The organism is Sandaracinus amylolyticus, from assembly GCF_000737325.1.
Taxonomy (GTDB): Bacteria; Myxococcota_A; Polyangia; order Polyangiales; family Sandaracinaceae; genus Sandaracinus; species Sandaracinus amylolyticus.
The window spans coordinates 6773166-6886351 of sequence record NZ_CP011125.1 but is presented as its reverse complement, the minus strand read 5'-3'; the positions used below and the strand labels follow the sequence as shown (position 1 = coordinate 6886351).

At 72.4% G+C, this 113186-nt stretch carries 104 protein-coding genes and 1 riboswitch (2 of these 105 cut by a window edge); of the genes, 52 read left to right on the top strand and 52 right to left on the bottom strand.

All coding sequences use genetic code 11. The annotated features are described in order from the left end of the window. The 3 genes in view from tssF to DB32_RS29135 are tightly spaced (at most 42 nt apart) and all read right to left on the bottom strand, a layout consistent with a single transcriptional unit that may run on beyond the window. Positions 1-187: the 5' portion of a type VI secretion system baseplate subunit TssF gene (gene tssF / locus DB32_RS29145; protein WP_053235915.1), read on the bottom strand. The gene continues 1562 nt to the left of window position 1, outside the view; 187 of the gene's 1749 nt are visible here — the first part of the coding sequence; the start codon lies at positions 185-187; the stop codon falls past the left edge of the window. 25 nt (positions 188-212) lie between these two features. Beyond that, positions 213-557, bottom strand: coding sequence for a GPW/gp25 family protein (locus tag DB32_RS29140; RefSeq protein WP_157069521.1), 345 nt, complete (start codon positions 555-557; stop codon positions 213-215). Positions 558-599: 42 nt separating this feature from the next. Further along, positions 600-1103, bottom strand: coding sequence for an Hcp family type VI secretion system effector (locus DB32_RS29135; protein WP_053235913.1), 504 nt, complete (start codon positions 1101-1103; stop codon positions 600-602). A gap of 186 nt (positions 1104-1289) precedes the next feature. On the opposite strand from DB32_RS29135, the gene DB32_RS29130 reads away from it, so the two are divergent. Together DB32_RS29130 and DB32_RS29125 are read left to right on the top strand one after the other, a co-directional pair. Beyond that, positions 1290-3173, top strand: coding sequence for a serine/threonine-protein kinase (locus DB32_RS29130; RefSeq protein WP_075097661.1), 1884 nt, complete (start codon positions 1290-1292; stop codon positions 3171-3173). Positions 3174-3203: 30 nt separating this feature from the next. Continuing rightward, complete coding sequence (locus DB32_RS29125; RefSeq protein ID WP_053235911.1) at positions 3204-3890, top strand: 4'-phosphopantetheinyl transferase family protein; 687 nt, start codon at positions 3204-3206, stop codon at positions 3888-3890. A 1-nt stretch (position 3891) separates the two neighbouring features. Here the strand turns inward: DB32_RS29125 and DB32_RS29120 are convergent, their stop codons facing one another. Continuing rightward, positions 3892-4491 (bottom strand): DUF6789 family protein, encoded by a 600-nt coding sequence (locus DB32_RS29120; RefSeq protein ID WP_053235910.1) that lies wholly within the window; start codon positions 4489-4491, stop codon positions 3892-3894. A gap of 50 nt (positions 4492-4541) precedes the next feature. On the opposite strand from DB32_RS29120, the gene DB32_RS29115 reads away from it, so the two are divergent. Next, the gene (locus tag DB32_RS29115; protein ID WP_157069520.1) at positions 4542-5024 is read left to right on the top strand and encodes a rhodanese-like domain-containing protein; all 483 of its coding nucleotides are present in this window, start codon (positions 4542-4544) and stop codon (positions 5022-5024) included. On the opposite strand, the gene DB32_RS29110 is transcribed toward DB32_RS29115, so the two are convergent. After that, positions 4987-5664, bottom strand: a complete 678-nt coding sequence (locus DB32_RS29110) for a glycosyltransferase family 2 protein (protein WP_053238996.1) — start codon at positions 5662-5664, stop codon at positions 4987-4989. The genes DB32_RS29115 and DB32_RS29110 overlap by 38 nt on opposite strands. Positions 5665-5724: 60 nt before the next feature. Next, positions 5725-5909, top strand: a riboswitch (cobalamin riboswitch). Positions 5910-6031: 122 nt separating this feature from the next. Between DB32_RS29110 and DB32_RS29105 the strand changes: the two genes are divergently transcribed. The 4 genes from DB32_RS29105 to DB32_RS29090 are packed head-to-tail and all read left to right on the top strand — an operon-like array spanning position 6032 to position 9085. Continuing rightward, positions 6032-6763: an LIC_13355 family lipoprotein gene (locus DB32_RS29105; RefSeq protein WP_169791596.1), complete on the top strand. Its 732-nt coding sequence runs from the start codon at positions 6032-6034 to the stop codon at positions 6761-6763. After that, positions 6760-7797: a nicotinate-nucleotide--dimethylbenzimidazole phosphoribosyltransferase gene (cobT, locus tag DB32_RS29100; protein WP_053235907.1), complete on the top strand. Its 1038-nt coding sequence runs from the start codon at positions 6760-6762 to the stop codon at positions 7795-7797. Before DB32_RS29105 ends, cobT begins: the two co-directional genes overlap by 4 nt. Continuing rightward, on the top strand, positions 7794-8558 hold the full coding sequence (locus DB32_RS29095; protein ID WP_053235906.1) for an adenosylcobinamide-GDP ribazoletransferase: 765 nt from the start codon (positions 7794-7796) through the stop codon (positions 8556-8558). The genes cobT and DB32_RS29095 overlap by 4 nt, the downstream gene beginning before the upstream one ends. Further along, positions 8555-9085, top strand: a complete 531-nt coding sequence (locus DB32_RS29090; protein ID WP_053235905.1) for a histidine phosphatase family protein — start codon at positions 8555-8557, stop codon at positions 9083-9085. The genes DB32_RS29095 and DB32_RS29090 overlap by 4 nt, the downstream gene beginning before the upstream one ends. Here the strand turns inward: DB32_RS29090 and DB32_RS29085 are convergent, their stop codons facing one another. The 9 genes from DB32_RS29085 to DB32_RS29045 form a co-directional block, all read right to left on the bottom strand. Then, complete coding sequence (locus DB32_RS29085; RefSeq protein WP_075097660.1) at positions 9086-9442, bottom strand: cupredoxin domain-containing protein; 357 nt, start codon at positions 9440-9442, stop codon at positions 9086-9088. It lies immediately after the preceding gene. Next, positions 9435-12914: an efflux RND transporter permease subunit gene (locus tag DB32_RS29080; protein ID WP_075097659.1), complete on the bottom strand. Its 3480-nt coding sequence runs from the start codon at positions 12912-12914 to the stop codon at positions 9435-9437. The genes DB32_RS29085 and DB32_RS29080 overlap by 8 nt, the downstream gene beginning before the upstream one ends. Beyond that, a complete protein-coding gene (locus DB32_RS29075) occupies positions 12911-14188 on the bottom strand; it encodes an efflux RND transporter periplasmic adaptor subunit (protein WP_053235903.1) in 1278 nt (425 codons plus the stop codon). Before DB32_RS29075 ends, DB32_RS29080 begins: the two co-directional genes overlap by 4 nt. Continuing rightward, on the bottom strand, positions 14185-15513 hold the full coding sequence (locus DB32_RS29070; protein ID WP_157069518.1) for a TolC family protein: 1329 nt from the start codon (positions 15511-15513) through the stop codon (positions 14185-14187). Before DB32_RS29070 ends, DB32_RS29075 begins: the two co-directional genes overlap by 4 nt. Before the next feature lie 72 nt (positions 15514-15585). After that, the gene (locus tag DB32_RS29065; RefSeq protein WP_157069517.1) at positions 15586-15963 is read right to left on the bottom strand and encodes a hypothetical protein; all 378 of its coding nucleotides are present in this window, start codon (positions 15961-15963) and stop codon (positions 15586-15588) included. Positions 15964-16037: 74 nt separating this feature from the next. Beyond that, positions 16038-16997: an L-histidine N(alpha)-methyltransferase gene (gene egtD / locus DB32_RS29060; RefSeq protein WP_053235900.1), complete on the bottom strand. Its 960-nt coding sequence runs from the start codon at positions 16995-16997 to the stop codon at positions 16038-16040. A 12-nt stretch (positions 16998-17009) separates the two neighbouring features. Continuing rightward, entirely contained in the window at positions 17010-18272 is a 1263-nt protein-coding gene (gene egtB, locus DB32_RS29055) for an ergothioneine biosynthesis protein EgtB (RefSeq protein ID WP_205627088.1), read from the bottom strand. A 44-nt stretch (positions 18273-18316) separates the two neighbouring features. After that, the gene (locus DB32_RS29050; RefSeq protein ID WP_053235898.1) at positions 18317-20182 is read right to left on the bottom strand and encodes a serine/threonine-protein kinase; all 1866 of its coding nucleotides are present in this window, start codon (positions 20180-20182) and stop codon (positions 18317-18319) included. A gap of 68 nt (positions 20183-20250) precedes the next feature. Further along, complete coding sequence (locus tag DB32_RS29045; RefSeq protein WP_157069516.1) at positions 20251-20715, bottom strand: hypothetical protein; 465 nt, start codon at positions 20713-20715, stop codon at positions 20251-20253. A gap of 356 nt (positions 20716-21071) precedes the next feature. Between DB32_RS29045 and DB32_RS29040 the strand changes: the two genes are divergently transcribed. After that, complete coding sequence (locus tag DB32_RS29040) at positions 21072-21872, top strand: sigma-70 family RNA polymerase sigma factor (RefSeq protein ID WP_053235896.1); 801 nt, start codon at positions 21072-21074, stop codon at positions 21870-21872. On the opposite strand, the gene DB32_RS29035 is transcribed toward DB32_RS29040, so the two are convergent. Beyond that, positions 21873-22784: a hypothetical protein gene (locus DB32_RS29035; RefSeq protein WP_053235895.1), complete on the bottom strand. Its 912-nt coding sequence runs from the start codon at positions 22782-22784 to the stop codon at positions 21873-21875. 79 nt (positions 22785-22863) lie between these two features. Here DB32_RS29035 and DB32_RS29030 point away from each other — a divergent pair, with 79 nt between their 5' ends. After that, the gene (locus DB32_RS29030; RefSeq protein WP_053235894.1) at positions 22864-23439 is read left to right on the top strand and encodes a universal stress protein; all 576 of its coding nucleotides are present in this window, start codon (positions 22864-22866) and stop codon (positions 23437-23439) included. Here the strand turns inward: DB32_RS29030 and DB32_RS29025 are convergent. Then, the gene (locus tag DB32_RS29025) at positions 23436-24227 is read right to left on the bottom strand and encodes an RluA family pseudouridine synthase (RefSeq protein ID WP_083457894.1); all 792 of its coding nucleotides are present in this window, start codon (positions 24225-24227) and stop codon (positions 23436-23438) included. The genes DB32_RS29030 and DB32_RS29025 overlap by 4 nt on opposite strands. Here DB32_RS29025 and DB32_RS29020 point away from each other — a divergent pair. The 4 genes from DB32_RS29020 to DB32_RS47230 all read left to right on the top strand — a co-directional run bounded on the left by DB32_RS29020 (position 24226) and on the right by DB32_RS47230 (position 27195). Further along, positions 24226-24984, top strand: coding sequence for a TrmH family RNA methyltransferase (locus DB32_RS29020; RefSeq protein ID WP_053235892.1), 759 nt, complete (start codon positions 24226-24228; stop codon positions 24982-24984). The two genes, DB32_RS29025 and DB32_RS29020, sit on opposite strands and share 2 nt — an antisense overlap. Next, positions 24981-25727 (top strand): metallophosphoesterase, encoded by a 747-nt coding sequence (locus DB32_RS29015; protein WP_053235891.1) that lies wholly within the window; start codon positions 24981-24983, stop codon positions 25725-25727. Before DB32_RS29020 ends, DB32_RS29015 begins: the two co-directional genes overlap by 4 nt. Before the next feature lie 113 nt (positions 25728-25840). Continuing rightward, complete coding sequence (locus DB32_RS29010; protein ID WP_157069514.1) at positions 25841-26434, top strand: RNA polymerase sigma factor; 594 nt, start codon at positions 25841-25843, stop codon at positions 26432-26434. Next, entirely contained in the window at positions 26431-27195 is a 765-nt protein-coding gene (locus DB32_RS47230) for a hypothetical protein (RefSeq protein WP_053235889.1), read from the top strand. The genes DB32_RS29010 and DB32_RS47230 overlap by 4 nt, the downstream gene beginning before the upstream one ends. Positions 27196-27201: 6 nt before the next feature. On the opposite strand, the gene DB32_RS29000 is transcribed toward DB32_RS47230, so the two are convergent. Then, positions 27202-28161: a transketolase family protein gene (locus DB32_RS29000; protein ID WP_053235888.1), complete on the bottom strand. Its 960-nt coding sequence runs from the start codon at positions 28159-28161 to the stop codon at positions 27202-27204. Further along, positions 28158-29000, bottom strand: coding sequence for a transketolase (locus tag DB32_RS28995; RefSeq protein ID WP_053235887.1), 843 nt, complete (start codon positions 28998-29000; stop codon positions 28158-28160). The genes DB32_RS29000 and DB32_RS28995 overlap by 4 nt, the downstream gene beginning before the upstream one ends. Before the next feature lie 81 nt (positions 29001-29081). Here DB32_RS28995 and DB32_RS28990 point away from each other — a divergent pair, with 81 nt between their 5' ends. From DB32_RS28990 to DB32_RS28975, 3 genes are all read left to right on the top strand, one after another. Next, positions 29082-29705, top strand: a complete 624-nt coding sequence (locus DB32_RS28990) for a DUF6992 family protein (protein WP_053235886.1) — start codon at positions 29082-29084, stop codon at positions 29703-29705. A 26-nt stretch (positions 29706-29731) separates the two neighbouring features. Next, positions 29732-30517 carry a Smr/MutS family protein gene (locus tag DB32_RS28985; RefSeq protein ID WP_053235885.1) on the top strand — a complete coding sequence of 262 codons (786 nt, stop codon included), beginning with the start codon at positions 29732-29734 and terminating at the stop codon, positions 30515-30517. A 445-nt stretch (positions 30518-30962) separates the two neighbouring features. Then, positions 30963-32225, top strand: a complete 1263-nt coding sequence (locus tag DB32_RS28975) for a hybrid sensor histidine kinase/response regulator (protein ID WP_053235883.1) — start codon at positions 30963-30965, stop codon at positions 32223-32225. Here DB32_RS28975 and DB32_RS28970 read toward each other — a convergent pair whose 3' ends face one another. After that, positions 32226-33182, bottom strand: a complete 957-nt coding sequence (locus tag DB32_RS28970) for a diacylglycerol/polyprenol kinase family protein (RefSeq protein ID WP_053235882.1) — start codon at positions 33180-33182, stop codon at positions 32226-32228. Between the two features lie 379 nt (positions 33183-33561). Between DB32_RS28970 and hflX the strand changes: the two genes are divergently transcribed. The 4 genes from hflX to otsB all read left to right on the top strand — a co-directional run bounded on the left by hflX (position 33562) and on the right by otsB (position 40288). Continuing rightward, positions 33562-34962: a GTPase HflX gene (gene hflX / locus DB32_RS28965; RefSeq protein ID WP_053235881.1), complete on the top strand. Its 1401-nt coding sequence runs from the start codon at positions 33562-33564 to the stop codon at positions 34960-34962. Between the two features lie 459 nt (positions 34963-35421). After that, positions 35422-36207: a FadR/GntR family transcriptional regulator gene (locus tag DB32_RS28960; RefSeq protein WP_053235880.1), complete on the top strand. Its 786-nt coding sequence runs from the start codon at positions 35422-35424 to the stop codon at positions 36205-36207. Further along, positions 36204-37958, top strand: a complete 1755-nt coding sequence (locus tag DB32_RS28955) for a C45 family peptidase (protein ID WP_053235879.1) — start codon at positions 36204-36206, stop codon at positions 37956-37958. Before DB32_RS28960 ends, DB32_RS28955 begins: the two co-directional genes overlap by 4 nt. A gap of 125 nt (positions 37959-38083) precedes the next feature. Beyond that, complete coding sequence (otsB, locus tag DB32_RS45755; protein WP_240481369.1) at positions 38084-40288, top strand: trehalose-phosphatase; 2205 nt, start codon at positions 38084-38086, stop codon at positions 40286-40288. Here otsB and DB32_RS28945 read toward each other — a convergent pair. Both DB32_RS28945 and DB32_RS28940 read right to left on the bottom strand, forming a co-directional pair. Further along, a complete protein-coding gene (locus DB32_RS28945; protein ID WP_053235877.1) occupies positions 40285-41016 on the bottom strand; it encodes a hypothetical protein in 732 nt (243 codons plus the stop codon). The two genes, otsB and DB32_RS28945, sit on opposite strands and share 4 nt — an antisense overlap. 39 nt (positions 41017-41055) lie before the next feature. After that, positions 41056-41817, bottom strand: coding sequence for a sulfite exporter TauE/SafE family protein (locus DB32_RS28940; protein ID WP_053235876.1), 762 nt, complete (start codon positions 41815-41817; stop codon positions 41056-41058). 70 nt (positions 41818-41887) lie between these two features. Between DB32_RS28940 and DB32_RS28935 the strand changes: the two genes are divergently transcribed. Together DB32_RS28935 and DB32_RS28930 are read left to right on the top strand one after the other, a co-directional pair. After that, entirely contained in the window at positions 41888-42319 is a 432-nt protein-coding gene (locus DB32_RS28935) for a hypothetical protein (protein WP_157069512.1), read from the top strand. Further along, positions 42316-42930 carry a hypothetical protein gene (locus DB32_RS28930; protein WP_053235874.1) on the top strand — a complete coding sequence of 205 codons (615 nt, stop codon included), beginning with the start codon at positions 42316-42318 and terminating at the stop codon, positions 42928-42930. The genes DB32_RS28935 and DB32_RS28930 overlap by 4 nt, the downstream gene beginning before the upstream one ends. A gap of 43 nt (positions 42931-42973) precedes the next feature. On the opposite strand, the gene DB32_RS28925 is transcribed toward DB32_RS28930, so the two are convergent. The 9 genes from DB32_RS28925 to DB32_RS28885 form a co-directional block, all read right to left on the bottom strand. Continuing rightward, positions 42974-43495 carry a hypothetical protein gene (locus tag DB32_RS28925; protein ID WP_053235873.1) on the bottom strand — a complete coding sequence of 174 codons (522 nt, stop codon included), beginning with the start codon at positions 43493-43495 and terminating at the stop codon, positions 42974-42976. A 105-nt stretch (positions 43496-43600) separates the two neighbouring features. Continuing rightward, positions 43601-44461 carry a hypothetical protein gene (locus DB32_RS28920; RefSeq protein ID WP_053235872.1) on the bottom strand — a complete coding sequence of 287 codons (861 nt, stop codon included), beginning with the start codon at positions 44459-44461 and terminating at the stop codon, positions 43601-43603. After that, complete coding sequence (locus DB32_RS28915; protein ID WP_053235871.1) at positions 44461-45192, bottom strand: 16S rRNA (uracil(1498)-N(3))-methyltransferase; 732 nt, start codon at positions 45190-45192, stop codon at positions 44461-44463. Before DB32_RS28915 ends, DB32_RS28920 begins: the two co-directional genes overlap by 1 nt. Continuing rightward, positions 45189-46184: a class I SAM-dependent rRNA methyltransferase gene (locus DB32_RS28910; protein WP_053235870.1), complete on the bottom strand. Its 996-nt coding sequence runs from the start codon at positions 46182-46184 to the stop codon at positions 45189-45191. Before DB32_RS28910 ends, DB32_RS28915 begins: the two co-directional genes overlap by 4 nt. Then, positions 46181-47599 carry a TAXI family TRAP transporter solute-binding subunit gene (locus tag DB32_RS28905; protein ID WP_053235869.1) on the bottom strand — a complete coding sequence of 473 codons (1419 nt, stop codon included), beginning with the start codon at positions 47597-47599 and terminating at the stop codon, positions 46181-46183. The genes DB32_RS28910 and DB32_RS28905 overlap by 4 nt, the downstream gene beginning before the upstream one ends. Positions 47600-48167: 568 nt before the next feature. Beyond that, the gene (locus DB32_RS28900) at positions 48168-49019 is read right to left on the bottom strand and encodes an aldo/keto reductase (RefSeq protein ID WP_053235868.1); all 852 of its coding nucleotides are present in this window, start codon (positions 49017-49019) and stop codon (positions 48168-48170) included. An 86-nt stretch (positions 49020-49105) separates the two neighbouring features. Beyond that, positions 49106-49789, bottom strand: coding sequence for a hypothetical protein (locus DB32_RS28895; RefSeq protein WP_053235867.1), 684 nt, complete (start codon positions 49787-49789; stop codon positions 49106-49108). Between the two features lie 46 nt (positions 49790-49835). After that, complete coding sequence (locus DB32_RS28890; RefSeq protein ID WP_053235866.1) at positions 49836-50543, bottom strand: hypothetical protein; 708 nt, start codon at positions 50541-50543, stop codon at positions 49836-49838. A gap of 6 nt (positions 50544-50549) precedes the next feature. Beyond that, on the bottom strand, positions 50550-51044 hold the full coding sequence (locus DB32_RS28885; RefSeq protein ID WP_053235865.1) for a hypothetical protein: 495 nt from the start codon (positions 51042-51044) through the stop codon (positions 50550-50552). A 376-nt stretch (positions 51045-51420) separates the two neighbouring features. Here DB32_RS28885 and DB32_RS28880 point away from each other — a divergent pair, with 376 nt between their 5' ends. From DB32_RS28880 to DB32_RS28835, 10 genes are all read left to right on the top strand, one after another. After that, on the top strand, positions 51421-51972 hold the full coding sequence (locus tag DB32_RS28880; protein ID WP_053235864.1) for a 2'-5' RNA ligase family protein: 552 nt from the start codon (positions 51421-51423) through the stop codon (positions 51970-51972). Between the two features lie 37 nt (positions 51973-52009). Then, entirely contained in the window at positions 52010-53953 is a 1944-nt protein-coding gene (htpG, locus tag DB32_RS28875) for a molecular chaperone HtpG (RefSeq protein ID WP_053235863.1), read from the top strand. An 82-nt stretch (positions 53954-54035) separates the two neighbouring features. Continuing rightward, positions 54036-55118 carry a glycosyltransferase 61 family protein gene (locus tag DB32_RS28870; RefSeq protein WP_053235862.1) on the top strand — a complete coding sequence of 361 codons (1083 nt, stop codon included), beginning with the start codon at positions 54036-54038 and terminating at the stop codon, positions 55116-55118. 74 nt (positions 55119-55192) lie between these two features. Next, complete coding sequence (locus DB32_RS28865; RefSeq protein WP_053235861.1) at positions 55193-55741, top strand: YkvA family protein; 549 nt, start codon at positions 55193-55195, stop codon at positions 55739-55741. A gap of 224 nt (positions 55742-55965) precedes the next feature. Next, positions 55966-58131 (top strand): (Fe-S)-binding protein, encoded by a 2166-nt coding sequence (locus DB32_RS28860; protein WP_053235860.1) that lies wholly within the window; start codon positions 55966-55968, stop codon positions 58129-58131. 82 nt (positions 58132-58213) lie between these two features. After that, the gene (locus tag DB32_RS28855; protein WP_053235859.1) at positions 58214-58621 is read left to right on the top strand and encodes a flagellar biosynthetic protein FliO; all 408 of its coding nucleotides are present in this window, start codon (positions 58214-58216) and stop codon (positions 58619-58621) included. 29 nt (positions 58622-58650) lie between these two features. Further along, positions 58651-60066 (top strand): serine/threonine-protein kinase, encoded by a 1416-nt coding sequence (locus tag DB32_RS28850; protein ID WP_053235858.1) that lies wholly within the window; start codon positions 58651-58653, stop codon positions 60064-60066. Beyond that, positions 60066-60938: a tetratricopeptide repeat protein gene (locus DB32_RS28845; protein ID WP_053235857.1), complete on the top strand. Its 873-nt coding sequence runs from the start codon at positions 60066-60068 to the stop codon at positions 60936-60938. Before DB32_RS28850 ends, DB32_RS28845 begins: the two co-directional genes overlap by 1 nt. Before the next feature lie 39 nt (positions 60939-60977). Then, on the top strand, positions 60978-62282 hold the full coding sequence (locus tag DB32_RS28840; protein ID WP_053235856.1) for a sigma 54-interacting transcriptional regulator: 1305 nt from the start codon (positions 60978-60980) through the stop codon (positions 62280-62282). Then, positions 62279-64006, top strand: a complete 1728-nt coding sequence (locus DB32_RS28835) for an FG-GAP repeat domain-containing protein (RefSeq protein WP_053235855.1) — start codon at positions 62279-62281, stop codon at positions 64004-64006. Before DB32_RS28840 ends, DB32_RS28835 begins: the two co-directional genes overlap by 4 nt. Positions 64007-64011: 5 nt before the next feature. Here the strand turns inward: DB32_RS28835 and DB32_RS28830 are convergent, their stop codons facing one another. After that, the gene (locus DB32_RS28830) at positions 64012-65715 is read right to left on the bottom strand and encodes an FG-GAP repeat domain-containing protein (protein WP_053235854.1); all 1704 of its coding nucleotides are present in this window, start codon (positions 65713-65715) and stop codon (positions 64012-64014) included. Between the two features lie 104 nt (positions 65716-65819). On the opposite strand from DB32_RS28830, the gene DB32_RS28825 reads away from it, so the two are divergent. From DB32_RS28825 to DB32_RS28810, 4 genes are all read left to right on the top strand, one after another. After that, positions 65820-66776 carry a COX15/CtaA family protein gene (locus DB32_RS28825; RefSeq protein WP_053235853.1) on the top strand — a complete coding sequence of 319 codons (957 nt, stop codon included), beginning with the start codon at positions 65820-65822 and terminating at the stop codon, positions 66774-66776. 21 nt (positions 66777-66797) lie between these two features. Next, complete coding sequence (locus DB32_RS28820) at positions 66798-67445, top strand: DUF502 domain-containing protein (RefSeq protein WP_053235852.1); 648 nt, start codon at positions 66798-66800, stop codon at positions 67443-67445. Between the two features lie 107 nt (positions 67446-67552). Further along, positions 67553-68434 carry a DUF8173 domain-containing protein gene (locus DB32_RS28815; protein WP_053235851.1) on the top strand — a complete coding sequence of 294 codons (882 nt, stop codon included), beginning with the start codon at positions 67553-67555 and terminating at the stop codon, positions 68432-68434. A 46-nt stretch (positions 68435-68480) separates the two neighbouring features. After that, positions 68481-68957, top strand: coding sequence for a hypothetical protein (locus DB32_RS28810; RefSeq protein ID WP_053235850.1), 477 nt, complete (start codon positions 68481-68483; stop codon positions 68955-68957). A 14-nt stretch (positions 68958-68971) separates the two neighbouring features. On the opposite strand, the gene DB32_RS28805 is transcribed toward DB32_RS28810, so the two are convergent. From DB32_RS28805 to lipB, 4 genes are all read right to left on the bottom strand, one after another. Next, positions 68972-69610 (bottom strand): glutathione S-transferase family protein, encoded by a 639-nt coding sequence (locus tag DB32_RS28805; RefSeq protein WP_053235849.1) that lies wholly within the window; start codon positions 69608-69610, stop codon positions 68972-68974. A 76-nt stretch (positions 69611-69686) separates the two neighbouring features. Then, a complete protein-coding gene (locus DB32_RS49705; RefSeq protein ID WP_053235848.1) occupies positions 69687-72515 on the bottom strand; it encodes an N-acetylmuramoyl-L-alanine amidase in 2829 nt (942 codons plus the stop codon). A gap of 545 nt (positions 72516-73060) precedes the next feature. Further along, positions 73061-73903 (bottom strand): DMT family transporter, encoded by an 843-nt coding sequence (locus tag DB32_RS28795; RefSeq protein ID WP_053235847.1) that lies wholly within the window; start codon positions 73901-73903, stop codon positions 73061-73063. After that, entirely contained in the window at positions 73900-74622 is a 723-nt protein-coding gene (lipB, locus tag DB32_RS28790; protein ID WP_053235846.1) for a lipoyl(octanoyl) transferase LipB, read from the bottom strand. The genes DB32_RS28795 and lipB overlap by 4 nt, the downstream gene beginning before the upstream one ends. Positions 74623-74727: 105 nt before the next feature. Between lipB and DB32_RS28785 the strand changes: the two genes are divergently transcribed. After that, a complete protein-coding gene (locus DB32_RS28785) occupies positions 74728-76374 on the top strand; it encodes a nidogen-like domain-containing protein (RefSeq protein ID WP_053235845.1) in 1647 nt (548 codons plus the stop codon). A 130-nt stretch (positions 76375-76504) separates the two neighbouring features. Further along, the gene (locus tag DB32_RS28780) at positions 76505-77149 is read left to right on the top strand and encodes a MopE-related protein (RefSeq protein ID WP_053235844.1); all 645 of its coding nucleotides are present in this window, start codon (positions 76505-76507) and stop codon (positions 77147-77149) included. Positions 77150-77229: 80 nt separating this feature from the next. Here DB32_RS28780 and lpdA read toward each other — a convergent pair whose 3' ends face one another. Together lpdA and DB32_RS28770 are read right to left on the bottom strand one after the other, a co-directional pair. Further along, entirely contained in the window at positions 77230-78660 is a 1431-nt protein-coding gene (gene lpdA, locus DB32_RS28775; protein ID WP_053235843.1) for a dihydrolipoyl dehydrogenase, read from the bottom strand. A gap of 192 nt (positions 78661-78852) precedes the next feature. Beyond that, entirely contained in the window at positions 78853-79965 is a 1113-nt protein-coding gene (locus DB32_RS28770) for a thiamine pyrophosphate-dependent dehydrogenase E1 component subunit alpha (protein WP_083458577.1), read from the bottom strand. Between the two features lie 175 nt (positions 79966-80140). Here DB32_RS28770 and DB32_RS28765 point away from each other — a divergent pair, with 175 nt between their 5' ends. Next, positions 80141-80815, top strand: coding sequence for a hypothetical protein (locus DB32_RS28765; protein ID WP_157069509.1), 675 nt, complete (start codon positions 80141-80143; stop codon positions 80813-80815). Here the strand turns inward: DB32_RS28765 and DB32_RS28760 are convergent. After that, positions 80812-82233 carry an amidase family protein gene (locus DB32_RS28760; RefSeq protein WP_053235841.1) on the bottom strand — a complete coding sequence of 474 codons (1422 nt, stop codon included), beginning with the start codon at positions 82231-82233 and terminating at the stop codon, positions 80812-80814. The two genes, DB32_RS28765 and DB32_RS28760, sit on opposite strands and share 4 nt — an antisense overlap. Before the next feature lie 35 nt (positions 82234-82268). Between DB32_RS28760 and DB32_RS28755 the strand changes: the two genes are divergently transcribed. Further along, on the top strand, positions 82269-82718 hold the full coding sequence (locus tag DB32_RS28755; RefSeq protein WP_157069508.1) for a hypothetical protein: 450 nt from the start codon (positions 82269-82271) through the stop codon (positions 82716-82718). A 24-nt stretch (positions 82719-82742) separates the two neighbouring features. Here DB32_RS28755 and DB32_RS28750 read toward each other — a convergent pair whose 3' ends face one another. The 5 genes from DB32_RS28750 to DB32_RS28730 form a co-directional block, all read right to left on the bottom strand. Further along, positions 82743-83639, bottom strand: a complete 897-nt coding sequence (locus DB32_RS28750; RefSeq protein WP_157069507.1) for a hypothetical protein — start codon at positions 83637-83639, stop codon at positions 82743-82745. Between the two features lie 97 nt (positions 83640-83736). After that, positions 83737-85014: a hypothetical protein gene (locus DB32_RS28745; protein ID WP_075098053.1), complete on the bottom strand. Its 1278-nt coding sequence runs from the start codon at positions 85012-85014 to the stop codon at positions 83737-83739. 22 nt (positions 85015-85036) lie between these two features. Continuing rightward, positions 85037-85843 carry a GNAT family N-acetyltransferase gene (locus tag DB32_RS28740; RefSeq protein ID WP_053235837.1) on the bottom strand — a complete coding sequence of 269 codons (807 nt, stop codon included), beginning with the start codon at positions 85841-85843 and terminating at the stop codon, positions 85037-85039. Positions 85844-85936: 93 nt separating this feature from the next. Continuing rightward, a complete protein-coding gene (locus tag DB32_RS28735; RefSeq protein ID WP_157069506.1) occupies positions 85937-87628 on the bottom strand; it encodes a hypothetical protein in 1692 nt (563 codons plus the stop codon). Further along, on the bottom strand, positions 87625-91773 hold the full coding sequence (locus tag DB32_RS28730) for a non-ribosomal peptide synthetase (RefSeq protein WP_075097658.1): 4149 nt from the start codon (positions 91771-91773) through the stop codon (positions 87625-87627). Before DB32_RS28730 ends, DB32_RS28735 begins: the two co-directional genes overlap by 4 nt. Before the next feature lie 113 nt (positions 91774-91886). On the opposite strand from DB32_RS28730, the gene DB32_RS28725 reads away from it, so the two are divergent. The 9 genes from DB32_RS28725 to DB32_RS28685 are packed head-to-tail and all read left to right on the top strand — an operon-like array spanning position 91887 to position 101053. After that, positions 91887-93149 (top strand): aspartate aminotransferase family protein, encoded by a 1263-nt coding sequence (locus tag DB32_RS28725; RefSeq protein ID WP_053235834.1) that lies wholly within the window; start codon positions 91887-91889, stop codon positions 93147-93149. A gap of 13 nt (positions 93150-93162) precedes the next feature. Then, entirely contained in the window at positions 93163-93978 is an 816-nt protein-coding gene (locus DB32_RS28720) for a siderophore-interacting protein (RefSeq protein ID WP_053235833.1), read from the top strand. Then, a complete protein-coding gene (locus DB32_RS28715) occupies positions 93975-95594 on the top strand; it encodes a (2,3-dihydroxybenzoyl)adenylate synthase (RefSeq protein WP_053235832.1) in 1620 nt (539 codons plus the stop codon). The genes DB32_RS28720 and DB32_RS28715 overlap by 4 nt, the downstream gene beginning before the upstream one ends. After that, positions 95591-95827, top strand: coding sequence for a phosphopantetheine-binding protein (locus tag DB32_RS28710; protein WP_157069505.1), 237 nt, complete (start codon positions 95591-95593; stop codon positions 95825-95827). The genes DB32_RS28715 and DB32_RS28710 overlap by 4 nt, the downstream gene beginning before the upstream one ends. Continuing rightward, positions 95827-97002, top strand: coding sequence for an isochorismate synthase (locus DB32_RS28705; RefSeq protein WP_053235831.1), 1176 nt, complete (start codon positions 95827-95829; stop codon positions 97000-97002). Before DB32_RS28710 ends, DB32_RS28705 begins: the two co-directional genes overlap by 1 nt. A gap of 6 nt (positions 97003-97008) precedes the next feature. Continuing rightward, on the top strand, positions 97009-97662 hold the full coding sequence (locus DB32_RS28700; protein ID WP_053235830.1) for an isochorismatase family protein: 654 nt from the start codon (positions 97009-97011) through the stop codon (positions 97660-97662). Beyond that, on the top strand, positions 97662-98204 hold the full coding sequence (locus tag DB32_RS28695) for a class I SAM-dependent methyltransferase (protein WP_169791594.1): 543 nt from the start codon (positions 97662-97664) through the stop codon (positions 98202-98204). Before DB32_RS28700 ends, DB32_RS28695 begins: the two co-directional genes overlap by 1 nt. A 1-nt stretch (position 98205) precedes the next feature. Beyond that, positions 98206-98952, top strand: coding sequence for an SDR family oxidoreductase (locus tag DB32_RS28690; RefSeq protein WP_240481264.1), 747 nt, complete (start codon positions 98206-98208; stop codon positions 98950-98952). Beyond that, complete coding sequence (locus DB32_RS28685; protein WP_053235828.1) at positions 98936-101053, top strand: TonB-dependent receptor domain-containing protein; 2118 nt, start codon at positions 98936-98938, stop codon at positions 101051-101053. Before DB32_RS28690 ends, DB32_RS28685 begins: the two co-directional genes overlap by 17 nt. On the opposite strand, the gene DB32_RS28680 is transcribed toward DB32_RS28685, so the two are convergent. From DB32_RS28680 to DB32_RS28660, 5 genes are all read right to left on the bottom strand, one after another. After that, the gene (locus tag DB32_RS28680) at positions 101031-101663 is read right to left on the bottom strand and encodes a hypothetical protein (protein WP_053235827.1); all 633 of its coding nucleotides are present in this window, start codon (positions 101661-101663) and stop codon (positions 101031-101033) included. The genes DB32_RS28685 and DB32_RS28680 overlap by 23 nt on opposite strands. Positions 101664-101684: 21 nt before the next feature. Continuing rightward, on the bottom strand, positions 101685-102908 hold the full coding sequence (locus DB32_RS28675; protein WP_169791593.1) for a metallophosphoesterase: 1224 nt from the start codon (positions 102906-102908) through the stop codon (positions 101685-101687). Positions 102909-103145: 237 nt separating this feature from the next. Beyond that, positions 103146-104312, bottom strand: coding sequence for a thiolase family protein (locus tag DB32_RS28670; protein WP_053235825.1), 1167 nt, complete (start codon positions 104310-104312; stop codon positions 103146-103148). Between the two features lie 111 nt (positions 104313-104423). Further along, on the bottom strand, positions 104424-106019 hold the full coding sequence (locus DB32_RS28665; protein WP_053235824.1) for a trypsin-like peptidase domain-containing protein: 1596 nt from the start codon (positions 106017-106019) through the stop codon (positions 104424-104426). Between the two features lie 53 nt (positions 106020-106072). Next, complete coding sequence (locus DB32_RS28660; RefSeq protein WP_053235823.1) at positions 106073-106807, bottom strand: tetratricopeptide repeat protein; 735 nt, start codon at positions 106805-106807, stop codon at positions 106073-106075. Between the two features lie 95 nt (positions 106808-106902). Between DB32_RS28660 and trxC the strand changes: the two genes are divergently transcribed. Continuing rightward, entirely contained in the window at positions 106903-107322 is a 420-nt protein-coding gene (gene trxC / locus DB32_RS28655; protein WP_053235822.1) for a thioredoxin TrxC, read from the top strand. Positions 107323-107338: 16 nt separating this feature from the next. Here the strand turns inward: trxC and DB32_RS28650 are convergent, their stop codons facing one another. Beyond that, complete coding sequence (locus tag DB32_RS28650; protein ID WP_083457888.1) at positions 107339-108244, bottom strand: LysR family transcriptional regulator; 906 nt, start codon at positions 108242-108244, stop codon at positions 107339-107341. Between the two features lie 87 nt (positions 108245-108331). On the opposite strand from DB32_RS28650, the gene DB32_RS28645 reads away from it, so the two are divergent. Further along, positions 108332-108967: a hypothetical protein gene (locus DB32_RS28645; RefSeq protein ID WP_053235820.1), complete on the top strand. Its 636-nt coding sequence runs from the start codon at positions 108332-108334 to the stop codon at positions 108965-108967. A gap of 88 nt (positions 108968-109055) precedes the next feature. Next, a complete protein-coding gene (locus DB32_RS28640; protein WP_157069504.1) occupies positions 109056-110216 on the top strand; it encodes a hypothetical protein in 1161 nt (386 codons plus the stop codon). A gap of 9 nt (positions 110217-110225) precedes the next feature. On the opposite strand, the gene DB32_RS28635 is transcribed toward DB32_RS28640, so the two are convergent. The 3 genes from DB32_RS28635 to DB32_RS28625 all read right to left on the bottom strand — a co-directional run. Beyond that, entirely contained in the window at positions 110226-111044 is an 819-nt protein-coding gene (locus tag DB32_RS28635; RefSeq protein ID WP_053235818.1) for an AraC family transcriptional regulator, read from the bottom strand. A gap of 20 nt (positions 111045-111064) precedes the next feature. Further along, positions 111065-112333, bottom strand: coding sequence for a MopE-related protein (locus tag DB32_RS45750; protein WP_169791592.1), 1269 nt, complete (start codon positions 112331-112333; stop codon positions 111065-111067). Positions 112334-113087: 754 nt separating this feature from the next. Continuing rightward, positions 113088-113186, bottom strand: partial view of a 3-hydroxyacyl-CoA dehydrogenase/enoyl-CoA hydratase family protein gene (locus DB32_RS28625; RefSeq protein ID WP_053235816.1) — the end only. 2343 nt of this gene lie beyond the right edge of the window; only the last 99 of its 2442 coding nucleotides appear in the window; its start codon lies beyond the right edge, outside the window; the stop codon is at positions 113088-113090.

Genomic DNA, 113186 nt, shown 5'->3' with positions numbered 1-113186 from the left:
GCACCGCGGCCTCGGTGCGCTCGCGAATCCGCGCGGCGAGGAACGCGAAGCCCTCGAGCAATCGCTCGACGTCGGGGTCGGTGCCGCGCTCGGTGAGCGCTTCGGCGAGCCCGGGGTGACGAAGCCCGAACTCGCGACCCATGTCGCGCAGATAGGCGAGCTCGCTCTGGTAATAACGAGAGAACACGAGTCGGTCTCCTTCTGCGAGGACGTCAATCGACGCGGAAGCGACCGGGGAGTCGCACCCACGTGCGCAGGCGCAGCGCGCGCCGCGGATCGGCCGCGAGGCGCGCTTGCACCTGGAAATCGAGCCGCAGCGCGTCGTCGCCGGGCAGGTGTCGGACGCTCACCTGCGCGAGCCGCGGCTCGTGGCTCTCGATCGCCTTCTTGATCGTGAGCTCCACGCTACGCATGCCGTCGGGCAGCGTGTGCACGAGATCCGTCAAGTCGACGATGCCGCGCGCGTTGAGGAGCGCGTGGAGGTGGGCGACGATCGACTCCGCCTCGCCGATCTGACGAGCACCGGACTCGAGACGATCGAACAGACCGCGTCGCATCACCCGCCCTCCACACGAATCGACTCACGCGCTCGCGCGAGATCACGAGTTCGGCTGCTGCGCCCAGTCCCACGAGTGCTCGGTCGTGTCCCCGTCCTCCGTGATGTACGTCCAGCTGATCTTGCTGAAGACGAAGTCGACGACCTCGCGCGGGAGCTCGTCGCCCTCACGCTCGAGCACGTTCGACTCCATCCGCGCGATGCGCGCGTTCTCGAGCTTCACGCGATAGAACTCCTTCGTGCCCGAGCCCGAGCTCGACTGGCGGAAGAAGTGGAACACCGCCTCCGCGGGGCTCGTCGCGGTGAGGGCCTGCGCCATCACCGGCGTCGACTTGTCGATCTCCTTGCGGATGCGCACCGGGCCGAACGCGGGCGGCGCGGTGGGGCGCGAGACGCGCGGGTCGTAGCCGACGCTGAGGAGCTGCTCGAACCCGACGCACTCGATGGCGTTCTGGACGTCCTCGCCGCCCATGTTGTGAACGGTCGACTCGCCCGCGACGTCGTTGCCGCCGACCTTCAGCTTCAGATACACGCTCTGCTGGCTCATCTTCGTTTCCTTCGTTCTCCCCCGTGCGAGGGGTCGTCTCCGCGACGGGCCCACTGCCCGCACGCAAGCCCCTCATCGCGGCGACCCGCACGGCGTTGCGTGGTGCGATGAAAAAAAGTCGCGCACGCAACGCGGGCTCGGACGCGCAGATGAGAGGCCCGCTGCGCAGAGCAGGGAGGCGGGTCCATGCCGGAGCGTTTCGGCGCGTACGAGATCGAGAAGCGCCTGGGGGCAGGCGGAATGGCCGAGGTGTTCCTCGCGCAACGTCGCGGGCCCGAGGGGTTCGCGAAGCGCGTCGCGCTGAAGCGCGTGCTCCCCGGCTACAACCAGGATCCCGAGTTCGTGCGTCTCTTCCAGGACGAAGCGCGGCTCGCGGCGCGCCTCGACCACCCGCACATCGCCGGGATCCACGACTTCGGCGAGGTCGACGGGACGTGGTTCATGGCGATGGAGTACGTCGACGGATCGGACCTGCGGACGCTGCTGAGCGGGCTCGGCAAGCTCTCGCAGCCGATGCCGACCGACCTCGTGCTGCTCGTCGCGGCGGATCTCGCGTCGGCGCTGCTCTACGGGCACGAAGTGGAGATCGACGGCAAGCCGGCGCGCATCATCCATCGCGACGTCACGCCGTCGAACATCCTCGTCAGCACGGACGGCGCGATTCGTCTCGCGGACTTCGGCATCGCGAAGGCCGCGTCGCACGGGCACCACACGCGCACTGGCATCGTGAAGGGCAAGGTGCCGTACATGCCGCCCGAGCAAGCGCTCGGCGAGGACATGGATCACCGCGTCGATCTCTTCGCGCTGGGCGTGGTCCTCTTCGAGTGCCTCGCAGGGAAGAGGCCGTACGTCGGCGTGACCGAGCTCGACACGCTGCAGCGGATCAGCAAAGGCCAGCACTCGCGCTTGCTCGATCTCGCGCCACACACGCCGCCGGCGCTCGCGGACGTCGTCGAGCGCCTGATTCGTCCCGACCCGAGCGCGCGATTCGACAACGCTGCCGACGTGCTCGATGCGCTCGCCGCGTCGCCGCCCCCGACGAACGCGCGGAGGCTGCTCGGCAATCTGGTGAAGCGCGTCCAGCGCGAAGTGCCGAAGTCGATCTCCGAGATGCGCGGGTTCGCGAGGACCGAGTCGCTGCCGGAGGAGCCCGCGAACGACCGGACGCGCACCGCGGGAGAGCTCGCGCAGCGCGCGCTCGCGATGGCCGCGCAGCCGCGCGAAGACGTCGCCCGGGCGCTCGATCGGGCGGCGCAGGAGAAGAGCTGGACGCCGCCTGCGCAGAACGACGCGCACGATCCGCGCACGGTCCCGGCCGGACGTCGCGTGGTCGTCGCGAGCGATGGAGAGAAGACCGGCCCGGTCGGTTCGAAGCCGCCGTTGCCCTCGACGCGCACGCGCCCCGCGGTCGCGTTCGAGAGCGACTCGAGCGTGCCAGTCGCGGCATCGGAGATCTCGATCCCGCGGGTCGTCGCGTCGCAACCGAGAGCGGGAGTGTCGTTGGGCGCGTGGATCGCGCTCGCGATGTCGCTGGGGATTGCGTTCGTGGGCGTCGTCGTCGCCGTGGGCGTGTGGTGGATCCGGGCGCACGCGCCGCCGCCGCCCGTCGCGGTGACCGCACCGCCGCCCGCGCACGTCGATCCGCCGATCGTGGAGGCGCAGCAGCATCAACCCGCCGCGCGGCCCCCCGTCGTCGCGACGACGACGACGGAGGCGGTGCCCGTCGTGGGGACGACGACGCCCGAGGCACCCCGCGTCGTGAGCCGTGAGCCGACGGAGCGCGAGCAAGTCGATCGCGAGCGGACCGAGCGCGGGCGCGCGCGCCACGACGTCAGCACGCCCTCGCCCGCGCCGGAGCTGCCGCCGGGTCGTGTGACGGTCGTCGTGCTGCCGATGGGCGAGGTGACGATCGACGGTCGCGAGCACGGCACGTCGCCGGTGACCGCGACGCTGCGTCCGGGGCACCACGTGATCGTCGTGCGCAACGGCGAGCGCGAGGAGCGCCGCTCGATCGACGTCGCGAGCGAGACGACGGAGCGCGTCGTCGTGCGCTTTCCGCTCGACGGGTGAGCGACGCGAGGTCGGGCTATACAAGTCACGATGGTGCCCTCGGAGCGCGTGACCGAGCTCTTCGCGGACGACGTGCTCGTCGTGAGCGCGCACGTGAGCGACGTCGCGCTCGCTGCGATCACGCCGCGCGAGGCCGAGCTCGTCGCGCGCGCGGTCGACAAGCGCAAGCGCGAGTTCGCGACGGCGCGGGTGTTGGCGCGCGCGGCGCTCGCGCGCTTCGGACTGCCCGACTACGAGCTGCTCAACGCGCCGGATCGCGCGCCGATCTGGCCTGCGCACATCACCGGGAGCATCTCGCACTGCGACACGCGCGCGGTCGTCGCGGTCGGTGATCGCGCGAGCGTCGGCACGATCGGCATCGACGTCGAGCACCGCGACGAGCTCAAGCGCGAGCTCTGGAAGACGGTGTTCCTGCGCGACGAGATCGACGCGCTCGACGCGCAGTTCGCGAGCGACGTGCGCGGCAAGATGGCGCTCGCGCTCTTCTCCGCGAAAGAAGCGCTCTACAAAGCGCAATATCCGCGCTCGACGCAGTTCATGGGATTCCACGAATTGCGCGTCGAGATGATCGCGGAGACGGAGACGCGCGGTCGCCTCGAGTGCGTGTTCCAGAACGACGTCGGCCCGTTCACGAAGGGGTTCGTCGCGCCGGGTCGATATCGGCTCGATGCGTTCCCTGCGGGCGAAGTGATCACCGCAGTTCGCATCGAGCCGTGAGTCAGATCCCCGCGCCCGCCTCCAACATGTCCGGCGCGTGCGTTCGCATGTGCACCGGCTCGGGCGGTCTCTCGGATGCGTGCACGATCAGATTGGCCGCCGGCTTCTTCGGCGTGAGCTTGTCGAGCGCTGCGCCCATCACCGCGCCGTACGCGAGGTGCGCCGCGATCGCGTACAGGTGCGAGCGCACCGGGTAGTGCGTCGGCCACGCCGCGAGCTTGAACGCGGGGAGCAGCAGGTCGTTGCTCGCGACCCACACCAGCATGCCGAACGCTGCGCCGCCGATCGGGCCGGACGCCTTCGGAAAGGTCGCGGCCGTCGCGCCATACGCCGCGCCCCATGCGCCGCCGAACGCGTAGTGCACCGCGTGCCCGGCGCGCGCTTTGTCGACCGGCAGCGGGCGCTGCAGCAGCGCGGCGGCGCGCCTCGCGACCGTCTCGGGCGCGCTCTCTTCGAGCTGCTCGGGCTCGGGCGGCACGAAGACACCTTCGGGCGGCTTCGGCGCGATCCGCGAGGTGAGCGCGAAGAAGACGTCCTGGGCGGCGCTGCCGAGGATTCCGGCCGCGAGGCCTCGTACCACCGATCCGAGCGGGCTCGACATGGCGCGCTCAGCGCGTGCGAAGCGTGTGCCCGGAGCGCATCCTCGCGTCGATGACTCGGCGCGTCGCGATTCTCGCCGCCGCGCTCGTCGTGATGCTCGCGGCGGGTGTGGCGTTGATCCCCGGGTGCGGGCTCGACGTGGTGCATGCGGTGCTGGTTTCGCAGCATCCTCGCGTGCGCTGGATCTCGACCGAGGAGCTCGCGCGTGAGCTCGAATCGGAGTCTCCGCCGCTCGTGATCGACGTGCGCAGCGACGATGAGATCGCGGTGAGCACGATTCCCGGTGCGCAGTCGATGCGCGAGCTGCCGACCGATCGCGACGTCGTCGTGTACTGCTCGGTCGGAGCGCGTAGCGCCGTCGTGGCGGAGCGATTTCCGAACGCGCGCAACCTGCGCGGCGGGATCTTCGCCTGGGCGAACGAGTCGCGTCCCCTCGTGCGCGACGGAGCGCGCACGAACGAAGTGCATCCGTACGACTCGCTCTGGAGGATGCTGCTCAGTGCGCGTGTCGTGCGAGCCAGCGGAGGATCGTGATCGACGCCATCACGGTGCCTCGTACCGTGCCGCTCACCTTCGAGACTCCGACGCGACGTCGATAGGAGACTGGCACTTCGGCGTGTCGCAGCCCGCGTCGCGCCGCTTTGATCTGCATCTCGACCGTCCAGCCGTAGTCGGGATCGCCCATGTCGAGCTTCTGCAGCGCGCTCCAGCGAATCGCGCGGAACGGACCGAGATCGGTGTAGCGCGCGCCGTAGAGCAGACGCAGCGCGACGCACGCGACGGCGTTGCCCGCGATCTGCTGCGGCGTGAGCGAGCCGCGCTCGCGCCGTCCGAGCACGCGCGAGCCGATCACGAGGTCGGCGCCGCTCGAGATCGCCTCGAGCAGGCGTGTGATCTCGCTCGGATGATCGCTGCGATCGCCATCGAGGAACACGACCACGTCGGGCGGCTCCGACGCGATCTCGGCGAGCGCGCGCAGGCACGCCGAGCCGTATCCGCGCCGCGGCTCGTGCACCACGATCGCGCCGCCTTCGCGCGCGATATCGGCGGTGCGATCGCGCGAGCCGTTGTCGCACACGACGACGCGCCTCACGACGTCGCGTGGGATCTCCGCGAGCACCAGCGGCAGCGCACGCTCTTCGTCGAGCGCGGGAATGACGACGTCGACGATCATCGCGCGCACCGTAGCGCACGCCCGGTTGACGCGCGTCGCCTCGCTGGCCACGCTCGGCGCTGCTTTCGGTGCGGGCGTCGCGAACGCTCGCCTCGAGGGAAGCCGGTGCGACTCCGGCGCTGCCCCGCAGCGGTGTGCAGGAACGAACGTCGTGGCGACCACTGCGCCTGTGGGCGCGGGAAGGCACGATCAGTAGGAGGCTCCTCGAGAGCCACGCCTGCGAGCCCGAAGACCTGCCGAGAGTGCCCGCGCCCGGTGCGCGGGCGGTCCACGCGACTCGAGGGACGTCGCGCGGACACGGCCGGAACCGCGGAATGGCGGCGAGGGACTCGTGGGTCAGCAGCGAAGTGCGTGGTGCGTCGCGATCGTGTTGCTCGTCGGGTGCGGCGAAAGCGCGACGCAGGATGTCGATGCGGGGATCGTTCGCGACGATGCCGCGGCGCCGCTTCCCGACGAAGCGGTGCTCGCGGACGAGATCGTCGACGCGCCGGGCGCGACCGGCGAGGGGTTCGGCGATCCCGACAAGGCGATCAACGGCGTGCGCGGCGGCGGACCGACGCAGGGCTCGTTCGACGTGTACTCGCTCGACTACGCGACGCGCACGCACCTCGTGCTCGGCTGGAGCGGCGCGGTGATCGCCGACGGACCGGGCGCGGATCTCGTCGTCTTCGAGAACGGGTTCCGCGCCGCGGGCGCGAGCGGGAACTTCATGGACCCGATCATCGTGTCGGTGTCGCGCGACGGAGAGACGTGGGTCGATCTCCCGCACGACTACGCGGCCGAAGATCCGACGAGGTACTCGATCGCGCCGGAGGACTGGGTCGGGTTCGCGGGGATCACGCCGGTGTTGCTGAACGTCGAGACGAACGACGTGGATCCCTTCGATCCCATCGCGGCGGGCGGCGACGCGTTCGATCTCTCGTCGCTGCCCGACGAAGGCGAGGGCGCGTCGATTCGTCGCGAGGGCGCGCGCTACGTGCGGCTCGAGAGCGCGGCGATGCGCGTGAACCCCGAGACCGGACGCAACTATCCGCGCGACCCGACCAGCAACGGCTCGGACATCGACGGCGTGTACGCGCGCTACGTGGTGACGCGGTGACGCTCCCGGCGCTCGATCACGACGCCACGGCGCGTGCGCGCGATCGTCAAGCGAGCTTGACCAAACCGCGCGGCAGCCTCGGCGCGCTCGAGGACGTGGTCGCGACGATGGCGGCGATCCAAGGCCGCGTCCGGCCGCGCAGCCGACCCGCGACGGCGCTGATCGCGGCGAGCGATCACGCGGTCACGAAGCATGGCGTCTCGGCGTATCCGGCCGAGGTGACGCGCGCGATGATCGACAACCTCGCGCGGGGTGGGGCGGCGGCGAGCGTGATGTGCGCGTCGCTCGGAGTGCCGCTGGTCGTGCTCGACGTCGGTGTCGCGGCTCCGCGTGTTCCTCCGCAGCGCGACGGCCGTCGCGTGATCCGCGACGACGTCGCGGACGTGGCCCTCGGCGATCTGCGCGAGGCGCGCGCGGTGTCGCCCGATGACGCGCAGCGCGTGCGGCGTGCCGCGGTCGACGCCGTGAGCGCGATCGACGAGCTCGCGGTGCTGGTGCTCGGCGAGATCGGGATCGGCAACACGACGGCCGCAGCCGCGGTCGTGTCGGCGCTGCTCGATATCCCGGCCGAGCGCACCGTCGGGCCGGGCACGGGCCTCGATGGCGAAGGAATCGCGCGCAAGCGCGCCGTGGTGAGCGATGCCGTCGCGGCGCTCGGCGGCGATCGCGATCCGTGGTCGGTGCTCGCGCGTGTCGGTGGCCGGGATCTGCTCGCGATGGCGGCCGCGGCGCACGCGGCGATGCAGCGCCGCGCGGTGGTGCTCGCCGACGGGTACGTCGTCGCGGCATCGCTGCTCGCGCTCTCGCGCGTCGTGCCGGATCTCGGCGCGCGCGTGATCTTCGGACACTGCTCGGCGGAGCCGGCGCATCGGCTGGTGCTCGACGCGCTCGGCGCGCGTCCGCTGCTCGATCTCGGGATGCGGCTCGGCGAAGCGAGCGGCGCGCTCGCCGCGCTCCCGCTGCTCGATCTCGCGTGCGCGCTCCACGAAGGAATGGCGACGTTCGCGGAGGCGGCGGTGCCGGATCGCGAATGACGGTTCCGTGGATCCGCGGCGCGCGCGCCGCGTTCGTGTTCCTCACGCGCATCCCGGTCGGCGGCTTTCCGTATACGAAAGACGACTTTCGCTGGGCGGGCGCGTACTTCCCGCTCGTCGGCGCCGTGCTCGGCGCGATCGCGGGCGTGGTGATGCTCGCGCTGCTTCCTGCGGGCGCGATGGCGGCTGCGATCTGCTGCGTCGCGCTCTCGATGATGCTGACCGGCGCGTTCCACGAGGATGGGCTGGCGGACACGGCCGATGCGCTCGGCGGTGCGTACGATCGCGAGAAGCTCTTCGTGATCCTCAAGGACAGCCGCGTCGGGAGCTTCGGCGCGGCGGCGCTCTTCGTGGTGCTCGCGCTGCGCGTCGCGCTGCTCGCGCGGCTCGAGCACGAGGCGCTGCTCGCTTGTGTGCTCTCGGCATGCATCGCGCGGACGCCGCCGGTGTGGATGATGGCCGCGCTGCCCTACGTGACGAACGACGAGCACAGCAAGAGCCGTCATCTCACGCGCGGCGGGCCGCGTCAGGCGTGGGTCGCGACGTTCCTCACGGCGATCGTGATCGCGAGCGCGATGGCATGCGGCCTGAGCGCGGTGCGCGTGGCCGTGGTGCTCGTCGCGCTCGCGGTCGCGGCTGCGATCTGCACCTGGCGATTCATCGTGCGTGCGGGCGGGATCACCGGTGACTTCCTCGGCGCGACCGAGCAAGTCGGCGAGTGCGTCGTGCTGCTCGCGCTCGCGATGACGGCCGGAGCATGACGTCGCTCGTCGTCATCCGACACGCGCCGACGCATGCGAGCGGGCGCTGCATCGGACGCACCGAGGTCGACGTCGAGCTCGCGCACGTCGACGCGGCTCGCGTGATCGTCGAGCGCATCGCGGGGCACGGTGTGCACGCCGTGTGGTCGTCTCCGCTCTCGCGATGCGCCGTTCCTGCGTCGATCGTCGCGCGGACGCTCGGCGTGCCCCATCGCGTCGACACGCGCTTGCTCGAGATCGATCACGGCTCGTTCGACGGTCGTGCGTGGGACGAGATCGATCCTGGTGCGCTCGAGCGGTGGATGCGCGCGTGGGAGCACGAAGGCGCGCCCGGCGGCGAGAGCGCGCGCGACGTCGAGGCGAGAGTGCGCGCGTGGTGGGACGAGCTCGAGCACGACGCGCTGCTCGTCGCCCACGCCGGCGTCGCGCGCGCGCTGCGCGTGATCGTGGACGGCACCGCGTGGACGGATGCGATGTCGCTCGCGATCACGCACCTCGCGGTCGACGCGGTGCATCGCCGCCGGTGATCACCGAGCGACCAGCGCGCCGTCGTACATGTCCATGCCGCACGTGAAGCGCACGCGGCCATCGGCGGGCATCGTGAGATCGACGGCGACGGGCTCGTTCAGCGGCAGATCGCGGCGGATGTCGAGCGACGGGAACACGAGCTGCTGACCGCAGCCCTCGTCGGTCGTGCGCGTGAACACCAGGCGCACCGGGGCCCCGGCGGCCGCGGTGACCTCGGCGGGATCGTACCCCTCCGCGCCGACGCGCACCGCGATCTCGGGGCGCCCATCGGGGTTCGGCGGCGTCGCCGCGCTCGATCCACACGCGCTCGCGAGCGCGATCCCGATCACGACGAAGACACGACGAGCATCAGACATTCGACTCTCCTACCAGGTCCGTGGGCGCGCGGCCCGAGATCACACCGAGCGCGCGGCGGCGCGCCCATCCATACACGATCGCGCCGAGCACGAGTCCTCCCGCGCCCGCCACGTGCGCCGTGGTCAGCGCAGCGTCGTAGCCGTCGACGTAGAGCCGCAGCGCGAGCGAGGCCACGAGCAGCGCCGCCGATGCCTGGACGATCACGATGATCTTCCGCAGCTCGAGCAGCATCTCGGGCGCGGCGTCCGCGATGCGACGGTGCACGAGCTGCTCGTTGCGCCAGTACGTGTAGACGACCGGGATGAGCTCGAGCGTGAGGAACGCGCTCGTGATCAATCCGCCGACCATCGGCGCGGCGATGCGCTTCATCACGTCGGCGCCCGAGCCCTCGGCCCAGAGCAGCGGCACGAGCCCGACGAGCATCGTGCCGACCGTCATCAGCTTCGGCCGCACGCGCTGGATGGTGCCCTCGGCGTGCGCGTCGACGATGTCGGCGAGCGTGCGGATGCGTCCTTCGCGCAGCCGCTTCTCGTACGCTTGATCGATGTAGACGATCATCACGACGCCGGTCTGCGCCGCGAGGCCGATCAGGGCGATCACGCCGACCCAGACCGCGGTCGACAGGTGATAGTCGAGCAGCCAGAGCGCCCACACGCTGCCCACGAGCGCGAACGGCACGCTGAGCAAGACGATCAGGACCTCCGTGAGATCGCGGAACTGCAGATAGAGCAGCAGGATCACCGCGAGGAGCGCGAGCGGGATCAGGATCTTCATGCGCGCCTCGGTCTCGAGCATCAGCTCGTACTGGCCCGTCCAGCGCAGGTGCCCGCCTTCCGGCAGCGTGATCGCACCGCGCGCGATCGCGCTCTCCACCGCGGCGCGCGCCTCCTCCACGTAGCTGCCGAGATCACGCCCTTCGTCGACGTCGACGTAGACGTAGCCGACCAGCATGCCGCTCTCGTCGCGCACCATCGGCGGGCCTGCCTCGACGCGCACGTCCGCGACCTCGCGCAGCGCGACGTGACGTCCTTCGCCCACCGGCACGAGCGCGTCCGCGATCGCCTCGGGGCTCGAGCGGAAGTCCTCCGCGTACCGCACGCTCACGCCGAAGCGCGCGCGCCCCTCGATCGTCGTGGTGATCTCGTCGCCTCCGATCGCGCGCTCGACGACCTCGTTCACGTCCTCGATCGTCAGCCCGTAGCGCGCGAGCGCGTCGCGATCGGGCACGACGTCGAGGTACACGCCGCCTTGTTGACGCTCGAACAGCACGCTGCGCGTGCCCGGCACTTGGTTGACGACGCGCTCGATCGCGATGCCCGCGCGCTCGATCTCGAGCAGGTCGTGGCCGTGCACCTTGATCCCGACCGGCGTCCGGATGCCGGTCGCGAGCATGTCGATGCGGTTGCGGATCGGCTGGGTGAACGCGTTCGTCCAGCCCACGAGACGCAGCCGTGCGTTCATCTCGTCGACGAGCTCCTCGCGCGTGATCGTGCGGAATTCCGGCCAGATCGCGGTCAGCGCGGGGCGCATCCACGACGGCGCGTGCCCGTGGTACCAGCGGCGCTCGTAGCGCGTGCGCCACGCGCTGCGCGGCTTCAGCTGCACGACGGTCTCCGCCATCGAGAGCGGCGCGGGATCGGTCGGCGTGTCGGCGCGCCCGACCTTGCCGAGCACGTTCTCGACCTCGGGGAACTCGCGGAGCAGTGCGTCCTGGATCTGCATCTGCCGTCGCGCTTCTTCGATCGAGATGCCGGGGAACGTCGTCGGCATGTAGAGCAGGTCGCCTTCGTCGAGCGGCGGCATGAACTCGCTGCCGAGCCGCGGCACGAGCGGCAGCGCGGAGAGCACGGCGAAGAGCCCGATGAGCAGCGTGGTGCGCGGGTTCTCGAGCGCGACGTGCACGAAGGGCTCGTAGAAGCGCCGCACGATGCGCGAGACGGGATGGTGCTCCTCGCTGCGGATCTTCCCGCGGATGAGCAGATCGCGCATCGCGGGCGCGACGGTGATCGACAGCAGCGCGGCCGAGAGCATCACGCACGTCTTGGTGAACGCGAGCGGGCGGAAGAGGCGCCCCGCTTGTCCGGTGAGGCCGAACACCGGGATGAACGAGACCGCGACGATGAGCAGCGAGAAGAAGATCGCGGGCGTGACCTCGTGCGCCGCGTCGGCGAGCAGCTTCTGCCGCTGCTCCGGTGTGAGGTCGGGCGGTGCGTGCTCGAGCTTCTTGTGCGCGGCCTCGACCATCACGATCTCGGCGTCGACCGTCGCGCCGATCGCGATGGCGATCCCGCCGAGCGACATGATCGTCGCGGGCATGCCGAAGAGCGCCATCGGGATGAACGCGATGAGCACCGCGAGCGGCAGCGCGATGATCGGGAGCAGCGCCGATCGCACGTGCAGCAGGAAGAGGAGGATGACGAGCGCGACGACGATCATCTCCTCCGTGAGCGCGTGCCGCAGCGTGTCGATCGCGCGCTCGATCAGCGCCGATCGATCGTAGACCGCGCGCAGCTCGACACCGTCGGGCAGCGAGGGCGCGATCTCGTCGATGCGCGCCTCGACGCGGCGGATCACGTCGAGCGCGTTCTCGCCCTGGCGCATCACGACGATGCCCGAGACGACCTCGCCCTCGCCGTTCCAGTCGGCCGCCCCGCGACGCAGATCGCCGCCGACGCGCACGGTGCCGAGGTCGCCGACGGTGAGCGCGGCGCCGCTCTCGGAGCGACGCACCACGACGCGCTCGAGGTCCTCGCTTCCCTGCAGGTAGCCGCGCCCGCGCACGACGTACTCGCGCTCCGACATCTCGAGCAGGCGCCCGCCGACGTCCTGGTTGCTGCGGCGGATCGCGTCGGCGACCTCGGGCACCGACAAGCCGTGCGCACGCAGCCGCGCGGGGTCGAGCGTCACCTGATACTGCGGCAGGAACCCGCCGACGCTCGCGACCTCGGCCACGCCCGGAACGCTCGCGAGCGCGTAGCGGATCGAGAAGTCCTGCAGCGTGCGCAGCTCGCCGAGATCGTGGGTGCCCGACGTATCGACGAGCGCGTACTGGTAGATCCACCCGATGCCGCTCGCGTCGGGCCCGAGCCGCGGCGCGACGCCCGCGGGCAGACGCGCGCTCGCGCTCTGCAGCTGCTCGAGCACGCGTGATCGCGCCCAGTACGGATCGGTGCCCTCTTCGAACACCACGTACACGAACGACATCCCGAACATGCTCTGCCCGCGCACCTCGACGACCCGCGGCGCGCCGAGCAGCGCGGTGACGATCGGATACGTGATCTGATCTTCGATCAGCGTGGGCGATCGTCCTTCCCACTCCGTGAAGACGATCACCTGCGGATCGGAGAGATCCGGGATCGCGTCGAGCGGGACGCGCTGCATCGCGACCCATCCCGCGATCCCGAGCGCCAGGCCGGCGAGCAGCACGAGCCCGCGGTGGTGCGCGCACGCATCGATGATGCGCGCGATCATTCGCCGGCCTCGCTCGGTGCGAGCGCCGCGTGCAGGCGGCTCTCGGAGTCGAGCACGAACGCGCCTCGGATGACGACGCGCTCGCCGGGCTCGAGCCCGGACGTGATCACGCGGTGCTCGCCGATCAGCGCGCCGAGCTCGACGCGGCGCGGCTCGAACAGCCCGCCCTCGCGCGCGACGAACACGTAGCGGGACTCGCCGGTGTCGATCACCGCATCGCGCGAGACCACGAGCTGCTCGCTCGTCGTTCCCTCGATGCGCACCTCGCCGATGGCGCCGGGCAGGAGCGTGACGTCGGGGTTGCGCGCGAGGAATCGAACGCGCGCGGTGCGGGTATCCGTCTCGACGCGCGGCTCGATCAGCTCGAGCGCGAGCGCGATCGGGTCACCGCCGTCGCGCGACACGAACTGCGCGTCACCGTCGCGCAGGTCGAGCTCGCTCGCGCTCGCCGACGCGACCACGCGCACCTGCGAGAGATCCGTGATCTCGAAGAGCGCGGTCTCCGGGGTCGCGTACCCACCGCGCGTCGCGCCGATCGCGGTGACGTGCCCGGCGATCGGCGCGCGCAGCGGGACCGTCCGCGACGAGCCCGCGATCAGCGCGTCGATGTCCGGGTCGGAGACTCCGAGGAGCACCAATCGCTCGCGCAGCGCGGCGTCGACGGGCGGCGTCTCCGCGTGCTCCGCGCCGGGGATCGCGGGCCAGCGCCGCGCGACGCGCAGCTCCTCCGCGGCGCGCAAGACGTCGGGCGCGTACACGTGCGCGAGCACTTGGCCCGCGCGAACGCGCACGCCGGGCTCGCGCACCACGAGCCGCTCCACGAACGCGTCGGCGCGGACTCGCACCTCGGCGCGCGCGCCCTCGCGCGCCTCGATCACCGCGGCCCATCGCGCCGACCGCTCGAGCGGCACGCGACGCACGACCTCGGTCGCGATCCCTGCGCGCTGCACGCGCTCGGTCGTGAGCATCACCGCGACGGGCTCGACGCTCGGCGGAGGCTCCTCTGCGTGCTCCGCGTGATCGTGCGCGCCGGTCGTCTCGTCGGGGATCGGCTCGAGCCGCATGTAACAGATCGGGCAGGTCCCGGGCGTCGCCGAGCGGATCTGCGGGTGCATCGGGCAGTAGAAGCGCGCTTCGCCCTCGCTCGCCGGCTCCTCGCGCAGCACGTACGTCCACCACGTGCCGGCGGCCAGCGCGGCGATCGCGACGAGCAGCATCCACCGAACGATCGCCATCGCGCGCAGCCCGGGGATCTCGCGAGTCGTCTCGCTCATCGCGCGACCTCCGTCTCGATCGGCCCGCCGACCGCGCTCTCGAGATCGATCCACGCGTGCGCGGCGGCCGCGCGGAGGCGCGCATCCTCCACCTCGAGCTCGCGCAGCGCGCGCGCTGCGTCGATCCACGCGAGCAGATCCGCGGGCCCGCTCGCGTACGTCGCGGCGATCGCGCCGAGCGCGCGCTCGACCGCGGGGCGCTCCTCGCTCTCGATCGTCGCGAGGGCGCGTCGCGCGGTCTCGAGCGCCGCGATCGCGGCGGCGATCTCGCCACGCAGCGTGCGCTCGGTCGCGGCGACCACGTCGAGCGCGGCCTCGGCGCGCGCGCGCGCCGCGTCGTGCATCGCGCCTTCGCCGCTCCAAAGCCAGGGCAGCGTCATCGAGAACGACGCGCCGAGGCCGGCGCGCGCCTGCGGCATCTGCATGTACGTCGCGGACACGCGGAACATCGGGATGCTCGCTTCGGCCGACGCCGCGTCGGCGCGCGCTGCCGCCGCGCGTGCGCTCGCTCGTGCGCTCTCGATCACGCCGCGCGCGCGCATCGCGCGCTCGAAGAGCGCGTCGCGATCGGGAACGGCATCGATCACGCGGAGCGAGGGCTCGCCCTCGATCGTGATCGTGCTCTCGCCGATCCACGCTGCGAGCCGCGCCTCGGCGCGCGCCATCGTGGTCTCCGTCTCGGCGCGCATCCGCCGCACGCGTGCGCGCTCGGCGTCGACCCGCGCGAGCTCTGCGAGCGGATCGTCGCTCGTCGGCAGGCGCGCGCGCAGCGCCTCGCTCATCCGCGCGAGCACGTCCTCCGCCGCGGCGAGCCGCGCGTCGATCGCCTTCGCCTCCGCCCAGTCGGTGCACGCGTGCGCGGCGTCGGCGCGGAGCTCGCGGCGCCGCTCCGACCACTCGCCGAGCGCCTCGCGCGCTTCTTCCGCCGCGGCGCGCGCGCGACCGTCGAGCGCGCCGGCCGGCGGCAGGCTCTGGGCGAGCCCGGCCATGTACATGCCCTCGCGATCGGCGCGCTCGGGATCGCCGATCGGAAAGTCCCACACCTCCAGCATCAGCTCGGGCGCGGGCAGCGCGCCCTCGGCGCGTGCCTCCGCGATCGACGCGCGCGCGTTCGCTCGCAGCGCATCGAGCGAGGGATGCGACGCGACCACGCGCGCCACGATCTCCTCGCACGAGCCCGCGCGCGCCGGCGCGCTCGTCGGCTCGTCCTCCTCACGCGCATGGGTCGCGAGCTCGCGCTCGACGTCGTCGAGCGCGCGCCACGTCGTCTGCGACACACAACCCGCGGCCATCACGGCCGCGCCGCACCAGATCCACTGCCTCAAGTCCAATCCTCCGCGACGGAGCCATCCCGCGGCGCGCACGAGCGCACCGGACCGAGAAACCCGCGCGGTGGATCAGAGGAGGAAGACGGAGATCGAGACGTGCCGTCGTATCGAGGGCCCGGCGCGCGCCTCGACGTCGAGCCCGCGCAGCGAGCTCTCTTCGATGCGCTCGGCACCCAGCCACGCCCAGAGCGGGAGCACGCCGATCAGCGGCGCCGCGATCGTGCGCGGCGTCGCGTCGTCGTGCGCGTCGACGCGCGGCACGCCCGGCATGCTCCGCTCGTCGCAGCAGTCACGCGAGATCGAGTCGTGGCCGCGCGGCGCGTCGGGGCAGCAGCAGTGCAGCTGCGCCTGGCTCATCGGCGCGCACCACACGAAGCTCCATCCCGCGGTGCCCGCCGCCGCCGCCAGCACCACCGCGAGCACGCCCGCGAACGCGCGCATGCTCACGCGGCGGACGAGCGAACGGCGACGGAGCCGGCGGAGACGCACGAGCCCGACAGTTGCGCGCCTGCTCCCGAGCGTCAAGCGTCGAGCCAGTGCAGGCTGACCCGCGCCTCCGGGTCGGTCCACACCGGGCCGCCGCCGAGCCCGGCCGCGCGCGCCATCGCGCGGAAGTCCTCGATGCCGTGCTTGTAGCAGTGCTCGGTGACGATCACCTCGTCCTGCTCGAACGCGAAGCGCCGCCCGGCGATGCGCACCGTCTGCGCGCGTGTGCTCACGAGCTGCATCTCGACGCGCCGTCGCGACGCGTCCCACGGCGCGCGATGCACGAACGCGTCGAGGTCGAAGTCCCCGCCGAGCTCGCGGTTGATGCGCACCAGCAGGTTCTGGTTGAACGCCGCGGTCACGCCCTGCGCGTCGTCGTACGCGGGCTCGATCACCGACGCGTCCTTCGGCAGATCGACGCCGACGATCACCACGCCACCGCTCCCCGCGATGGTGCGCGCACGATCGAGGAACACGATCGCTTCGTCGGGCTCGAAGTTCCCGATGCTCGAGCCCGGGAAGAACACCACGCGCCGCGTCGCGATCCGCGGCATCGCGAAGCGCGCCATCGGCCGCGCGTAGTCCGCCACGCGCGGCTCGACGCGGAGCGACGGATACGATGCGCTCAGCTTGCGCGCGCTCTCCGCGAGGTACTTCGCCGAGATGTCGATCGGGACGTAGCGCGCGGGCGCGATCAGCGCGTCGAGCAGGATGCGCGTCTTGACGCTGCTGCCGCTCCCGAGCTCGACGAGATCGATCGCGCGTCCGAGGCGCGTCGCGATCTCGCGCGCGTGCGCGTGCAGGAGCGCGGTCTCCGCGCGCGTGAGGTAGTACTCGTCGAGCGTCGTGATGCGATCGAAGAGCCGCGATCCGCGCTCGTCGTAGAGGTACTTGCACGGGAGCGACCGTGGCCGGGTCGAGAGCCCTCGGACCACGTCCTCTTCGAAGCGGGCGCGCTCGTGATCGAGCGAAGCGATCGACTCGGGTCCTCGCACGTCGTGACCTCCTCAGTCATGCGCCCATCGCGCGAGCCGCAGACCGGTCATCTGCCATCGCGCCGAGGGCGGGAAGAAGTTGCGATACGTCGCCCGCAGGTGCGCGCGCGGCGACAGACACGATCCGCCGCGCAGCACGAGCTGGCTGCACATGAACTTGCCGTTGTACTCGGCGAACGCGCCGTCGAACGCGGCGTAGCGCGGGTAGGGCGCGTAGGCGCTCGCGGTCCACTCCCACACGTCGCCGAACATCTGCGCGAGGCCGCGCTCGCGCGCGGCGCGCGGGTGGAAGCGCGCCGACTCCACGAAGTTGCCGTCGATCGCGCACGACGACGCGACGACCTCCCACTCCGCTTCGCTCGGCAGCCGCGCGCCCGCCCATCGCGCGTAGGCGTCGGCCTCGTAGTACGAGAGGTGCGAGACCGGCGCGTCGCGTTCGAGGGGCTCGCGCCCGCGCAGCGTCCGCTCGTACCACGCGCCGTGCTCGTCGCGCTCCCAGTAGATCGGTGACGCCCACGCGTTCGCGCGCGCGTGCGCCCATCCGTCGGAGAGCCACAGCGCAGGCGTCTCGTACCCACCGTCCTCGACGAACGCGAGGTACTCGCCCGACGTCACGCAGCGCGAGGCGAGCTCGAACGGCTCGAGCCACGCGCGGTGGCGCGGCCCTTCGTTGTCGAACGCGAACCCGTCCTCGCGCCGCGCGCCGATCTCGACGAGCCCACCCGGCTGCGCGATCCACTCGAGCGGCGCGGCCGGGGCGTGCTCTTCGCGCTCCGCGCGCGCATACGCGACGCGCATCGGCGACGCGGCGAGCAGCGGCTTCACGTCCGTGAGGATCAGCTCTTGATGTTGCTCCTCGTGGTGCGTACCGAGCTCGATCGCGAACGCGGCACGCGCGAACGTCGCCTCGTCGGCGCGCGCGAAGAACCGGCGCATCGCGTCGTCGACGCGCCGCCGGTACTCGTGCGCCTCGGGCAACGTCGGCCGCACGATCAGCCCGCGCTCGCTGCGCGGCTGTCGCGCTCCGACGGCCTCGTAGTACGAGTTGAAGAGATAGTCGTAGCGCGCATCGACGGGCTCGTGCCCCGACGCGAACGCGCGCAGCACGAAGCGCTCGAAGAACCACGTCGTGTGCGCGAGGTGCCACTTCGTCGGGCTCGCGTCCTCGAACGCCTGCGCGAGCTGCTCGTCGACTCCGAGCGGCGCCACGAGCGCTTCGGTGCGCGCGCGGATCGCGTCGTAGCGCGCACGCAGCGCATCGCGATCGATCGCCATGCACGGGGACATACGCACCCCGCGCGGCGGCCGTTACTGTGCGCTCAACGACGGCCGAACGGGTTCTTCAGCGTGCGGCGTCCGCCCTCGCCCTCGGCAGCAGGCGTCGTCGTCTCGGGCTCGGTGGTGCGCGGCGTCTCGACCGCGGGCGGCGGTGTCGGCTCGGCGGCGCGCTGCGGCTCGGGCTCGCGCGTCACCGTGGGGACGACCGCGGGCTCCTCCTGCGTGGCGCTCGTCGTCGAGGCTCGACGCGCCGACGCGGCGCGCCCCGCGGTGCTGTGGTCCTGCACGCCGCGCCCGCGGGTCAGTCGCACGCGGACACGCTGCGGGAACTCGAGCACGAGGTCCTGCACCTGCGTGACGTAGCCCTCGCGCTGGACGCGCAGGTTCCGCGGCTCCGTGGTCTGCGGGAGATCACCGTCGAACGGGTTCGGGATGCGCCGATCGTCGAGGTAGACCTCGGCGTCCTCGGGCTCCGTCGAGATCTGGACCGTCACCGTCGCCTGCGCGCGTGCCGCCTCGATCGGCGCCTCCACGTGCGTCGGCTCGGGCGTCGGCGGCGGCTCGGGCTGCGGTGCCGGCGGCTGCGTCGCGGCCACCGGCGGCGTCGGCTCCGGCGCGTCGGGACCGCTGCTCGCGATCACGATCGCGCCGGCGATCCCCATCAGCCCGAGCACCGAGATCACCGCGCCCACGATCATCGGCGCGCGCGACGTCGGGGGCACCGGCGTGCTCGCGCGCGGCAGCTCGTCCGCATCGCTCGTCGCGAACGGCGTGACGCTCGGCCGCGCCGATGCCGGCGAGTCCTGCGGCGTGCGGACGCGTGGAACCGGCGTGATCGCCGGCTGCGCTGCGAAGGGCCCGGTGCTCGCGCCGCTGTCCGGCAACGCCACCGCCTGCTGCGCCGGCGTCGTCGCGGGGATCGCGGCGGGTGCCTGCCCGAACGTGCCGGGCGCGAGGCTCGCCGTGCTCGGCGCGTCGGCCGCGATCACCGGCGCGCTCATCTGCGAGCGGAACGGCTCCAGCGCAGCCTTCACGTCCGCGCACGTCTGCGGCCGCGCCTCGGGCGCCTTCGCGAGCATGCTCATCACGAGCGCCTGCACCGCGTCGGGCAGATCGGGACGCCATCGCGAGATGTGCGGCGCGTCCTGCGTGCAGATCTTCACGACGAGCATCGGATACGAGTCGTCGTCGAAGGGGTACTGCCCCGTGAGCACCTGGAACAGGATCACGCCGAGCGCGTAGATGTCCGCGCGGTGATCGATGTCGCGCTTCCCCTGCGCTTGCTCGGGCGCCATGAAGTACGGCGTGCCCATCGCCATCCCGGTGCGCGTGAGCCCCTTGCTCTTCGCTTGCGTCTCGGGATCGCCGGTCTGGTCCTGGATCTTCGAGATGCCGAAGTCGAGCACCTTCACGAAGTCGGGATCGCCGCCGCGCTTGATGAGGAAGATGTTCTCCGGCTTCAGGTCGCGATGGATGATGCCCTTCGCGTGCGCGGCGCCGAGGGCGTCGCAGACCTGCGCCATCACGTGCACGACGCGCCCGAGCGGCTGCGGCCCGGTCGTCGCGAGATCCGCGGCCCAGTCGCGGCCGTCGAGGAACTCGAGGACCATGAAGAACGCCCCGTCCGGGAAGCGCCCCATGTCCGTGCACTCGATGATGTTCGGGTGACCGATCGACGTCGCCGCGAGCGCCTCGCGGTGGAAGCGCGCGACGATGTCCGGGCTGTTCGCGTAGTGCGAGTGCAGGCACTTGATCGCGACGCGGCGCTTGATGAGGACGTGCTCGCCCTCGTAGACCGAGCCCATGCCGCCCTCGCCGAGCTTGCGAAGGATGCGATAGCGGTCCTGGAGCATCATGCCGATGCGGGGATCGGCGCCACCTTCGGTGACGAGCGTCTCGTGACTCATGGCGTGCTCCGAACGGCGGCTCGACGGTACGTGGTGTGGGTGATCGCGGTCAACGCGGGCGTGTTTCTTCAGTCGGAGAGCACCATGTATCCCATGTCGAATTGCGGCGTCGGCGCGACCGTCGGGCGGTGTTTGCGGCGCGTCCGCGCGCGCTGCGCCGGCGTCGGGCCCGCTTCGTCCTCGACCGTCGGTACGGCGGCGTCGACGCCTGCGTCGGGCTCGGGCTCGGGCATCGCGCTCATCGGGAGCATCGGCGGGCCGAAGTCGATCGCGATCGGTGCGCGCTCGACGACGACGGGATCGCTCGGCTCGCACGCGCTGATCGCCGCCGCGAGCACGACGCCGCTCGCCGCGCGTCGCAGCGGCACGAGCGGCGGATCGCGGAACGTCGGCGCGCCCTCCGCGTCGACGCGCACGCGCGCGCAGACGCCCCGCGCCGCCATCGCTTCGGCCCGCGCGCGCGTCGCGTCGCGGAGATCGACGACGACGCGATCACACGACGCGCAGTGACGGCCGCCCTCGCGCGGCGTCATGCGCGACCAGTCCTCTCCGCACGAGCCCGCGATCCGCAGCGTTCGCACTCCGCTCCCCCAGCGCGATGCTACGCCGCGACCCGCGCCGATCTTGGCTCGCCACAGCCGTCGACGCGTCGAGGTGCGGCGGGGTGCGAGGTCCGCGGCCATCGCGTGTCAGCGCGCTGCTCGCATGACGACACGCTGTCGGTCCGCTGGACAGGATGCCGACGGAGCTCCGGACAGCGCGCGCGATGACCACGCGGAACTGCGCGGAAATGAGATGTCACGACGCGGCACGACCGATGCACTGGTGGGGCGCCGACGCGGGCCGGGCCCTCTCCCGACACGCATCGATGAAGCCTCGGAGCAACGTCATGAGCCTCACCCTGCTCGACCGTTACCGCCGCGACCTGCGCGACGTGCACATCCTCGACGCCCAGACCGAGCGCGACCTCGCGCGCCGGTACGCCGCGGGCGATCGCGTCGCGGGCGAGAAGCTCGTCGCCGCCTGCCTTCCTTTCGTGATGACGATCGCGCGCGAGTACCGGCGCTGGGGCGTGCCCTTCGAAGATCTCGTGCAGCAGGGCAACCTCGGTCTGCTGCGCGCGGCCGCGAAGTTCGACCCCGACCGCGAGTGCCGCCTCGCGACCTACGCCGCGACGTGGATCCGCGGCGAGATCCGCGACTACGTCGTCCGCGCGTACCGCATCGTCCGCATCGGTACGACCCACACCGAGCGCACCGCGCTCCGCCGCTATCGCGACGGAAGCGCGACGTCGCCCGAGGAGCTCTCGGAGAAGAGCGGCATGCCGCTCGCGCGATCGATCGCGCTCTGGCCGCTGCTCGCGCAGCGCGACACCTCGCTCGATGCGCCCGTCGAGGGCGGCCCCGCGACGATCGAGCGCATGCCCTCGAGCGCCGCGACGCCCGAGGACGAGCTCGCGGACCGCGAGCAGCAGGACGCCGTGCAGGTCGTGCTCGCGCAGGCGCTGGCGCGGCTCGGCCAGCGCGAGCGACGCATCCTCGAGGCGCGCGCGATGTCCGACGAGCCGCAGACGCTCGAGTCGCTCGGGCGCGAGATGGGCGTCAGCCGCGAGCGCGTTCGTCAGCTCGAGGAGCGCGCGCACGCGGCGCTGCGCAGCGCGCTGCGAGGTGTCGTCCCCGCCGCGGCGTGATCAGTCGGTGAGGAGGTCGCGCGGCAGACCGATGCGCTCGCGCGCGCGCTCCTCACCGACCTGGTTGAGCTCCCAGTACGCCATGCGATCGGTCGCGACGACGCGCATCGACTCGCCTTGGTTGGTCGTCCAACCAAGAATGCGCCTGTCGCCCGTCGCTTCGACGTCGAAGACGCGCTCGTACTCGCCGGCCCGCAGCGTGAAGCGCGTGGCGTCGCCCTCGCGCGATCGCGTGATCGTCGCGCGCACCGGCGTCAGCGCGGTGTGATCGCGCCGCGCGCGCCAGAGCGCGGGCACGAGCATGCCCGACCAGTCGCCACCGCCCGCGAAGTCCCCGTCGAGCTCGCGCAGCTGGATCAGGAGCGCGTCCTCGTAGAGCGCGCCCTCGGCGACGTGCACGAGCTCGTCGCGCTCGCCCTCGCTCGCGAAGTACGAGAGGCCGCGCGCGAAGAACGCGTCGCGACCCGGCCACACCCCCGCGAACACGTGCCCGCACCACTCCTGCGCGCTCATCGTGATCTTCGCCGGCGCGAACCGCTCCGCGTAGTACGCGTCGACCGGCGCGAACACGCTCGTCATCACGCCGTAGGGATAGATGCCGGTCTGGAAGCGCAACATCGAGTTGAGCTTCAGCACCTGCACGCGTCGCTCGCGCGGCGCGTCGTCGTCCTTGATCAGCGTGTCGCGATCGAGCGGCTCGGTGACGTAGACGAGCACCTGCTCCGCCGGACGTGGCTCGCCGTAGCGCGAGACGGTGCCGCGATACGTCGAGAGCTCGGCGTGCCCGTCGCCCCATCGCGCCCAGAACTCGCTCGACGCAGCGCGCCGCGCCTGCGCGGGGAACGAAGGACGCTCGGGCGCTGCGCCACACGACGCGATCACGATCGAGAGGGACAACACGAGCGCGCGCATCGCGCGAGTGTGGAGACGGTGGCGCGGGCTGCAAAGGGGCGTACCTGCCGCGCATCGACAGAAGAGAGGAGCGGGGGACATGGCGCAGCCGGAGCAGTCGTATCGCATCGTGGTGGGGATGGATCTCGAGGAGGCGGGCGACGTCGCGCTCGTGGAAGCGCTGCGCCTCGCGCAGCGCGTCCCGGGGAGCGAGGTGCATCCGGTCTACGCGATCGCGGCGGATCCCGCGGTGCAGCTCAAAGCGGTCGACGACATGTCGCGGCACCTCGTCCGCGCGATGCAGCGGCTCGCGGAGCGCATCGAGCGCATCTGCGCGGACCAGCACGTGTCGCAGCGCACCCGGATGCACGTGCGGTTCGGCGACCCGGTGAAGGTGCTGCAGCAGGTCGCGGTCGACTACGACGCGGACGTGATCGTGGTGGGCACGCACGGCCGTCGCGGGGTCGAGCGGCTCTTGCTGGGATCGGTCGCGTCCGATCTCGTGCGCGTCGCGCGCCTGCCGGTGATCGTCGCGCGCCCGAAGGACTTCCAGGGGCTCGAGAAGAGCGAGCAGCTCGACCCGGCGCGGCCCGGGGAAGAGCTCGCGAAGCAGCGCATCGTGAGCGACGTGATCCACGTCGGACGCCGCGACTCGCACATCGCGGGCCTGATCTAGCTGCGTCGCAGCGCGCGCAGCGCGTCGGCGCGCCAGGGGGGCGGCGCGACGATCTCGATCGGCTCGTGCGTGATCGGGTGCACGAAGCGCATGCGGCGCGCGTGGAGCAAGGGTCTGCGCACGCCGTGCGCCGCGACGCCGTACTTCGGATCGCCGATGATCGGGAGCCCGACGTGCGCGAGGTGCACGCGGATCTGGTGCGAACGACCGGTGATCGGGCGCACGACGAGCTCGGCGCACGCGCCGAGCGGTGCGCGGAAACGCGACACGACCTGCACGTCGGTGCGCGCGGGCTTGCCGTCGTCGGCGACGCGGACCTCGTTGGTGCGCGCGTCCTTCGCGAGCGGCGCGTCGACCACGAACGTCTCGCCCGGCGGCGTGCCGCGCACGATCGCGACGTACTCGCGCTCGACCTCGCCCTTCGCGAGCTGCTCGCTGAGCCCGCGCGCGGCCTCGGGATCGAGCGCGAGCAGCACGACGCCCGACACGTTGCGATCCAGCCGGTGCAGCACGCCGATGCCGCTTCGCGGGCTCGTCGCCGCGAAGTGCGCGCGCGCGAGATCGACCAGGTTGACGCCCGCGCCGCCTTCTCCGCCCTGCGAGAGCACCCCCGCGGGCTTGTCGACCGCGACGAGGTGCGCGTCGCGCCACACGATCCACGACGCGAAATCGAGCGCCGGCGCGGGCGCGCGCGACGTCGGTCGGGGTGGGGTGCGACCTCTTCGCGTCATTGGGCGCACGATGCGGATAGCGCAATTTGCGCCCGCGATGTAGGACCGGCGCGCCATGGCGTCGCGCGTCCCTCACGAGAAGGTCTACGGCATCGCGGCCACGCGCGCGGTGCTCACCGGGCGCATGGGCGACGTGATCCGCATCGCGTACGCCGCGTCGCTGCGTCGCGAGCTCGCGCCGGCGCTGCGCGAGGCTGCATCGCGGCGCATCGCGTTCGAGGAGCGCACCGACGAGGATCTCGCGAAGATCGCGGGCTCGGTGCACCACGAAGGGATCTGCCTCGCCGCGCGGCCTCGGCGCGTGCTCGACGTCGAGGCGCTGATCGGGTGGCGCGACGCGCGCGCGATCCTCGCGCTCGACGACGTCGCGAACCCGCACAACGTGGGCGCGATCGTGCGCAGCGCCGCGTTCTTCGGGGCGGGCGCGCTGCTCGTCGAGGGACCGAGCGATCGCGCGCCGCTCACGCCGGCCGCGGTTCGTGTGGCGCAGGGCGGCGCCGAGCACCTCGCGATGGCGCGCACCGAGCGGCTGCCCGACGCGCTCCGGAAGCTCGCGTCGCGCGGGTTCGCGGTGGTCGGCGCCGACGTGCGCGGCGCGAAGCCGCTGCACGAGCTGCGCTGGCCCGAGCGCGTCGTGCTGGTGATGGGCAGCGAGGGCGAGGGGCTTCGCCACGCGGTGCTCGACGCGTGCACGGATCGCGTGGTGATCGAGGGCACCGGCGCGGTCGAGTCGCTCAACGTGAGCGTCGCAGCGGGGGTCTTGCTGGCGTCGTGGGCGAGCACGAGACCTAGGGCACGAGGTCCTTTGCGATGAGCGTGCGCTGCATCGTCGTCGGCGACGTGCACGGCTGTCTCGACGAGCTCGACGAGCTGCTCCGCGTGGTGCAGCACCGTCCCGGGCGCGATCGGCTCGTGCTCGCCGGAGACATGCTCGACCGCGGGCCCGATCCCGTCGGCGTGGTGCGTCGCGCGCGCGCGATCGGGGCCGAGGCCGTGCTCGGCAACCACGAGGAGAAGCACCTCCGCTATCGCCGGCACGAGCAGCGGCGCACGCGCGAGCCCGAGTATCGCAACCCGATGCGCGAGATGCCGGAGGAGCGCCTCGCGCAGCACCTCGCGCTCTCGGGCGACGACTGGCGCTGGATCGGCGCGCTCCCCGCGTGGAAGCGGCTGCCGGGCGGATGGCTCGTGGTGCACGCGGGGTTCGAGCCGCGCCGCACGCTCGCCGAGCAGAAGACGCCCGTGATCGTGCGCATCCGGGACGTCGACGAGCGCGGCAAGTTCGTCAGCACCGGCGATCCCCGCGAGCGTCCTCCCGGCAGCGTGCCCTGGGCGACGCGCTGGAGCGGTCCCGAGAGCGTCATCTACGGTCACCACGTGCACGGCCTCGCCGAGCCGCGCGTCGATCGTCCGCGCGAGGACGTCGCGTGCTGGGGCATCGACACCGGGTGTGTCTTCGGCGGGCGGCTCACCGCGCTGATCCTGCCGACGTGCGAGGTGGTGCAGGTGCCGGCGCGTCGCGAGTACGTCGCGATCGACCGCGAAGAGATCGACTGAAACGATCCCGGCGCGGCGCGCGAATCGTCTCGATCGAAGTGCACGCATCTCCGCTCGATGGGCTCCCGGCTGCGCTCGCCGGGGCCGATGTGGTACGTCGGCCCTTGGCGGCGATGGACCCGACCGCGAGCGACGAAGAGCTGATGCGCGCGTACGTCGCGGGCGACGCGCGCGCGTTCGAGGTGCTCTTCACGCGCTACGCCGCGCGCGTCCACGCGCTCTTCTCGCGCACGTTCCGCAGCCGCGCGATCGCGGACGATCTCGTGCAGACGACGTTCCTCAAGATCCACGCGGCGCGCGCGACGTACCGCAGCGATCTCCCGGTGCGGCCGTGGCTCTTCGGGATCGCCGCGCGCGTGCGCATCGACGAGCTGCGCCGGCGCTATCGCACCCAAGAGGTCGGCGACGACGCGCTGGACTCGATGCCGCTGCCCGTCGAGGGCGCCGCCGACGCGTGGCCCGAGGCGAACGAAGCCGCGGAGCGCGTCCGGCGCGCGATCGACACGCTCCCCGATGGACAGCGCATCGTCGTGCTGCTGCACCGCTTCGAGGGGATGAGCTTCGGCGAGATCGCGATCGCGCTGCGCGAGGTCGAGGGCAAGTCGATCTCCGAGGTCGCGGTCCGGGTGCGCGCGTTCCGCGCCTACGACGCGCTGCGCACCGCGCTGGCGGATCTCGACGATCGCGAACGACCGGAGGAGCGATGAGCGAGCACCTGCAGCGCGATCTCGTCGCCGGTCTCGTCATGCTCGACGCGCGGGATCCCGAGCGGCTCGCGGCGGAGCGCCATGCGCGCGAGTGCCCGTCTTGCGCGACGTTGCTCGACGACGCGCGCGCGCTCGCGACCTCGCTCGACGCGCTCGCGCCGCCGCCCGGTCCCTCACCGCTCGCGCTCTCGCGCGCGAAGGCGGCGATCCTCGCGCAGCTCGAGCGCGCGCACCTGTCGTGGCCGCGCGCCCTCACGTTGCCCGCGGCCGCGATGGCGACCTTCGTCCTGCTCGCGGTCCTGATGCCGCGGGTGCGCGACGTCGCGTGGACGCTCGCGCTGGGCGTGATCGTCGTCGTCGCGGGCCGGGGCGCGGCCGCGCTGGTGCGCAACACGACGCGCGACGCGGCGTTCGCGCTCGCGCTCGGCGTCGGCACGTCGGTCGTGCTCGGTCTCGCCGACGTCGACGGGAGCGGCGAGCATCATGGTCCCGCGTGCGCCGTGCTCGAGCTGATCGCCGCGGTCGTGCCGCTCGCCGCGATCGCGCTCGTCGCGTGGCGCGCGCGCGTCGCGATCACACCGCTGGGGATGGCGACCGTCGCGGCCTCGGGCGCGCTCGCCGGGCAGCTCGTGTTGCGCGCGGTGTGCCCCGGGCGCCAGCTCGATCACCTGCTCGGCGTCCACGTCGGCGGCGTGATCGCGGCGGCGCTGATCGGCGCCGCGATCGCGCGCGTGCCCGCGCTCGTCACGCGGGCACGCTGAACCCGCTCAGCGACCGAGCCGCTCGCGCACGACGGCGACGATGCCGTCCGCGTCGAGCTTGAACTTGCGATAGAGATCCTCGGGCTCGCCGCTCTCGCCGAACACGTCGGGGATGCCGTGGCGGTGTAGCCGCGCGCGCGCTCCCGCGACCTCCGCGAGCACCTCGGCCACCGCGCCGCCCATGCCGCCGAGCACGTTGTGGTCCTCGACGCTCACGAAGAGCGGGACCTTCTTCGCCCATGCCGCGATGCCCTCGCGATCGAAGGGCTTGATGCTCGGCACGTTGATCACGGCCGCGTCGATGCCCGCCGCCGCGAGCTGCTTGCGCGCGTCGACCGCGTGGAAGGTCGGGCCACCGGTCGCGAGGATCGCGACGTCCTTGCCCTCCGCGAGCACGTCGAGCTTGCCGGGCGCGAACTCGTACCCGGGGCCGTGCACCGGCGTGAGGTCCTGGCGCGTGAGGCGCAGGTACGCCGCGCCGCGATGCGTCGCGAGGTACTCGACGATCTGCCGCGTCTCGAGCTCGTCCGCCGGCTGATAGACCTCCATCGTCGGCAGCGTGCGCATCAGCGCGAGATCCTCGAGGCCCATCTGCGAGTAGCCGTCGGGACCGATGCCGACGCCCGCGTGGGTGCCGACGATCTTCACGTTGCCGCCCGAGTACGCGACCGAGATCTTGATCGTCTCGAAGCGCCCCGCGACGAAGCACGCGAACGAGCAGCAGAACGCGTTCTTGCCGGCGAGCCCGAGGCCCGCCGCGACGCCGACCATGTTCTGCTCGGCGATGCCCATCTCGAAGAAGCGCTCGGGGAACTTCTTCGCGAAGAGCTCGCTCTTCGTGCTCTTCGCGAGATCCGCGTCGAGCACCACGAGATCCGTGTGCTTCGCGCCGAGCTCGGCGAGCACCTCGCCGAACGCCTGACGGGACGCCTTGGGCTTCGACGCGACTGCCTTCTGCTCGCTCATGATCCCAGCACCTCCGGATCGAGCTCCGCGAGAGCCTTCTCCAGCTGTTCCTTGTTCGTCGCGACGCCGTGCCACTTCACGAGCTCGCTCTCCATGAAGGACACGCCCTTGCCCTTGATCGTGTCGGCCACGATCAGCTTCGGCGCGCCCTCGGGCTTCTCGGCCCACTCGTACGCGTCGAGGATGTGCCCGTAGTGGTGCCCGTCGATGCGCGTCGTCAGCCAGCCGAACGAGCGCGCCTTCTCCTCGATCGACTCGAGCGGCATGACGTCCTTCACGAGGCCGTCGATCTGCGCCTTGTTCGAGTCGACGATCGCGACGAGGTTGTCGAGCCGGTACTTCGAGGCGCTCATCATCGCCTCCCAGACCTGGCCCTCCTGGATCTCGCCGTCGCCCATCATGCACCAGATGCGCGCGCCGTTTCCGTCGAGGCGCGCGCCGAGCGCCATGCCCACCGCGACCGAGAGGCCCTGACCGAGCGAGCCGGTGCACGCCTCGATGCCGGGCACGGTGCCGACGACCGGGTGGCCCTGCAGCGGCGAGCCGAGCTTGCGCAGCGTCGGCAGCAAGTCGCGCGAGAAGTAGCCGTGGTGCGCGAGCACCGCGTAGAGCGCGGGCACGCCGTGCCCCTTGCTCAGCACGAAGCGATCACGCGCCGGGTCGTTCGCGCGCTGCGCGCCCTGCCGCAGGTGCTTCGAGTAGAGCGTCTCGATCAGGTCCACGGCCGAGAGCGAGCCGCCCGGATGGCCGCTGCCTGCGTGGGTGATCATCTCGAGGATGTCGCGCCGCAGGCGCGTGCAAGTGGCTGCGAGCGTCGCGATCGTGGCCTGCCGATCCATCGGTCCTCCGCACCCGCGGGACCGCGGGCGCGCGCCTCTTAGCACGCGATTTTGCGATCGGAAAGGTATGCTCGCGCGACCATGACGACCCACACGCTCGCGCTCGCCGCGCTGCTCGTCGTGTCGGTTCCAGGCGCCGCTTCGGCGCAGACGCTCGCGCGCGAGGACCTCGCGGTCGAGCGGCTCGCGACGCTGCGTCTCTCCCACCGCGGCGAGCGCATCGACGAGGGCCTCGTGCTGCTCACGTTCGGGCTCGCGAGCGTGGTGCTCGGCGGTGTCGCGGCCGGTGTCGGTCACGACGATCCGTGGTGGCTCGGCGCGGGCCTCGGGACGGCGGGGTGGGGCGCGGTGAACGCGGCGTTCTCGCTCGGCATGCTCGATCTCGGCGGTGGCCTCGCGCGGAGCATCGACGACGATCGCCTCCTGCGCGGCGCGACGCGCGAGGCGCGCACCCGCGCGCTGGCGCGCGATCAGTACGCGAGCGCGACGGTGCTCGCGGTGAACGCGGGGCTCGACGTGTTCTACGTCGCGACCGGGGTCCTGCTCGCGGTGATCGCGAACCTGCTCGACACGCGCGAGCCCGCGCTCGAAGGCTACGGCGTCGCGATGGCCGCGCAGGGCGTCGGTCTGCTCGCGTTCGATCTCACCGTGTGGATCCGCTCGATGGAGCGCGGGGACGAGCTCCTCGCGCTCGAGGCGGACTGACTCGGCGCCGATATACTGCCCTGGCGATGGCGAGGAAGAAGAAGCGCGTCTCCGAGTTCGAGCCCGAGCCGAAGGCCCCGGCGCCTCCGCCCGTGGGCACCTCGATGCGCGATCTGCTGAAGGGCGTGGAGCTCGCGAAGCCCGAGGCGAAGAAGAAGCCCGAGCCCAAGAAGCCCGAGCCGCCGCCTCCTCCGCCGCGCCCCGCCGCGCCGATCACGACGACGCCCGCGCGCGATCTCGAGGGCCGTCCTTCCGAGACGTTGCGCGGCGACGATCGGATCGCGTACCTCGACGCGCTCGCCGGCGTGCGTCCGATGGCCGGTCGTGGACCGCGTCGTCTCGGCGCCGTCGCCGCGCCGCCGAGCCCGCCGAAGCCCGAGGAGCGCAACCGCGACGCCGCCGCGCGCGCGCGGCTCGCGTCGCTCGTCGCCGGCGGCGTGCACTTCGACGTGCACCGCGAAGAAGGCTGGATCGAGGGCATCCGTCGCGACGCGAAGCCCTCGCTCATCGACGCGCTCTATCGCGCGACCGTCGGCTCCGAGGCGACGCTCGATCTCCACGGCATCCGCGCCGCGATCGCGGGCGATCGGGTCACGAAGTTCGTGCGCGATGCGCAGCGTCACGGGCTCCGTCGCGTGCTCATCGTGCACGGCAAGGGACTGCACAGCGACGACGGCAACGGCGTCCTCGCGGACGTCGTCGTCGGCGCGCTCACCGAGGGCGGCGCTGCACCGCTCGTGATCGCGTTCTGCACCGCGCCGCAAGCGCAAGGCGGCGCGGGCGCGCTGCTGGTCGAGCTCACGAAGCGATAGAGGCCAGCCGCCACCGTGGCACTCGGCAACCGCCGGGGGCACGGACGGTGCTTGTTGCGACGGTTGCCATGGGCTCGGCATCGACGCACACGGAGCCGCCGTCGGCGATGACGGCCGGAGCAGGACCCCGCCGCGCCGTCGTCGGGAGCCCCGATCTCGCGGTGTGCTGGCGCGCGCTGCTCGCGCTCGTGGGCCGCGCTCGCGTCCCGGCGCATCCGACGACGCGCGGAGAACGCAGGATCCCGGCGCGCGCGAGCCTCGCGCGTGCGCTGCGCGACGGGGCTGCCTCGCAGCGCGCGCGCGTCGAGCGCGCCACAGGCGCGTGGGCCGGTGAGGCAACCGCCCTCGACGAGCGCGCCGATCGAGCGCGGCGCGCGAGCTCCGACTCACTCACGAAGCCCGCCGACGTGGCCGTCATCGCCGCGCAAGCCGTCTGAGGAGGCGCATGCCCTACCGCGAGCAGCACGCGGCCAGCGAGGCCGAGCAGGAGTCTCTGCCGCCGGCGCGGATCCTCGTCGTCGACGATCGCGAGGAGAACCTCCTCGCGGTGCGCGCGAGCCTCGCCGCGCCCGACTATCGGCTCGTCGAGGCGCGCTCGGGCGAGGAGGCGCTCCGGCACCTCCTCCAGGACGACACGTTCGCGCTCGTGCTCCTCGACGTGCGCATGCCCGGCATGGACGGCTTCGAGGTCGCGCACCTCATGCGACGGCGCGCGCGCACGCGCTTCACGCCGATCGTGTTCCTCAGCGCAGACGCGATCGACCTCGCGAGCGCGTACCGCGGCTACGAGGCCGGCGCGATCGACTACATGCTCAAGCCGCTCGACCCGCTCGTGCTCCGCGCGAAGGTCGCCGCGTTCGTCGAGCTCCATCAGCAGCGCGAGCTGATCCGGCGGCAGGGCGAGCGTCTCGCGCGCGCGGAGGCGAGGAACCACGAGCTCCAGCTCGCGGCGGTGCAGCTCGAGTCGGAGCGTCGCGAGAGGGCGGCGCTCTCCGATGCCGTTCGGATGCGCGACGAGTTCCTCATGCTCGCGTCGCACGAGCTCAACACGCCGCTCACGCCGCTCCTGGCGTCGATCCAGTCGCTGCTGCTCTCGGCGCGCGCCGGTCGCTTCGAGCCCACCCACGCCGTCCGCTCGCTCGAGCTCGCGCAGCGCCAGATCCGCAGGCTCGCGCGCCTCGTCGCGGAGCTGCTCGAGGTCACGCGCATCGAGGGGGGCAAGCTCGCGCTCTCGCTCACCGACGTCGACCTCGCGGAGGTCGCGCGAGAGGTCGTCGAAGCGCACCGCGAGGAGTCGGCGCGCGCCGGCGTGCCGCTTCAGCTCGAGGTCCGCGGCTCGGCGCGAGGGCGATGGGACCGGATGCGCATCGAGCAGATCGTCACGAACCTCGTCGCGAACGCGGTGAAATTCGGCGATCACAAGCCCGTCGACGTGATCGTCGAGCTGGACGGCGACGTCGCGCGGATCCTCGTGCGCGACCGCGGCATCGGCATCGGCGCCGATCACATCGGGCGCATCTTCGATCGCTTCGCGCGCGCCGAGAGCTCGCGCCACTACGCGGGCCTCGGGCTCGGCTTGTACATCGTGCGCCGGCTCGCGGAGGCGCACGGCGGGACCGTCCGCGTGGAGAGCGCCATCGGTCGAGGCTCGACGTTCACCGTCGAGCTCCCGGCGCGGCCCACGACCGGCGTCCACGCGTCCGCGTGACTATCCGACCGCGATGCCCGCGAGGAACGCGCCGACCCACGCCATCACGGGGATCGCGAGATTGTCGTCGACCTTGCGGCTGTAGAGCTCCGCGAACGCGCCCAGCAGCGCCGCCGCGCCCGCGACCGCGAGCGCCGGCGCCCATCCCGCGCCGTGCACGCCGATCATCAGCGCGACGCCGCCGATCCACGCCGCGACCACGAACGCGAGCGTGCCTTCCACCGAGCGGCCGTTCACCCAGCGCACGCGCCCCCAGCGACGTCCCACGATCGCCGCGATCGGATCGCCGAGCCCGAGCGTCACCAGCGCGAGCGCGCACGGGATCAGCTCGCGCGTGCTCGCGAGGATCGCGATCGACGTCGCGTAGTACGTCGCGGAGTTGACGCGATGGGCCTCGTGCGGATGAGCGACTGGCCCGAACAGCTTCATCATGAAGTCGTTCGCGCGCGGCCAGATCCTCCGCGACGCCTCCATCGTCCATCCGGCGAGCGCGCCCGCCCACGCGATCACGATCACCACGTCCCACGAGGGCACGAGCTCGAGGATCGTGAGCGACGCGGTCGCGTTGAACACGTGGAACGCGTTCCGCGCGTAGTTCTTCGGGCGCAGGCTCGGCACGTGGATCGACGCGGCGCGCAGCGACGACGCGAGCTCCTCGTACTTCGGCATCACGCGCGCGCGGAACGCGAGCCACTCGCTGCGGAGATCGCTCTTCGGCGCGTGCTGCTCGAGCGTGCCCTCGAGGTCCACCAGCCGCTCTCGCAGCGCGGGCGCCGCGACCGCCTCGGGATCGTCGCGGCGCACCAGCTCGCGCAGCGCCTCCTGCACGCGCGCGAGCCGCGCGGGCAGCGCGCGAACGTGCTCACGCCAGCGGAAACGACTCCGATCGAGCTCGCCGAGGAGTCGGTGCAGCTCGAGCGCCAGGTCGCGACTGTCCTGCGCGAACGCGGTCACCATGCCGACATCTGTCCCGCCCGTGGGCCCTGCGAGAGACGAACCAACTCGGACGGCGGAACGACGAAGGCCCCGGACTGCCGCTGCGAAAGGCGTGCACCCCTGGGCCCATCCGAGACCGCCGCGGGGCGGCGAAGGTTACATCCGCACGTCGCGCGCGCGCCAGGGGAACTCTCGGCCGCCTCGGTCGCGCCCCGTGGCCGTCGCGACCACACCGGTGAGGCGGCCGTTTCGCCCGCCCGGCTCGTGTCGCCGGCCCACGGCGTGTGGCGCGCGAGCACGACGGTGCCGCCCACCCCGATGCCGCCGCACGTCGCGGCGTGCTCGTCGCGTCGCCGCGCCTTGCGTCGCGCGATCGCGGTGCGACATCTCCGGGCTCCGCATGGCAACCCACGACGAAGAAGGCCTCCCGCGCTCGCGCCGCGACCTCCAGGGCCGACCGCGCGCCGTCGTGGTCGGCGTTCAGCTCCCCGGCGTCGACGACGTCGAGTTCGAGGCCTCGCTGATCGAGCTCGAGCGGCTCGGCACCACGCTCGGTCTGCTCCCGATCACGCGCATCACGCAGAAGCGCAGCGCGCTCGCGCCCGCGGCGGTGCTCGGCGAGGGCAAGCTCGTCGAGCTCGCGTCGTGGACCGGCGGCACCGGCATCGTGCCGAGCGGCGCGCCGCAGAAGAAGAAGCGCAAGATCGACCAGGCCGACGACGAGCCGGAAGACGAGGCCGAGGAGGCCGGAGCGGTCGCGCCCACCGGCGAGCCGCGCGCGACGGTGGTGCTCGTCGATCACGATCTCGCGCCCTCGCAGGCGCTCAACCTCGAGCGCGCGACCGGCGCCGAGGTGCTCGATCGCACGTCGGTGATCGTGTCGATCTTCCAGCGCCACGCGCGCACCCGCGAGGCGCGCATCCAGGTCGAGATCGCGCGGCTCACGTACCTCGCGCCTCGGCTGCGCGAGGCGGGCGCGGGCGGCGATCGCCAGCGCGGCGGCATCGGCGGCAAGGGCGCGGGCGAGAGCGCGGTCGAGCTCGATCGGCGCCGCATCCGCGATCGCATCGCGGAGCTGCGCAACGAGCTCTCGCAGGTGCAGCGCGAGAGCGACGTGCGCCGCGCGCGCCGCGTGCAGCGCGGGGACACGTTCGCGCTCGTCGGCTACACGAACGCGGGCAAGTCGTCGTGGTTCCGGATGCTCACCGGCGGCGAGGTGTACGTCGCGGACGAGCTCTTCGCGACGCTCGACACCACGGTGCGCGCGCTCGCGCCCGAGACGCGCCCGCGCATCCTCGTCAGCGACACGGTCGGGTTCATCGATCGCCTCCCGCACGACCTCGTCGCGTCGTTCCGCTCGACGCTCGAGGAGGCGCGCGACGCGAGCTTGCTCGTGCACGTGGTCGACGCGAGCGACCCTGCGTTCCGCGCGCAGCTCGACGTGACGAAGCGCGTGCTCGCGGAGATCGACGCGGACCAGGCGCCCTCGCTCGTGCTGCTCAACAAGGTCGATCGCATCGACGCGCAGGCGCGCGAGGCGCTCGCGATCGAGTACCCCGACGCGATGCAGGTGAGCGCGCGCTCGAAGGACGACGTCGCGACGGTGCGCGAGCGCATCGTGGCGTTCTTCGAGCGCGACATGGTCGAGGACGAGCTCTTCGTGCCGTACGCGAAGAGCGCGATCGTGAACCGCGTGCACGAGAGCGCGCGGGTGCTCGACGAGACGCACGAGGACGAAGGCACGCGCCTCAAGGTGCGCGCCCCCGCGGCGGTGCTCGCGCAGCTGCGCGCGCAGCTCTGATCGGGGAATTCGCTCGTCAGCCCGGCGCCGCCGGTCGCGAGGCCGGCGCGCACCGAAACCAGGCCGGCGCGCACCGAAACCAGGCCGGCGCGCGCGCCGTGTGGGCCGCCCTGCTCGTCGGCGAGGCCGCCTCTCGGCGTCGCGACCCCGGCGCGCTCGCCCGCGAGCCCGACGTCGGTCCCCCGCGGGGCCGCCGCGCACCGCCGCCAGACCGCCGAGCACCGAAACGAGGCCGGCGCGCACCGAAACCAGGCCGCCGATCGCCGAATCGGTGCCGCCGATCACCGAAACGGACCCGCTGCGCGGTCGCCGAGGGCCGCCGAGCACCGACGGGACGGTGTCGTGCGTCGAGAACACCCGGCGTGTGGTGGCCAGCCCCCAGGCATCGTGCTCGGCGGTGGCACAACGATGACGATTGATGGGTTGTGATGTCGATATGTCGGATGTATTTGATCCGACATGGACGGCGGCGGGGCGGGGGCTCGGAAGCGACGACCGGCGGCGCGCGCCACGCGCAAGGCCGATCTGGTCGCGCACGACCTGCTTCAAAGCGTCGTCGCCGGCGACATCGCGGTCGGCTCGCTCCTGCCTCGCGAGGACGAGCTCGCGACGCGCTACGACGTGAACCGCAGCGTCGTCCGCGAGGCGATCAAGCTGCTCGAGGTGCATCGGCTCGTGGAGCCCACGCGACGCCGCGGCACCGAGGTGCTCGACCCGCTGCGCTCGCTCTCGCCCGAGGTCCTGCGCGCGATGCTGCAGCGACGCGACGGTCGCATCGATCGCCACGTGCTCGCGGGGCTGCTCGAGATCCGCGCCGGGCTCGACGCGCAGATGACCGAGCTCGCGGCGCTGCGCCGTGAGGACGCCGATCTCGACGCGCTCGACGCGCTCGTCGCCCGGCTGCGCGCCGCGCGCGATCCCAGCGCGATCGATCACGTGCGGCTCGAGCTCCCGATCCTCGTCGCGCGCGCCACCAAGAACCCGCTCTTCGAGATGCTCGCGCACTGGAACGAGCTCGTCGTGCGCGACCTCGACGCGGTGTTCGGCTCGATGCGGCCGACGCTCGACGCGTACACGCAGGGCATCGCGCTGCTCGTCGACCTCATCCGACGCCGCGATCCCGACGCGGTGCGCGCGCTCGTCGCCGCCTACCACGCGTGGGCCACGCCGCGCCTCCTCGCTGCTGCTGCGCTCGCGTCCGGCGAGCCGCTCGACCTCGCTCTGCCGAAAGGGGGATCCCGATGACTGCTTCGCTCCTCGATCACGCGCCTGCCGTCCCGAACGCGTCGACCACCGAGCAACCCGCCTGGCGCAAGCACGGCAAAGGCGCGCACCGGCGCACCCAGGGCCTGCACGTGATCCGTCTGTCCGGCTCGTTCCGCGAGATGGGCGAGCAGCACGGCGCGCTGATGCGCGATCAGATCCGTCGCGGCCCGATGCCGTACTACCGCGCGCACTTCACGAAGCTCGTGGGCCGCTCGCAGCTCGGCGCGCTCTCGCACGCGGTGTGGCCGACGCTGCAGATGCTCGTCGGGCGTCGGGTCGCGTCGCGCATCCCGGAGTTCGCGCGCGAGACGCTGCGCGGGCTCGCCGAGGGATCGGGCATGCCGTACCAGGATCTCGTCGACGGCGCGACGATGCCGGACGCGCTGCTGTGGCTCGCGTCGAGCCTCATGAAGGTGCACGCGCCCGGGCCCGCGGTCGCGCATCGCATCTCGCTCGGCCTCGGCTGCACGTCGGCGATCGCGTGGGGTGACGCGACGAAGGACGGCAAGCTGCTGCACGCGCGCAACTTCGACTACCACGGCGTGTCGTGCTGGCCGCAGGAGGCCGCGGTGATCTTCCACGAGCCCGATCGCGGGCAGCGCTACGTCTCGATCGCGAGCGCGGGCGTGCCGCTCGGCGGGATCACCGCGATGAACGAGGCGGGCCTCACGCTCACCGTGCACCAGCACATGTTCACGGATCGCGCGCGCCTCGGCGGCACGCCGATCGCGGTCGCGGGCGACACCGTGATGCGCGAGGCGAAGAGCATCGCGGACGCGGAGGCGATCCTCTCGGCGCACCGCCCGGTCGGGTGCTGGACGTACCTCGTGACCGACGGGAAGACGAAGGAGGTGCTCTGCTGGGAGGAGAACCCCGATCGTCACGCCGCGTTCAAGCCCGCGCGCGAGCGCAGCACGTTCGGCTACGCGAACGTCTACCTCGACGAAGAGCTCGGCGACACCGAGGTGAACCTCTACGGCTCGTACTGGCGCCACAACGAGGCGCGCCATCGCAAGGCGAACGAGCTCCTCGCGCAGCGTCGCGGAACGCTCGATCCGCAGGGGATGGCGGAGATCCTCGCGGATCCGGGCCACGACGCGTGCCGCATCAGCGAGGCGATCTCGATGGTGATGACGGTGGGCTCCGTCGTGTTCCGTCCCGAGGACGGAGTCGTGTGGGTCGGCACCGGCGAGGCGCCGACGAGCGAGGGATCGTTCGTGCCGTTCTCGCTCGAGCACGCCGATCACGATCCGCGCGCGGGCACGATCGACACGACGTCGCGCGAGAGCGCCGAGGCGCGCGCCGCGTTCGAGCACTACCGACGCGCGTACGTGCAGTACCTCGACGAGCACGACGTCGGCGCGGCGCGCGCCGAGATGCGGCGCGCGATCGAGCTGCAGCCGCGCCAGGCGCTCTACCACTTCCTCGAGGGCCTCTGCGCGCTGCAGATCGGCGACGCGGACGGCGCGGCGCGCGCGATGTCGAGCGCGCTCGAGATCGGCCATCCGCACGAGCAGCGCCGCGCCGCGATGCACCTCTGGCGAGCGCGCGCGCACGCGCAGGCCGGACGCAAGAAGGACGCGGCGGCGGACTGGCGTCGCTGCCTCGCGCTGCGCGCCGACCCGGTGGTGCACGACGCGGCACGTCGCGATCTGCGTCGTGGCTGGAGCGCACGTCGCGCGGAGCGCGCGCAAGTCGACTTCTCGATGGCGGACGTCGCGATCCCCTGACGTGGCACTTCGCGGCGGAGCCGCGAACCGCAAACGAGCGCGCGGTGGTCGTCTCCGCGCTCGGCGGGACCATGTCAGGCGATGTGGAGCCCACGAGCCCGGAGCCGATCCGAGCGTTGGCGACCGTGCCCACGCTCGGCGTGCTCGTCGACCTCGACGGCACGCTGATCCCCATCGCGAGCACGCCGCAGCAAGCGCAGTCGGACGCGGAGGTCGCGAGCGTGCTGCGCGATCTCGCGCGCGCACCCGGTACGTGCGTCGTCGTCGTGAGCGGGCGACCGCGCGCGTCGCTCGACGATCGTGTCGGCGGGATCGAAGGCATCGATCTCGTCGCCGAGCACGGCGCGTGGCGGCGCGACGAGCGCGGCTGGTCACCGCTGCCGCTCGTCGGCACGCCGCCCGATGGGATCGAGCGCACGCTCGCCGCGCTCGCGCGTGCGTACCCCGGCGCGTTCGCGGAGCCGAAGACGTGGTCGGTGTGCCTGCACTACCGGCGCGTGTCCGCGTCGTCGCGCGAGGCGCTCGTGGTCGAGGCCACGCACGCGATCCGCGGATGGATCGCGCAGCACCCGGAGTACGAGCTGCTCGAGGCCGATCACGCGCTCGAGGTCCGACATCGAGGCGCGCAGAAGGGCACGGCCGTGCCCTGGCTCCGCGAGCGCCTCGGGCCGGGCGCGCGGCTCCTCGCGCTCGGCGACGACCTCACCGACGAGGACACGTTCGCGTCGCTCGACGAGCACGACGTCGCGGTGCTGGTGAGCCCGTCGGAGCGCACGACGCGCGCGGCCGCGCGGCTCGAGGGACCGAGCGAGGTGCGCGCGCTGCTGCGATGGCTCGCTCGCGCGCGTCATCGCGCTGTCGCCCACCGCGACGTGACGATCGGCTCGTCGGACTCTCAGCCGCCTCCGCCGCTGCCCCGTCGCCGCGCCGCGGTCTCGCCGGACGACGGCCCGCCGCTCGTCGTCATCTCGAACCGCATGCCCGACGCCGCGCCGAGCGGCGACGCGCGCACGCGCAACGTCGGTGGGCTCGTCGCCGCGCTCGAGCCCGCGCTCGCGGCGCGCGGTGGGCTCTGGCTCGGATGGAGCGGCCGCGCGCGCGCGGGACAGCACCGCGATCTCGCGATCGATCGCAGCGTCGTGCCGGCGCGCGCGTCGTTCGACTTCGAGCCGCGCTGGCACGAGCTCTACTACAACGGCTTCGCGAACCGCAGCCTCTGGCCGCTCTTCCACTCGCTGCCCGAGCGCGCGCGCTACGCCGACGACGAGTGGGCCGCGTACGTCGAGGTGAACGAGGTGTTCGCGGAGGCCGCGTCGCGCGTCACCTCGCGCAACGGGACGATCTGGGCGCACGACTATCACCTGCTGCTCGTCGGCGCGGCGCTGCGGCGGCGCGGCTTCACCGGACGGCTCGGACACTTCCTCCACATCCCGTTCCCGCCGCTCGATCTGCTCGAGACGATGCCGTGGGCGCCGGAGATCGTGAGCGCGCTGCTCGCGTTCGATCTCCTCGGGTTCCACACCCGGCGCTTCGCGGCGAACTTCCTCGCGTGCGCGCGTGAGCTCGCGGGCGCCGAGCGGATCGCCGAGGACGCGCTGCGCGTGCAGGGCCGCGTGGTGCGCGCGCGCGCGTTCCCGCTGGGGATCGACCCCGCGCCGTTCGAGTCGCCCGAGGACGACGAGGGCGTCGACGAAGAGCTCGCGCAGCTGCGCACCGCGATGGGCGATCGCCAGCTCGTGCTCGGCGTCGATCGGCTGGACTACACGAAGGGCATCCCGCAGCGCCTCGAGGCGTTCGCGCGCATGCTCGAGCTGCATCCGGCGCTGCGAGGGCAGGTCTCGATGATCCAGGTCGCGGTGCCCTCACGCTCCGACGTGCCCGAGTACGCCGCGCAGCGGGCCGCGATCGAGGCGCTCGTCGGGCACATCAACGGCACGCTCGGCGAGGCGCACTGGGTCCCCGTGCGGTACGTGTATCGATCGTACGGGCGCACCCACCTCGCGCGGCTGTATCGCGAGGCGGACGTCGCGCTGGTCACGCCGCTCCGTGACGGCATGAACCTCGTCGCGAAGGAATTCGTCGCGGCGCAGGACGCGAACGATCCCGGCGTGCTGCTGCTCTCGCACTTCGCAGGAGCCGCGGAGGAGATGCGCGCCGCGGCGCTGTGCACGAACCCGTACCACCGCGACGGCATGGCGAACGATCTCGCGCGCGCGCTCGCGATGTCGCTCGAGGAGCGCCGCGCGCGGCACGCCGAGCTGCTCGCGATGGTCCACCGCACGACGAGCGCGTCGTGGGCCGACGCGTTCCTCTCGGCGCTCGAGGGTTAGACCGTCGGCGCGCGGCGCTTCGCGAGCACTTCGAGGTTCTCGAGCACGCGCGCGTCGAACTCCGCGAGGAAGCGCTTCACCTCGGGCTGCGCGAGCACCGCCTCGATGCGCGACACCGAGGTCTCGATCGTCGCCTTGTCGCCGCCCTCGAGGGTCGGCGTGTCCGCCCCGCTGCGCCGGAGCGATCGCAGCGTGCGCATCGCCGCCGCGACGAGCCCGCGCACCGGGCCGAGCGCGGTCGCGATCAGCGCGCTCAGGAACGTCGTGTCGGTCGCCTTGAGCGCGACGTCGAACGCGGTGCGGATCTCGCGGCTCTGCTGCGTCTGCTCGGCGACGTCGCGCGCGTCCTGGAGCAGCCCGACGGCGAGCGCGTGATCGATGACGCGCCCGAGGAGCAGCATCTCCGCGAGGTCGCGGCTGACCCACCGCACGCCGAGCACGATCGAGAGGATCTTCCGGATCGGGAAGAGCAGCAGCTTGATCGGAAGCCAGAGCAGCGCGCCGAGGCAGCCCCCGACGCAGCCCGAGTCGTCGGCCCAGAGCGGCTGGATCGCGCCCTTCGACATCGTCGTCGGCACGCTCGAGCGCACCATCCACGCGGCGATCTGCTGGCGCACCAGATCGTCGACGAGCGGCACCGGCACGAAGCGAGCGGCCGCGTAGAGGATGCCCGCGGTGATGCGCAGTCGGAGCGCGGCGGGCGTGGGCTCGCTGGTGAGGCCGGTCATGGACGACTCACTCTAATACGGTCCCCCGGCGCGATCTTCCTATCCGCGGACGACCAGCATCACGCCGGCGAGCGCGAGCGCGACGAACACCGCGGCGCGGAACGTCGCGACCGGGACGCGGTGGTGCGCGATCTCCCCGAGCACCAGACCGATCGCGCACGAAGGGACGAGCGCGCCCGTGAGCACGAGCGCGCCGCGATCGAGCTGGTGCGAGACGCCGTAGCTCACGAGCAGCACCAGGTTGAGCGCCAACCAGAGCACGCACAGCGTCGCGCGGTACGCGCCCTTGTCGGCGATCGCGCGGCTCGTGACGTAGACCGCCATCGGCCCACCGGTCGCGAACGCGCCGTGCACGATCCCGCCCGCGACGCCCATCGCGATCTCGACGACGCGCGAGAGCGGCGCGGGATCGGCGCCGCGCGCGCTGCGCACGCGATGCAGCTCGAGCGCCGAGACGACGATCAGGAACGTGCCGAAGAGCCGCTTGAGCAGCGACGCGTCCGCCACCTGATAGAGCGCGATGCCGAACGGCAGACCGAGCGCCATCGGCGGCAGGAGGCGTCGCAGCAGGAACGCGACGTCCACCTGCTGCCAGTAGCGCGACACCAGCCACAGCGAGATGCCGAGGTTGAGCGGCACGAGCGACGGCAGCAGCGCGTCGATCGACACGAACATCGATCCCAGCGCGACGGAGATCAGCGTCGCACCGAAGCCGAGCGCGGCTTCGACGGTGAACGCGGTGAGCACGACGAGCGCGAGCGCGCCGAGCGAGAGCAACGAGAGACCTTCGGGCGCGGACACGTGAGCAGCCGAGGATGCCATGCGCGCACGCGCGCGCGCTCGTCTGCTATGTCACGGCCGCGGAGGCACGATGGCACGAGCTCGATCGAAAGGGCGCGGCAGCCCCGAGGCGGTGGAGAAGCGGCGCTCGGCGCGCGCGCTGAACACGATCTTCGCGCAGGGGCAGAGCGGCAACGGCGGGCTCGACGGACGCACCGAGAAGCGTCGGCGCAGGCTGATCCAGGAGCTCAAGGAAGGGCGGCGAGGACAGCCGCTCAAGCCGATCGACGTGCTCACCCACGCGAGCGAGCTCTTCGAGCTCGGCGAGACCCTCGCGTCACTGAAGAAGCACGGCGTGAAGCCGATCGTCGCGCCCGACACGCCCGAGGTGCGCGAGGCCGCGCGTCGCGTGCAGATCGCGTACGCGATGCCGGTCGACGTGTTCAAGCTCATCGGGCTCGAGATGGAGCCGCTCGACGACGAGGGCAGCGCGCCGGCGCGCAAGCGGAGGAAGAAGGCATGAGGATCGGCATCGCGTTCATCGTCGTGATGGGCCTCGCCGCGTGCGGCGCCGCGCGCCCGCTGGTGCGCGACGCGAGCTCGCGCGAGATCACGGCGCCGAGCGAAGGACGTGCGCGCGTGGTGCTCGCGATGCCGGGCGCGTACCGCGACGTGATCAGCGTCGTCGACGAGCGCGGTCAGTACGTCGGACAGCTCGCGCAGCGGACGTTCACGACGCTCGAGGTCGAGCCCGGCACGCGTCGTTTCTACGCGCTGGTGGGCGCCTCGGCGTACGTCGTCGGCGGCACCGTCGAGGCGGGTCGCACCTACTGGGTGCTCGCCGAGACCGCGGGCTTCGGTCGCCCGCTGCGATGGGTCGCGTGGGCGCCGACGTGCGCGGAGGATCCCACCGCGCGCCTCGCGGCCGTGCGCGCGGTCGAGCCCGATCCGAGCGCGGATCGCACAGCGCTCGATCGCGCGCTCGGCAACGTCCCGCAGCGCATCCTCGAGGCCGATCGCGAGCTCGAGACCATGCCCGAGGCCCAGCGCACCGAGCGCGTGCTCCAGCCCGCGTGCGTGCCCGGCGCCGAGACCACGACGCCGAGCACGGCCGAGCCGAATCCGCCTCAGTAGCGCTCGTCGGGCGCGAGCATCGCGCGCGCGACGGCGCCGCGCGTCACCACTGCGCTTCGAGGATCGCGCCGCCGAACGCCGCGGACGCGACCGGCGTGATCGTCACGCCCTCCGCGATCTGGCCCACCGGCTCGTCGACGCCGATCAGCCCCGCGATCAGCATGCCGAGCCCGAGCGCTTGGATGCCTGCGTCGATGAACGCGATCGCCGCGAGCACGGAGTACGAGGAGTCGATCGTCAGCGCGGTCACGCCCCAGAACACCGGGCCTGCCACCGGGACGAACGAGAGGCCGTAGAGGATCTCGAAGTCCTGCGAGTCACTGAACTGCATCGCCGCGGTGCCGAGGGCCGCTCCGATCGTGTTGAGGCCCCACGCGGCCGAGAGCGTCGTCGCGCCTGCGATGACCAGCCCGCGATCGGCGTGGTGCACCGTCGTCGGCGTCGGCGGCGTGAGCGCGAGCGCCGGCGAGGAGTAGGCGTCGAGAGACTGCGCCTGGACGGCGGGCGCGAGCGCGAGCGTGAGGGCGAAGACGAGCGAGGCGACGAGAGTACGTGGGGTGTTCATGGCCGCACCCCCATCGCAACCGTCGTGCCCGGCGATTCTCCTCGAATTCCGCGCTCTCGCGCGGCTGCGCACACCTGGGCGGCCCATGGGCCCACGAGGGCGCGATCACGTGCGGAAGGGATCGAGCTCGCGCCGGACCTGCGTGACCTCGACGCCGCTGGCGATCGCGGCTCGAATCTCACGCACGACGTCGCGCGCACGGGCGAGCCCTCCCGCCGTCGGGATCACACGCAGCGTGATCGCAGCCGATGCGATCGAACGAACGAGCGGAGTCGCGATCGCGGCGGAGAGCTCTGCCGCGACGGCGCCCGGATGTGCGTCCGTGCGCTCCAGCCATGCCCACGCGAGCCAGTGTCCGCACCCGAGGTGCGCGTCGGCGGCGCGCGCGAACGCCGCGCGGTGCTCGCGCGAGTCGTCGCACCGAAGCAGCTGCACGATCGTCTCGGGGACTGGCTCGCTCGCGCTGCGCGCGCCGGGAGCGGCGTCGCGCGACTGCCAGAGCGCCCACGCGAACGAGCGCGCCGCAGCGGCGACGTGTGCGGGGTCCTCGTCCGCGCGATCACGCACCCAGTAGGTGAGGACGCGGGCGCTCGGCTGCGAGAGCAGGCCCGCGTCGAGCGCACGCGCGAGCGCATCGAGCACGCGCGCGGCGCCGTGCACGCGCGCGGCATGCGCGATCGCGCGCTCGGAGCGACATCGCGCTGCCGCTTCGACCGCCGCGATGACGAGCACGTGCGGGTAGTCGTTCCGATGCTCCAAGGCCGAGAGCGCGAACGCGCGCACCGTCGCGTCGTCATCCCGCAGGGCGCGGATGACCGCACCGACATCGGAGAGCTGCGTCGCAGCACGCGCCACGAGCGCTCGCTGTCGAGCGTCGAGGCGATCATCGGGCGCTCGATCGTCCGGTCGGCCCGCGCGCTCGGCCCACGTCGCGCGATACTCGCGGACGAGCTCGTCGAAGCTCATCACGTGCCCAGCGCGTCGTGGACCAGCGCGAGCAGCGCGACGCACGCGGTGTCGGTGCGCAGCGTGCGCGCGCCCATCGCGACCGGCTCGAACCCGCGCGACACCAGCAGCGCGCGCTCGAAGTCGTTCCACCCGCCCTCGGGCCCGATCGCGATGACCACGCGCCCTTCGAGCCCCGCACAGCGCGCGTGGGGCGACGGATGCGCGCCGGGATCCGCGAGCAGCCTCGTCGTGCGCGGCGCCACGACGTCGAGCTCGTCCTCGACCAGCGCGCGCAGCGACTTGTGCACGCTCACCTCGGGCACGCGCGTGTGGCGCGCCTGCGCGAGCCCCTCGATCAGCTGCGCCCGACGGTACGCGGGATCGAGCTGGTGCGCGTCGAAGTAGAAGCGCTCCACCTTCGCCGCGTTCGTCAGCATCAGCCGCCCGATCCCGAGCTGCGCGAGCGCGCCGTACAGCCGCCCGATCACCTTCGGGCGCGGCAGCGCGAGCAGCAGATCCACCCGCGGCCGTGCTGGGATCTCGCGCTCGAGCACGCACCGCAGCACCACCTCGTCGCGCTCGACCCGCTCGACCTCCCCGAGCCCGATCGCGCCGTCGATCACGCCGACGCGCACCCGCACGCCCGCGACCACCGCGAGCACCCGCACGAGGTGCACCGCGCGCGCATCGCGCAGCACGACGCGCTGCTCGGCATCGAGCTCGTCCGGCTCGATCAGCACCAGGTTCACGCGAGCCTCACCACCGCGATCTTCAGCGGCGGCCGCTCGTCGAACGACGGGAAGTCCTCCTCGGGCACCAGCTCGTCGATGCGCGCGATGCCGCGCCCGGCCTTCTCGGCGGTGCGCCGCAGCACCGCGTGCCACTCGTCGCGCTCGACCGTCGGCACGTGGTTCGTCGCGAGCACCACGCCGCCCGGCGCGCACGCGAGCACCGCCGGCTTGAACAAGCTCGGATAGTCGCGGACGACGTCGATCGCGCCGAACGGCGTGCGCGCCCAGCGCGGCGGATCGAGCACCACGACGTCGAACGTGCGCGCCTCGCGCTTGGTGAACCCGCGGCGCGTCGCGCGCCCCTTCACCGGCAGCCCCGCGAGCTGTCGCACGACCGGGATCACGTCGTCCTCGATCGTCTCGAAGCGGATCTCGTTGCGCTGCGCGTTGTCCCGGCCGACCTCGAGCGCCGACGCCGCGAAGTCGACGTTCCACACCTCGCGCGCCCCGCCGAGCGCCGCGACCACGCCCACGCCGCACGTGTACGAGAACAGGTTGAGCACGCTGCGCCCCGCGCTCTCGGCGCGCACCCAGCGTCGTCCCACACGCAGATCGAGGAAGAGCAGCGGGTCTTGCCCGCGATGGCGCGGCCGCACGTCGTACTTGGCGCCGAGCTCGCGACCTTCCGGCGCGTGCAGCCGCGGATCGCTGGTGTCGCTCCCGCGCACGCCTTCTCGCCGCGAGGGGCCGCGATGGTTCCAGCACGGCGCGAGGTCGATCCCCAGCGCGCGCGTCACCGTCGCGTGCACGCGCTCCAGCGCGCCCGGCTCGAGCGGGTCGCGCCACGTCTGCGCGAGCAGCACCGGCCCATACCGATCGATCGCGAGCCCCGGCGCGCCCTCGGTCGCGCCGTGGAAGAGCCGGACGCAGTCGGTCTCCTCTCGCTCCATCCGCGACAGGAGCGCGCCGCGCCGATCGATCGCACGTGCGACGAGATCCTCGAGGCTCACGATCGCTTCTCTCGGTCTGCGCGCACGTCGGCGAGCGCCTCTTCCCACATCTCGCGCAGCGCCGCCTCTTCGTCACGTCCGATCGCGCGCGCGCGCTTCTCGATGCGATCGCGCTCGTGGAGGATCATCGCGTTGAGGTGCGAGCGCACGTCGGTCACGTGCACGAGGAAGCTCGAGAGCAGCTCCTCCGAGTGCACCTGACCGCGCGCGAACGCCTCGAGCGCGCGCGTCTTCGTCTCCCCGAGTCGCGTGCGCAGCCCGACCATGCGCGCGAGATCGAGGTGCGTCTCGCGCTCGAGCGCCAGCGCCTCGCGATCGATCCGCGACACCTCCGCGAAGAAGCGATCGAGCCCGCTCACCCGCGACCTTCGCCAGTAGCGGAACGCGAGGATCCCCGCGACCACCAGCGACACGAGGAAGCTGCGCAGGCTCTCGATGCCCTCCATCAGCTCCGGCGTGAGCAGCGGGTCGTTGCGGTGCAGCCACTCGAGCGTGCCCGCGTGCAGCGGGTACTCCGGCTGCGCCACCAGCGCCGAGATCTCCGCGCGCGCGATCCGCGCCCTCGCGCCGAACGAGTGCGACGCGAGCGACTCGAGCAAGCGCTTCACGACCTCCTCCGACGTGTCGCGGTGCACGACGAGCAACATGCGCGTCGCGAGCGTCGGCAGGTCGTGCGCGGGCGCGTCGGCCCCGTACGCGTACGCCGGGATGCGCCCTCGCGAGACCGCGACGTTGCGCAGCGCGATCGCGTCGGCGAAGGGCAGCGGAGCGAGGCGGTACCCGCGCTCGTCGACGAGGAACGACGCGAGCGGCGAGGGCAGGGCGGACACGTGGAAGATCGCGTCGGGCAAGCGCTCGGCGGGCGTCGACTCGAGCTCGCGGTAGTCGAGCTGCGTCTCCTGGAAGTCGCGGCTCGGCTCGAGGTGCGCGAGCGCGAGCACCTCGAGCGCGAGCCCGCGCGTCCCGCTTCCCGGCGGCGCGAGGTTCACCCGCCGACCGCGCAGATCGCCGAGCGACTCCATCGCGACGTCTCCGCGCACCAAGAGGTGCAGCGGCTCGAGCGCGATCGCGGCGACCTCGCGCACCTCGTCGGACGCGGGCAACCCGCCTTGGATCAGCGCGGCGTCGAGCTCGCGTCGCGAGAGCCGCTCGAGCGCATCCTCGGAGCCCGCGGCGGGCACGATCTCGAGCGTCAGCTCGTGCGCTTCCGCCTCGGCGCGCAGCGCTTCCGCGACCTCGGTGCGACGCCCGCGCTGATCACCCGCGGTGAGCCGGATCGAGTGCTCCTCGGTGTCGAGCGATCCGAGCAGGAACACCGCGGACGCGAGCAGGAAGATCGACGCGAGCAGCGCGAGCGCGCGCGGCGAGTCCCCGACCTGCCGGAGCCGCGCGAGGAAGATGCGGAGAGAGACCACGCGCGGCCCATTATCTCTCACCCGGCCTCACCGCCACCCCGGAATTCCAGGGCCTCTCAGGAGAGCAGGAAGGGATAGGAAGACCACGTCGACGAGCGTTCCCGTCGACTCACCGCGCCTCACTGCGCCGAACGGAGATCTTTTGAGGAGAGCAGGCGAGATCGGAAGACCACGTCGCCGAGCGTTCCCGTCGACTCACCGCGCTGTGATGGGCCCGAACGAAGTTTTTTGAGGAGAGCAGGAGGGATAGGAAGACCACGTCGCCGTGCGTTCCCGTCGACTCACCGCGCGCCGCTGCGTCCGATCGAAATCCGTTTCGAGGTCAGTGGGGGACGTCTCGTTGCACCGCACGCAAAGCGTCGTGGTCTTCCTAACCCTCCTGCTCTCCTCAGAAAATTCCGAAGCACGAGCTCGCCTGGCGAAGTCGCGTTGCACGCCGCGCACAGTGCCGTGGTCTTCCCAAATCCTCCTGCTCTCCTCAGAAATTCCGAAGGGTCGAGCCCAGGGCGCGCAGCCGCGTTGCACCGCGCGCACGGCGTCGTGGTGTTCCTCTCGGTTCCTGCTCTCCTCATCCGAGGCGCGCGAGGTCTTCCGGGCTCAGCTGGATGCTCGCCGAGCGCAGGATCGACGCGATGCTCGTCGGCTTGCTCGCGCCGGGGATCGGCACGATCACCGGCGAGCGCGCGAGCAACCACGCGATCGCGATCTCCTCGGGCGACGCACCGTGTCGTGCCGCGATCTCGCCCAGCGTCGCGTTCGCCGCGAGCCCCGCGCGACCGCGGCTGCCGCCGACCGGCGAGTACGCGAGGAACCCGATCCCCAGCGCCTCGCACCGCGCGATCACGCCCGACTCGAACGCGCGCCGATCGAGCACGTTGCATCGGTTCTGCACGCTCGCGATCGGCACGATCGACCGCGCCGCGTCGAGCTCCGCGACGCTCACGTTCGACAGGCCCACGTGCGCGACCTTTCCTTCACCGCGAAGGCGCGCGAGCTCGCCGACGCTCTCCTCGAAGGGCACCGCGGGATCCGGCGCGTGCAGCTGGTACAGCGCGATGCGCTCGACGCCGAGCGCGCGCAGGCTCGCCTCGCACGCGGCGCGCAGCCGCTCGGGGCGCGCGTCGGTCTCCCACGCGCCCTTCGGACGTCGCAGCCCGCCCTTCGTCGCGACGAGCACCTTCGCGCGATCACCGCGCCACGCCTTCAGCGCCTTCGCGATGAGCCGCTCGTTGTGCCCGATGTCGTCGTCGTCGATGCAGTAGACGTCGGCGGTGTCGATCAGCGTGATCCCACCGTCGAGCGCAGCGTGGATCACCGCGATCGACTGCTGTTCGCTGGGTCTTCCCGCGAGCGACATCGGCATCCCACCGAGCCCGAGCGAGGAGACGACGAGGCCTTCACCGAGAGAACGTGTGCGCATGGTCGCGCGACGCTAGCGCGGGAACGAGCCTCTGAGGAGGGCAGGCCAATCTCACCGCAGAGGGCCACGGAGGGCCGCAGAGACGATCAGTCGTCCAGCGCTCCGGCGATCGCTTCACCGATCTGCGTGGGTGAGAGCCTGTACACGTCCCGCGCGCTCTGGGTCTGTGCGGGTGGTGACGCTTCCACGGTGATGCGCGCCGCGATCTCGCCGGACACGACGTCGACGATCGCGATTCTCGCGCGCTCCACGTCCACGCTCGTCGCACCGTAGGTGTAGCGAGCGTGCAGCGTCTCGCGCGCGACGATGCCGATCCAGCGCACGTCCTCGGGGCCGCTCGCCGCGAGCCGACCGAGGCCGACGTGCGCCGCGTCGAAGCGCGGTCGTGCGCCCGCGCGGAGGAGGAGGCCGCGCGCATCGTGTGGGAGCTCGCGATCGCGCTCGCTGCGCGCGACGTAGCCGAGGTCCGCTTGCTGCGCGACTCCGAGCTCCGGCGGCTCCGGCATCGCGAGTGACCGCGGATCGGCGCGCACCGTGAGACGCGCGATCGACGGGTCGCGCAGCGTCTCCGCGAACACGTCGCGCGCCTCGGCGATCGCGGCTTCGGTGCGCCAGCCGCGCGTCGCCGCTTCGACGACGACCACCAGGATGACGAGCACGAGGATCGCGCCCGCGAACGTGACGACCTTCTCGACGCCGCGGCGCGGCGGTGCCGACTCGTCGTCGCCTCGCGCGCTCGTCCGGTACGGACCCTCGTGCTTCGCCGTCACGTCAGCTCCTCGCGTCGCATCGCGAGATGGTGCTCTGCTGCGTCTCTCACGCACTCGGGTGCGACCGGGTCCACTCCGTAGCGGTGCAGCAGCGCGAGCGCTCGATGGGAGCACGCGTCGCGGGCATGGGCGAGACGCGCCAGCATGAGGGCGAAGTGGGTCGTCGGAGTCGCCTCCGCGACCTCGAAGAGCGTCGCCTCGTAGTCGGCACCGGTGACCCCTCCACGAAGTGCACGAGGGATCCCGGAGCGCCGAAGTCGGTGCTCGGATCGGATTCCGCGATCCCGCGCAGGATGGAGCGCACGTGCCCCGGCGACGGACCGACGAGCCGAAGATCCCGCACGAGGTCGTTGATCATCGCGGGGTTCGCGAACGAGCCGCCCATCGCGACGGCCGCCTCGCGGATGCGGCGCACGATCGCCGCACCCGTCGTGTGCGGGCGCACCTCCGCGCGACGTCGTGCCCGTTCTTCCTCGGCACGCGCGCGCTCGGTCGCGCGCCGCTCGTCCTCGGCCGCGCGGAACGCCGCTTCGGTGATCGCGACCTCGCGTACGCTCGTCGCTCGTCGCCCGCCGAGCGCATGGGGCGCGATCGCGGTCACGAACACGCGCATCCCCACGAGCGGCGCGAACGCGCGGCATGCGGATGCGCCGAAGCGCAGGTCCTCACCGTCGCGCGTTCGCAGCCTGCCCACGAGATCGAGCTCGTCGAACGTCGTGATCGTCGCCTCGAGCGGCTCGTCGAGCTCGTGCATTCGCGATCAGCTCGCCGGGGTCTCGCCTTCGTCGTCGGTGCGACGCGTGCCGGCGAGCGCTTCGGTCAGGAACGCGAACGCGTCGCCGATCACCGCGTCCTTGCGCGCGTAGGGCTTCACGCCCGCGTTCACGTCGAGCACCGCGCGCCACATCTCGTCCTCGGCGCGGATGCGCTTGTCGACGATCGGCGCGAGCTTGCGCGCGAGCTGGTCGCGAAGCGCGGCTTCCTTCTCGCTCGCCTTCTTCGCGTCGCGCGCGAGCTTTCCGAGTCGCGACGGACGCACGCCGGGGACGCGCACCTGCGGGTGCGCGTCGAGCGTGCGGAGGATCTGCGCGACGATCTCGTCGTAGTTCTCGCGCGGTTTCAGCTTCGAGCGACGCTCCTCCGCGCTCATCACGACGATCTCGCGCGGCTTCGACGCGCGCTTCTTCACAACCGGCGCCTTCTTCGCTGACTTCTTCTGCGCGCGCGCCTTCTTCGGTGCCTTCTTGGTCGCCATGTCGACCTCCTTCGGGTGCGAGCGTGGACGAGAGCGCGCGTTTTTCAAGGCATTCTCCGCGAATTCGAAGGGCCGGTCCGACGAGGCCCTCGGACGTCTCCGAGCTTGGAGGGTGGCGTGGTCCTCGGAAACGGCCCGTCCGATCCACGATGGTGCTCGGTGTGCTCCGAGCCGGGAGGGGCGTGCGATCCTCGCGAGCACACGGAGGACGAGCGCGACGCTCACCGAGGACGAGCGAGACGCCCACCGAGGACGAGCGCGACGCTCACCGATGACGAGCGCGACGCCCGCCGAGGACGAGCGCGACGCTCGGCACGCGAGCAGAGCTGGTCCTTCGACCACGAGGTAGGCTCGCCGGCAGGGGGAGCGAGCCGCGATGTCCAAGCCCAACTGGTTCGTCGGGATCCCGATCCCCGGGGTCGAGCTCGCTGCGCGCATCCCCGAGCCGCCCTCCGGGATCCGCCGCTTCCACGCCCAGGATCTGCACCTCACCGTCGCGTTCCTCGGGACGTGCGGCGAAGAGCGCGCGCGCGCCGGGTGGGACGCGCTGGTCTGGACGGTCCCCGCGCTCGACGTGACGTTCGGCGCGATCGTCCCGATGGGCAATCCGCGCCGCTACTCCGCGCTCTCCGCGGTGCTCGACGAGGGGCGCGACGCGGTCGAGGCCGCGATGACCGCGTCGCGCGACGCCATCTGCGATGCCGCCGGCGCCGCCCGCGAGCTGCGCCCCGCGAAGGCGCACGTCACGGTCGCGCGCCCCGCGCGCAGCACCACCGACGGCGAGCGACGCCTCGCGCTGCGCTGGGCCTCCGCGATCGATCTGCGCGGCGTGCGCGTGCGCCTCTCCGAGGCAGCGCTCTACACGTGGAACGACGACCGCGCCTCGCGCCTCTTCCGTGCCGTCGCGACCCGCGCCTTCCCCCCTTGACCGCCCGCGGGTCGATGGTGATGGTCCGCGCCGGCCTATGACCGACGCGACGCAGACCGCAGAAACCGCCCCCGCCCGGACCACCCACCGCTTCGAGGCCGAGGTCGATCAGGTCCTCCGCCTCGTCATCCGCTCGCTCTATTCGAACAAGGAGATCTTCCTCCGCGAGCTGCTCTCGAACGCGTCCGACGCGCTCGACAAGCTGCGCTTCCGCGCGCTCACCGAGCCCGCGCTGCGCACCTCCGAGGAGCTGCGCATCCGCCTCGAGCCCGACGCCGCGAGCAAGACGCTGACGATCTGGGACGACGGCATCGGCATGACGCGCGACGAGCTCGCGCAGAACCTCGGCACCATCGCGAAGTCTGGCACGCGCGAGCTGCTCGAGAAGGTGCGCGCCGCGGGTCAGAAGGACGCGCCCGCGCTGATCGGTCAGTTCGGCGTCGGCTTCTACAGCGCGTTCCTGGTCGCCGAGCGCGTCGACGTGATCTCGCGCGCCGCCGGGCACGAGGACGCGTGGAAGTGGAGCTCGGACGCCCAGGGCACCTTCACGATCGAGCCCGCTGCGCCGTCCGAGCGACGCGACGTCCCGGGCAGCTCGGTGGTGCTGCACCTCTCGGACGAGCACGTCGATCTGCTGCGCACCTGGAAGCTCGAGGAGCTCGTCCGCAAGTACAGCGACTACCTCGAGTGGCCGATCGAGCTGAAGCTCGAGCGCGAGAAGGACGAGAGCGCGCCCGCGGAGTGGCGTCGGGTGAACCGCGGCACGCCGCTGTGGCAGCGCTCGGCGAGCGAGGTCACGCCCGAGCAGTACGAGGAGCACTACCGGCACCTCACGCACGACTTCGAGAAGCCGCTGCTCTGGCGTCACTTCAGGGTCGAGGGCACGACGGAGTTCGCGGGCATCCTCTACGTGCCGCGCCGCCCGCCGTTCGATCTCTTCGCGCCCGAGAGCAAGCACGGGCTGCGGCTGCACGTGAAGCGCGTCTTCGTCATGGAGGACGAGGGCGAGGTGCTCCCGAAGTGGCTGCGCTTCGTGCGCGGCGTGGTCGACAGCGAGGACCTCCCGCTCAACGTCTCGCGCGAGCTGCTCCAGGACTCGCGCATCGTGCGCACGATCAAGAAGCAGATCGTGAAGCAGGTGCTCGACGGGCTCACGCAGCTCGCGAACGAGCGCCCCGAGGACTACGCGCTCTTCTGGAAGACGTTCGGCGCGGTGCTCAAGGAGGGCCTGCACTACGAGCCCGATCAGGCCGAGCGCCTCGCGAAGCTGCTGCGGTACGAGTCGAGCGCGGTCGAGAAGGGCGCGCTGGTGTCGCTCGCGGACGCGAAGGCGCGCATGAAGGAAGGGCAGAAGGCGATCTACTACGCGCTCGGCGAGTCGCGCCGGCAGATCGAGTCGAGCCCGCACATCGAGGGCCTCACGAAGCACGGCTTCGAGGTGCTCTACATGATCGATCCCGTCGATCAGTGGGCGGTACAGTCGCTGCGCGAGATCGACGGCACGCCGCTCCAGAGCGCGACCGCGGCCGAGCTCGATCTGGGCTCGAAGGACGACGCGACCGAGCAGGCGCGCGAGGAGTCGAAGGGCGCGGTCGAGGCGCTGCGCAGCCGCGCGCGCACGAAGCTGCAGGACCAGGTGAGCGAGGTGCGCGTGAGCGCGCGCCTGACCGACTCGCCGGTGTGCCTGGTCGTGCCCGAGGGCGGGCTGCCGCCGCACCTCGAGCGGCTCCTGCGCGCGACGCAGCAGGACCTTCCGCCGCAGAAGCGCATCCTCGAGATCAACCCGGATCACCCGCTGGTGCGCGCGCTCGCGAAGCTGATCGAGGCGCAGCCCGACCGCGCGGAGATCGACGAGTGGATCGAGCTGCTCCACGAGCAGGCGCTGATCGCCGAGGGCAGCCCGATCGACGATCCCGGTCGGTTCACGAAGCGACTGACGTCGCTGCTGACCGAAGCGGCGACGCGCGCCGTCGGAGGCTGAGGCCTCTCGTCCGTCACACCGCGTCCGCGCCTCTCCGGCGGCGGGCTTTGCGGCGCGCCCGCCGCGGCGATGAGCCGCGTGGATGGCTCTCTCGTTCGACGCGGTCTCGCACCGCGTGCGCAAGCGTCTCGGGCTCGTGCCCTCGCTCCGTGTCGCCGCGGACGAGGTGCTCGAGCTGCATCCCGGCGACGTGCAGGAGACCGCGCCCCCGTTCTCGCTCCCGCGGCAGACCGAGCGCGCACGCGAAGCCGTGCAGCTGTCGACGCTGAAGTGGGAGCTGGAGCGCGCGGTCGCGCGGCGCATCCGGCACGCGCCCACGTACGCGTTCCGCTTCCGCCACGCGATGCTGATCGAAGGCGTCGTGTACGCGAACGGAGCACGCCACCAGCAGGTCGCCGAGCGCGAGCGGTGGCGCCCAAGGTGGCTGCGCGGGCCGGAGGTGGAGGGCGCGGCGCTGCCGTCGTCGGTGATCGCCGACCGGTTCTTCGGGCACGTGATCGCGGAGGACAGCGTCGCGGCGCTGATGGCGCGCGAGCTCGCGCCGCTCTACTTCACCCGAGGGAAGCGCCCGCGCAGCGCGCACGCGGCGCGCTACCTGGCGCTCTACGGGCTCGGCGACGTGCCGCTGCTGCGGAACGCGAGCCTGCACGACGCGTGGTTGTTCGAGGACTACGGGATGAACGCGCACAAGCGCGCGAGGTACCGCGAGCTGCGCGAGCGGCTGAGCGCGATCCCGCGCGCGCGCAGCGGGCACGGCGTGTTCTTCCGGCGGCGCGGGGCGGGCGTGCCGCGCGGGCTGGTCAACGAGGCCGCGCTCGAGGAGCGGCTCGCGCGCGAGGGGTTCGAGATCATCGACGTGGCGCGCGAGGACGTGGACTCGATCGTGCGGCGCACGCGCGACGCGAGCGTGGTGTGCGGCGTCGAGGGCAGCGCGCTGATGCACGGGCTGCTCGCGATGCGCGAGGGCGGGGCGGTGGTGGCACTGATGCCGCCGTATCGCTTCACGATGGCGCTGCGCGATCACGCGGACGCGATGGGCATGCGCTTCGGGTACGTGGTGGGGTGCGGCACGCGCACGCGCTTCCAGATCACCGAGGACGAGCTGATGCGCACGCTCGAGCTCGCGTGGGCGCGCGCGGAGCGCGGGCGTGATCGCGCAGCGTGAGATCGCGAGCGGGCAGCGTTGACACCCGACCTGCCCGATCGACTACGATGCCCTCGCCCTACTTCGGAGGAGCGATGGCAGAGATCGATTCCAAGTACCTCGACACCTTCCCCGCGTGGCTGCGCAGCTTGGGCGAAGACGCGGAGAAGCTGGCCGAGCTCCTCGCCGGCGAGGCGCTCTCGTCCGGTGCGCGGGAGTCGATCGCGGGCGGCCTCAACTACCTGTTCAAGTCGCTCGATCTGATCCCCGACGGGATCGACGACATCGGGTACCTCGACGACGCGTTCGTGCTGCGCGTCGCGGCGGACCTCGCGGCGGCGGCCGACGAGGGCAACGATCCGAACGCGAGCCGCGCGCTCGCGGCGCTGGCGAACGACTGCGAGGTGGTGCGCGAGTTCCTGGGCCGCGACTACGCGCGCCTCGAGAGCTACGTGAAGGGGCTGCGCAAGGGCGCGGCGCGTGGTCGCTCGGTGGCCGACATCCTCGGCGACGCGGCGGTGCGCGAGGACTTCCTCGGGGACGTGCGCGGGTTCGCGAAGACGTACGAGGCGCCCTCGTTCTCGCGCGAGGAGAAGAACCTGATCAAGCTCCGCGCGTTCTTCGACGCGAAGCTCCCGAAGTAGTTTCCCGCGGGGGGGCTCCGGCCCCCTCTCGACCCCCGGCCGTTTCGCGCTGCGCGGGGGCCCCTACGCCCCCTTTGCGTCGCGCGCGCGCCGGCCCGAGACGACGGCCGGCGCGCGTCGGAACGCGGCGCCGAGAGTCGGTAGACCGACTCGTGGGAAGTCCGGGAGCCGGGCTCGTTGTCGCCGTGGACAGGCGACCTCAGAGAGTCTAAAAGGCCTCCGCCATGAATCCCATCGCGATGACGGTGATCTTCGTCGTGACGCTGGGCGCGTTCGCCTGGTCCGCCGTCCGACGTTATCGACTGCTGATGGTCGCGGCGCCCGATCGACGCATCGCGCTCGACGGCGATTCCCTGGCCCAGCGCATCCGGCAGGTGCTCGTGATCGCGCTCGGGCAGGAGAAGATGCCCAAGAACGAGCGCTATCGGCTCGAGGGCATCGCGCACATCTTCATCTTCGCGGGGTTCAACGTCCTGCTGCTCAACACGCTGCTCCTCTGGGGGCGCGCGTACGACCGGGACTTCGACTTCTTCGGGCTGCTCGCGGACGACTTCATCGTCGGGCAGCTCTACTCGTTCGTGAAGGAGATCATCGCGGCGCTGACCGTCGTCGGCTCGCTGGTGTTCCTCTACGACCGCATCACGAAGCGCTACCCGCGCATGACGTTCGGCGCGGAGGGCATGATCATCCTCGGCATCATCATCACGATGATGCTCTCCGACTTCCTGTACGTCGGCGGGCGCCACGTGCTCGAGATGCGCGCGCTCGGTCAGGCGCCGCACTGGACGTGGCACGAGCCGATCGGATCGGCGCTCGCCGTGGCGTTCGGTGGGTTCTCGAGCAGCACGGTGTCGGTGCTCGAGCACGCGGGCTTCTGGTGGCACGCGTCGTGGGTCCTGATCTTCGCGAACCTGCTGCCGTACTCGAAGCACTTCCACATCATCACGTCGCTGCCGAACGTCTTCTTCCAGCCGCTCGACGCGCGCGGGAAGCTGCCGGACGTCGACGACATCGAGGGCAAGATCGAGCGCGAGGAGCCGGTCGGCGTCGGCAAGATCGAGCACCTCACGTGGAAGCAGGCGCTCGACCTCTACACGTGCACGGAGTGCGGCCGCTGCAGCGACAACTGCCCGGCGTTCACGACGGGCAAGAAGCTCTCGCCGAAGCACCTCACGCTCGCGCTGCGTGATCACCTCTACGATCTCGAGCAGCACTTCCTCGGCAACGGCGGCATCGAGGGCCCGAAGGCGACGATGGTCGAGGACCTGCGCGAGAAGCACGTCCACGGCGACCCGCCGCCCGACGCGTACTTCCGCAAGGCGGAGCACGTGGATCTGCTCCCCGACATCGTGAACCCCGAGGTCATCTGGGCGTGCACGACGTGCCGCGCCTGCGAGGAGCAGTGCCCGGTCCAGATCTCGTACGTCGACAAGATCGTCGAGATGCGCCGCTACGAGATGATGATCAAGAACGAGTTCCCCGGCGATCTCCAGAAGGCCTTCCGCGGCATGGAGACGAACGGGAACCCGTGGAACCTGCCGGCGATGGATCGCGGCAACTGGGCGACCGGGCTCGACAAGGAAGGCGTGGAGGTCCGCTTCCTCGCGGATCATCTCGATGCCGACGTCGTGTACTGGGTCGGCTGCGCGGCGGAGTACGACGATCGCGCGAAGAAGGTCGCGCGCTCGGTCGCGAAGCTGCTCGATCACGCGGGCGTCGACTGGGCCGTGATGGGCAGCGACGCGACGTGCACCGGTGACCCGGCGCGCCGCGCGGGCAACGAGTTCCTGTTCCAGACGCTCGCGCAGGCGAACGTCGAGACGCTGAACGGGATGGGCGTGGACAAGAAGGTCGTGATCACGGCCTGCCCGCACTGCTTCAACACGCTGAAGAACGAGTACCCGAGCTTCGGAGGCAAGTACGACGTGGTGCACCACGCGGACTATCTGAACGGGCTCATCGCGCGCGGCGTGCTGAAGCCGACGAAGTCGGTCGAGGCGAAGGTCACGTACCACGACAGCTGCTACCTCGGCCGCTACAACGACGTGTACGAGTCGCCGCGCAAGGTGCTCGAGGCGATCCCCGGCGTGACCCTCGTCGAGCCGGCGTACTGGAACAAGGCGAAGGGCCTGTGCTGCGGCGCAGGCGGCGCGCAGATGTGGAAGGAAGAGGAGCACGGCAAGGAGCGCGTGAACAAGAAGCGCACGCTCCAGCTGCTCGACACCGGCGCGACGAAGATCGCGACGGGGTGCCCGTTCTGCATGACGATGATCAGCGACGGCATCGCGGGCGAGGAGAAGACCGACGCGGTCGAGAACCTCGACATCGCGGAGCTGCTCGATCGCTCGATCGACTACTCGCGCGCGGCAGAGCGCGACGCGGCCGAGTGATCGCGGCGTGACGAGCAGAACGGCGGCGCGGGAGCGATCCCGAGCCGCCGTCGCGTTCCGTCGCTGGTAGAGTTCGGGCGCGATGTTCCTGCTGCTCCAGGCCGAGCTGCCGGGCGGATACGGCGTGGCGCTGCTGCAGTCGCTGCTCGCGCTCGCCGCGGTGTGCGTGCTCGCGTGGGTGGTGCTGCGGTGGGCGTCGCAGCGGGGGCTCGGGACGTTCGCGCGCGGGACGCGGGTGAAGGTGATCGAGCGTGTGCCGCTCGATGCGCGGCGCACGCTGTGGCTCGTGAAGGTCGGCGGGAAGGTGCTCTTGATCGGCGCGGGCGACGGCGCGTCGCCGACGACGCTGACCGAGCTGCGCGAGGACGAGCTTCCCGACGAGCCGATCACGACGAAGGGCGCGACGTTCGTCGAGGTGCTGCGTCGCGCGGCGAGCGGAGCGCCGAAGCGCGTCGAGGCGCGCCCGGAGGAGACCGAGCGTCCGCCGTAGTCGGGCTTGTGGCACCATCGGGAAGAGCGATGCCATCGCACCTTCCCGAGCCCGGCGCGCAGGTCGAGCGCTACACGGTGCTCTTCGAGGTCGCCCGGGGCGGGATGGCCGTCGTGTACGCGGCGCGTCGCACCGGGATCGGCGGGTTCGACAAGGTCGTCGCGCTCAAGCTGATGTCGCCGGCGATGGTGACCGAGCGTCGCTACGTCGACATGTTCCTCGACGAGGCGCGCATCGCGGCGCGCATCGATCATCCGAACGTCGTGCAGGTGTTCGAGGTGGGCGAGCACGAGCAGCTGCCCTTCCTCGTGATGGAGTTCGTGCAGGGCGTCGCGTTCACCGACGTGCTGCGCGCGACGCCTCCTCCGCCGCTCGCGATCCGCGCTGCGATCCTCGCTGGCGCGGCGCGCGGTCTCCACGCTGCGCACGAGACGCTGGGCGCCGATGGCGCCCCCCTCGGGCTCGTGCATCGCGACGTGAGCCCGCACAACGTGCTCGTCGGCTTCGACGGGCGCGTGAAGGTCGCGGACTTCGGGATCGCCGCGGCGCGCGGGCGCATCACGCACACCGCGTCGGGCGAGCTCAAGGGCAAGATGTCGTACCTCGCGCCGGAGCAGATCACGCGCGAGCGGACGACCGATCGGCGCGCGGACGTGTGGTCGCTCGGCGTGATGACGTGGGAGACGTTCGCGCTGCGGCGGCTCTTCGCGGGCGACGACGATGCGCAGCGCATGTTCGCGGTGCTGCGCGCGCCGATCCCGGATCTGCGCGAGATCGACCCCGAGGTGCCAGTGGAGATCGCGGAGATCACGGCGCGCGCGCTGAGCCGCGACGTCGACGCGCGGCTCGCGACCGCGGAGGAGCTCGCGGCGGCGCTCGAGGGCGCGGCGATGCGGCTCGGCGGGGCGAACGTCGCGTCGTGGATGGGCGCACGGTTCGAGGAGAAGACGATCGCGATCCGCGCGCGGCTCGATGCGACGCCGAGCGCGCCCGAGGAGGGCGACGCGACGATCGTCGCGACACCGGCGTCGTGGCCGTCGCCCGAGCTCGAGGCGACGCGCACCGACCCCGAGGTCGCGCGTCCGCCCGCGCGGCGCGCGCCGATCGTCGCGGGTGTGCTCGGCCTCGTGATGCTCGCGGCGATCGCGCTGTGGCGGATCGCTGCGACGCCGGAGAGCGAGCCCGTGGTGCGCCCCGTCGCGGCGGCTCCCGGCGAGGTGCCCGCGCCATCGATCGAGGCGGCACCGCTCGCGCCGCCGCCTCCGGCGGTCGCGCCTGCGGCCGTCGCGGTGTCGCAGCCCGAGCCGGAGCCGCTGCCCACGTCCCGCCCGCGGCCGCGTGAGCGTGCGCGGGATCGCGCGCGACGCGCCGAGCCCGAGACGCGCGCGCCGCAGGCCACGAGCGAGCCCACGCCGCGCCGCGATCTGCTGCCGAACCCGTTCTGATGCGCGCGCTCGTCCTCGCCCTCGCGCTGCTGATCGCGCTCGTGCCCGCGGCGCAGGCGCAGGACGACGAGGCGCGTCGCACGGCGCGCGAGGCCTACCGGCGCGGCGAGGACGCGTTCGCGCGCGGCGAGCACGAGCTCGCGCTCGCGCTCTTCCGTGAGCTCTACGAGCGCACGGGGCACGACGCGGTCCGCTACAACGTCGGCGTGTGCCTCGAGCAGCTCGGCCGCGCGCGCGAGGCGCGCGTCGAGTTCCTCGCGGTCGCGGAGAGCGAAGCCGTGCCCGCGGAGACGCGCGCGCAGGCGCTCGAGGCCGCGGCGCGCGTGCGTGCGCGGCTCGCGGCGATCGAGGTGCGCGGCGCGCCCGACGCGGCCGGCGTGACGATCGACGGGGTGCGCGTCTGCGCGCTGCCGTGCGACGAGCTGATCGATCCCGGCGCGCACACGATCGCGCTCGACGTGCCCGACGGACCGAGCGAGCGGATCGAGATCGCGGCGGGCGCGACGCGCACGGTCGAGCTCGTCGTCGTCGCGCGCGAGGTCGTGCCCCATCCCGCGCCGATCCCGCCCGCGTCGAGCGGTGCGTCGCTCGGGCCGCTCACGGTGATCGGCGCGTCGCTCGTCGCGATCGGCGCGGGCGGTGTGATCGGCTTCGGCGTGTACACGATGGACCTCAAGTCGCGCTTCGATGCGATGCCGACCCAACCGCTCGCCGACGAAGGCAACACGATGGCGGCGCTCACCAACGCGTCGATCGGGGTCCTCGCGCTGGGCGGAGCGCTCGTGCTGATCGACGTGATCCTCGTCGCGACGAGCGGGCCGCCCGAGCGCGCGGTGTCGCTCGAGGGCGGCACGCTGCGCGTCGCGTTCTGATTCGCCCGCGCTACGCTGGGGGTCTTCTTCGCTTCACCGATGAGCGCCGAGTCCACCGTCCCGCGCCGCACCACCGCGCAGCCCGTGCGCAGCGTCCGCGCGCGCATCGTCGCAGGTCCCGACGCCGGCCGTGTCGCCGCGCTCGAGGACGAGCGCATCGGCGTCGGCACCGCCGAGGGCAACGCGCTGCGCGTCGCGGATCGCACGGTGTCGCGATACCACCTCGAGCTGCGGCGCGAGGGCGCGCGCATCGAGGTGCGCGATCTCGGCTCGACGAACGGCACGCACATCGGGCCGGTGCTGGTGCGTCACGGCGTCGTGAGCGTCGCGCCGGGGACCGAGATCGCGCTCGGCGACACGCGTCTCGTGCTCGAGGACGGCGAGTACGTCGTGCAGCGGCTCGCGGAGGGCGATCAGCTCGGCGGGCTGCGCGGCAAGTCGCGCGCGATGCGGCGGCTCTACGCAGAGATCGACGCGCTGGCGCAGAGCGACGTGTCGGTGCTGCTCGTCGGCGAGTCCGGCACGGGCAAGGAGCTCGTCGCGCGCGCGCTGCACGATCTCGGGCCGCGCGCGCAGGGCCCTTTCGTGACCGTCGACGCGACGACGCTGGTGCCCACGCTCTACGCGAGCGAGCTCTACGGGCACGAGCGCGGCGCGTTCACCGGCGCGGACCGACGGCACGTCGGCGCGTTCGAGCGCGCGCAGGGCGGCACGCTCTTCCTCGACGAGATCGGCGAGGTCCCCGCGCCGCTGCAGGCGGGTCTGCTCGGCGCGCTCGAGCGGCGCAGCATCCGGCGCGTCGGCGGCCGCGACGAGATCGCGATCGACGTGCGCGTCGTCGCCGCGACGCATCGCGATCTGCGCGCGGCGGTCAACGCGGGCACGTTCCGGCTCGATCTCTACTACCGCCTCGCGGTGGTCGCGCTCGAGGTGCCGCCGCTGCGCGAGCGCGCGTCCGACATCCCGCTGCTCATCGAGCACTTCCTGCGCGAGGCGGGCTACGAGGGGCGCGTCGACGCGCTCTTCCCGCCCGACGTCCTCGCCGCGCTCGGCGCCCACGGATGGCCCGGGAACGTGCGCGAATTGCGCAACGCAGTGGAGCGCGCGATCGCGCTCGGCATGCCGCCCGAGTCGATCGCGCCGCACGGGAGCGACGACGTCGACGCGCTGTTCGAGGGGCGATACCGCGAAGCGCGGCGCGCGGTGCTCGACGACTTCGAGCGCCGCTATCTCGCGCGCCTGCTCGAGCGCACCGGAGGCAACGTCCGCGCGGCCGCGCGCGAGGCCGAGCTCGATCGCACGTACCTCACCGACCTCCTCAAGCGACACGGGCTCAAGCCGTGAGACGCCGCTTCGCCGCGATGCTCGCGGTCTCGATCCAGGCGTGCGCGCTCGAGTTCCCGGTCGAGCTGCTCGACGGCGGGGCGCCCGACGAGATCGACGCGCACGTGGACGTCATCGACGCGCCGAGCGACGCCGGGCACGACGCGCAGGTCGACGCCGGGCACGACGCGCAGGTCGACGCCGGCATCGACGCGACCATCCCCGACGCCGCGCCCTCGGATCAGCACCCGCTCGCGTGCGTGGGCACCGGCACCTTCTCGTGGGAGCACGTGCCCTCGGGCTCGATCTCGCGCAGCGATCCCGAGGGCGGCATCGTCGACGTCGCGATGCTCGAGCTCGCCACGTCGCGCCGCGGCGCCGTGCTCTTCCTGCAGTCGGGCGGCCTGCGCGACGGCACCGGATCGAGCGGGCTCGCGCTCTACGAGGACGAGACGAGCCCGTGCCCGGGGCTCGCGCCGGGCGCGCCTTCGTACGGCGGCACTGCGGATCGCGCGATCTCGCGCGTGCTCGCGACGACGCTACGCGGCGCGCCCGCGATGATCACGGTGAGCGACGTCGGGACGGCCGGCGCGCACGTGATGCGCGACGGGACGAGCGAGTTCGCCACCGAGCTCGACGCCGAGGCCGCGCTGCTCGCGTCGAGGAGCCCGCGCGGCGTCGCGGTCGGCGATCTCGATGGTGATCGCGTCGAGGATCTCGTGCTCGTCGGGCACCCCGACGCGCGCATCGCGCTGCTGGGGGGCTCGCGCGCGATCACGCCGGTGTCCGAGGTGCGCCACGCCGGGCGCGCGTGGCTCGTCGACGTCGACGGGGACGGCGCGCTCGATCTGATCGCGGGCCCCGACGCATCGCAGGCTTCGCCGCCGCGCGCCGATCTCGCGACGCTCCCCGGCGCGCTGCTGCTCGGCGACGGTCACGGCGGGCTCGCGCCGCCGGAGGGCACCGACGGCACGTTCGCCGCGCTCTCGTCCGATGGACCGGTCGCGATCGTCGATATCGACGTCGATGGAGATCCCGACGTCGTGCAGTGGCGGAGAGGGCCGAACCGCGCCGAGCTGCTGCGCAACGAGAGCACGCCGGGCGTGGTGCGCTTCGGCGAGCCCGAGCGCGTCGAGCCGATCGGCGGCGCGGACGTGGTGTCGTTCTCGACGTTCGGCATGCGCAGCAGCACGGCGGTCGCGGACGTCGATCTCGACGGAGCGCCCGACGTCGTCGCGCTCGGATCGCACCACTGGGTGCTGATCCGCGGCGGCACGGCGGTGCCGCGCATGCACGTGGGCTCGAGCTTCACCGACGCGAGCCGGCGCGTGATCGATCCGCCGCGCTTCGCGCTCGGCGACGCCGAAGGCGACGGAGATCTCGACTTCGCGATCGTGCTGCGCGACGACGCGTCGACGTACGCGTACATGATGCTGGGCGAGGGCGGCGGCGCGCGCACCGTCGCGATCGACGTGCGCGGCGCGCCGAGCGCGGGCACGCAGGTGTGCATCGCGCACGAGGGCGCGCTCTCGGGCGGCGGCGGCTGTGGTGGGACGCTGGGTCACTCGCTCGGCGTCGCGAGCACCGCGCAGTCGGACCCCACGCCGGTGCGCAGCTTCTACGTTCCTTCACCGATCGAGCGCGTCGATGCGCGCGTGATCGTGCGCGTCCCCGGCGGCGCGCGGATCGTCGATGTGCCGGGGCTCGCGGTCGGGGTGCGGCACGTGGTGACGATCCCCGACTGACGCGATCAGGGCCGGCGCACGCGCAGCCGCGCGCCGCGCGGGACGTCGCGCACGACGTGCGGCGTCGTCTCGCCGGGCCAGCGCACCTCGAGGTCGAACGCGCGCTCCGCGCCGGCGGGCAGCCCCACGTGGAGCGCGTACCCGACGGGCTGCGCCGAGCTCGAGAGCACGTCGCGCCGCGCGAGGATCGGCGCGCCCTCCTCGCCACCGCGGCCCGCGGGCACCACGCGGATGCTCGCGCCGATCGCCTCCGGGCTCGCGTCTCCGCCGCGCAGCCACACCTCGAGGAAGTCGCTCCCGTTCGTGCCGTTGCGCAGCACGTCGACCTCCTCGAAGCCGTGCTCGAGCACGTCGACGTCGCCGTCGAGATCGACGTCCCCGGCCGCGACGCCCTCTTCGTGGAAGACGCCGGTGAACTGCGCGAACGTGAAGCCGCGCGCGCCGTCGCTCAGGTACACGCGCAGCCCGTCCGCGAGCATCGCGACGTCGAGATCACCGTCGTTGTCGAGGTCCGCGACGATCGCGTGATCGACGATGCGCGCCGGCAGCGCGAGATCGATCGTGACCGGCGTGAACTGCATCCCGCCCTCGTTGAAGAGCACGCGGATCTCGGTCGGTGCGTCCGGCGAGATCGGGCGCGCGCTCTCGGGCGGGACGCGCCGCCCCGCCTGGAACACGTCGAGCCGCCCGTCGCCGTCGAAGTCGCCGACCGCGCCGATGCCGACGTTGAGCGCCTCGTCCTCGAGCGCCGCCGTGCCGCGCGTGCTCTCGAAGTCTCCTCCCGGCAGGCCGCGCATCAGGTGCGTCTCGATCGGCGGCAGCGACGCGGGCCACTCGCGCGCCACGAGCGTCTCGGCGTACGGCATCGTGAGCAGATCGAGCCGCCCGTCGTCGTCGAAGTCGGCGAGCCACGCGCTGCGCGTCGACACGAGGTCGTGCGGGAACTCCGAGCGCTCCTCCCAGCCGCCGCTCGCGGTGCGCAGGAAGAGCTGCGTCGGCCGGCCCCAGCTCGTCGCGAGCACGTCGGGGCGCCCATCGCCGTTCACGTCGCCCGCGGCGAAGCCCTCGCCGGCGAGCTCGTTCACGCCGCCGGGAAAGCGCTCCGCGACGGTGAAGCGCAGCGGCGACGCGACCTCGTACGCCCACCCCGCGCCGAAGTACTGCGGCGCGAGGAGCAGGCTCGGCGCGAGCGGCGCGAAGAAGAGCCAGTCCTGCCCCGAGAGGTCCCACTCGAAGCCCTCGGTGGCGAACACGCTCGTCGTCACGTCGTCGAAGCGCACGTCGTTCGCCTCGACGATCGCGCTGCGCAGCATGGTGCTCGGCGGCGCCGCCGCGTCCGCTTGCGGCGGCAGGCCGCCGCGGTCGAGCACGATCACGTCGAGATCACCGTCGCCGTCGTGGTCGTTGAGATCGACGTCGAAGATCTGCGTGCCGCCGCGCGCGGCGTGCGCGTCCTGGATGCCCAGCGCCACGCGCGAGAAGCTCAGCGCGTTGCGCCCGCGCGGAGGCCCCGCGTCGAACGGCGGAAAGGGCTCGAAGGGCAGGGGCGCCGCGTCGGCGCGCGCTGCGTCGAGGCTCGCGTCGCGCGGTGTGCTGCTCGCGTCGGAGGGCCCCGCGTCGCTCGGGAGATCGAAGCTCACGAGACAGCCCGACACGAAGGTCGCCATCGCGATCCAGGCGCTCGTGGCGAGCGCGAGCGAACGCCGCACGAGCCCAGGATCGAAGCGCGTGCGCGCGGTGTCAACGGCGCGCGCGCACTGGAGGACCGCCCGCGCTGGCCCCAGCGTCGCACGCGGAGTAGATCGCGCCCGCCGTGACCGAGACGAGCCGTATTGCGTCGTTCGCGCGCTTCTCGTGGGGCGTCCTCGCCTACAACCTCGGCGTCATCCTCTGGGGTGCGTTCGTGCGCGCCACCGGCTCGGGCGCGGGCTGCGGCTCGCACTGGCCCGACTGCAACGGCGAGATCCTCCCGCGCGCCGAGTCGATCGAGACCGCGATCGAGCTCACGCACCGCCTCACGTCGGGGCTCGCGCTGGTGCTCGTGCTCGTCCAGGTCGGGTGGGCGCTGCGCCTCTTCGAGCGCGGTCACCTCGCGCGCCGCGCGGCGATCGCAGGGGTGATCCTGATGCTCACCGAGGCTGCGCTCGGCGCGGGCATCGTGCTGCTCGAGTACGTCGCGGACGACGCGAGCGCGGGCCGCGCCGCGTGGATGGCGCTGCACCTCGTCAACACGTTCCTGCTCGTCGCAGCGCTCGCGCTCACCGCGTGGTGGGCGGACGCGGAGCGCGCGTCGCGCGCGCTCGACGCGGGCGGTGGCGTCGGCTGGTACGTCGCGATCGGCGCGCTCGCGCTCGTGGTCACCGGGATGGCCGGCGCGGTCACCGCGCTCGGCGACACGCTCTTCCCGTCGGCGACGCTCGCCGAGGGCCTCGCCGCCGACGCCTCGCCCACCGCGCACTTCCTGGTGCGGCTGCGCGTGATCCACCCGATCGTCGCGACCGGCACGTTCCTCTACCTCGTCATGGCGAGCGCGCTCATCAGCGCCGCGCGACCCGACGCGCGCGTGCGCCGCGCCGCGCTCGCGCTCGTGGTCTCGCTCGCGGTGCAGATGGGCGCGGGGCTGCTCAACCTCGCGCTGCTCGCGCCGGTGTGGATGCAGCTCGTGCATCTCCTGCTCGCCGACGTCGCGTGGATCGCGCTCGTGCTGCTCGGTGCGAGCGCGCTCGGCGCGCCGCGCGCCAGCGCGGTCACGCGCGCTGCGATCGCCTGACCCTCGGCGTACAGTTCGCGCATGTCCTCGTCGCGGCGTCGTCGCAAGGAAGGGCCGCTCGCGCGCGTCGCGCGCTGGTTCGGTCAGGGATTGCTGGTGTTCGTGCCCACCGTCGGCACGCTGTGGACGGTCTGGCTCGTGCTGAGCTGGCTCGACTCGCTCATCGGGATCGGCATCCCGGGGCTCGGGCTCGTCCTCACGCTGGCGCTGATCCTCGTGACCGGGTTCGTCGCGTCGAACGTCGCTGGGCAAGCGGTGATCGGCGTGCTCGAGCGCGGCATCGCGCACCTGCCGGTGGTCAGCGTCCTGTACTCGAGCATCAAGGACCTGCTCGGCGCCTTCGTCGGCGACAAGAAGAGCTTCGATCGCCCGGCGATGGTCGCGGTCGACGCGAGCGGGCTCGTGAAGGTCTTCGGGTTCGTGACCTGCGATCGCTTCGACGATCCGCGCCTCGCGGGGCACGTCGCGGTGTACCTGCCGCAGGCCTACAACTTCGCGGGCAACGTCATCGTCGTGCCGCGCGAGCGCGTCGAGTTCGTCGACGCCGATCCCGCGCAGTTCATGGCGTTCGTCGTCTCCGGCGGCGTGAGCGCGATGCACGGCGCGCGCACCGTGATGGACATGTCGACGATCGGCGGCACCCGGGCGTCGCAGACGTCGATCCGCTGAAATAGCGCGCGAGCACGCCTCGTAAGGACCGACATCCGGGCGCTGTGCGGGGAACGCGCGCGCCCACTTCGCACCCGCCGCGTCCGGCGGAGAGGAGACGTCCGTCCATGACTCGCGCTCGCGCCCAGCACGCTCTCGCCCTCGCTCTCGCGCTCGCCGTGATGCCCGGTGTCGCGCACGCCGACGATCCCGCGTCGCGCGATCGCGTCGCGTTCGGCGGCGACGCGGTCGTCGCGCCCGGCGAGGTCGTCGAGTCGGTCGCCGCGTTCGGCGGTGACGCGATCGTCGCCGGCCGCGTCGAGGGCGACGTGGTCTCGTTCGGTGGCGACGTCGAGCTCGCGCCGACCGCGGAGGTGCTCGGATCGGTGTCGAGCCTCGGCGGGCGCGTCGACGCCGACCCCAGCGCGCGGTGGTCGAGCGACGGCGAGGCGTTCGTGATCCCGAGGCCGCCCTCGACCGGGCTCGGCGCGTTCGTCGAAGAGGCGTTCCGGCAGGCGGTCGCGCACGGCCTGCTCTTCCTGCTCGCGCTGCTCCTGATGGGCCTCGCGCCCGAGCGCCTCGGCGCGATGCAGGTCGCGATCGTGCGCGACCCCACGCGCACCGCGCTGCACGGCCTCGCGGGGTACGTCGCGAGCGCGATGCTGATCGTCGCGCTCGCGATCACGGTGATCGGCATCCCCGCCGCGGTCGCGCTCGCGCTCGCGCTGCCGCTCGCGACCTACGTCGGCCTCGCCGCGTCGGCATCGGTGATCGGCGCCGCGCTGCCCGTCGATCGCCTGAAGGATCGTCCGGTGCGTCAGCTCGCGGCGGGCGTGCTCGTGCTCTTCGTCGCGTCGCTCGTGCCCTACCTCGGCACGCTCACCGTGATCGCGGCGGCGTGCCTCGGCACCGGCGCGCTGATCCGCACGCGCTTCGGCACCACGCCACCGCGCGAGCTGGTCGGCGGGCCGGCGGTCGAGGTCGGGCCGTACCGCACGTCGGCCGCCTGATCCGCGTCGCTCGACATCGCGAGGCCGCACCGGTGATCCTCACCGCGTGCGGCCTCTTCTCGTGCTCGTCGTGCTCCTCGCGTCGTGCGGCGACGGCGAGCGGCGCCCGAGCTCCGCGGCCGCGATCGCGGGATGGACGGCGGGGGAGGGCGAGGACACGCGCCCGTCCTCCGCCGTGCTCGCTCGCTCGCGGACCGACGGCCGCGAAGTGATCGGCGATCGCGCCGCGCCGACCGACGACGCGCCGCGCTCCCACACCCTCGGAGGCTCGCGGCGCGCGCCGATCGTCCGTCACGGCGCGCTGGTCGACGTCGCGTTCGACGGCGCGTCGCTGCACGACGCGATGCGCGTGCTCGCCGAGGTCGCGGGCGTGGACGTGGTGATCGACGAAGGCGTGCAGGGCACCGTCACGATCGATCTGCGCGACGTGCGCGCGCTCGACGCGATGGAGATCCTCGCGACCGCGCACGGCGCGTCGCTCGAGGTCTCGGGGCGTCTCGTCCTCGTGCGCGCCGCGCGATGACGCCGCCGCCGCGATCAGCGCGTGTTGATCGCCGCCTGCGCCGCGAACGCTCGCTGGTAGGCGGGGCGTGCCTCGCCACGCTCCACGTAGGCGGCGAGGCTCGGGAATTCCGCGAGCAGTCCCGAGGCCCGGAGCCGCAGCAGCACCGAGACCATCATCAGGTCACCCGCGCTGAACGCACCGTCGAGCCAGGGGTCGTCGCCGAGCCGCGCGGCGAGCTGGCGAAGCCGGCCGCGGACGCGTTCCTGGACCACCGGGAGGCGCTCCTCGGACCACGGGCGATCGCTCTCGAAGAGCCGCGCGGTCACGAGCTCGACGATCGGCGGCTCCACCGTGCTGAGCGCGGCGAACATCCACGTGATCGCCCGCGCACGCGCGTGCGGCTCGGCGGGCAGCAGCCCCGCGTGGTGCTCGGCGATGTGGAGCACGATCGAGCCCGACTCGAAGAGCGTCAGGTCGCCGTGCTCGTAGGTCGGGATCTGTCCGAACGGATGGCGCGCCAGGTGCGCCGCCTCCTTCATCGCAGCGAACGAGACGAGGCGGACCTCGTACGGCAGCTGCACCTCCTCGAGCGCCCAGCGCACGCGCGTGTCGCGCGCCAGCCCCTTGCCGCCGTCGGGCGAGCGTTCGAACGCGGTGATCGTGATCGTCATGGCGAGCTCCTTCCCACCGAGGACGTTCGACGCGGCCCGGCCCCGACACCACGTGTGCTCTTTTCCTCGACCGCCCTCAGCGCCGGCGTCGCGCGACGATCGCGGCGAGCACCAGGCCCAGCGCCCACCACGCGCCGTGGCCAGGGCCGCTCGCGACGCGACACGAGCATCCTCCGTCGATGCTCGGCATCGCGCCCCCATCACCGCGCGGCCCCGCGTCGCGCCCGGGCTCGATCCCGCCGGCGTCGGGCATCTCGCACACGCGCATCTCGTCGATCTCGCCGTCGCAGTCGTCGTCGACCTCGTTGCAGATCTCCGCGCTCGCGTGCTCGTCGACCTCGCCGTCGCAGTCGTCGTCGCGCCCGTTGCACGTCTCGTCCATCGCGCGGCACGCACGCCCCGCCGCGAGGATCGTCGTGAAGTAGCGCGGCGCGTCCCAGCCGCCCGCGTCGGTCATGTCGTCGAGCGCGATCGCCTCGCCGAACCCGTCGCCGCTCGACGGATGACAGCGCCAGCCCGCCGCCGCGCGCGCGCACGCGTCGTCGCGACCATCGCCGTCGACGTCGGCCATGCGGATCGTCTGGTAGTACCGCGCCGCGCTCCACCCGCTCTCGTCCGCCCACGCCGGGCCTGCGATGCGCGCGAACGCCTCGCCGTCCCACGCGTAGCAGGCCAGCTCCGCGTTCGATCGCGCGCAGAGATCCTCGACGCGATCCCCGTTCACGTCGCCGACCACGATCGTCGCGTAGTTCGACACGTCGTCCCACCCGCTCGCGTCCGCGAGCGGCGCGACGATGCGCGTCTCGCCGAAGCCCTCGTCGCTCGCGAGCACGCAGCGCAGGTCCGATGCCGAGCGCGCGCACACGTCGTCGCGTCCGTCGCCGTTCACGTCGGCGAGGCGGATCGTGCTCCAGTACCTGCGATCGCCCCAGCCCACCGCGTCGGCCCACCGCGGTCCCTCGACGCGCGTCGGGAAGCCCGCGCCGTCGCTCAGCCAGCAGTCGAGCCCCGCGGCGGCGCGCACGCACGCGTCGTCGCGCCCGTCGCCGTTCACGTCGCCCATGCGGATCGTCCCGTAGTGACGCGCGACGCCGAACCCGCTCGCGTCCGACCACTCCGGTCCTTCGATGCGCTCGCCGAACCGCGTGCCGTCGCTCAGCCAGCACCCGAAGCCCGCGCTCGCGCGCGCGCAGAGATCCTCGCGCCCGTCGCCGTTCACGTCGGCGAGGCGCATCGTCGTGTAGAAGCGCGGCGCGCCCCAGCCCGACGCGTCGCTCGGCACGTCGCTCCACGTCGTGTGCGCGTCGAAGCCGGTGCCGCTCGACAGCGCGCACACCACGCCCGCGTTCGCGCGCGCGCAGACGTCCGCGCGTCCGTCGCCGTTCACGTCGCCCATGCGGAGCGTCGCGTGGTTCGCGACGTCGTCCCAGCCGCCCATGTCGCCCCACGGCACCGCGGCCGTGGCCGCGCCCCACGCGCCCTCCTGCGCGAGCCAGCACCGCACGCCCGAGTACCCGCGCCCGCACACGTCGGCGCGCCCGTCGCCGTTCACGTCGGTCGAGCTCGGCGGTGCGTACGCGCTCGGCTGCTCGAGCAGCAGCGCGACCTCGCACACGTCGTCCTCGTCGACGGTTCCGTCGCAGTCGTCGTCGCGGCCGTTGCACGTCTCGGCGGGCGTCCCGCCGCAGGTCCCGCACGCGTTCGTCACGCCCTCGTCGGTGCGGCGATCGCAGTCGTCGTCGCGCCCGTTGCACGACTCCGCGGTCGGGCGGCAGTCGCAGCCCTCGTTCACGAAGCGCATGAACTTCGCCCAGTCCCAGTGCGGACCGGGGTCCCAGTGATCGCCGTGGCAGAACATCGAGTTCGCCTCGACGTGCCCGATGACGCGGCTGCGGTCGCAGGGGATGCCGTAGCGATCGCAGATCGATCGCACGATGCGCGCGGTGCGGCAGAGCTGCGCGTCGGGGTGGTTCGTGCTGCCCGCGAAGCCCTCGTGCTCGATGCCGATCGACGAGCCGTTCAGACACCCGACGTGCCACGCCGTGTCCTGCTCCTCGACGATCTGCGCGGTGAAGCCGGTGTAGCTCGTGACGTAGTGCGCGCTGACCTGCGAGCCGCCGCAGCTGCGCACGGTGTTCACGCACCCCGCGAAGCCGCCCTCGCACGTGTGGATCACGACGTAGCGGATGTCGCCGCGGCCGCGGCTCGCGTTCGTGTAGTCGCACGCCGGGCCCTGCCACTCGGCGAGCGGCGTGTCGGGGCGCGCGTACTCGATCGCGACGCCGACTCCGTCCTCGTTCGTCGCGATCGGCGAGACGAGCCCGTCGATCGGCGGCAGGTAGATCACGTCGCCGCGCTCGTCGGTGTCGCGGAAGCCGATGTCCATCACCTGCGCGAGGTGCTCGCGATAGGGGAAGCGCACGTCGGCGAGCGCGGGGTGCCACGCGTCGAGCAGCGCGAGCCACGCCGCGGTGTCGTCCTGCGCGGGCGGCGCATCGCCCGCGAGCGCACGCAGGCGCGCCGCGGCGGCGTCGACCTCGAGCTCGAGGTGCTCGCAGAGCGACGCGGCGTCGGCGTCGACGAGCCGCGCGGCCTCGTCGCGCGCCGTGCCCTCGTCGAGCCCGAAGACGCCGCACGCGGTGGGATCGCCGTGCGCCTCTTCGCCCTCGTGCGCGAGCATTCCGGTGCGCGAGACGAGCCGCGTCTCCGCCCACCCGAGCGCGAGCAGCACGTCGCGCGGGACCTCGTGCCGCGCGGCGGCCTCGGTCACGAGCCGCACGACGAGCGCGTCGCCGCGGTACGGCAGCAGCGCGGGCGCGGCGCTCGTCACGATCGGATCGGCGGGTGGGGCCTCGCAGCCGGCGGCGAGCGCGAGCGAGACGAGGACGGGGGCGAGCTTCCGCATGGGCGGGGCGCCTAGCAACGCAGCGGCCAGCTTCGGGAGCGACGGACGACCCGCGGGGCTCGCGGCGGCCCACCGGCACCGCGGGATCGGCCGCTCGCCGACTCGAAGATCCGTACGTCAGATCGGACGGGTGCCTCGTCGGGTCGCGATGACGCGTACGTCAGATCGGACGGGTGCCATGTTGAGTATCGAAGATGCTCCCGTCAGAGCTGACGGGTGCCTCTTCGAGTCGCATGGAGGGCCCTGCCAGCGCGGACGGGTGGATCTTCGAGTGTCGAAGAGGCACCCGTCCGACCTGACGGGGGGGTCTTCGAGCGTCGAAGAGGCACCCGTCAGCGCGGACGGGTGGATCTTCGGGTCGCGCGGCGCGCCTCGCCGGCGCGGACGGGTCGGCCGTGGGGTCGCGCGGCGCGCCTCGCCGGCGCGGACCGGCCCTCCTCGAGCCGCGCGGAGCGCCTCGCCGGCGTGGCCGGGCGCTGGGTCGCGCTGCGAGGCCGGTGCCGCAAGGACGCGCCAGGCCTACGCGGCGGGGCGCGCACGCCCGATCAACTCCTGGACGTCGCGACCATCACTCCGGCGCCCACGATCAGCAGGCCGCCGAGCATCGCCGTCGGCGCGAGCGCCTCGCCCCACACCAGCCACCCGACGAGGCACGCGACCAGCGGCTCGAGGAACGCGAGCACCGCGCCGCGCGCCGAGCCGATCGCGACGAGCCCGTGCGCGAAGAGCACGTTCGCGCCGACCCCGAGCAGCGCCGCCGCGATCGCGAGCACGCACAGCGACGACACCCCGATCTCGGCGGGCGTCATCAGCGCGAGCGGCAGCAGCAGGAGCGCGGAGCCGATCGAGTGCAGGCCCATCGTGCGCGCCGCGCCGATGCGCGGCGTGAGGCGTCGCGCGAGGAACACGTTGCCCGCGTAGGCGAGCGCGCTGACGCTGCCGAGCGCCGCGCCCGCGAGCACGCTGCCCGAGAGCGCCGCGGGCTCCCACGGCCTCAGCAGCAGCACGATGCCCGCGAGCGCGATCGACGCGGCGAGCGGCGCGCGGCGCACCCGCTGTCCTTCGACGTACGGCGCGGCGAGCGCGACCACGACCGGCGCGAACGAGTGCGTGAGCACCGCGATCGCGACCGAGGTCATCGACATCGCGGCGAAGAACGTCCCGACGTTCACCGCGTCGAGCACCGCGAACGCGCCGAGCAGCACGAGCGTCTCGCGATCCCAGCGCGGCGTGGTCTCGCGGCGGTAGAGCGGGATCGCGAGCAGCGACACGAACACGAAGATCAGCGTGGAGGTCCACGCGGACGGCAGCCCGAGCGGGCGCAGGAAGAGGCTCCACGTGCCCCACGCGCACGCGGCGAGCACGACGAACGACACGCCTCGGATCATCGCATCGGATGGTCGTGCGCGGCCGGCGCGGGGAGCTCGGGGAGCGGCGCGTGCTCGAGGTCCGCGTCGAAGATCGCGGCGAAGCGCTGCTCGGCGACGCCCATCACCTCGTCCATCGGCAGCCGTCGATCGAGCTCGCGCTCGAGCGAGGTCACGCCCTTGTCGCGGATGCCGCACGGCACGATCAGCGCGAAGTGCGAGAGGTCGGTGGTCACGTTGAGCGCGAAGCCGTGCATCGTGACCCAGCGGCTGATGCGCACGCCGACCGCGCCGATCTTGCGGTCGCCGAGCTCGCCGGAGCGCACCCACGTGCCCTCGAGCCCCGGCGTGTCGATGCGCTCGGCGGTGATGCCGTAGGTCGCGCACACGTCGACCATCAGGCGCTCGAGCTCGCGCACGTAGCGGCGCACGTCCTGGCGATCCGGCTTGAGGTCGATGATGGGATAGCCGACGAGCTGACCGGGGCCGTGATAGGTCACGTCGCCGCCGCGCCCGGTCTCGTGGAGCTCGATGCCGCGCGCCGCGAGCATCTCCTTCGCGAGCAGCACGTTCCCGATCGCCGCCTTCCGGCCCAGCGTGATCACCGGCTCGTGCTCGAGCAGCAGCAGCGTGTCGGGGATGTCGCCCGCGACGCGCGCCTCCTGGAGGCGCTGCTGGAGCTGGTGCGCCTCGTCGTAGCGGATGCGGCCGAGACGATGGACGCGGACCTGTCTGCGCATACGAGCAGGGTTCTGCGCCTCCGCGGACCGAGGCGCCAGTGCTGCAAACGTTTCGGAACGGACGGCAGATCGGTACCATCGTGGATTCGCTTTCCGGAGGTGGTCATGCGTGTGCTGTCCCGCTCCTCGTCGGTCGTCGCGCTCGCGCTCGTCCTCGCGGGCGCTCTCTTGGCTCCACCTCCGGCGTCCGCCGCGCCGCTGATGGCGACCTTCGGCGGGCCCGCGGGCTACGGCACGGGCACGCTGCCCGCCAACGACGACGGCTCGTCGTCGCCGATCGACCTCACGACCGCGTTCCCCGGCGGCCTCAACTTCTTCGGCGGCCCCTACACGCAGGTGTGGGTCAACAACAACGGGAACATCACGTTCAGCGCGGGCGTGTCGCAGTACACGCCGACGGCGTTCCCGGTCGCGATGCGCCCGATGATCGCGCCGTACTGGGGCGACGTGGACACGCGCGGCCCGCGGAGCGCGACGAGCAACATGGTCTACTACCACCTCGAGCCCGGGCTCCTGGTGGCGACCTGGCACAACGTCGGCGTCTACAACCAGACCGCGGGCCAGACCCCGACGCCGCGCATGGACTTCCAGCTGATCGTGCGCAACGCGATCGGCTGCCGCGCCGGCGACTTCGACGTCGAGTTCCGTTACAACCGCTGCGAGTGGGAGGCCGGCAACGCGAGCGGTGAGCGCTCCAACAACGGCCTCTGCGACACCGAGACGAGCGGCTGCGTGCCCGCGCAGGCGGGGTTCGACGCCGGCGACGGCACGAACTTCGTGGAGATCATGGGCTCGCGCACCAGCGCGATCCGCAACCTCTGCACGACGTCGAACGTGGGGATGCCCGGCGTGTGGCGCTTCAGCGTGCGCGGCGGGTCGGTGAGCTGCCCGGGCACCGGCGACGTGTGCGAGACCGGGATGCCCGGCGCGTGCGGCGTGGGCGTGACGCGCTGCATCGGGCGCGAGGTCGAGTGCGTGCAGATCGGCACGTCGACGGCGGAGCGCTGCGACGGCATCGACAACGACTGCAACGGCACGGTGGACGAGGGCGAGCTCTGCGGCGCGCTCGAGGTGTGCAGCGCGGGCGTGTGCGTGCCCTCGTGCTTCGAGGGCGGCTGCGCCGAGGGCGACACCTGCAACGAAGCGGGCGTGTGCGTGGAGACGGCGTGCATCGGCGTGACCTGCCCGGCGTCGGAGCGCTGCGAGGGCGGCGTCTGCGTGGGCGCGTGCGCGGGGATCACGTGCCCGCACGGACAGCAGTGCGTCGCGGGTCGCTGCACCGATCTCTGCGACGTGATCACCTGCGCGGCGGGCGAGATCTGCGTGGACGGCGAGTGCCGCGCCCAGTGCCCGTGCGCGCCGTGCGGCGAGGGCGAGACGTGCCTCGCGGACGGAAGCTGCGAGTCGGCCGGGTGCGACGTCGTGATCTGCGATCCCGGGTTCTACTGCGAGGCCGGCGCGTGCCTCGACGCGTGCGCGGGCGCGGTGTGCCCCGAGGGCCAGTGGTGCACGCAGGGTGAGTGCGTCGACGGCTCCGGGCCTCCGCCCGGGACCGACGGCGACGCGGGCGGCGGCGGCGGCGGAGACGTCGACGGTGGTGGCGTCGCCGGCGACGGTGGGAACGGACGGATGCGCACGCGGCCCGAGCAGGGCTGCGGGTGTCGCGTGGCGCCGCGCGCGCCGGCGTCGTGGCTGTGGGTGATGGCGCCGCTCGCGCTGATCGCGGTGCGCCGCCGTCTTCGTCGGGCGTGAGGAGAGAGAGCCGATGAGACTCGTCGACTCCGATCTACCGCCGATCCGCGCGCCTCGCGCGCTCCCGTCCGGGGCCCGCGCTCGAGCGCTCCGGGCAAGACTGCGAAGCTATGCGTGCGCGCTGCTCCTCGTGGCCTCCGCCGCGTGCGGGGGCGACGACGACGACGGGGTCGCGCCGGGCGTCGACGGCGGCCCGTCGGGAGGGCTCGACGGCTCGACGGTGCGCACCGACGGCGGCGGCGGCGGGTGCGTGCCGGCGATCGAGATCTGCGGCGATCGCATGGACCAGAACTGCGACGGCCGCGACACGTCGTGCGGCGACACCGACGGCGACGGCATCGAGGCGTGCCGCGCCGGCGACGACCTGACGCGCTGCGACTGCGACGACGCGCGCACCGACGTGCGACCGCCGTTCGGCTCGCTCGCGGGCGCGCCCGAGCTCTGCGACGAGCGCGACAACGACTGCGACGGGCGCGTCGACGAGAGCGCGCAGTGCTGCGAGGGCTGCGCGAGCCTGGACGACCGCACGCGCGCCGACGTGTGCACCGAGGACGGGAGCTGCGACTGCTCGACGGAGCCGGGCGTCGCGCCCTGCGCGGCGGGTCGGACGTGCTGCGCGGGCGGGTGCGTGGACCTGCAGACCGACATGCAGAACTGCGGGTTCTGCGGGACCACGTGCACGCAGTCGGCGGATCGCTGCACCGCGGGGGAGTGCCGGTGCGGCACCGGGCCCGTGTGCGACCTCGACTTCGTGTGCACCGGCGGCTCGTGCTGACGCGCTGACGAGACGGACGGAACGCGAAGAGGCCGACGCGGCGTGCCGCATTCGGCCTCTTCGTGTTTCGTGCTCGTCGATCAGACGCTGGGACGCGGCGCGCGGTTGTTCGTGTGGATCGCGTGCCCCAGCGCCTGGTGGAACGCCTCCATCACGCCCTCGCCGAGCGTCGGGTGCGGGTGGATCGTCATCGCGACGTCCTCGGCGAACGCGCACATCTCGATCGCGAGGCTCGCCTCGCTGATCAGATCGCTCGCCTCGGGACCGACGATCGCCACGCCGAGCACCTCGTTGGTCTGCTCGTCGAGGATGACCTTCACGAAGCCCTCGGTGCTGTCGATCGCCATCGCGCGGCCGAGCACGCTGAAGGGGAACTTGCCGAGCTTCACCTTCTTGCCCGCGGCCTTCGCGTCGCGCTCGCTCATGCCGGTCGTCGCGATCTCCGGCTCGGTGAAGATCGCGCTCGGCATCGTGCGCCAGTCGCGCGCCGACTTCTTGCCCGCGATCACCTCGGCGACGATCTCGCCCTCCTTCGTCGCCTTGTGCGCGAGGTAGGGCGCGCCGCTCACGTCGCCGATCGCGTAGACGCCCTTCACGTTCGTCTGGAGCTTGTCGTCGACGAGCACGTGGCCGCGCTGATCGAGCTTCACGCCGATCTCCTCGAGGCCGATGCCCTTGCCGTTCGGGCGGAAGCCGATCGACACGAGCACCTTGTCCGCCTCGATGTCGCGCTTGGCGCCGTCGGGCAGCTCGACGGTGAGCATCGCCTTCTTGTTCTCGACGCGGAGGTTCGTCGCCTTCGTCTTGAGCAGCACCTCGCCGCCCGCCTTCTCGAAGGCCTTCTGCACGACCTGCACGAGGTCGGGATCGGTCGCGCCGAGGAGCTGATCGAGCAGCTCGACGACGATCACCTTCATGCCGAGCTTCTGGTAGACCATGCCCAGCTCCATGCCGATGACGCCGCCGCCGACGACGATCATCGTGCCCTTCGCCTCGCGCATGGACACGGCCTGACGCGCGGTGATCACGGTCTCGCCGTCGATCTTGAGGTGCGGCAGCTCGATCGGGGTCGCGCCGGTCGCGACGACGATCGCCTTCGTCGCCTCGAAGGTCTCCTTGGTGCCGTCGCTCTTCGTGACCTCGACCGTCTTGGGGCCGGTCACGCGCGCGGTGCCCATCACGATCTCGCCGCCGTTCGCCTTGATCAGCGTCGCGACGCCGGAGGTGAGCTTCTTGACGATGCCCTCCTTCCAGTCCTGCATCTTGCCGATGTCGATCTGCACGCCCTGCGCGGTGATGCCCATCTTCTCCGCGTGCAGGATCCGCTCGTAGAGACCGGACGCGGCGATCAGCGCCTTGCTGGGGATGCAGCCCCAGTTGAGGCACACGCCGCCGACGTACTCCTTCTCGACGACGAGCACCTTCTGCTTGAGCTGCCCGAGACGGATCGCGCACGGGTAGCCGCCGGGACCTCCGCCGATGACGATCGCGTCGAAGCTCTTGTTGGCCATGAGGAACGTTCCTTCGAAGAAGATGTGGGTTCATCGAGCCCCGCGTCGGAGCGGAGGCTGTCGCGGAATCGAGCGGCGCTCTTTCTCGAGAGTGCCGCGCTGAGCAAGAGCAAGGGGGCGTAGGGGGCCCCCGCGCAGCGCCGCCGCTAGGCGGCGGCCGGGGCTCGAAAGGGGCGGAGCCCCCTTGGGAGATCAGTGGTGACCGAGAGGGGCCGGCGGAAGTGCGAGGAGCGTCTCGCGCTGCTCCGCCAAGTGGGCGGGCAACGACGCATACACGTCCTCGAACACCGTCTCGCGCGCCGGCGGGCCGAGCTCCTCGACCTGCGCGAGCGCCGCATCGAGCTCCGCGCGCAGGCGCGCCTCGATCGCGTCCTTCGTCGCGTCGTCGAGCAGCTCGGCCTTCTGCAGGTAGCGCTCGAAGCGCGCGAGCGGGTCCTTCTTCGCCCACGACTCGACCTCGTCGTTCGAGCGGTAGCGCGTCGGATCGTCGCTCGAGCTGTGCGGGCCCATGCGGTACGTGAGGCTCTCGACGAACGTCGGGCCCTCACCGGCGCGCGCGCGATCGACCGCGTCCTTCACCACGCGATAGACCGCGAGCACGTCGTTGCCGTCGACGCGCACGCCGCGGATGCCGTACGCGTGCGCCTTCACCGCGATCGTCTTGCTCGCCGTCTGCTTCGCGGTGGGCACGCTGATCGACCAGTGGTTGTTCTGGCAGATCAGCACCACGGGCGGCTTGTGGATCCCGGCGAACGTCATCGCCGCGTGGAAGTCGGGCTGGCTGGTCGCGCCGTCGCCCATGAAGCCGACGCTGACGGCCTTGTCGCCCTTCGCCTTGGCCGCCATCGCCGCGCCGACCGCCTGCGGGATCTGCGGTCCGATGCACGAGCTCCACGCGACCTGGTTGACCGCGCGGCCCGACTGGTGGCTCGGCATCTGGCGGCCCTTCAGCAGGTCGCCGTGGTTGCCGTAGACCTGCGCGAGCCACGTGCCGAGCGGGAACCCGCGCACGAGCATGATCGCGGCCTCGCGCAGCGCGGGGAACACCCAGTCCTCGGGCGCGAGCGCGAGGCCCGTCGCGATCGGGGTCGCCTCTTGCCCGGTGATCGTGCCGTAGAAGCCGACCTTGCCCTGGCGCTGCTTGCCGAGCATGCGCTCGTCGATGCGGCGGATGCGCAGCATCTGCTCGTACATCGCGAGCAGCATCTCCTTCGGCAGGAAGGGGTCGCGTTGCGGGTCCGCGGTGCCGTCCTCGCGCAGCACGGAGAAGAGCGCGAGCGTCGGATCGTCGCCTTTGATGCGCATGAGCGCGCGCATCTTACCGAGCGAGGCCACGCGGGCAAAGGCGCGGTCCAAGCCGCGTGAGGGCCCGCGTGTCGCATCGTTCGTGCGCGCGCCTCCAGGTGAGATCCGTCACGCGCGGGCGTACGATTCGAGTCGGTGGGGCCGTGCATCCGCGCGGCTCGGAGGTCGGGGTCGGATGCTGTCATCTCGAGCGACAGGCGCGCCGATCTGGATCGCGGGGGTGCTCGCGCTCTGCGTCTCCTGCGCGCTGCCTGCTGGCTCGCGGAATGATCGCCGCGAGCAGCCGCGCGTCGCGCGCGAGACCGCGACGCTGCCCGACGGAACACCGCTCGAGGGCAGCGTCGTCGAGCAGGGCGCGGCGCACGCGCCCGATCTGCGCGCGCAGATCCCGTGGCCGAACGTCGCGTCTCTGTGGGGCTGGGGCGCGCTGCGCATCTGGGGCAGGCCGCGCGACGACGAGATGCACGTCCACGCGATCGTCGACGCGCCGGCGCGGGCGCGGCGATGGGGCGCGATGTGCGACGTGCGCATGGAGATCGACGGCGAGCGCGTCGCGCTGCGCGCGAGCTACATCGGACGACCGCTGACGCGCGGGGTCTACGACGCGGTGCGTCTCGACCTCTCGATCGAGACGCTGCGCGCGATCGCACGCGCCGATCGCGTGGAGGGCGAGGTGTGCGGCGATCGATTCGAGATCGGCGCCGAGCAGCGCGCGACGGTCGCGCGGTTCGTCGAGCGGTTCGACGATCTCGCGGTGCCGAGCGAGCCGCTGCGCGGGGCACCGCCGTCGAGCGGCCCCGATCTCTTCCTGCCCGGGTGGGACGACGAGATCTGGCCGACCCCGGCCTAGATCGTCGGGATCGAGTAGCGCGGCCAGCGATCGGCCCAGGGCCGCGCCTGCTCGAGCTGGTACGCGAGGCGCAGCAGGAGCGCATCGGCGCCTGCCGCCGCTGCGAAGTGCATCCCGATCGGCAGGCCGCGCTCCGACACGTGCAGCGGCACCGACATCGCGGGACAGCCCGCGACGTTCTGGATCGGCGTGTAGCCCACGGCGCGCGCGGTCCGGCGGATGAGCTCCTCGCGGCCGAGCACCGGCGAGAGATGGCCGACTTGCCAGATCTCGGTCGCGAGCGTCGGCGTGAGCACGACGTCGTGCTCGCGCGTGGCGTCGCGGTAGATGCGCGCTGCTTCGGCGAACGCGTTGCGCGCGATCGGGAGCGCGTGAGCGCCGCGCGCCTCGAACGCCTCGATCAGCGACCACGTGAAGGGCTCGAGCTCGTGCTCCTGCACGGGCGTGCCGCGCGCACGATCGACGACGTCGACCACGCCCGCGACCGCCGCGCCGGCGACGACGAAGAGCGCATCGGCGAGCGGCGGACCGGCGATCGCGGGCGGCGCGATCCCGTCGACGCGATGCCCGAGCTCGGTGAGCAGCGCGATGGTGTCGTCGTACGCGCGGCGCACGGCGGGCTCGACGTCGTCGGCGAGGAGCGTGCGTGTCCACGTCGCGATGCGCAGCGGGCGATCGATGGGATCGCGCACGAAGCCGACGGGATCACCGGCGCTGCGATCCTCGGTGATCGAGAGGAACAGCGCGCTGTCGCGCACCGAGCGCGAGATGCAGTGATCGCTCGTGAGGTCGAGGAAGTCGCTGGTGCCGAAGCTCGCGGGGACCGTGCGCCCGCGCGACGGCTTGAAGCCGAGCACGCCGCACGCCGACGCGGGCGTGCGGATCGAGCCGCCGCCGTCGTTCGCGTGCGCGATCGGCACGAGGCCCGCGGCGACCGCGGCCGCGCTCCCGCCCGACGAGCCTCCGCACGAGCGCGAGAGATCCCACGGGTTGTGCGTGACGCCCTCGAGCAGCGTCTCGGTGCTGTGGAGCAGCCCGAATTCGGCGGTCGCGCTCTTGCCCACGCAGACGAGCCCCGCCGCGGCGAGCCGCTTACCGTACTGCGTCTGCTGTCGCGCGACGTTCGCGCGGAACACGCGGGAGCCCATCGACCAGCGCAGATCGGGCCAGGGCGTCGAGTCCTTCACGACGAAGGGAACGCCGCGCAGCGGGCCTTCGCCGAGCGTGCGCGGCCGCTCGCGGCTCACCGTCACGATCGAGCGCAGCAGCGGATCGAGCGCGTCGATGCGTACGAGCGCGGCCTCGCGCAGCTCGTCGGGGGTGACCTCGCCGCGCGCGCACAGCTCGGCCTGCGCGATCGCGTCGAGACGGCTCAGCGACTTCGCGTCCTGCACGCCCCATCTTGTGCCGCGTCGCATCGACGCGCGCGACCTCCGCGCTAGATGATCGCGCCGTGCGCTCTCCGATCGTCGTCGCCCTGCTCTCGTCCGTGCTGCTCGCCGCGTGTGCGCGCGAGCTCGACGACACGACCCCCGAAGGTGCCGCGGCGCTCTTCGTCGACGCGCTCGAGCGCGGCCGAGACGATCGCAGCGCGCTGCGCGAGGCGCACGAGCTGATCGACGAAGAGTCGCAGCGTCGCCTCTACGAGCGCGCGCGCAGCGCGACCGCGCTCGGCGCGCGCGAGTACGAGCCGTGGGAGATGCTCGTCGAGGGGCGCTCGCGCCTGCGCTTCACCCCGCGACGAGGCAGCGGCTTCCGCGCGCGCGAGGAGGGCGAAGGGCGCGCGGTCGTGACGGTGAGCGGCGAGGAGCCGTCGCAGCGCGCAGATCTCCCGATGGTGCTCGAGGACGACGGTTGGCGCGTCGTCCTCGACGTCCCCGAGCTCCGCACCGCACCGGAGTGACGCTCGGCGTCGGGCCCGAACGACTCAGTCGCTCGCTCGGCCCGGCTCCTCGGGGCGGACGTTCCCGAAGCGCAGCTCGTCGTGGGTCGCGACCATCGTGAGCGCCGCCACGAGCACGCCCACGCTCACCGCGATCACGCCGAGCGCGCGCGTCTTCTTGAGCTGCCACCACATCACGAGCCCGGTGAGCGCCCAGATGATCAGCGTCAGCCCCGTGAGGTCGGCGAAGAGCGCCCAGAACGTCGTCGGGCCGAGCGAGGGCGGGTAGTGATGCGTCTTGTGCATCGCGCCGAGCAGGTCGTGGAGGCTCAGCGCGGGTGAGCGCTCGGTGAGCCGTCCATCGACGCGCCCGGTGCGCAGATCGTAGGTGACGTTCCAGCGATGCCCGTCGGCGTCGATGGTGCGGAAGCGAACGCTCGGCGCGATCCGCGCGCGCAGTGGTCCGTGCGCGTCGTCCACGCCGAGCGTCGGCAGCAGCGACGCGATGCGCGCCTCCACGTCGGAGATGCGATGGTCGGGCAGGTCGATCGTGCCGGCGAAGGGCGGCGGCGCGGCGGTGTGATCGGGACGCGACAGGAGCAGGCCGCGACCCGCGGCGGGATCGACGAGCACGAGGTGCTTCACGCCGGGCCCGCTCGCGCCGAACGCGAGCGATCCTTGGAAGCGGCTCTCGTACTCGTCGTCGAGGCGCAGCGAGTGACCCTCCGCGCGCAGCGCCGCGACGACGTCCTCCGCGACCGCGCGCGGCGCCATCGGCGTGATGCCCGCGTGCTCGCGCAGGTGCTCGGCGGGGATCGGGCGCGCGCGCACGTCCTCGCCGACGCCGGGATGGTTGAAGAGCATCCCGCTCACCCCGAAGAAGATGATCCACGGGAAGAGCGCGAGGCCGAGGTACATGTGGATCTTGCGGATCCAGCGCATTGCGCGGGTGCGCGCGCCCGGGGCCGGAGCGCGCGGCGAGTGTGCGATGCGCGCCCTGAGCGCGGTGAGGATCGGCGCCGACATGCTGGCCGCTCCGTCAGCGGATGCGCACGAGCGAGAACGTGAGACCCGGCACCGTCACGTTCGCGTCGGACGGAGTGCCGTCCGACGCATCGCGCAGCACGGTCTGCGAACGATCGCTCGCGAACTCCGGGATGACCGCGTGATCGTCGACGTTGAGCAGGAACTCGCTCCCGTTGCTCGTCCCGATCTCCTGCACCGCCGCGGTGGGCGTGGGGCCGAGGGTGATCCGCCACCACTGCCACGCACGCGTGCTCGCGAGCACGCGCGGGTTGGTCTCGGGCGTCACGGTGACCGCGCTCTCGTCGAGCACGCGGATCCACGTGGTCGCCCCGTCGCTCTGCACGAGCGAGCCCGCCGTCGCGCCGCCGACGAGCGTCGAGAGCTCGACGTGGAACGACGTGTCGAACGCCGACCACGACTCGTCGAGCCGCAGCAAGCACGGCGCGGGCGCGTTCGCCGCGACGACGCGGTGCACCGCGGAGCCGTACGCCTCCGTCGCGAGGTAGAGCCGCCCATCGTCACCCTCCGCCGCGGTGCGCACGTATCCGCAGCGCTCGTCGCGCGCGACGGTGAACGAGTCGTCGCGCGTGTCGACGACGAGCACGCCCGCGACGCTGATGATCCGCGCGTCCACGTCGCTGCGCCATCCGAGCGGGAACACGATGTGCTCGCCGTGGCGCACCGCGTTGGTCGAGAACGTCAGGAGCGCGCGCTCGATCACCAGCTCCGAGAGATCGACGGCGCGCTCGACCGTCATCTCGCTCGGGTTCCACACGATCATCTGCGCGGATCGACCGTCGAAGTAGTAGGCCTTCGTCTCCGACACGAACTGCAGCTGATCCTGGTACTCGCCGATCGACGTCACGCCGGCGCCCGCGAAGCTCACGGTGTCGCCCTCTTCGAGCGTCGTTCCGTCCTGCGAGAGGTCGTAGCGCGTGATGGTCGGGCCCTCGGTGCCGCCGACGTAGAGCGCGCCACCGCCGGTCGGGCCCGCGCCGATCGCGCGTCCCGGCAGCTCGGTCGCGTCGTGGAGCGCGAGGGTCGTCGTCCGCGTGAGATCACCGGTGAGGACGACGTAGCTCGTCTGGCCCATCGCCTCGAAGACCTGCGTGATCACGGCATACACGGGCGGCGCGGGCTCGCCGCCGTCGGTCGGAGGCGGAGCGCCGCCGTCGGTGTCCGGATTGCCCCCGTCGGTCGGGGTCGAGCCGTCGTCGTCGTCGCCGCACGCCGCGCTCAGCGACGCAATCAGCGCCAGGCTCACGATCACGAATCGATATCGTTGGTTCATCGCCGTCTCCACACTCGTGCGCCTATCGCTTCTCGTCCGAGGCGAAGCGCACTTCGATCAGTCGGTGCCGCGACGAGAAGCCGGCGCGGAGTCCCGTCCTGATCGACGCTTCGTTCGATCGCGCGCAGCCGCAGACCGGATTCAGGCCGCGCGCGCGGCACTGCTCCGCCATGTCGCGGAGGAGCTGCACCGCATATCCCTTGCTCCGGAACGGAACGTCGACCGCGATTCCGATCTCGACGTCGGCGCGTCCCGCGATCACGGGGCGCACGATTCCGAATCCGATCAGCGCACCGTCGTGCTCGAACAGGTGCAATTGCTGCGCTTCGATCACCCGTCGGAGGCGCTCGGGATGCGTGAAGACGTCCTGCTCGATCGCGCGGATGCGCGGCAGATCGTCGACGCTCGCCGGGCGCTGGGTGTAGGGGGCTCGCTCGCTCTCGGGGGTCTCCGGCGCCTCGAACTCGCGCACCAGCACACCGAGGACGCGCACCTCGCGCGCGAGGTCGAGCGCGGGCGCGAGCAGCACGTGATCGAAGGTCTTCACGAGCGCCGCGCGAATCGCGTGCTCCGCGACGATGCGAGGGAGCAGGAAGATCGCGAATCGCGCCGTCTCCGGGGTCAGGTGGAGCTCGAGGAGCGTGTCGTCCGCGACCACGAAATATCCGCAGGGCGCCCCGGCGAGGTGGATCGCGTGACAGCGTCCCGCCGACACGCGCGCTTCGAGCAGCGCGTCCTGGGCTTCCGGAAGCTCGTCGAGATATTGCTCGCGCAGCGCGGAGACCTCCGCGAGGCTGGCGCGCTCGGAGAACGTGAATCGCATGTCCATGAGTACTGCTCTCGGTGCTGCACGACTGGCACGCTCCGCGGTGACCGAGCCACGCGTCGTTCACGCGAGCTCGGTCACCGCGAGCGTGGGGGATCACTCCGCCGACGACTCGAAGAACACCTGCAGTCCGCGGAACCCGGTACCGGTCGCAGGGTTGTAGTTGTTGCGGCACATGCCGCCGGACGGATTGACGCACTGGCCGTACCACTCGCCGGTCACGCGATCACCGCTCGTGATCTCGTCCGTCGTCGCCTGGTCGACGTAGCACTGCCAGTCCGTGAGACCGTTGAACGCGAGGTGCGGGCGGCCGTCGACGTACGACGAGCGACCTGCGATGACGACGTCGGGGAATCGCGTCGTGAACGAGCAGAGCGCCATGAACGCGCACTGGTGCTGCACCGCGATGCGGCAGTCGATCGCGGCGCCGCATCCGCGCGAGGTGAACTCGGCATCGTTCACCGCCGCCGGGCACGTCTCGCCGCCGGGCACCGCGTCGATGCTGCGGAGCATGCACGCCTCCTCGCCGGGAACCGTGCACTCGCCCTCGAGGTTGCCCGCGTCGTCGAATCCGATCTCGCACGGCGTGCCCGTCAGCAGGTGCCAACGCACCGAGTCGTCGCCGGGCGCGATCCGCCCGCTGAAGGTCAGCAGCGGATTGTTCCCGCAATTGACCTCCCAGATGCAGTTGTTCTGTCGGAACGCGCAGACCGGCTCGCCGATCCCCGGCTCGCCGCCGACCCCGTTGCGGAGCTCGTCGCACGAGTGCAGCGCGAAGAGCGTCTCGCTCGCGGGCGCGACGAGATCACACGTCGGCGGCGCGACCTGCGCACCGGAGATCGCACAGACGCTGGTGTCCGCGCCGCCGCGACCCGCGCGTCCGGCGCCGCACGAGCCGCTCAGCGTCGTTCCCTCGAGCGTCGCAGTGCAGCTGTGAGCGACGATGTCGCCCGCCATGAACGCGGGGCTGCCGCCGCCCGAGGGCGTCTGTGCGTCGGCGAGCGCTTCGAGCCGCTGGCTGAAGCTGATGCCGGTCCGGGTGACGGTGCCGGTGAGCACGAGGTCGTCCGCGCACTCCGCCTGGAACGCGCAGCCGTCCTGGATCACGCGGCACGTGCCGGCGGTGATCGTCGCGCCGCCGCGTGCGTCACCTTCGACGCACAGGACGACGTCGTCGAGCCGCGGCGGGAGCTCGAGGCACGTGACCCCGGGGAGGACGTCGCGATCCGAGAGGAGATTGCACGTCTGCTCGCCCGCCGGCGTCTCGCCGACTGCCGTCGTCGTGCGCGTGCACGTCGCGGTGAGCTGTCCGAGCACGAATCGGCCGGTGCACGCGAGCATGGCAGTCGCGCCTTCGCTCGTGGTCCACGGATCGGCCGCGAGCGCCACGTTCCCGCTCTCGCTGACGGTGCCAGTGAGGACTCGTCCGCTGCAGTTGGCAGAGAGCGCGTCGCCGTCTTGTGTGACGGAGCAGAGCGGCCCGATCGCGAGCGCCTGACAGCCACTCACCGAGAGAACGGGCGGAAGGGAGGGATAGGGCGGTCCGCCGTCCTCACCGACCGATCCGGCGTCGCTCGAGCCAGCGTCCTCTCCGGCGCCCGCGTCTTCGTCGGGGACGTTCGTGCCGCCGTCCACGCGCGTGCCGCCGTCCTCCTGGCCGGGACCGACACCGCTGTCGGTCTCGCTCGTGCCGGAGTCGTCGTCTCCGCCGCAGCCCGCCCCGACGGCGAGCATCGCGAGCACGACCGTCGCGCGGGCAATCCAGATTGTATTGTCGTTCTTCGTCATCCCTCGTCTCCAGATCGAACAGAGTCGGAATCGGGCGTCCGGGGGAGGACGCCAATCGCCTGCGCATGCCGGCAATATCCAATGAGCAGCGCCGAATCGACGGCGCGCGTGTCGAGGTCGGGCAGACGCGCGAGCACACGCGCGCACGGGTATTCCGGTGTTGCGCTCGCGGCCGTGTGGGCGTCGATGGCGCGGAGCTCGAAGAAGGCCAGCGTGGAACGGTCTTCGTCGTCACCGCGGGCGCGGACTCGCGTCATCCAGTCGGACACCGACACACGCGCGAGCGGATATCCGATGCACGTCAGCGCCTCCCGGACACGATCGAGCGCGACGCTGCCGGTGTGGACCAAGTGGTACGCGCTCGCGGGCGTCGTGGCCGCATCGGCGAGCGCCAAGCGAACCATCGAGCTCGCGGCGTCGTCCGCGGGGATCCACGGCTCTTCCACCGGCAGGTCGGGCCATGCAGCGACGCGCGTGGCGGCGCGCCCGATGCGCCACACGAGATCGCCTCGATTGACGCTGGGACGCCGGCGAGGACCGGCGACGCGCCCGAGCCGATGCACCGCGACGCGGAGACCGCGATTGCCCGCTTCCGCGCAGAGCGCCTCTCCCTGCCACTTCGAGCGCTGATATCCGTCGACGAGCCCGGCGTGCGCGGGATGGAGTCGCTCTTCGGGCTCGCTGCGCGGGACCGTCGCGATCGACGAGACGTAGTGGAGCTGCGCGCCCCAGCGCAGCGCGAGGCCGAGCAGCTCGCGCGTCGCGACGACGTTCACGGCGGCCAGGCTGTCGTAGTCGCGCGCGAGACTGACCTGCGCAGCACAGTGGAACACCGTCGCGCAGGGTGCGATCTCGAGATCGCGCGCCGTGAGATCGAGGGCGATCACCTCGATGCGATGGGCCGCGGGGCCGAGCTCGATCCCGAGCTCCTCCGCGCGCGTGAAGAGACGTGCGCGGGCCGTCGCGTCATCGCTCGCTCGGACGGTGCACACGATCGTGTCGTCGGAGCGCTCGAGCCAGCTCGCGAGCAGGTGCACGCCGACGAACCCGGTCGCGCCGGTCAGCAGCACGCGGCCTCGCCCCAGCGTCGCGGGCGCGGGTGCCCAGGACGGAGGCAGCGACACCGAGCCCGGCTCGAAGATCGTCTCGTGTGGCGGCGCTCCAGCCGCCGACGCGAGCAGCGCTGCCTGCGCGCGCGGCGTCGGGCGACGGAAGATCTCCGCGACGCGGATCTCCGCGCCCGCGCCGCTGAGGCGGTTCGCGAGCTGGATCACGTGCAGGCTGTGCCCGCCGAGCGCGAAGAAGTCGTCGTCGAGCTCGACGCGCGTCACCCCGAGCACGGCGCGCCACGCCTCGATCACCCGCGCTTCCAGCGCGGATACGTCGGGATCGTGCTCGGGCGCGTCGTCGCACGGCGCGCTCCGCACCGCGACGCGATCGATCTTCCCGTGCGTCGTGCGCGGAAGGCGCGCGACGACCTCGAGCACCGATGGAACCATCGGCGCAGGCAGCTGCTCGCGCACGAAGCGGCGCAGCGCGGTCGTGTCGATCGCGTCGGCCTCCACCTTCGCGAGCAATCGCTTCGCCGCATCGCCCCACACCACCGCGGCGCGCACCTGGGGATGACGGCACAGCGCGGCCTCGACCTCCGCGGGGCAGATGCGATGTCCGCTGATCTTCAGCTCGTCGTCGACGCGACCGCGGTGCGCGAGCTGTCCGTCGTCGCGCCACGTCGCGAGATCGCCGGTGCGATAGGCGCGGCCGCACCCGGGCAGCGTCACGAAGCGCTCGCGCGTGAGATCGTCGCGCCCGAGATAACCCGTCGCGAGCGTGGGCCCGAGCAGCCAGAGCTCGCCCACCGCGCCGGGTGCGGTCACGACGGCGCCGTGCTCGTCGACGATCGCGACGTCGATGCCCGGGAGCGGCGTGCCGATCGGCGCTTCGTCGCGCGTCGTGTCGTCGAGCGCCGCGCACGTCGCGACCACCGTCGCCTCGCTCGGCCCGTACGTGTTGACGAGGCGCGCCTCGCGCGCGCCTTCGCGCCATTGCCGCGCGCGCTCCGGCGATGCCGCCTCGCCGCCGATGATCACGAGACGCACGCACGAGGGCAGCGTCAGCGCGCGCCGCGCGACGGCGAGCGCGAGCTCGTGCCAGAACGCGGTGGGCAGGTCGAGCACCGTGATCCCACCGCGCGCGCACGCGGCGAAGAACGCCTCCGGTGACTCGATCGCCGCGTCGTCGCGCAGCACCAGCGCGGCGCCGGACGCGAGCGTGACGAAGATCTCCTCGACGCTCGCGTCGAAGGTCCACGGCGCGAACTGCAGCACGCGATCGCGCGCGCACACGCCGTAGCGCGACGACGCCGCGCCGACGAACCACGCGAGCGCACCGGTCGAGATCGCGACCCCCTTCGGCTCGCCGGTGCTGCCGGACGTGAACACGACGTACGCGATGCTCGCGTCGTCGCGCGCGCTCGGCGGCGTCGTCGAGCCCGGCGCGGTCCACGCCTCGAGCGCGTCGTGTGGAAGCGCGTCGGGCGTCACCACGAAGCGCGGCTTCGCCGCATGGATCACGCGGGCTCGCCGCGCGCTCGGCTGCGCGGGATCGAGCGCGACGTAGCCCGCGCCCGCGCAGAGCGTGCCGAGGATCACGACGATCCCGATCGCGCTCCGCGGGAGCTCGATCGCGACCAGCGATCCCGGCTCGCAGCCGGCTGCGCGAAGCCACTCCGCGCATCGCCGCGCGCCACGATCGAGCTCCGCGTACGTCCATGAACGCTCGCCCTCGACGAGCGCGGTCGCATCCGGGGTCGTGCGCGCATGCTCGCCGAGCGCATCGAGCGGCCAGGTCGGCGCGACGTGCGGCCGGGTCGTCGCGGTGCTGCGGGGGCGCAACGGTCGATCGGGCGCGTCGAGCCACGCGTCGAGATCGCGCTCCAGCGTGCGCGCCATCGCGGTGAGCTCGCGCTCGTCGAAGCGCTCGGCGTGTCCGTCGAGCGTCAGCTCGAGCCCTTCGTCACACGGCGCGATCGTGTACGCGAGCTCCTCGACGGGCCCCGCCGACACGCGCAGCACGCGCGCGCTGCAGTCACCGAAGCGCGCCGGCAGCGCGAACGGCATCACGTTCACCACCGGACCGAAGAGCCGTCCGCCGAGCGCCGCGCGATCGACGCGGAGGGCTTCGTAGCGATAGCGCTGGTGCCGCTTCTGCCGCGCGAGCGCCGCGCGGATCGTGCGTGCGAGCGCTCCGATGCTCGACGCCGCGTCGAGATCGATCGGCAGCGCCGCGAGGTTCATCGCCATGCACGGCGTTCGCAGCGCGCGCGTGCCGAGCCGCAGCATCACCGGCAGCCCGAGCAGGAACGAGCGCGTCGACGCGCGCTCGCCGACGTGCGCGGCGATCACCGCGAGGAGCGCTTCCATCCACGACACGCCCACTCGCGACGCCGCGTCGCGCACGCGCTGCGCGCGCTCGCCGTCCCAGCGGTGCCACGTGCGCAGGCCGTGCCCCGGCATCGCGGGCGCGCCGAAGCTCAGGCCACGACGCGCGCCGAGCTCGTCGCGCCAGAACGCGCGATCGGCCTCGCGCTGCGGCGAGCGCTGGTACGCGTCGTCCTCGTCGAGCACGGGCTCGAACGCGGTGAGCGCGCCGCGGGTCGCGAGGCGATCGTCGCGCTGGAGCGACGCGTAGTGCTCCGCGACCCGCGCCGCGACGAGGTGGAAGCCGTAGCCGTCGAGCGCGATGTGGTGCGCGACGTGGAGCCACGCGTAGCGGCCGGGGCCGAGGGTGAGCAGCTGGTGGCGGGAGAGGGCGCCGCGCTGGAGGTCGAGCGGCCGGCGAACCTCTCGCTGGGCATGTCGGAGAAGCTCCGCCTCCCCGTTGAGTGACGTCCGCTCGAGGCGCACACCGTCGTATTCGCGCCTGACGCGTCGTGGCTCACCTCGCGCCTCTTCGAACGCGACCTGGAGCGCGGTCGCCTCGACGAGGGTGGCGTCCAGCGCGCGCGCGAACGCCGCGACGTCGAGAAGTCCTTCGAAAACCACGCACTCGGCGGCATGGAGCACCGTGCCGTCGTGGGCGCGTTGGTGCCCCAACCAAATGCCGAGCTGTGCCTCGGAGAGTCGCTCGCCGTCGGACCTCGACATCGGCGGTGGCCTACGTCAATTGAGAATGACTGTCAATCGCGCTGAAAATGAAAGTGAGAATTATTATCAAAGCCCTTGAAAGTCATTCTCACTCGTGGTTAGGTCGGCTCGCGATGCCCGACAGCCTCCCCCGACCGCACCCCAGCACGTGGCCGCTCGACCGGTCGCACGCGCTGCTCGACGAGGCGCGCGCGCTCGTCCCAGGGCTGACGCTCTCGATGATGAAGCGGCCCGAGCACTTCGCGCCGGGCAGCTTTCCCGTCTACCTCGCGCGCGGTCGCGGCGCGCTCGTCGAGGACGTCGACGGCAACGAGTACGTCGACTTCGTCTGCGGCCTCGGCGCGACGTCGCTCGGTCACGCGCACCCTGCGCTGCTCGAGGCTGCACGCGACGCGCTCGAGCTCGGGCTCGTGCACTCGTTGCCGACCGAGCTCGAGGTGCGCGCGGCGAGGGCGCTCGTCGGTGTCGTGCCCGGCGCGGAGATGGCGCGCTTCTTCAAGACCGGCGCGGACGCGACGTCCGCCGCGGTCCGCCTCGCGCGCGCGATCACGGGCAAGGAGCGCGTCGTGACCGTCGGATACAACGGCTGGCACGACCACTTCATGTTCGACACGCCGGGCGTGCCGAGCGCGCTCGCGACGCTGACGACGCGCCTTCCGCTCTTCACGTCCGACGACGAGCCGCGCTTGCTCGAGACGATCCGCAGCGGCGCGCGCGAGCTCGCGGCGGTGGTGATCTCGGTTCCCTACAACCGCTGCGTGACGCGCGATCTGTTGCTCGCGCTGCGCGACGTGTGCACGAGCGCGGGCGTGCTGCTCGTCTTCGACGAGATCGTCACCGGGTTCCGCCTCGCGCTCGGCGGCGCGCAGGAGCTCTTCGACGTGCGGCCCGATCTGTCGTGCTTCTCGAAGGCGATGGCGGGTGGGATGCCGCTCTCCGCGGTCGTCGGTCCGCGCGCGCACCTCGAGCAGATGGAGCGCTTGCAGGTGTCGACGACGTTCGGCGGAGAGCTCGTCTCGCTCGCGGTCTGTCTGCGCACCATCGAGATCTGTCGCGACACCGGCTACGTCGCGCACGTCGCGTCGCTCGGGCGTGCGCTGCGCGAAGGCGTGAGCCGCGCGGCGGAGGAGCTCGGCGCACCGCTGCGCGTGCTCGGGTACGACGCGATCCCGTTCTTCTCGTTCTCGCCCGATGCGCAGCGACACGTCGCGCTCATGCGCGACTTCCAGGGGCGCATGGCGCGCCGCGGAGTGCTGCTGCGTCGCGACGTGAACTTCCTGTGCGCGGCCCACACGCGCGCGCAGATCGAGCACGCGATCGGCGCCGCGCGAGAGAGCTTGTCGGAGATGCGCGCCGCGGGCGCGTTCGGGGCGTGAGGGGGCACGACGGATGGCTCACGATCCTTCGCTCTTCGAGCTGGTGCGGCACCCGATCGCGATGCGGACGCTGGAGGTGAAGCGCGTCGTCGCGCTCACGCCGCGCATGACGCGCGTCACGCTCGGCGGCGCCGACCTCGCTGGGTTCCGGTCGCTCGCGCCCGAGGACCACGTGAAGATCTTCTTCCCGCGGCCGGGCGAGCGCGATCCGATCCTGCCGGTGATCGGGCCCTCCGGGCTGCCCGCGCCGAGCGACGGACCGAAGCCGATCGCGCGCGACTACACGCCGCGTCGCTACGACCCGGATCGCGGCGAGCTCGACGTCGACTTCTTCCTGCACGGCCACGGCGTCGCGTCGACGTGGGCCGCGCAGGCGACGCCCGGACAGGTCGTCGGCGTCGCGGGACCGCGCGGCTCGTACGTGCTCACGCGCGAGGTGGCGTGGCACCTCTTCGTCGGCGACGAGACGGCGCAGCCCGAGATCGCGCGACGGATCGAGGAGCTGCCGGCGAGCGTCGCCGTGCGCGTGGTGCTCTTGGTCGACGGGCCCGAGGAAGAGCAGCCGTGGCCGGCGTCGGGGCCGATCGGGGCGCGCTGGGTGCATCGCCGCGCGGGCGAGGTGCTGCTCGATGCGGTGCGCGCGCTCGCGCTGCCCGAGGGCGAAGGCTTCGCGTGGCTCGCGGGCGAGGCGTCGCAAGTGCGCGCGGTGTATCGACACCTCCTCGTCGATCGCGGCCTGCCCGCGTCGCACGTGCACGCGTCGGGGCACTGGAAGCGCGGCGTCGCCGCGCACGATCACCACGAGCCGATCGCGGTGGACGAGCGATGAGCACGACGCTGCTCGAGGGCTGCGTGCCCTGGCCCCACGACGTCGCAGAGCGGTATCGACGCGCCGGGCACTGGCGAGGTGATCCACTCGACTCGATCGTGCGCGAGGGCGCGCGACGTCACGGCGAGCGCGTCGCCGTCGTGTGCGGCGCACGGCGCGCGACGTACGCGGAGCTCGATGCGCGCGTCGATGCCGTGGCGTCCGCGATGATCGAGCTCGGGATCCGTCCGCTCGATCGCGTGGTGGTGCAGCTGCCGAACGTGCTCGAGCTGATCGAGACGCTGTTCGCGTTGTGGCGGCTCGGTGCGATCCCCGTGATGGCGCTGTCGGGTCATCGGCGCGCGGAGATCGCGCACTTCTGCGAGCACACGCGCGCGGTCGCGTACGTCTGCGCCGACGTGGTCGCCGGGTTCGACCACCGCGCGCTCGCGCGCGAGGTGAAGGCCGGCACGCCGACGCTCAGACACGTCATCGTCGTCGGCGATGCGCAGGAGCTGGTGCCGTTCGCGTCGCTCGACGGCGCGCCGCGCACGCTGCCCGCCGTCGACGCGAGGCAGGTCGCGCTGCTGCAGCTGTCGGGCGGCAGCACCGGGACGCCGAAGCTGATCCCGCGCACGCACGACGACTATCTCTACAGCGTGCGCGCGAGCGTGCCGATCTGCGGGCTCGACGCGCGGAGCGTGTACCTCGTCGCGCTGCCGGGCGCGCACAATTTCCCATTGAGCTCGCCGGGGGTGCTCGGCGCGCTCGTCGCGGGGGCGCGCGTCGTGATGAGCCGCGAGGCTCATCCCGACGCCGCGTTCCCGCTGCTCTCGCGCGAGGGCGTGACGATCACGGCGCTCGTGCCGCCGCTCGCGCGCGCGTGGCTCGCGGCGATGCGCGCGCGCGGGCTGCGCTTTCCTTCGCTCGAGGTGCTGCAGGTCGGCGGCGCGAAGCTCGGCGTCGAGCTCGCGCGTGATCTGATCGAGGGCCTCGGGTGCCGACTCCAGCAGGTCTTCGGGATGGCCGAAGGGCTCGTCTGCTACACGCGCCTCGACGATCCGCTCGAGCGCGTGATCACCACGCAGGGCCGGCCGATCTCCGAGGACGACGAAGTGCGCATCGTCGACGACGAGGATCGCGACGTGCCGGAGGGCGAGGTGGGGCACCTGCTCGCGCGCGGGCCCTACACGATCCGCGGCTACTACCGCGTGCCCGAGCACGACGCGATCGCGTTCACGCGCGACGGGTTCTATCGCACCGGCGATCGCGTCCGCCGCATGCCCGACGGGTCGCTCGTCGTCGAAGGGCGCGCGAAGGAGCAGATCAACCGCGGCGGCGAGAAGATCGCGCCCGCCGAGCTCGAGCAGCACCTCGTCGCGCATCCCGACGTGCGCGAGGCGGCGGTGCTCGGCATGCACGACGCGATCGTCGGCGAGCGCATCTGCGCGATCGTGGTCGGTGATCGCCCGATCACGCGTGCCGCGCTGATGGCGCACCTGCGCGCGCGCGGTGTCGCGACCTTCAAGCTCCCCGATCGCGTGGAGCTCGTGAGCGACGCGCTGCCGCGCACCAGCGTCGGGAAGATCGACAAGGCCGCGCTGGCGAGTCGCCTCGCCGCGGGAGGAGCGTCGTGAGCGCGCTGCCTGCGACGTACCCCGCGCTCGTCGCGGAGATCGCTGCGCTGATCGAGGTCGATGCGAGCTCGCTCGCGCCGGACGACTCGTTGCTCGACTGGGGCCTCGACTCGATCCGACTGATGAGCCTGGTCGAGCGGATCCGCGAGGGCGGGGTCGAGGTGACGTTCGCCGACCTCGCGGAGGAGCCGACGCTGCGCGGTCTCGCGCGTCGCGTGGGGGTGGAGCCGTGATGCGCGCCGACGTGCCTGCGTTCTTCCTCGCCGGGCCCACGCGCACCGTGGTGGGCGAGGGCGAGCGCGAGTCGTTCCACGGGACGCTGCGCGCGCCCGAGCGATGGCTCGCGGAGATCGATGGTGCGCTCGCCGCGTCGGACGATCCGCGCGCGGCGCTCGTGGTCGGTGCGCTGCCGTTCGGCGAGGACGCGCCGGTGCGGCTCTTCCGCCCCGCGCGCGCGCTCGTGTCCGACGCGTGGGGAGCGACGACGGGCGCATCGCGCGCGATCGCGCGCACGCCGATCGATCGCGCTGCGCACGACGAGAGCGGCGGGTTCGTCGACGCGGTCGCGCAGGCGGCGGGCGCGATCCGCGGCGGCGCGCTGAAGAAGGTGGTGCTGGCGCGCGCGACGGAGCTCACCGTCGACCAGAGGCCCGACGTGAACGCGCTGCTCGCGGTGCTGCGCGCGCGCAACCCGCACGGCTTCACGTACTCGCTCGACGTCGCGCCCGGCGCGAGCGACCCGACGCGCCTCGTCGGCGCGAGCCCCGAGCTCTTGCTCTCGCGACGCGGGACGACGGTGGTCAGCGTGCCGCTCGCGGGATCGAGCCCGCGCTGCGCAGATCCGATCGAAGATCGCGAGCGCGCCGCGCGCCTCTTGCGCTCGCCGAAGGATCGTCACGAGCACGAGATCGTCGTCGAGCACGTCGTCGCGAGCCTCGCGCCGCTCACGCGCGCGCTCCGCTTCGAGCGGGAGCCGGTGGTCAGCGCGACGCCCACGATGTGGCATCTCTCGACGCGCATCGAGGGAACGCTGCGCGATCGCGATCTCTCCTCGTTGCGCCTGGCCGTCGCGCTGCATCCGACGCCCGCGGTGTGCGGGCTGCCGACGCGCGCGGCGCGCGAGTGGATCGCGCGGCTCGAGGCGCTCGATCGCGGCTACTTCACCGGCGCGCTCGGCTACACGCGCGCGGGCGGCGACGGCGACTGGATCGTCGCGATCCGCTGCGCCGAGATCGCGGGCGCGCGCGTTCGTGTGTTCGCGGGCGCCGGCATCGTCGGCAGCTCCGATCCCGAGCTCGAGCTCGCAGAGACCAGCGCGAAGATGCGCACCGTCCTCGGTGCGCTCCTGCCTTCGCGCGAAGTCGATCCTCCTCGCTCGCACGCCGAGCGAGCCGACGACGAGAGGTAGCGAACCATGGCCCTTCCCACGATCGCCCCCTACGAGCTCCCCACACCGCGCTCGTGGCCCGAGTGTCGCGCGCGCTGGACGCTCGAGCCCTCGCGCGCCGCGCTGCTCGTGCACGACATGCAGGCGTACTTCCTGCGGCCGTTCGATCCCAGCGCGTCGCCGCTCCGTCCGGTGCTCGAGCACGTGCGCGCGCTCGTCGGCGCGTGCGCGCGCGTCGGCGTTCCCGCGCTGTTCTCGGTGCAGCCGGGCGAGCAGAGCCGCGATGAGCGCGGCCTGCTCTGGGATCTCTGGGGACCCGGCATCGTCGAGCATCCCAGCCTCGCGAAGCTGGGCCTCGACGTCGGTGAGATCGACGCGGACGCGCTGATCCCGAAGCGGCGCTACAGCGCGTTCTTCGAGACGCGCCTGCACGACCGCCTGCGCACGCTCGGCCGCGATCAGCTGATGATCACCGGCATCTACGCGCACATCGGGTGCCTCACGACGGCGGTCGACGGATGCATGCGCGGGGTGCAGCCCTTCTTCCTCGCCGACGCCACCGCGGACTTCTCGCGCGAGGATCACGAGATCGCGCTGCGCCAGGTCGCGCGCACCGCGGGCGTGGTGCTGACGACGAGCGACGCGCTGCGCGCGCTCGAGCCCTCGCGCGGAGAAGGATGATGCTGGCGCCGTGGCTCGAGGCACGTCCGCGCCCCCGTGCGCACGCGCTCGTCCCGCTCGACGCGACGAGCGTGCTGCTCGTCGGCTGTGGCGTCGGCGACGACGCGCTCGCGCTCGCCGAGCGCATCGTGGGCGCGCGCGTGACGGGTGTGGACACGTCGCTCGCGCGCATCGACGAGGCGCTCCGGCGCGCTCGTCACGTCGCGCTCGCGGTGCGCTTCGCGGTCGCCGACGCGCGCGCGTTGCCCTTCGACGACGGGCGCTTCGACGTCGTGCTCGCCGATCGCGTGCTGGGCGACGTCGACGATCGCCTGCGCGCGATGCGCGAGCTCGCGCGGGTCACGCGCGCTGGGGGCCGAGTGCTGGTGCACGATCGCGCCGAGGTGATCTCGCCGCGCGACGTCGAGCGCGACGATGACGTGATGACGCTGCTCGCGCGCGCGGGGCTCGTCGCGATCGAGATCGCCGACGAGGGCATGCTCGACGACGGCGCGCGCGTCGTGACGCTGATCGGCCTCAAGCCGCGCGACGAGGAGCCCTGACGTGGACGCGCGCCTGCCCGCGATCACGCTGGTCACCGGCGCGGCGTCGGGGATCGGCGCGGCGGTCACCGCCGCGCTCGTGCGCGAGGGCGGGCGTGTCGTCGCGATCGATCGGGACGAGCGCGCGCCCTTCGACCACCCCGCGATCTCGAGGTACCGCGCCGACGTGCGCGATGCGCGCGCGCTCGTCGACATCGTCGAGCGTGCGGAGCGCGAGCTCGGCGCGATCGACGGCCTCGTGCACGCGGCGGGCGTCCTGTCGCTCGGCGCGATCTGCGATGCGCCCGACGACGCGCTCCGTGACGCGCTCGCGGTGAACGTCGAGGGGCTCTGGTCGATCTCGCGCGCCCTCGCACCCCGCATGATCCGCCGCGCGCGCGGCGCGATCGTCACGATCTCGTCGAACGCGGGATCGACGCCGCGCGTGGGCATGGGCGCGTACTGCGCGAGCAAGGCCGCCGCGACGATGCTGACGCAGTGCCTCGCGCTCGAGCTCGCGCCGCACGGCATCCGCTGCAACGTCGTGTCGCCAGGCTCGACCGACACGCCGATGTTGCGGCGCATGCTCGACGGCGCCTCGCCGAGCGAGCTCGTCCGCGGTCGCCCCGGCGCGTTCAAGCTGGGCATCCCGCTGGGCCGCGTCGCGACGCCCGACGACGTCGCGCAGGTCGCGCTCTTCCTCCTCTCCGAGCGCGCGCGGCACGTGACGCTCCAGGACGTGCGGGTCGACGGTGGCGCGACGTTCTGAGCTCGTCTCGTTCGTCGCGCTGCTGCTCGTCGCTCCGAGCGCGCACGCGCAGGACGACGATCTCGTCGCCGACGACGTCGTGGTGCACGCGCCGAGCGAGGCGGAGGAGCTCGCGCAGTCGAGCGACGCGGTGCGCGTGATCGACACCGAGGAGGCGCGCGACCGCAGTGCCGACGTCGCGGAAGTGCTCGCGCGCAGCGAGGGGCTGAACGTGCGGCGCACCGGAGGGCTCGGCGCGCCCGTCGATCTCTGCATCCACGGCGTGTGTGGGAGCGGCGTGCGCATGTTCCTCGACGGCGTGCCGCTCGAGCTCGCGGGGCTCGGCGTGGGCGTGCAGGGCGTGCCGGTCGGGCTCGTCGAGCGCATCGAGGTCTATCGCGGGATGGTCCCGGTGCGCTTCGGCACCGATGCGCTCGGCGGTGCGATCAACGTGGTGCGCGCCGCGTCGTACTTCGATCCGCACGTCGGCGCGTCGCTGCAGATCGGCTCGTTCGGCACGTACCGCCTCACCCACGGCGCGGGGTATCGCGACGACGCGACGCGGCTCTACGCGGCCGTGCAGGCCTACTACGATCGCTCGCGCAACGACGCGTGGATGGACGTGGAGGTCGAGGACGCGCGCGGTCGTGTCGCACCCGCGCGCATCCAGCGCTTCCACAGCGCGTACGAGGCGTACGGCATCGCGCTCGAAGGCGGCTTCGTCGGCGCGCCGTTCGCGGATCGCCTGCTCCTGCGCGCGTTCGTCGGCGAGCACGATCGCGACATCCAGCACGACGTCCTCGCGACCACGCCGGTCGGCGACGCGACGACCGGCGAGGTCTCGTTCGGCGCGCTGCTGCGCTATCAGCACGCGATCACCGACGACGTCGAGCTCGACGCGTACGTCGGCTACACGCGACGCGCGATCGATCTCCACGACGCGTCGGACGCGCACTACGACTGGCGCGGCCGCGTGCGCCCGCGTCGCCGCACCGCGCCCGGCGAGCTCGGCAATCGCGCGTTCGATCAGACGATCTGGCAGGACGCGTTGCCAGCGCGCCTCAACCTGATGTGGCGTCCTGCCGACGAGCATCGGCTCCTGCTCGACGTGACGCCCGAGCTCGTCGCGCGCACCGGCATCGACCGCGAGCAGTCGAGCGTCGGCGGGCGCGATCCGCTGAACGCCGAGCGCGAGCTCTTCACGCTGATCTCGGGGCTCGAGCACCAGATGACGCTCTTCGGCGGCGTGCTCGAGAACCAGATCTTCGTGAAGGACTACGTCTTCTTCGCGTCCGCCGAGGAGATCCTCACCGACGCGTCGTACGTGCTGCGACGGCGCGAGGCGCACGAGATCGGTGTCGGCGAAGGGCTGCGCGTCGCACCGCTCGAGTGGCTCTTCGTGCGCGCGAGCTACGAGCACGCGACACGCCTGCCCGAGCCCGACGAGATCTTCGGCGACGGAGTGCTCATCGTCGCGAACCTCGGGCTCGCGCCCGAGCGCAGCCACAACGCGACGCTCGAGGTCGCCATCGATCTCGACGACACGCCGATCGGTGCGCTCCGCGCGAGCGTCGCGGGCCTCGTCCGCGCGCGAGAGAACATGATCGTCCTGCTCGGCGATCACCTCTCGTTCTCGCACCAGAACGTCTATCGAGCGCTCGCGATCGGAGGCGAGGGGAGCGTGGCGTGGGTGAGCCCGGGCGAGTGGGTCTCGCTCTCGGCGAACCTCACGTACCTCGACGATCGCAACACGAGCTACGAGGGCACGTTCGCATCGACGCGCGGCGATCGCATCCCGTATCGCCCCTGGCTGTTCGCGAACTTCGGTGCCTCGTTCCGCGCGCGCGGCCTCTTCGCGCGCGACGAGCTCGCGATCGAGTGGCGCGCCCGCTACGTGCACGAATTCACGCGCGCCTGGGAGTCGAACGGCCGCCCCGACACCAAGGACGTCGTCCCCTCGCAGCTCGGCCACGACGTCGCGCTCACGTACTCCGTGCTCGGCCCGCCGCGCGTCTCGACGAGCGTCGAGATCACGAACCTCAGCGACGAGCGGCTCTACGACTACTTCCGCGTGCAGCGCCCGAGCCGCGCCGCGTTCCTCAAGCTCTCGATCGAGTACTGAGGTCGCGCAGTCGCTCGTGGATCGCGCGCGCCTCGTGCCCGAGCAGCGTGCCGATCGGCGGTGATGCCGTCCCTTCGGGCGCCAGCACGTCGTCGCCGAGGAACACCGGATAGCGGAACACGAGCGTCGAGCGCGCCTGCCGCACGATCACGACGACCTCGATGCGCTGCCCCGGCGGGACCACCGACTCGCCCAGCGCGAACTCGTCGGCGAGCGTGATCGCCGTGCGCGCATCGCCCTGCTCGAGCACCAGCGACCCGTCGTCGAGCACGAGACGTCCGACGCGCTGCCACTCGCGCAGCACGAAGAGCGGCGCGGTCACGAAGAACGGCGTCGCCGCGATCAGCCCGACGACGATCCAGAGCGCGTGCGAGCGGCCCCACTCGCCGAGCGCCAGCGCGAGCACGAAGAACCCGAAGATCAGCACGAGGCTCGCGACGCCCGCGATCGCCCCGGCGCGAAGCTGCGAGATGATCTCGATCTCGATGCGCGGCGCGCTCCGCAGCGCGTCGAGGCGCGCCCGCGCGACGCGGCGCATCCGCCACGCGGCGACGCCCATCAGCGCGACGATGCCGAGCACCGCCACGACGATCACGAGCCCCGGATCCATCGAGGCGCGATGGTACGTCGATCACGCGCTCGTGAGCACGATGCGCGAGACCTCGGGCGGCGCGCCCACGCGCGCGGGCGGGCCCGCGGTGCCGAACCCGCGGTTCACGTAGATCTGCGCGCCGTCGCGCACGTAGTGGCCCGCGATGTAGCCGTGGGGCAGCACGAGGTCGGCGGGGCGCACGACGAAGTTCACCTGACCGCCGTGGGTGTGCCCGCTGAGCTGCAGGTCCACGTGCGGCGCGGCCTCGGGGAAGAACTCCGGGTTGTGACAGAGCAACACGCGCGGCGCGTCGCGCTCCGCGCGCGCGATCGTCGCGGGCAGATCCGCGCCGCGACCGAACCCGTTGCGCGGCGCCCACACGTCGTCGACGCCGAGCAGCGCGAAGCGCCCACCGCGATCCCCGATCGTGATCGCGTCGTTGCGCAGCACGCGCGTGCCTGCCGCGCGCAGCGAGCCGAGCACGTCGTCGATGCCCGCGTAGTAGTCGTGGTTGCCGGGGATCGCGACGACGCCGTCGCGCGCGCCGAGCTCTCCGAGCCGCCGCGCGAACCGACCGAGCAGGTCGGCGTAGCGCGGATCGTGATCGACGAGATCGCCCGTCATCACCACGAGATCGGGGCGCGCGCCGCGCACGAGATCGATCGCCGCCGCGAGCTCGCGCTCGCCGATGAACGTGCCGACGTGCACGTCGCTGAGCTGCACGATCGTGTAGCCGTCGAGCGTGCGCGGCAGGCCCCGCAGCGGGATCGGCACCTGCTCGACGACGTAGTCGCGCCGCCCGAAGGCGACGCCGTAGATCGCGGTGCTCGCGCCGACGCCGACCGCGCCCGCGACGTACGCGCGCGACAGCATCTCGCGCCGCGTGATCGTGGGCGACGGCGGAGTCTCCACCGCCGCGGGCTCGGCCGCCTTCGTCTCGTCGGGCTTCGCGCGCCATCGCGTGATGCGCCGCGCGATCGCGCCGAGCAGATCGAAGGGCAGCAGCAGCCCCGCGGAGATCAACACGGTGAGGCCCAGCGCGAACCCGACCTGCGCGACGACGAGCTTCACCACGTCCGGCGACTCGAGCCCGGTCGCGCGCATCAGGAACGGCGACAGCACGACCGCGGTCATCGCGCCCGCGGCGACCCGCGACTTCCGGTCGCCGAGGCGCGCGGCCCAGCTCGCGCGTCGCGTCACGTACACGATGAGCAGCGTGAGCGTGACCGAGACGACCGCGAAGAAGACGATCAGCCGCGTCATCATGCGCGGGATCGAGCATGAGGACTCCGGCGCTCCGCGACAATCCCGGCCAGCAGCGCGTCACGTTACTTCACGCTCTGCCACAGGACGGAACGAGAACGGCCGCTTTCGCGGCCGTCTCGTCGGAGATCTCTGAGGAGCGCAGGAGGAGAAGGAAGACCACCGAAATCGGTCCTCTCGCGAATCCCCTCCTGCTTTCCTGCTCTCCTTAGCGGAACCTCTCCTCGACTCGTGAGCTCAGCGAGCGAGCTCGAAGAGGCCCGCCGCGCCCTGACCGCCGCCGATGCACATCGTGACGATGCCGTAGCGGCCGCCGCGCTTCTTGAGCTCGTAGAAGAGCGTCGCCGTCAGCTTCGCGCCCGTGCAGCCGAGCGGGTGGCCGAGCGCGATCGCGCCGCCGTTCACGTTCAGCTTCTCGTCCGGGATGCCCAGCTCGCGCTGGCAGTACACCGCCTGGCTCGCGAACGCCTCGTTCATCTCCACGAGGTCGATGTCCTTGATCGTCAGGCCCGTCTTCGCGAGCAGCTTCTTCACCGCGGGGAGCGGCCCGATGCCCATGATCGCCGGGTCGACGCCCACCGTGACGAAGTGGCGGAAGTAGCCGAGCGGCTTCACGCCGAGCTCCTTCGCCTTCGCCTCGCTCATCACCAGCGCGGCCGCCGCGCCGTCGGACAGCGGCGACGCGTTGCCCGCCGTGACGCTACCCTTCGCCGAGAACGCCGGCTTGAGCTGGCCGAGGCCCTCCACCGTCGTGTCGGGGCGCGGCATCTCGTCGCGGTTGAAGTCGAAGAGCTTGCGCTCGCCGTTCTCGAAGCGGATGCCGTGGACCGTCACGATCTCGTCGGCGAAGCGCTTCTTCTCGACGGCCTCGCTCGCCTTCTTCTGGCTGCGGACCGCGAACTCGTCCTGCTGCTGGCGCGTGATGCCGAACTTCGCCGCGACGTTCTCCGCGGTGATGCCCATCGGCGTGTAGACCGACGGGTAGTTGTTCATCACCTCGGGCGACGCGCTCAGCTTGTAGCCGGTCATCGGCACCATCGTCATCGACTCGACGCCGCCCGCGACGACGGTGTCCGCCGAGCCCACGAGGATCTCACCGGCGGCCATGGCGATTGCCTGGAGGCCCGAGCTGCAGAAGCGGTTGATGGTGACCGCGCCCGAGTCCTCGGGAAGGCCCGCGAGGAGACCGACCGGACGCGCGACGTTGAGGCCCTGCTCGCCCTCCGGCATCGCGCAGCCGAGGATCAGATCCTCGACCATCTCGGGCTTCACCTGCGGCACGCGCGCGAGCAGGCCCTTGATCACCTCGGCCGCGAACTCGTCCGGGCGTCGATTGGCGAGCGAGCCCTTGTGCGCGCGCCCCACCGCCGACCGAACTGCCTCCGCGATCACCACGTTCGCCATGCGTTCCACCTCGTGTGAGCCGGGACTGTAGTGCAGAAAACGCGCTGCGTCAGCGCGGCGACGCAATGCGTCATCGCCCGCTCCGGCGCTCTTCCCCGAGGCGCGAGCGGGTCACTCGAAGAACACCCACTCCATCGGCTCGCTGACGTTGTCGGCCCAGTCGGAGGCCACCACGCACACGCGCGTGGGACCACCTTCGGACGTGACCGTGAACTGCCCGAAGCGCACGTTGACGAACTGGTAGCCCTCGGGGTCGTCGCAGTCGGTGGTCGCCGCCGGGCCCGATTTTCGATCGTAGCCGGCGTACGTCGGGTTCTCGACGTCGACCCAGAACCGCACGCTGTCGGCCTCCGGCGGATCGTGGCGCACCGGCAGCGGCAGCGCGGGCGGCGTGGAGTCGCTCGCCGTGACCCACGCGACCGCGTGGGTCGCGGGCTGGATCGCGTCCGCCGCGGGACCGCCGCGCACACACACGACGGTGAGCCCGTCGGCGGTCGGCAGCGGGGCCTCGAACGTCGGCGCCGCGTCGATCGCGAGCGCCGCGCCGTAGCCCGCCTCGTCGCGGCAGTCGGTGCTCTGCGCGGGGCCGGCCTTCGCGCGGTAGTGCGTGAAGCCCTCGCTCGCGGTGAGCGTCACGCGGATCGTCGTGTTGGTCTCGCTCGGCCGCTGGTAGCGCGCGGTCTCGCGCGCCGAGTCGATCACCGCGCCCGACGCGAGCGGACAGCCCGTCGCCGCGAGATCGATCGCGCCGTCGACGAAGCACGCCGACAGGCCCGCGACCGGGATCGCGTAGCTGACTCCGTCGTACGTCGCGGGGCCGCTCGCCTCGAGCTCGCACGGGCGACCGAGGTGACAGATCGCGTGCGGCCGCTCTTCGCCCGTCGTGTTGATCACCGCGAAGATCGCGCCCGACGCGTCGAGCAGCGGCGAGCCCGAGCTGCCGGTGCGGATCTCGGGGCAGTCGTTGGCGACCGCGTCGGGCCACAGCCACTCGAACTCGACGAGCGAGACGCGCTCCCCCAGCGTGCAGCGCCCGAGGCGCAGGTGCTCCTCGGGGTCGTCGCCGGTCGCGAGCGGCGCGCCGACGTTCGTGATCGCCGCGCCGGTCGCGGGCAGGGCGGTCGCGAGCGCGATGCCCTCGATGCCCGCGGTGCGCAGCGCGCCCACCGTCGTGTCGAGCTCGAGCACCGCGAGATCGGTGCCGCGCATGCTCGAGAACGCCGCGACCTCGACGGCGACCGCGTGCTGCGCGTCGACGGTGTCGGTGAAGAAGCGGAACACGACCTCGCCCGGCTCGTCGAGCACGCGACCCTCGAACGACTCGTCGTTCTCCCACCACAGCGTGCAGTGCCCCGCGGTGAGCGCGTAGGCCGGCGCGTCGTCGTCGCCGCCGACGTCGAGCAGGGTCGCGGTGCACGACGAGGGGACGCGCGCGCGTCCGATGCCGCGATAGCGCGCGTTCGCGCCGTCGGCGTCGTGCAGGACCTCGGAGCGCGGCACGCTCGCGTCGGGCTCGACGTGCGCATCGGGCTCGACGTACGCATCGGGCGCGACGTGCGCGTCGGGTGGCACGTACGCGTCGAGCGGGACGCGGGCGTCGACGGCACCGCCGTCGATGGGATCGGCAGCATCGTCGTCGCCGCACGCGACGAGCGCGAGCGCGCCGAGGATGGAAGCGAAGGCTGGGCGGAGCAGGGCGAGTCGCATGGTCTTCTCCGCTTGGCAGTGCCGGTTCGCTTCCGTGACCGGCTCAGGAATTTTCAGAACACGACGCGCGCGCCCACGCCCCCCGCGCCGCGCGCCGGATCGACCCACGGCGCGAGCGAGAAGGGACGCTGCAAGCTGGGATCGAGATCCGGCGGCAGGCTCCGGCTTCCGCCGCGCTGTCGCTCTCCCGCGAGCACGAGCAGCACGCCGCCCACCGCGCCGAGCACGACCCCGCTCGCGAGGCCGATCCACGCCGCGGTCCACGCCTCGTCGACGCCCGCGAGCTCGCCGGGCGCGCACGCGCCCTCGTCGCGGCACCTCGGCGACGCGCCGTTCTCGATCGTGAACGCGACGACCCCGCCGACCGCGAACGTGATCAGCCCGAGGATCCCGCCGGTGAACAGCGTCCACCCGATGATCGGCACCGCGGGATCGTCGAGGGGATCGCCCGAGGGACGCGGCGCGTCGAGCGCGCGCAGATCGGCGAGGTGACCCTCCAGCCGAGCGCGCTCGTCGTCGTCGATCGCCGCGTCGCTCGCGAGGTAGGCCTCGAGGTGCGACGCGGCCTGCGCGTGCTGGCCGGCCTGGTGGTGCGCGAGGTAGAGCTCGTAGCGCAGCGCGGGATCCCCCGAGGTCGCGCGCGCCTCCTCGAGCACGTCGATCGCGAGCTCGTGATCGCCCTCGCGCAGCGCCGCGCGTGCCTCGTCGAGCGCCTCGTCGGTCTGCGCCGCTGCGAGCGCAGGGACGCAAGCGAGCGCGAACACCAAGAACGCGGCGGCGCGTGACACGCGCGAGTGCTGGCACGCCGTCCGCGTCCGAGCACGCCGGCGTGCTCTCGGCGTCTCCCGTGGCTACTTGTCCGATCGCAGCGGAGGTCGGGCCGATGATCGTCGATTGTCCTGCGTGCGGTGCTCGGAATCGCGTGCCTGCGACGCGCGTCTCGGATCATCCGAAGTGCGGTCGGTGCAAGACGCCGATCGCGATGACCACGCCGGTCGAGGTCGGCAGCGCGGAGGACTTCGACGAGCTCGTCAGCAGCTCGCCGATCCCGGTGCTCGTCGACTTCTGGGCCGCGTGGTGCGGCCCCTGCCGCGTGGTCGCGCCCGAGCTCGAGAAGCTCGCGCGCAGCCGCGCCGGTCGCGTGGTCGTCGCGAAGCTCGACACCGAGGCGGTGCCCGAGGTCGCGGCGCGCTACGGAATCCGTAGCATCCCGACGATGATCCTCTTCCGCGCGGGGCGCGAGGAGAAGCGCGCCAGCGGCGCGATGCCCGCCGAGCAGATCGCGCTCGCCGTCGGCGTGTGATCCGCGGCGTCGCGGGTCACTCCGACGTCGCCGAGGCGCGCAGCGCGTCCGCGAGCGCGCGTGCCGCGGGACCGCTGCGCTCGCGCTTCGGGAGCACCACGTGCGCCTGCACCGCGAAGTCGCGCGCGGCAGGCGCGAGCCGCGACAGCGCGCCGCGCGCGAGCTCGTCCGCGACGTCGTCGCGCGGGAGGATCGCGAACGCGCGACCGCCCGCGAGCAGCGCCTTCGCCGTACCGACGTCGGGCACCGTCCAGCGGCGCTGACCGCGCAACCACCCGCGCGGCGCGCGCTCGGGCGCGGGCCCGGTGTCGGCGAGCACGATCTGCAGCATGCGCTCGACCTCGCCGCGCTTCGGTCGGCGAGACGCGAGCGGGTGCGCCGCTCCGACCACCGGCGCGAAGCGGACGATGCCGATGGGATCGGGGTCGGCTCCGTCGGGCAGCACCGTCGTGACCGCGACGTCGACGCTCGTGTCGCGCGCGGCGTGCTCCGCGCCGGTGCGGAGCTGGTGCTCGACGCGCACGCGCGTGCTCCGCGACACCGACTGCATCGCCTCGAGCGCCCGCGCGACCCACGCGCGCGGGACCACGCCGTCGATCGCGACGCGCAGCTCGGCTTCCCAGCCGAGCGCGATCGTCTGCGCGAGCGCCTCCAGCGAGTGCGCGTCCTCGAGCAGCGCGCGGGCACGATGCGCGACGATCGCGCCCGCCTCGGTCGGCACGAGGCGCCGCCCCTCGAGCGCGACGAGCGGCTGCCCCACCGCGTCCTGGAGCACGCCGAGCGCGTGGCTGAGCGCCGAGTGGCTCCGGCCGAGCGCGCGCGCGGCCGCGTGGACGCTCCCTCGCTCGCAGACCGCGACGAACATCGCCCACTGGTCCAACGTCGCGCGCGCGAACCGGCCATGTTCGAAATTGTCGTCCATGAGCGCGCATTTTACGCGCTCATCGGTTCAACGAATCGACGCTAGAGCACGCTGGCGGCTGCCGTCGGGTGGCCGACGGAGGTCCTCATGCACGCTCGTCGCTCGCTCGCCTCGCTCGTCCTCGTCGTCATCGTCAGCGCCTGCGGCTCGGCCGGAAGGCCGCTTCCGCTGCGTCGCGACCCGTTCCCGACGGCCGACCTCACGCTCGTCTGGCACGGCACCGGCGAGGCGCATCGGCTCGAGGACGGCGTGTGGCAGCGCCGGCCGGAGCACGACTACGAGCTCACCGTCGTGCAGCGACGCTACGGCGATCGGTGGGAGTCGACGAAGGAGATGCATCGGCGACACCCCGACTACGACGGATCGGCCGGGCCGCGCGACCAGACGCTCCACTTCACCGTGCTCCTCCCGGCGCACGACGAGGGCGGCGACGCGCTCCCGCTCGCGATCGAGTCGACGCTCGGCGATGGGGCCGGCCGCGCGGACCCTCGCTTCGAGGCCGCGACGCTGCGCATGCGCGCGAACGTCTCGAGCATGGCGCCGTTCGACACGTACGTGATCGAGCAGCGCTATCGCTACGCCGAGGGCGCGCTCGACGAGACGGTGCGCCTCGTGCGCGCCGGCGCCGAGGGCGATCAGGAGTGGGTGCGCATCGACGAGCGCGCGCAGCTGTTCGCGAGCGCGCGCTTCGACGAGCCGCCCACGGTGCGTGCGCCGCGCTGACCCAGCGCGCTCTCGACAGTTCGCGCCACCTTGCGACCGTTGGCGACACGCGATGGCTGAGAACCTCCCTCAGGAGACGATCGTGCCCATGAGAACGTTCGCGCTCGCGTCTTCGATCCTGCTCGCGCTCGCGGGCTGCGCGCCGACTTCGGCCGAGCTCGATGCGGCGCTGCCCGTCGACGCCGCGCGCATCGACGCTTCGATGCCCGACTCGGCGCTCGTCGACACCGGGACACGCGACGCGGCGGAAAGCGACGCCGCGATAGCGAGCGATGCCGGGCCCACGATCCTCACGCTCACGGGCCACGACTTCGGCGTCGGGCCCGAGGTGTTCCTCTATCACTCGATGCGCGAAGGAACGGACGGCGCCGAGCTCACGAGCCTCGATCCCGAGATCGGCGCGTACGCCGGCTCGATCGCGGGGATGACCGCAGGCGGCGTCGGATGGCCTCGCTACGTCACGCACGCCGGCCGCCGCGTGATGGAGATGCGCTCGCCCGACGGCGCCGACCAGAACATGCGAGGCGTGGTGATGCGCTTCGACGCGACGCCCTCGTTCTTCATCAGCTACCGCGTGACCATCCCGCCGGACGCGCACTTCCCGGGCGCGGCGGCGCCGCGCACGCCGGGGGCGCGGAGCAACTGGAAGATCGCGTGGTTCAACCAGGGCGGCGTCGGCAGCGGCGCCGGCTCGGATCTCGTCGTGCCCACTGCGGTGAGCGGCGGGCTGCACCTCATCGGCAACCAGTCCGCGCACACCTGGTGGGGCCCCGGCATCGCGATGGTGTGGGACTGGGACGACTGGAACGTCGTCACGTGCTCTCACATCGCCGAGGGCGATCCGCGCAGCGAGCCCGGCGACGTGGTGTTCGCGATCACCACGCCTCGCACCGGCACGACGGTCCGCAGCTGGCGCGACACGCTGATCCGCGAGGACACGCCGGTCGCGGGCTTCGACCGCCTCTACTTCCCGGCGTGGATCGGAAACGACGACGACACGCACGAGGGCACGCAGGCGTACTTCGCCGATCTCTACCTCGCGCTCGGCGAGCACGCGCAGGCGCGCGTCGAGCTCTGCGACGCGCCCGAGTGGGACGCGTGTCGCCATCGCTTCGTCGTCCCGCCGCTCGAGTGGACCGAGGACACGATCCGCGTGGCACCGCACCCGTCCGAGCTGGCCGCCTCCACGCACTGGTTCGTCACGACCGCCACGGGCGAGCGCTACGCGGGCGCGCTCGCCGATCTCTGAGCCGCCGGATCAGCGGCGATCGGCCGCGCAGCGCGCCGCGTACTCCGCGGGCGTGGTGCCGATCAGCGCCTTGAAGTCGCGGATGAAGTGCGACTGATCGAAGTACCCGAGATCGAACGCGAGGCGCGCCCAGTCCTGCGCCTCGCCGGCCGCGAGCCGATCGGTCGCCTCGTGCAGCCGATAGCGCTGGATGACCCACTTCGGGCTGACGCCGACGTAACGGTCGAAGAGGCGCTGCAGCGTGCGCGGCGTGGTCGCGAGGCGCGCCGCCATGTGCTCGACGCGCAGGATCTCGCGCTCGCGCTGCACGAGCTCGATCGCGCGCCCCACCGCGTCGACCTGCGGATCGGGCTCGGGCCGGTGGCGCAGCAGCACCTCGTCGGCGATCGCGGCGCGCGCGTCGAGATCGTCGGTCGCGAGCACGCGCGCCCGCAGCGTCTCGGCGTCGTCGCCGAGGACCTCGCGCAGCGGGATCGCGCGCCCCGTGATGCGCGAGACCGGGTACGTGACGAACGGCGCGAACGCGCCCGGTCGCAGCTTGATCCCGAACACCTCGCCGCGTCCCTCGAGCGTGCGCGAGAAGCGCCCGAGCACCACGCCGCGCACCCGCGCGTCGCCTTCCTCGTGCTCGCGGCTGCGCTCGATCGAGAAGTGCACCGAAGGATGCGCGAGCACCTCGGAGACGTAGGGCTCGTCGAGATCCCAGCGCACGCTCCAGTAGTGCTCGACGATCGACGCGAGCTCGGGCGCGGGCGCGCGCCGCTCGTGATCGAAGCGCGCAGCGCCCGCACCGGGCCGCAGGATTCCGCGAGGTCGCGTCGGAGCCACGCGACGAGGTTACGCGCGGATCAGGGCAGCTGCCCGCCCGTGATCCACGCCTGGAGCGCCGCATGATCGTCGGCGTCGAGGCACGCGGGGCGTCCGACGTCGAGCGTGGGATCGCCGGTGCACACGCCGCCGCGCGGCATCGTGCCGTTCTGGATGCGCACCAGCATGCACGCGCCCTGCGTCATGCCCGCGCAGCTGCCCGCGGCGATCTGCGTCGACGCGTAGTCGCGCACGTTCAGCGCGGACGCGCTGCCCGTCGTGTGGCACGGGCCGCAGAGCGACTCGAGCATACCCTGGATCGTCGCGTAGCGCACGGCGCAGCCGTCGTCGGGCGTGCCGTCGCAGTCGTCGTCGACGCCGTCGCCGCAGGTCTCGCTCGGCGCGGGCAGCGTCTCGCCGACGCACGCGCCGTACGCGGTGCCGAGCGCGTCGCACGTCTGGGTCCCCGCGCTGCACACGCCGACGCCCTGGGTGCCCGGAGGTCCGGTGTAACAACCGCTCGTCGAGCCCGGCGCGCAGGCGCAGCCGTCGCCGTCTTCGTTGATCGCGCCGTCGCAGTCGTCGTCGACCGCGTTCGCGCAGGTCTCGGGCTCTGGCAGCACGTCGCCGACGCAGTCGCCGTAGCCGGTGCCGTCGGACAGGCACGCCTGCTCGCCCGCCGCGCACGCGGCGACACCTTCGGTGCCCGCAGGCCCGGCGTAGCAAGCGCGCGTGGTGCCGGGCTGACATGCGCAGCCCTCGCCCTCTTCGTTGACCGCGCCGTCACAGTCGTCGTCGGCGTCGTTCGCGCAGGTCTCGCTCGAGGGCCGCACCTCTCCGACGCATGCGTCGACGTACGAGCGACCATCGGCCGCGCACGCGCGCGTGCCCGCGACGCAGATGCCGACGCCCGCGCTGCCCGCGGGCCCGCCGTAACAGGAAGTCGACGTGCCGGGCGTGCACACGCAGCCCGCCTCGCTCTCGTTGACGGTGCCGTCGCAGTCGTCGTCGATCGCGGTGGCGCAGTCCTCGGCGCGCGGCAGCGTCTGTCCGGTGCACGCGCCGAAGCCGCTGCCGTCGATCGCGCAGGTGTGCGTGCCGGCGACGCAGGCGCCGACGTCGCGCGTGCCCGAGGGGCCCTCGTAGCAGGTCTCGACCGCGCCCGGCGTGCACGCGAGCGTGCGCGCGTCGGGGTCGTCGCTCGCGTCGTCGCGCGCGGGCGCGTCGAGCGGGACGCCGGCATCGGAGCGCGCTGCGTCGACGTCTGGCGCGACGTTCTCTTCGCAGGCGGAGGAGGAGAGGAGGAGCAACGCGAGCGAGCATCGACGAGCGAACGAGCGGAGATGCAGCATGGCTCGATCGCTACACGAGCCCTCGCTCCGCGAAGTCGGGAGAAGCCCCGAGCCGCTGCAGGGGGTTCCCGTCTTGCCAGGGCCCGCGGACGAGGTCCCTCGCTGCGGGAATCGAGTTTCTCGCTGCGAGAATTCGGTCCCTCGCTGCGAGAATTCGGTCCCTCGCGCGCGTGACTCGGCGCGGCCTTCGGAGCGCGCGATCCCTCGCGGGGATCGACGCTCTCGCGCTGGGGATCGCGCCGCGCGCATCGGGGATCGCGGCGGGCGCGCCGGGGATCGTCGTGCGCGCGCCGGGGATCGACGGATCGAGCCGAGGGATCGAAATTTCGCAGCGAGGGATCGCGTCGCGCCAGCCGGGGATCCGATGCGCGCGACGAGGGAGCGCGCTGCGCGATGTGGGGATCTTCGGCGCGACCGAGGGGATCGTGGTCGCGAGCCGCGATTCGCGCCCAGAAATGCCGAGGGCGGCAGCCCGCCGGGCCGGCGATGCTCGCCGAGACCCGTGCGGACGTACCGCCCTCGTTGCGTGGATCCGTCTCTCACCCGCGCGGTATCGCGCTCTCGAGCCCCGCGGCCGAGACGTTCCGCTCGATCCACCGCCACCGTCGGAGAGCAAGCGGGGCTGGGGCCCCGCGCGCAGCGTTTGGGGTGGGGGGACCCGTCCGGCTTCGCCGGACGGGGGGAGGGGTCTTCCAAGACCCCTCCCGCCGACTCAGTTACGCAGCGGCTTGTTGTTCATGAGCATGTACTGCATGCGCTCCTGGCTCTTCGGCTCGCCGCAGAGGCTGAGGAACGCCTCGCACTCGAGGTC

Excerpts from the sequence above, each read along its gene's own strand:
- DB32_RS28675 (WP_169791593.1), bottom strand. The coding sequence starts at position 102,908 with ATGACGCGGCTGATCGTCTTCTTCGCGGTCGTCTCGGTCACGCTCACG.
- DB32_RS28765 (WP_157069509.1), top strand. The coding sequence starts at position 80,141 with ATGCTGTCATCTCGAGCGACAGGCGCGCCGATCTGGATCGCGGGGGTG.
- DB32_RS29000 (WP_053235888.1), bottom strand. The coding sequence starts at position 28,161 with ATGAGCGAGCAGAAGGCAGTCGCGTCGAAGCCCAAGGCGTCCCGTCAG.
- DB32_RS28855 (WP_053235859.1), top strand. The coding sequence starts at position 58,214 with ATGTTCCTGCTGCTCCAGGCCGAGCTGCCGGGCGGATACGGCGTGGCG.
- DB32_RS28750 (WP_157069507.1), bottom strand. The coding sequence starts at position 83,639 with ATGCGCTGGATCCGCAAGATCCACATGTACCTCGGCCTCGCGCTCTTC.
- DB32_RS28960 (WP_053235880.1), top strand. The coding sequence starts at position 35,422 with ATGGACGGCGGCGGGGCGGGGGCTCGGAAGCGACGACCGGCGGCGCGC.
- DB32_RS28640 (WP_157069504.1), top strand. The coding sequence starts at position 109,056 with ATGAGAACGTTCGCGCTCGCGTCTTCGATCCTGCTCGCGCTCGCGGGC.
- DB32_RS29045 (WP_157069516.1), bottom strand. The coding sequence starts at position 20,715 with ATGACGCCGCGCGAGGGCGGCCGTCACTGCGCGTCGTGTGATCGCGTC.
- DB32_RS28995 (WP_053235887.1), bottom strand. The coding sequence starts at position 29,000 with ATGGATCGGCAGGCCACGATCGCGACGCTCGCAGCCACTTGCACGCGC.
- DB32_RS29025 (WP_083457894.1), bottom strand. The coding sequence starts at position 24,227 with ATGGCGCGCCGGTCCTACATCGCGGGCGCAAATTGCGCTATCCGCATC.
- DB32_RS29125 (WP_053235911.1), top strand. The coding sequence starts at position 3,204 with ATGGTGCCCTCGGAGCGCGTGACCGAGCTCTTCGCGGACGACGTGCTC.
- DB32_RS28805 (WP_053235849.1), bottom strand. The coding sequence starts at position 69,610 with ATGACGATCACGATCACCGCGTTCGAACGCTCGCCCGACGGCGGCAAG.
- DB32_RS29050 (WP_053235898.1), bottom strand. The coding sequence starts at position 20,182 with ATGAGTCACGAGACGCTCGTCACCGAAGGTGGCGCCGATCCCCGCATC.
- trxC (WP_053235822.1), top strand. The coding sequence starts at position 106,903 with ATGATCGTCGATTGTCCTGCGTGCGGTGCTCGGAATCGCGTGCCTGCG.
- DB32_RS28760 (WP_053235841.1), bottom strand. The coding sequence starts at position 82,233 with ATGCGACGCGGCACAAGATGGGGCGTGCAGGACGCGAAGTCGCTGAGC.
- DB32_RS28700 (WP_053235830.1), top strand. The coding sequence starts at position 97,009 with ATGGCCCTTCCCACGATCGCCCCCTACGAGCTCCCCACACCGCGCTCG.
- DB32_RS28730 (WP_075097658.1), bottom strand. The coding sequence starts at position 91,773 with ATGTCGAGGTCCGACGGCGAGCGACTCTCCGAGGCACAGCTCGGCATT.
- DB32_RS29130 (WP_075097661.1), top strand. The coding sequence starts at position 1,290 with ATGCCGGAGCGTTTCGGCGCGTACGAGATCGAGAAGCGCCTGGGGGCA.
- DB32_RS28975 (WP_053235883.1), top strand. The coding sequence starts at position 30,963 with ATGCCCTACCGCGAGCAGCACGCGGCCAGCGAGGCCGAGCAGGAGTCT.
- DB32_RS28850 (WP_053235858.1), top strand. The coding sequence starts at position 58,651 with ATGCCATCGCACCTTCCCGAGCCCGGCGCGCAGGTCGAGCGCTACACG.
- DB32_RS28665 (WP_053235824.1), bottom strand. The coding sequence starts at position 106,019 with ATGCGACTCGCCCTGCTCCGCCCAGCCTTCGCTTCCATCCTCGGCGCG.
- DB32_RS28930 (WP_053235874.1), top strand. The coding sequence starts at position 42,316 with ATGAGGATCGGCATCGCGTTCATCGTCGTGATGGGCCTCGCCGCGTGC.
- DB32_RS29110 (WP_053238996.1), bottom strand. The coding sequence starts at position 5,664 with ATGATCGTCGACGTCGTCATTCCCGCGCTCGACGAAGAGCGTGCGCTG.
- DB32_RS29140 (WP_157069521.1), bottom strand. The coding sequence starts at position 557 with ATGCGACGCGGTCTGTTCGATCGTCTCGAGTCCGGTGCTCGTCAGATC.
- DB32_RS29075 (WP_053235903.1), bottom strand. The coding sequence starts at position 14,188 with ATGAGCGAGACGACTCGCGAGATCCCCGGGCTGCGCGCGATGGCGATC.
- DB32_RS28815 (WP_053235851.1), top strand. The coding sequence starts at position 67,553 with ATGACTCGCGCTCGCGCCCAGCACGCTCTCGCCCTCGCTCTCGCGCTC.
- DB32_RS28970 (WP_053235882.1), bottom strand. The coding sequence starts at position 33,182 with ATGGTGACCGCGTTCGCGCAGGACAGTCGCGACCTGGCGCTCGAGCTG.
- DB32_RS28920 (WP_053235872.1), bottom strand. The coding sequence starts at position 44,461 with ATGAGCTTCGACGAGCTCGTCCGCGAGTATCGCGCGACGTGGGCCGAG.
- DB32_RS28745 (WP_075098053.1), bottom strand. The coding sequence starts at position 85,014 with ATGAACCAACGATATCGATTCGTGATCGTGAGCCTGGCGCTGATTGCG.
- DB32_RS28945 (WP_053235877.1), bottom strand. The coding sequence starts at position 41,016 with ATGACCGGCCTCACCAGCGAGCCCACGCCCGCCGCGCTCCGACTGCGC.
- DB32_RS28785 (WP_053235845.1), top strand. The coding sequence starts at position 74,728 with ATGCGTGTGCTGTCCCGCTCCTCGTCGGTCGTCGCGCTCGCGCTCGTC.
- DB32_RS28885 (WP_053235865.1), bottom strand. The coding sequence starts at position 51,044 with ATGGCGACCAAGAAGGCACCGAAGAAGGCGCGCGCGCAGAAGAAGTCA.
- lpdA (WP_053235843.1), bottom strand. The coding sequence starts at position 78,660 with ATGGCCAACAAGAGCTTCGACGCGATCGTCATCGGCGGAGGTCCCGGC.
- DB32_RS28880 (WP_053235864.1), top strand. The coding sequence starts at position 51,421 with ATGTCCAAGCCCAACTGGTTCGTCGGGATCCCGATCCCCGGGGTCGAG.
- DB32_RS28820 (WP_053235852.1), top strand. The coding sequence starts at position 66,798 with ATGTCCTCGTCGCGGCGTCGTCGCAAGGAAGGGCCGCTCGCGCGCGTC.
- DB32_RS28840 (WP_053235856.1), top strand. The coding sequence starts at position 60,978 with ATGAGCGCCGAGTCCACCGTCCCGCGCCGCACCACCGCGCAGCCCGTG.
- DB32_RS28860 (WP_053235860.1), top strand. The coding sequence starts at position 55,966 with ATGAATCCCATCGCGATGACGGTGATCTTCGTCGTGACGCTGGGCGCG.
- DB32_RS28985 (WP_053235885.1), top strand. The coding sequence starts at position 29,732 with ATGGCGAGGAAGAAGAAGCGCGTCTCCGAGTTCGAGCCCGAGCCGAAG.
- DB32_RS28725 (WP_053235834.1), top strand. The coding sequence starts at position 91,887 with ATGCCCGACAGCCTCCCCCGACCGCACCCCAGCACGTGGCCGCTCGAC.
- DB32_RS28845 (WP_053235857.1), top strand. The coding sequence starts at position 60,066 with ATGCGCGCGCTCGTCCTCGCCCTCGCGCTGCTGATCGCGCTCGTGCCC.
- htpG (WP_053235863.1), top strand. The coding sequence starts at position 52,010 with ATGACCGACGCGACGCAGACCGCAGAAACCGCCCCCGCCCGGACCACC.
- DB32_RS28705 (WP_053235831.1), top strand. The coding sequence starts at position 95,827 with ATGCGCGCCGACGTGCCTGCGTTCTTCCTCGCCGGGCCCACGCGCACC.
- DB32_RS28670 (WP_053235825.1), bottom strand. The coding sequence starts at position 104,312 with ATGGCGAACGTGGTGATCGCGGAGGCAGTTCGGTCGGCGGTGGGGCGC.
- DB32_RS28865 (WP_053235861.1), top strand. The coding sequence starts at position 55,193 with ATGGCAGAGATCGATTCCAAGTACCTCGACACCTTCCCCGCGTGGCTG.
- DB32_RS29030 (WP_053235894.1), top strand. The coding sequence starts at position 22,864 with ATGGCGCAGCCGGAGCAGTCGTATCGCATCGTGGTGGGGATGGATCTC.
- DB32_RS28935 (WP_157069512.1), top strand. The coding sequence starts at position 41,888 with ATGGCACGAGCTCGATCGAAAGGGCGCGGCAGCCCCGAGGCGGTGGAG.
- DB32_RS29020 (WP_053235892.1), top strand. The coding sequence starts at position 24,226 with ATGGCGTCGCGCGTCCCTCACGAGAAGGTCTACGGCATCGCGGCCACG.
- egtB (WP_205627088.1), bottom strand. The coding sequence starts at position 18,272 with ATGGCGATCGATCGCGATGCGCTGCGTGCGCGCTACGACGCGATCCGC.
- DB32_RS29040 (WP_053235896.1), top strand. The coding sequence starts at position 21,072 with ATGAGCCTCACCCTGCTCGACCGTTACCGCCGCGACCTGCGCGACGTG.
- DB32_RS29090 (WP_053235905.1), top strand. The coding sequence starts at position 8,555 with ATGACGTCGCTCGTCGTCATCCGACACGCGCCGACGCATGCGAGCGGG.
- DB32_RS29035 (WP_053235895.1), bottom strand. The coding sequence starts at position 22,784 with ATGCGCGCGCTCGTGTTGTCCCTCTCGATCGTGATCGCGTCGTGTGGC.
- DB32_RS29080 (WP_075097659.1), bottom strand. The coding sequence starts at position 12,914 with ATGATCGCGCGCATCATCGATGCGTGCGCGCACCACCGCGGGCTCGTG.
- DB32_RS28990 (WP_053235886.1), top strand. The coding sequence starts at position 29,082 with ATGACGACCCACACGCTCGCGCTCGCCGCGCTGCTCGTCGTGTCGGTT.
- DB32_RS28770 (WP_083458577.1), bottom strand. The coding sequence starts at position 79,965 with ATGCGCATCAAAGGCGACGATCCGACGCTCGCGCTCTTCTCCGTGCTG.
- DB32_RS28925 (WP_053235873.1), bottom strand. The coding sequence starts at position 43,495 with ATGAACACCCCACGTACTCTCGTCGCCTCGCTCGTCTTCGCCCTCACG.
- lipB (WP_053235846.1), bottom strand. The coding sequence starts at position 74,622 with ATGCGCAGACAGGTCCGCGTCCATCGTCTCGGCCGCATCCGCTACGAC.
- DB32_RS28890 (WP_053235866.1), bottom strand. The coding sequence starts at position 50,543 with ATGCACGAGCTCGACGAGCCGCTCGAGGCGACGATCACGACGTTCGAC.
- DB32_RS28650 (WP_083457888.1), bottom strand. The coding sequence starts at position 108,244 with ATGGACGACAATTTCGAACATGGCCGGTTCGCGCGCGCGACGTTGGAC.
- DB32_RS28955 (WP_053235879.1), top strand. The coding sequence starts at position 36,204 with ATGACTGCTTCGCTCCTCGATCACGCGCCTGCCGTCCCGAACGCGTCG.
- hflX (WP_053235881.1), top strand. The coding sequence starts at position 33,562 with ATGGCAACCCACGACGAAGAAGGCCTCCCGCGCTCGCGCCGCGACCTC.
- DB32_RS29135 (WP_053235913.1), bottom strand. The coding sequence starts at position 1,103 with ATGAGCCAGCAGAGCGTGTATCTGAAGCTGAAGGTCGGCGGCAACGAC.
- DB32_RS28715 (WP_053235832.1), top strand. The coding sequence starts at position 93,975 with ATGAGCACGACGCTGCTCGAGGGCTGCGTGCCCTGGCCCCACGACGTC.
- DB32_RS29085 (WP_075097660.1), bottom strand. The coding sequence starts at position 9,442 with ATGTCTGATGCTCGTCGTGTCTTCGTCGTGATCGGGATCGCGCTCGCG.
- DB32_RS28720 (WP_053235833.1), top strand. The coding sequence starts at position 93,163 with ATGGCTCACGATCCTTCGCTCTTCGAGCTGGTGCGGCACCCGATCGCG.
- DB32_RS28900 (WP_053235868.1), bottom strand. The coding sequence starts at position 49,019 with ATGCGCACACGTTCTCTCGGTGAAGGCCTCGTCGTCTCCTCGCTCGGG.
- DB32_RS29015 (WP_053235891.1), top strand. The coding sequence starts at position 24,981 with ATGAGCGTGCGCTGCATCGTCGTCGGCGACGTGCACGGCTGTCTCGAC.
- DB32_RS28695 (WP_169791594.1), top strand. The coding sequence starts at position 97,662 with ATGCTGGCGCCGTGGCTCGAGGCACGTCCGCGCCCCCGTGCGCACGCG.
- DB32_RS28740 (WP_053235837.1), bottom strand. The coding sequence starts at position 85,843 with ATGGACATGCGATTCACGTTCTCCGAGCGCGCCAGCCTCGCGGAGGTC.
- DB32_RS29010 (WP_157069514.1), top strand. The coding sequence starts at position 25,841 with ATGGACCCGACCGCGAGCGACGAAGAGCTGATGCGCGCGTACGTCGCG.
- DB32_RS29095 (WP_053235906.1), top strand. The coding sequence starts at position 7,794 with ATGACGGTTCCGTGGATCCGCGGCGCGCGCGCCGCGTTCGTGTTCCTC.
- DB32_RS28735 (WP_157069506.1), bottom strand. The coding sequence starts at position 87,628 with ATGACGAAGAACGACAATACAATCTGGATTGCCCGCGCGACGGTCGTG.
- DB32_RS29115 (WP_157069520.1), top strand. The coding sequence starts at position 4,542 with ATGACTCGGCGCGTCGCGATTCTCGCCGCCGCGCTCGTCGTGATGCTC.
- DB32_RS28795 (WP_053235847.1), bottom strand. The coding sequence starts at position 73,903 with ATGATCCGAGGCGTGTCGTTCGTCGTGCTCGCCGCGTGCGCGTGGGGC.
- DB32_RS47230 (WP_053235889.1), top strand. The coding sequence starts at position 26,431 with ATGAGCGAGCACCTGCAGCGCGATCTCGTCGCCGGTCTCGTCATGCTC.
- DB32_RS28680 (WP_053235827.1), bottom strand. The coding sequence starts at position 101,663 with ATGGATCCGGGGCTCGTGATCGTCGTGGCGGTGCTCGGCATCGTCGCG.
- DB32_RS49705 (WP_053235848.1), bottom strand. The coding sequence starts at position 72,515 with ATGCGGAAGCTCGCCCCCGTCCTCGTCTCGCTCGCGCTCGCCGCCGGC.
- DB32_RS28645 (WP_053235820.1), top strand. The coding sequence starts at position 108,332 with ATGCACGCTCGTCGCTCGCTCGCCTCGCTCGTCCTCGTCGTCATCGTC.
- DB32_RS29120 (WP_053235910.1), bottom strand. The coding sequence starts at position 4,491 with ATGTCGAGCCCGCTCGGATCGGTGGTACGAGGCCTCGCGGCCGGAATC.
- DB32_RS28870 (WP_053235862.1), top strand. The coding sequence starts at position 54,036 with ATGGCTCTCTCGTTCGACGCGGTCTCGCACCGCGTGCGCAAGCGTCTC.